This is a genomic window from Microcoleus sp. T3_A4 (genome assembly GCF_036700465.1).
GTDB lineage: Bacteria > Cyanobacteriota > Cyanobacteriia > Cyanobacteriales > Microcoleaceae > Microcoleus.
In genome coordinates, this window is record NZ_JAUBOY010000002.1 from 786 (window position 1) to 116,128 (window position 115,343).

94 protein-coding genes and 1 riboswitch (1 of these 95 only partly in view) are annotated in these 115,343 nt (G+C 45.6%); of the genes, 53 read left to right on the forward strand and 41 right to left on the reverse strand.

What is annotated here, in order from left to right; translation table 11 throughout:
• The 5 genes from QUA07_RS01275 to QUA07_RS01295 form a co-directional block, all read right to left on the reverse strand.
• The coding region (locus tag QUA07_RS01275; RefSeq protein WP_333321842.1) for a WD40 domain-containing protein at positions 1–3,157 on the reverse strand (3,157 nt) is incomplete at its 3' end.
• Positions 3,158–3,193: 36 nt separating this feature from the next.
• Positions 3,194–5,470 carry an AAA-like domain-containing protein gene (locus QUA07_RS01280; protein ID WP_333321844.1) on the reverse strand — a complete coding sequence of 759 codons (2,277 nt, stop codon included), beginning with the start codon at positions 5,468–5,470 and terminating at the stop codon, positions 3,194–3,196.
• Between the two features lie 416 nt (positions 5,471–5,886).
• Positions 5,887–7,284, reverse strand: coding sequence for a serine/threonine-protein kinase (locus tag QUA07_RS01285; RefSeq protein ID WP_333321846.1), 1,398 nt, complete (start codon positions 7,282–7,284; stop codon positions 5,887–5,889).
• Positions 7,285–7,313: 29 nt separating this feature from the next.
• Complete coding sequence (locus tag QUA07_RS01290; RefSeq protein WP_333321848.1) at positions 7,314–9,839, reverse strand: ankyrin repeat domain-containing protein; 2,526 nt, start codon at positions 9,837–9,839, stop codon at positions 7,314–7,316.
• A gap of 205 nt (positions 9,840–10,044) precedes the next feature.
• Positions 10,045–10,179, reverse strand: coding sequence for a DUF4058 family protein (locus QUA07_RS01295; protein WP_333321850.1), 135 nt, complete (start codon positions 10,177–10,179; stop codon positions 10,045–10,047).
• A gap of 323 nt (positions 10,180–10,502) precedes the next feature.
• Between QUA07_RS01295 and fbp the strand changes: the two genes are divergently transcribed.
• From fbp to QUA07_RS01355, 12 genes are all read left to right on the forward strand, one after another.
• Positions 10,503–11,576, forward strand: a complete 1,074-nt coding sequence (gene fbp, locus QUA07_RS01300; protein ID WP_333321852.1) for a class 1 fructose-bisphosphatase — start codon at positions 10,503–10,505, stop codon at positions 11,574–11,576.
• A 171-nt stretch (positions 11,577–11,747) separates the two neighbouring features.
• Positions 11,748–12,902 (forward strand): transaldolase, encoded by a 1,155-nt coding sequence (tal, locus tag QUA07_RS01305; RefSeq protein WP_333322238.1) that lies wholly within the window; start codon positions 11,748–11,750, stop codon positions 12,900–12,902.
• A 261-nt stretch (positions 12,903–13,163) separates the two neighbouring features.
• A complete protein-coding gene (gene zwf / locus QUA07_RS01310) occupies positions 13,164–14,693 on the forward strand; it encodes a glucose-6-phosphate dehydrogenase (RefSeq protein ID WP_333321855.1) in 1,530 nt (509 codons plus the stop codon).
• 162 nt (positions 14,694–14,855) lie between these two features.
• On the forward strand, positions 14,856–16,220 hold the full coding sequence (opcA, locus tag QUA07_RS01315; protein WP_333321857.1) for a glucose-6-phosphate dehydrogenase assembly protein OpcA: 1,365 nt from the start codon (positions 14,856–14,858) through the stop codon (positions 16,218–16,220).
• A 472-nt stretch (positions 16,221–16,692) separates the two neighbouring features.
• Positions 16,693–18,243: a cobyrinate a,c-diamide synthase gene (locus tag QUA07_RS01320; RefSeq protein WP_333321860.1), complete on the forward strand. Its 1,551-nt coding sequence runs from the start codon at positions 16,693–16,695 to the stop codon at positions 18,241–18,243.
• 196 nt (positions 18,244–18,439) lie between these two features.
• Positions 18,440–18,931, forward strand: a complete 492-nt coding sequence (locus QUA07_RS01325) for an ureidoglycolate lyase (protein WP_333321863.1) — start codon at positions 18,440–18,442, stop codon at positions 18,929–18,931.
• Positions 18,932–19,143: 212 nt separating this feature from the next.
• On the forward strand, positions 19,144–20,403 hold the full coding sequence (codA, locus tag QUA07_RS01330; RefSeq protein WP_333321867.1) for a cytosine deaminase: 1,260 nt from the start codon (positions 19,144–19,146) through the stop codon (positions 20,401–20,403).
• Between the two features lie 150 nt (positions 20,404–20,553).
• Positions 20,554–21,006, forward strand: coding sequence for a KGK domain-containing protein (locus tag QUA07_RS01335; protein ID WP_333321870.1), 453 nt, complete (start codon positions 20,554–20,556; stop codon positions 21,004–21,006).
• A gap of 96 nt (positions 21,007–21,102) precedes the next feature.
• The gene (locus QUA07_RS01340; protein ID WP_333321874.1) at positions 21,103–21,555 is read left to right on the forward strand and encodes a hypothetical protein; all 453 of its coding nucleotides are present in this window, start codon (positions 21,103–21,105) and stop codon (positions 21,553–21,555) included.
• 98 nt (positions 21,556–21,653) lie between these two features.
• Positions 21,654–22,106, forward strand: coding sequence for a KGK domain-containing protein (locus QUA07_RS01345; RefSeq protein ID WP_333321878.1), 453 nt, complete (start codon positions 21,654–21,656; stop codon positions 22,104–22,106).
• 119 nt (positions 22,107–22,225) lie between these two features.
• Positions 22,226–22,402, forward strand: a complete 177-nt coding sequence (locus tag QUA07_RS01350) for a DUF4089 domain-containing protein (protein WP_333044277.1) — start codon at positions 22,226–22,228, stop codon at positions 22,400–22,402.
• Between the two features lie 24 nt (positions 22,403–22,426).
• On the forward strand, positions 22,427–23,890 hold the full coding sequence (locus QUA07_RS01355; protein ID WP_333321880.1) for an AtzE family amidohydrolase: 1,464 nt from the start codon (positions 22,427–22,429) through the stop codon (positions 23,888–23,890).
• Between the two features lie 11 nt (positions 23,891–23,901).
• On the opposite strand, the gene rpsU is transcribed toward QUA07_RS01355, so the two are convergent.
• From rpsU to QUA07_RS01375, 4 genes are all read right to left on the reverse strand, one after another.
• Entirely contained in the window at positions 23,902–24,096 is a 195-nt protein-coding gene (rpsU, locus tag QUA07_RS01360) for a 30S ribosomal protein S21 (RefSeq protein ID WP_006632476.1), read from the reverse strand.
• 173 nt (positions 24,097–24,269) lie between these two features.
• Positions 24,270–25,404, reverse strand: a protein-coding gene (gene prfB, locus QUA07_RS01365) for a peptide chain release factor 2 (RefSeq protein WP_333321884.1) whose coding sequence is annotated in 2 segments (ribosomal slippage) — positions 24,270–25,331 and positions 25,333–25,404 — 1,134 coding nt in all. Because the reading frame shifts where the segments join, the coding sequence is not laid out codon by codon here.
• A 107-nt stretch (positions 25,405–25,511) separates the two neighbouring features.
• A complete protein-coding gene (locus QUA07_RS01370) occupies positions 25,512–27,095 on the reverse strand; it encodes a tetratricopeptide repeat protein (RefSeq protein ID WP_333321887.1) in 1,584 nt (527 codons plus the stop codon).
• A 250-nt stretch (positions 27,096–27,345) separates the two neighbouring features.
• Entirely contained in the window at positions 27,346–28,074 is a 729-nt protein-coding gene (locus tag QUA07_RS01375) for a Bax inhibitor-1 family protein (protein WP_333321890.1), read from the reverse strand.
• 577 nt (positions 28,075–28,651) lie between these two features.
• Here QUA07_RS01375 and QUA07_RS01380 point away from each other — a divergent pair.
• On the forward strand, positions 28,652–28,978 hold the full coding sequence (locus QUA07_RS01380; protein ID WP_333084074.1) for a PEP-CTERM sorting domain-containing protein: 327 nt from the start codon (positions 28,652–28,654) through the stop codon (positions 28,976–28,978).
• Between the two features lie 85 nt (positions 28,979–29,063).
• Here QUA07_RS01380 and QUA07_RS01385 read toward each other — a convergent pair whose 3' ends face one another.
• Entirely contained in the window at positions 29,064–31,217 is a 2,154-nt protein-coding gene (locus QUA07_RS01385; protein WP_333321892.1) for a VWA domain-containing protein, read from the reverse strand.
• Positions 31,218–31,251: 34 nt separating this feature from the next.
• Entirely contained in the window at positions 31,252–32,535 is a 1,284-nt protein-coding gene (locus QUA07_RS01390) for a HAMP domain-containing sensor histidine kinase (protein WP_333321894.1), read from the reverse strand.
• A 207-nt stretch (positions 32,536–32,742) separates the two neighbouring features.
• Between QUA07_RS01390 and QUA07_RS01395 the strand changes: the two genes are divergently transcribed.
• Entirely contained in the window at positions 32,743–34,080 is a 1,338-nt protein-coding gene (locus QUA07_RS01395) for an ArsB/NhaD family transporter (RefSeq protein WP_333321896.1), read from the forward strand.
• A gap of 124 nt (positions 34,081–34,204) precedes the next feature.
• Here the strand turns inward: QUA07_RS01395 and QUA07_RS01400 are convergent, their stop codons facing one another.
• Positions 34,205–35,401, reverse strand: coding sequence for a sensor histidine kinase (locus tag QUA07_RS01400; protein ID WP_333321898.1), 1,197 nt, complete (start codon positions 35,399–35,401; stop codon positions 34,205–34,207).
• 171 nt (positions 35,402–35,572) lie between these two features.
• Positions 35,573–35,789, forward strand: a riboswitch (cyclic di-AMP (ydaO/yuaA leader).
• Positions 35,790–35,888: 99 nt separating this feature from the next.
• Between QUA07_RS01400 and ntrB the strand changes: the two genes are divergently transcribed.
• From ntrB to QUA07_RS01420, 4 genes are all read left to right on the forward strand, one after another.
• Positions 35,889–36,737 (forward strand): nitrate ABC transporter permease, encoded by an 849-nt coding sequence (gene ntrB / locus QUA07_RS01405; RefSeq protein ID WP_333321901.1) that lies wholly within the window; start codon positions 35,889–35,891, stop codon positions 36,735–36,737.
• A gap of 97 nt (positions 36,738–36,834) precedes the next feature.
• On the forward strand, positions 36,835–38,265 hold the full coding sequence (locus QUA07_RS01410; RefSeq protein ID WP_333321903.1) for an ABC transporter substrate-binding protein: 1,431 nt from the start codon (positions 36,835–36,837) through the stop codon (positions 38,263–38,265).
• Positions 38,266–38,418: 153 nt separating this feature from the next.
• Complete coding sequence (locus QUA07_RS01415) at positions 38,419–39,258, forward strand: nitrate ABC transporter ATP-binding protein (protein ID WP_333321905.1); 840 nt, start codon at positions 38,419–38,421, stop codon at positions 39,256–39,258.
• Between the two features lie 46 nt (positions 39,259–39,304).
• Complete coding sequence (locus QUA07_RS01420) at positions 39,305–40,090, forward strand: universal stress protein (RefSeq protein ID WP_333321907.1); 786 nt, start codon at positions 39,305–39,307, stop codon at positions 40,088–40,090.
• A gap of 212 nt (positions 40,091–40,302) precedes the next feature.
• Here QUA07_RS01420 and QUA07_RS01425 read toward each other — a convergent pair whose 3' ends face one another.
• Positions 40,303–40,521, reverse strand: a complete 219-nt coding sequence (locus QUA07_RS01425; RefSeq protein WP_333084085.1) for a hypothetical protein — start codon at positions 40,519–40,521, stop codon at positions 40,303–40,305.
• A gap of 237 nt (positions 40,522–40,758) precedes the next feature.
• On the reverse strand, positions 40,759–42,711 hold the full coding sequence (locus tag QUA07_RS01430; protein WP_333321909.1) for a S9 family peptidase: 1,953 nt from the start codon (positions 42,709–42,711) through the stop codon (positions 40,759–40,761).
• 79 nt (positions 42,712–42,790) lie between these two features.
• Between QUA07_RS01430 and QUA07_RS01435 the strand changes: the two genes are divergently transcribed.
• Both QUA07_RS01435 and QUA07_RS01440 read left to right on the forward strand, forming a co-directional pair.
• Positions 42,791–43,714: a nucleoside hydrolase gene (locus QUA07_RS01435; protein WP_333321911.1), complete on the forward strand. Its 924-nt coding sequence runs from the start codon at positions 42,791–42,793 to the stop codon at positions 43,712–43,714.
• A gap of 158 nt (positions 43,715–43,872) precedes the next feature.
• A complete protein-coding gene (locus QUA07_RS01440; RefSeq protein WP_333321913.1) occupies positions 43,873–45,231 on the forward strand; it encodes a DUF3370 domain-containing protein in 1,359 nt (452 codons plus the stop codon).
• Positions 45,232–45,303: 72 nt separating this feature from the next.
• Here QUA07_RS01440 and QUA07_RS01445 read toward each other — a convergent pair whose 3' ends face one another.
• Both QUA07_RS01445 and QUA07_RS01450 read right to left on the reverse strand, forming a co-directional pair.
• Positions 45,304–46,908, reverse strand: coding sequence for a DUF4335 domain-containing protein (locus QUA07_RS01445; RefSeq protein ID WP_333321916.1), 1,605 nt, complete (start codon positions 46,906–46,908; stop codon positions 45,304–45,306).
• A gap of 80 nt (positions 46,909–46,988) precedes the next feature.
• A complete protein-coding gene (locus QUA07_RS01450) occupies positions 46,989–47,594 on the reverse strand; it encodes a DUF3038 domain-containing protein (protein WP_333321918.1) in 606 nt (201 codons plus the stop codon).
• 377 nt (positions 47,595–47,971) lie between these two features.
• Between QUA07_RS01450 and QUA07_RS01455 the strand changes: the two genes are divergently transcribed.
• Both QUA07_RS01455 and QUA07_RS01460 read left to right on the forward strand, forming a co-directional pair.
• Positions 47,972–48,184 (forward strand): helix-turn-helix transcriptional regulator, encoded by a 213-nt coding sequence (locus QUA07_RS01455; RefSeq protein WP_333321920.1) that lies wholly within the window; start codon positions 47,972–47,974, stop codon positions 48,182–48,184.
• Positions 48,174–48,725: a hypothetical protein gene (locus QUA07_RS01460; protein ID WP_333321922.1), complete on the forward strand. Its 552-nt coding sequence runs from the start codon at positions 48,174–48,176 to the stop codon at positions 48,723–48,725. Before QUA07_RS01455 ends, QUA07_RS01460 begins: the two co-directional genes overlap by 11 nt.
• Here QUA07_RS01460 and QUA07_RS01465 read toward each other — a convergent pair.
• On the reverse strand, positions 48,688–49,629 hold the full coding sequence (locus QUA07_RS01465) for a site-specific DNA-methyltransferase (protein WP_333321924.1): 942 nt from the start codon (positions 49,627–49,629) through the stop codon (positions 48,688–48,690). The two genes, QUA07_RS01460 and QUA07_RS01465, sit on opposite strands and share 38 nt — an antisense overlap.
• 252 nt (positions 49,630–49,881) lie before the next feature.
• Positions 49,882–52,575 (reverse strand): endonuclease MutS2, encoded by a 2,694-nt coding sequence (locus tag QUA07_RS01470; protein WP_333322241.1) that lies wholly within the window; start codon positions 52,573–52,575, stop codon positions 49,882–49,884.
• Between the two features lie 463 nt (positions 52,576–53,038).
• Between QUA07_RS01470 and QUA07_RS01475 the strand changes: the two genes are divergently transcribed.
• Entirely contained in the window at positions 53,039–54,286 is a 1,248-nt protein-coding gene (locus tag QUA07_RS01475) for a response regulator (RefSeq protein ID WP_333321926.1), read from the forward strand.
• Between the two features lie 240 nt (positions 54,287–54,526).
• Here QUA07_RS01475 and thrB read toward each other — a convergent pair whose 3' ends face one another.
• The 5 genes from thrB to QUA07_RS01500 all read right to left on the reverse strand — a co-directional run bounded on the left by thrB (position 54,527) and on the right by QUA07_RS01500 (position 58,688).
• Positions 54,527–55,459 (reverse strand): homoserine kinase, encoded by a 933-nt coding sequence (gene thrB / locus QUA07_RS01480; protein ID WP_333321928.1) that lies wholly within the window; start codon positions 55,457–55,459, stop codon positions 54,527–54,529.
• Between the two features lie 87 nt (positions 55,460–55,546).
• Positions 55,547–56,116: a Uma2 family endonuclease gene (locus QUA07_RS01485; RefSeq protein ID WP_333321930.1), complete on the reverse strand. Its 570-nt coding sequence runs from the start codon at positions 56,114–56,116 to the stop codon at positions 55,547–55,549.
• A 52-nt stretch (positions 56,117–56,168) separates the two neighbouring features.
• Positions 56,169–56,660 (reverse strand): tetratricopeptide repeat protein, encoded by a 492-nt coding sequence (locus tag QUA07_RS01490; protein ID WP_333321932.1) that lies wholly within the window; start codon positions 56,658–56,660, stop codon positions 56,169–56,171.
• 3 nt (positions 56,661–56,663) lie between these two features.
• The gene (locus QUA07_RS01495; protein ID WP_333321934.1) at positions 56,664–57,230 is read right to left on the reverse strand and encodes a Uma2 family endonuclease; all 567 of its coding nucleotides are present in this window, start codon (positions 57,228–57,230) and stop codon (positions 56,664–56,666) included.
• Positions 57,231–57,452: 222 nt separating this feature from the next.
• A complete protein-coding gene (locus QUA07_RS01500) occupies positions 57,453–58,688 on the reverse strand; it encodes a VWA domain-containing protein (protein ID WP_333321936.1) in 1,236 nt (411 codons plus the stop codon).
• Positions 58,689–58,760: 72 nt separating this feature from the next.
• Between QUA07_RS01500 and QUA07_RS01505 the strand changes: the two genes are divergently transcribed.
• The 3 genes from QUA07_RS01505 to QUA07_RS01515 all read left to right on the forward strand — a co-directional run bounded on the left by QUA07_RS01505 (position 58,761) and on the right by QUA07_RS01515 (position 60,999).
• Positions 58,761–59,420, forward strand: coding sequence for an ATP-dependent Clp protease proteolytic subunit (locus tag QUA07_RS01505; protein ID WP_333321938.1), 660 nt, complete (start codon positions 58,761–58,763; stop codon positions 59,418–59,420).
• A gap of 228 nt (positions 59,421–59,648) precedes the next feature.
• Entirely contained in the window at positions 59,649–60,242 is a 594-nt protein-coding gene (locus tag QUA07_RS01510; RefSeq protein WP_333321941.1) for an ATP-dependent Clp protease proteolytic subunit, read from the forward strand.
• Between the two features lie 130 nt (positions 60,243–60,372).
• Positions 60,373–60,999 carry a J domain-containing protein gene (locus QUA07_RS01515; protein WP_333321943.1) on the forward strand — a complete coding sequence of 209 codons (627 nt, stop codon included), beginning with the start codon at positions 60,373–60,375 and terminating at the stop codon, positions 60,997–60,999.
• Here the strand turns inward: QUA07_RS01515 and QUA07_RS01520 are convergent.
• Positions 60,993–61,931 carry a serine/threonine-protein kinase gene (locus QUA07_RS01520; protein ID WP_333321945.1) on the reverse strand — a complete coding sequence of 313 codons (939 nt, stop codon included), beginning with the start codon at positions 61,929–61,931 and terminating at the stop codon, positions 60,993–60,995. The genes QUA07_RS01515 and QUA07_RS01520 overlap by 7 nt on opposite strands.
• 527 nt (positions 61,932–62,458) lie before the next feature.
• Positions 62,459–63,190, reverse strand: coding sequence for a DUF7873 family protein (locus QUA07_RS01525; RefSeq protein ID WP_190732936.1), 732 nt, complete (start codon positions 63,188–63,190; stop codon positions 62,459–62,461).
• Between the two features lie 467 nt (positions 63,191–63,657).
• On the opposite strand from QUA07_RS01525, the gene QUA07_RS01530 reads away from it, so the two are divergent.
• On the forward strand, positions 63,658–63,912 hold the full coding sequence (locus QUA07_RS01530) for a hypothetical protein (protein WP_333321948.1): 255 nt from the start codon (positions 63,658–63,660) through the stop codon (positions 63,910–63,912).
• Between the two features lie 3 nt (positions 63,913–63,915).
• Here QUA07_RS01530 and QUA07_RS01535 read toward each other — a convergent pair whose 3' ends face one another.
• Positions 63,916–64,809, reverse strand: coding sequence for an EI24 domain-containing protein (locus QUA07_RS01535; protein ID WP_333321950.1), 894 nt, complete (start codon positions 64,807–64,809; stop codon positions 63,916–63,918).
• A 4-nt stretch (positions 64,810–64,813) separates the two neighbouring features.
• On the opposite strand from QUA07_RS01535, the gene QUA07_RS01540 reads away from it, so the two are divergent.
• Positions 64,814–64,969, forward strand: a complete 156-nt coding sequence (locus QUA07_RS01540; RefSeq protein ID WP_333321954.1) for a hypothetical protein — start codon at positions 64,814–64,816, stop codon at positions 64,967–64,969.
• Positions 64,966–65,757 carry a 2-phosphosulfolactate phosphatase family protein gene (locus QUA07_RS01545; RefSeq protein ID WP_333321958.1) on the forward strand — a complete coding sequence of 264 codons (792 nt, stop codon included), beginning with the start codon at positions 64,966–64,968 and terminating at the stop codon, positions 65,755–65,757. Before QUA07_RS01540 ends, QUA07_RS01545 begins: the two co-directional genes overlap by 4 nt.
• Before the next feature lie 321 nt (positions 65,758–66,078).
• On the opposite strand, the gene QUA07_RS01550 is transcribed toward QUA07_RS01545, so the two are convergent.
• Positions 66,079–67,464, reverse strand: a complete 1,386-nt coding sequence (locus tag QUA07_RS01550) for a lipid-A-disaccharide synthase-related protein (RefSeq protein WP_333321962.1) — start codon at positions 67,462–67,464, stop codon at positions 66,079–66,081.
• A gap of 228 nt (positions 67,465–67,692) precedes the next feature.
• Between QUA07_RS01550 and QUA07_RS01555 the strand changes: the two genes are divergently transcribed.
• Positions 67,693–68,256 carry a Uma2 family endonuclease gene (locus QUA07_RS01555; protein ID WP_333321964.1) on the forward strand — a complete coding sequence of 188 codons (564 nt, stop codon included), beginning with the start codon at positions 67,693–67,695 and terminating at the stop codon, positions 68,254–68,256.
• A gap of 84 nt (positions 68,257–68,340) precedes the next feature.
• Here QUA07_RS01555 and QUA07_RS01560 read toward each other — a convergent pair whose 3' ends face one another.
• The 3 genes from QUA07_RS01560 to QUA07_RS01570 form a co-directional block, all read right to left on the reverse strand.
• Positions 68,341–73,536, reverse strand: coding sequence for a PAS domain S-box protein (locus QUA07_RS01560; RefSeq protein WP_333321966.1), 5,196 nt, complete (start codon positions 73,534–73,536; stop codon positions 68,341–68,343).
• 409 nt (positions 73,537–73,945) lie between these two features.
• The gene (locus QUA07_RS01565) at positions 73,946–75,238 is read right to left on the reverse strand and encodes an ATP-binding protein (protein ID WP_333321969.1); all 1,293 of its coding nucleotides are present in this window, start codon (positions 75,236–75,238) and stop codon (positions 73,946–73,948) included.
• Between the two features lie 183 nt (positions 75,239–75,421).
• Positions 75,422–77,740, reverse strand: coding sequence for a tetratricopeptide repeat protein (locus QUA07_RS01570; RefSeq protein WP_333321971.1), 2,319 nt, complete (start codon positions 77,738–77,740; stop codon positions 75,422–75,424).
• 160 nt (positions 77,741–77,900) lie between these two features.
• Here QUA07_RS01570 and QUA07_RS01575 point away from each other — a divergent pair, with 160 nt between their 5' ends.
• The 3 genes from QUA07_RS01575 to QUA07_RS01585 all read left to right on the forward strand — a co-directional run bounded on the left by QUA07_RS01575 (position 77,901) and on the right by QUA07_RS01585 (position 85,490).
• Positions 77,901–80,447: a glycosyltransferase gene (locus QUA07_RS01575; protein WP_333321974.1), complete on the forward strand. Its 2,547-nt coding sequence runs from the start codon at positions 77,901–77,903 to the stop codon at positions 80,445–80,447.
• 136 nt (positions 80,448–80,583) lie between these two features.
• Complete coding sequence (locus QUA07_RS01580; RefSeq protein WP_333321976.1) at positions 80,584–84,090, forward strand: glycosyltransferase; 3,507 nt, start codon at positions 80,584–80,586, stop codon at positions 84,088–84,090.
• A 71-nt stretch (positions 84,091–84,161) separates the two neighbouring features.
• Positions 84,162–85,490, forward strand: a complete 1,329-nt coding sequence (locus QUA07_RS01585) for a GH39 family glycosyl hydrolase (protein ID WP_333321978.1) — start codon at positions 84,162–84,164, stop codon at positions 85,488–85,490.
• A 332-nt stretch (positions 85,491–85,822) separates the two neighbouring features.
• Here QUA07_RS01585 and QUA07_RS01590 read toward each other — a convergent pair whose 3' ends face one another.
• Together QUA07_RS01590 and QUA07_RS01595 are read right to left on the reverse strand one after the other, a co-directional pair.
• Entirely contained in the window at positions 85,823–86,122 is a 300-nt protein-coding gene (locus tag QUA07_RS01590; protein WP_333321981.1) for a contact-dependent growth inhibition system immunity protein, read from the reverse strand.
• On the reverse strand, positions 86,119–86,658 hold the full coding sequence (locus tag QUA07_RS01595) for an RNase A-like domain-containing protein (RefSeq protein WP_333321983.1): 540 nt from the start codon (positions 86,656–86,658) through the stop codon (positions 86,119–86,121). Before QUA07_RS01595 ends, QUA07_RS01590 begins: the two co-directional genes overlap by 4 nt.
• Before the next feature lie 316 nt (positions 86,659–86,974).
• On the opposite strand from QUA07_RS01595, the gene rfbF reads away from it, so the two are divergent.
• From rfbF to QUA07_RS01625, 6 genes are all read left to right on the forward strand, one after another.
• A complete protein-coding gene (rfbF, locus tag QUA07_RS01600) occupies positions 86,975–87,751 on the forward strand; it encodes a glucose-1-phosphate cytidylyltransferase (RefSeq protein WP_333085176.1) in 777 nt (258 codons plus the stop codon).
• A 205-nt stretch (positions 87,752–87,956) separates the two neighbouring features.
• On the forward strand, positions 87,957–89,021 hold the full coding sequence (locus QUA07_RS01605; RefSeq protein ID WP_333321985.1) for an acyl-CoA dehydrogenase family protein: 1,065 nt from the start codon (positions 87,957–87,959) through the stop codon (positions 89,019–89,021).
• Positions 89,022–89,105: 84 nt separating this feature from the next.
• On the forward strand, positions 89,106–89,837 hold the full coding sequence (locus QUA07_RS01610) for a cyclase family protein (RefSeq protein ID WP_333321987.1): 732 nt from the start codon (positions 89,106–89,108) through the stop codon (positions 89,835–89,837).
• 178 nt (positions 89,838–90,015) lie between these two features.
• Positions 90,016–90,762: a DUF1995 family protein gene (locus QUA07_RS01615; protein WP_333321989.1), complete on the forward strand. Its 747-nt coding sequence runs from the start codon at positions 90,016–90,018 to the stop codon at positions 90,760–90,762.
• A 256-nt stretch (positions 90,763–91,018) separates the two neighbouring features.
• A complete protein-coding gene (iscB, locus tag QUA07_RS01620) occupies positions 91,019–92,296 on the forward strand; it encodes an RNA-guided endonuclease IscB (protein WP_333321991.1) in 1,278 nt (425 codons plus the stop codon).
• 309 nt (positions 92,297–92,605) lie between these two features.
• Complete coding sequence (locus QUA07_RS01625) at positions 92,606–93,376, forward strand: metallophosphoesterase family protein (protein ID WP_333321994.1); 771 nt, start codon at positions 92,606–92,608, stop codon at positions 93,374–93,376.
• 209 nt (positions 93,377–93,585) lie between these two features.
• On the opposite strand, the gene QUA07_RS01630 is transcribed toward QUA07_RS01625, so the two are convergent.
• A complete protein-coding gene (locus QUA07_RS01630; RefSeq protein WP_333321996.1) occupies positions 93,586–94,437 on the reverse strand; it encodes a M48 family metallopeptidase in 852 nt (283 codons plus the stop codon).
• Positions 94,438–94,808: 371 nt separating this feature from the next.
• On the opposite strand from QUA07_RS01630, the gene QUA07_RS01635 reads away from it, so the two are divergent.
• The gene (locus tag QUA07_RS01635; protein ID WP_333042459.1) at positions 94,809–95,333 is read left to right on the forward strand and encodes a DUF4330 domain-containing protein; all 525 of its coding nucleotides are present in this window, start codon (positions 94,809–94,811) and stop codon (positions 95,331–95,333) included.
• Positions 95,334–95,528: 195 nt separating this feature from the next.
• Here the strand turns inward: QUA07_RS01635 and QUA07_RS01640 are convergent, their stop codons facing one another.
• Positions 95,529–96,434: an alpha/beta hydrolase gene (locus QUA07_RS01640; protein ID WP_333322000.1), complete on the reverse strand. Its 906-nt coding sequence runs from the start codon at positions 96,432–96,434 to the stop codon at positions 95,529–95,531.
• A 529-nt stretch (positions 96,435–96,963) separates the two neighbouring features.
• Here QUA07_RS01640 and QUA07_RS01645 point away from each other — a divergent pair.
• From QUA07_RS01645 to QUA07_RS01670, 6 genes are all read left to right on the forward strand, one after another.
• Entirely contained in the window at positions 96,964–97,578 is a 615-nt protein-coding gene (locus tag QUA07_RS01645) for a hypothetical protein (protein ID WP_333322002.1), read from the forward strand.
• A 65-nt stretch (positions 97,579–97,643) separates the two neighbouring features.
• Positions 97,644–98,288, forward strand: coding sequence for an IS607 family transposase (locus tag QUA07_RS01650; RefSeq protein WP_333322004.1), 645 nt, complete (start codon positions 97,644–97,646; stop codon positions 98,286–98,288).
• Between the two features lie 155 nt (positions 98,289–98,443).
• Positions 98,444–98,692 (forward strand): hypothetical protein, encoded by a 249-nt coding sequence (locus QUA07_RS01655; RefSeq protein WP_333322006.1) that lies wholly within the window; start codon positions 98,444–98,446, stop codon positions 98,690–98,692.
• Positions 98,693–99,080: 388 nt separating this feature from the next.
• Complete coding sequence (locus QUA07_RS01660; protein ID WP_333322008.1) at positions 99,081–99,395, forward strand: transposase; 315 nt, start codon at positions 99,081–99,083, stop codon at positions 99,393–99,395.
• On the forward strand, positions 99,377–99,433 hold the full coding sequence (locus tag QUA07_RS01665; RefSeq protein WP_333322245.1) for a hypothetical protein: 57 nt from the start codon (positions 99,377–99,379) through the stop codon (positions 99,431–99,433). Before QUA07_RS01660 ends, QUA07_RS01665 begins: the two co-directional genes overlap by 19 nt.
• A 7-nt stretch (positions 99,434–99,440) precedes the next feature.
• The gene (locus tag QUA07_RS01670; protein ID WP_333085163.1) at positions 99,441–99,602 is read left to right on the forward strand and encodes a zinc ribbon domain-containing protein; all 162 of its coding nucleotides are present in this window, start codon (positions 99,441–99,443) and stop codon (positions 99,600–99,602) included.
• 35 nt (positions 99,603–99,637) lie between these two features.
• On the opposite strand, the gene QUA07_RS01675 is transcribed toward QUA07_RS01670, so the two are convergent.
• A complete protein-coding gene (locus tag QUA07_RS01675) occupies positions 99,638–100,567 on the reverse strand; it encodes a hypothetical protein (protein ID WP_333085162.1) in 930 nt (309 codons plus the stop codon).
• A gap of 301 nt (positions 100,568–100,868) precedes the next feature.
• On the opposite strand from QUA07_RS01675, the gene QUA07_RS01680 reads away from it, so the two are divergent.
• The 4 genes from QUA07_RS01680 to QUA07_RS01695 all read left to right on the forward strand — a co-directional run bounded on the left by QUA07_RS01680 (position 100,869) and on the right by QUA07_RS01695 (position 105,130).
• Complete coding sequence (locus QUA07_RS01680) at positions 100,869–101,045, forward strand: hypothetical protein (protein WP_333322011.1); 177 nt, start codon at positions 100,869–100,871, stop codon at positions 101,043–101,045.
• Positions 101,046–101,691: 646 nt separating this feature from the next.
• Positions 101,692–102,594 (forward strand): MBL fold metallo-hydrolase, encoded by a 903-nt coding sequence (locus tag QUA07_RS01685; protein ID WP_333085160.1) that lies wholly within the window; start codon positions 101,692–101,694, stop codon positions 102,592–102,594.
• Between the two features lie 234 nt (positions 102,595–102,828).
• A complete protein-coding gene (locus tag QUA07_RS01690; RefSeq protein ID WP_333322014.1) occupies positions 102,829–104,043 on the forward strand; it encodes a bifunctional riboflavin kinase/FAD synthetase in 1,215 nt (404 codons plus the stop codon).
• 178 nt (positions 104,044–104,221) lie between these two features.
• Positions 104,222–105,130: a MoxR family ATPase gene (locus tag QUA07_RS01695; protein ID WP_333322016.1), complete on the forward strand. Its 909-nt coding sequence runs from the start codon at positions 104,222–104,224 to the stop codon at positions 105,128–105,130.
• Between the two features lie 379 nt (positions 105,131–105,509).
• Here QUA07_RS01695 and QUA07_RS01700 read toward each other — a convergent pair whose 3' ends face one another.
• Together QUA07_RS01700 and QUA07_RS01705 are read right to left on the reverse strand one after the other, a co-directional pair.
• Complete coding sequence (locus tag QUA07_RS01700) at positions 105,510–106,709, reverse strand: glycosyltransferase (protein WP_333322018.1); 1,200 nt, start codon at positions 106,707–106,709, stop codon at positions 105,510–105,512.
• A 384-nt stretch (positions 106,710–107,093) separates the two neighbouring features.
• Complete coding sequence (locus QUA07_RS01705) at positions 107,094–107,300, reverse strand: hypothetical protein (RefSeq protein WP_333322020.1); 207 nt, start codon at positions 107,298–107,300, stop codon at positions 107,094–107,096.
• 114 nt (positions 107,301–107,414) lie between these two features.
• On the opposite strand from QUA07_RS01705, the gene QUA07_RS01710 reads away from it, so the two are divergent.
• Positions 107,415–107,741 carry an MgPME-cyclase complex family protein gene (locus QUA07_RS01710; RefSeq protein ID WP_333042436.1) on the forward strand — a complete coding sequence of 109 codons (327 nt, stop codon included), beginning with the start codon at positions 107,415–107,417 and terminating at the stop codon, positions 107,739–107,741.
• A complete protein-coding gene (locus QUA07_RS01715) occupies positions 107,738–108,475 on the forward strand; it encodes a hypothetical protein (RefSeq protein WP_333322022.1) in 738 nt (245 codons plus the stop codon). The genes QUA07_RS01710 and QUA07_RS01715 overlap by 4 nt, the downstream gene beginning before the upstream one ends.
• A gap of 67 nt (positions 108,476–108,542) precedes the next feature.
• Here QUA07_RS01715 and QUA07_RS01720 read toward each other — a convergent pair whose 3' ends face one another.
• Together QUA07_RS01720 and QUA07_RS01725 are read right to left on the reverse strand one after the other, a co-directional pair.
• Positions 108,543–110,639, reverse strand: coding sequence for a tetratricopeptide repeat protein (locus QUA07_RS01720; RefSeq protein WP_333322024.1), 2,097 nt, complete (start codon positions 110,637–110,639; stop codon positions 108,543–108,545).
• Positions 110,640–110,930: 291 nt separating this feature from the next.
• The gene (locus QUA07_RS01725; RefSeq protein WP_333322026.1) at positions 110,931–111,872 is read right to left on the reverse strand and encodes an NAD-dependent epimerase/dehydratase family protein; all 942 of its coding nucleotides are present in this window, start codon (positions 111,870–111,872) and stop codon (positions 110,931–110,933) included.
• A gap of 251 nt (positions 111,873–112,123) precedes the next feature.
• On the opposite strand from QUA07_RS01725, the gene dnaG reads away from it, so the two are divergent.
• A complete protein-coding gene (gene dnaG, locus QUA07_RS01730; RefSeq protein ID WP_333322028.1) occupies positions 112,124–114,151 on the forward strand; it encodes a DNA primase in 2,028 nt (675 codons plus the stop codon).
• 87 nt (positions 114,152–114,238) lie between these two features.
• Here the strand turns inward: dnaG and QUA07_RS01735 are convergent, their stop codons facing one another.
• Both QUA07_RS01735 and QUA07_RS01740 read right to left on the reverse strand, forming a co-directional pair.
• A complete protein-coding gene (locus QUA07_RS01735) occupies positions 114,239–114,565 on the reverse strand; it encodes a YnfA family protein (protein ID WP_333322030.1) in 327 nt (108 codons plus the stop codon).
• Between the two features lie 256 nt (positions 114,566–114,821).
• Positions 114,822–115,343 carry the 3' portion of a pentapeptide repeat-containing protein gene (locus tag QUA07_RS01740; RefSeq protein ID WP_333322032.1) on the reverse strand. 3 nt of this gene lie beyond the right edge of the window, so the window shows 522 of its 525 coding nt (coding positions 4–525); its start codon lies beyond the right edge, outside the window; its stop codon occupies positions 114,822–114,824.

Here is a 115,343-nt window from a genome sequence, read left to right on the forward strand (position 1 = left end):
AAGTCAAGCCATCTGGACTAAAGGCAACGCTCCAGACCGAATCGCTGTGCCCGGTGAGGGTAGCAATGGGTTTTTGGCTTTGCAGATGCCACAGTTTGACGGTGTTGTCACTGCTAGCAGAAGCCAAAGTCAAGCCATCTGGACTAAAGGCAACGCTCCAGACCGAATCGCTGTGCCCGGTGAGGGTAGCAATGGGTTTTTGGGTTTCGATGTTCCACAGTTTGATGGTGTTGTCAAAGCTTGCAGAAGCCAAAGTCAAGCCATCTGGACTAAAGGCGACGCTATAAACCGAATAGCTATGCCCGGTGAGGGTAGCTATGGGTGTTTGGCTTTGCAGGTGCCACAGTTTGATGGTCTTGTCAAAGCTTGCAGAAGCCAAAGTCAAGCCATCTGGACTAAAGGCGACGCTTCTGACAGAATTGCTATGCTCGGTAAGGGTAGCAATTGGTATTTGGCTTTGCAGGTGCCACAGTTTGATGGTCTTGTCAGCGCTAGCAGAAGCCAAAGTCAAGCCATCTGGACTAAAGGCGACGCTATAGACCAGATTGCTGTGCCCGGTGAGGGTAGCTATGGGTGTTTGGCTTTGCAGGTGCCACAGTTTGATGGTTTTGTCAAAGCTTGCAGAAGCCAAAGTCAAGCCATCTGGACTAAAAGCGACGCTAATGACCGGATTGCTATGCCCGGTGAGGGTAGCTATGGGTGTTTGGCTTTGCAGGTGCCACACTTTGATGGTGTTGTCACTGCTAGCAGAAGCCAAAGTCAAGCCATCTGGACTAAAAGCGACGTTAATGATCGGATTGCTATGCCCGGTGAGGGTAGCTATGGGTGTTTGGCTTTGCAGGTGCCACACTTTGATGGTGTTGTCAAAGCTTGCAGAAGCCAAAGTCAAGCCATCTGGACTAAAGGCGACGCTATTGACCTCATTGCTATGCCCTCTGAAGGTAGCTATGGGTGTTTGGCTTTGGAGGTGCCACAGTTTGATGGTATTGTCACTGCTTGCAGAAGCCAAAGTCTTGCCATCTGGACTAAAGGCGACGCTTCTGACAGAATTGCTATGCCCGGTGAGGGTAGCGATGGATTTTTGGCTTTGGAGGTGCCACAGTTTGATGGTGTTGTCACTGCTTGCAGAAGCCAAAGTCTTGCCATCTGGACTAAAGGCAACGCTCCAGACCGAATCGCTGTGCTCGGTGAGGGTAGCGATGGGTTTGTGGCTTTCTAGGTGCCAAAGTTTGATGGTTTTGTCACTGCTTGCAGAAGCCAAAGTTTTGCCATCTGGACTAAAGGCGACGCTCAAGACCTGATTGCTATGCCCTCTGAGGGTAGCAATGAGTTTTTGGCTTTGCAGGTGCCACAGTTTGATGGTGTTGTCAAAGCTTGCAGAAGCTAAAGTTTTGCCATCTGGACTAAAGGCGACGCTTCGGACAGAATTTCTATGCCCGGTGAGGCTAGCGATGGGTGTTTGGGTTTCCATGTTCCACAGTTTGATGGTGTTGTCAAAGCTTGCAGAAGCCAATGTCTTGCCATCTGGACTAAAGGCGACGCTTCTGACAGAATTGCTATGCCCTTCCAAACTATTGCGCTCTTTTACTGCGGACGCTGCTTGTTGCAGGGCAGCTATCACTCGTCCTGTAATATGTTTTGTCATCTCGGCTGAAGCATCTAGTTGTTTGAATGCTTGCCCTGCCTTTAATGCTTCCAACAGTGCTTGGAATGTCTGTCCTGAACGAAATGATTCATTAGAAAAAGCCGTTTCCTGGATGACATTTGCTAAATTCTGGGCTTGAGTGACTTTATAGGTGGCTAATTGCTCTGCTTTAATTAGCGTCTCATTTGCCTCTTTCAAAATTTTATTCGCTTGTTTTTGTGTTTCTAACTCTCGTTCAACTTCCCGTTGTTGGACTTCCCGACTGGCAGTTAAAAACTGATAATCCAAAGGGCTCAAACTTTTATCTGCTGCCCAAGTTTGACCATCTTGCAAGGCTTGCCCGCGCAATAGTCGCGATTCATCTTGGCAATCAGAATCTATCCAAGCTTTAAAACTTTCGCTGTAAGGGCGGAGTTCCGCTAATTGTTTTTCCACCCAATCTAGGTTAAAAACCGATTGATAAATCCGGTTATAAACTTTAAGCTTGCTCGACTGCTTAACCACCAACCCAGTTAATCGTAGTTCCATTTGTTCTGGACTATCATCAGTCGCTATCTCATTGTGCTGCAAAATTTGCTGATATAGTCCCAATAACCGACTGGCACGCTGTTCGCTGCGTAAAATGCGATCGCAAATCGTCTTTAAATGCTCTGGTTCATCCTGTCCTTCCCAATACTCAATCACCTTTTCTCGAACTAAATCTCCCACCCACTCAGCAGGATTTTGGATTGAGGCAGAGTTGGCGTGATTGAGAAGTAATTTACAAACTTTTTGCGTTAAAAATGGCTGTCCACCAGTCCAATATAACACGGCTTCTAACAATGCTTGCGAATTTTCTGCTTGACTCTCTAACCCAACTGCCAAAGGTTGGGCTTCTGCTAATTGAAACCCCGTTAACTCTATCCCTCGACCAATATTAAAAGGAGTTCGTCGCTTGTCTTGAATTAAATCTGAGGGAGTAGCTACCCCTAACATTGTAAATGTTAATCGACGATAATTTGGTTTATCAGCTCGATTATTATAGCAATCACGAATTACCGCAAAAAAATCTTCTATTTTAAAATTTAAGCTGATTAAGCTGTCCGATTCATCGACAAAAATTACTATATTTTCTGAGATATGCTTGAGTAATACTTCTTCAACAAATTTACTAAATCGTTTAACATTCGATAATAACCTATTCTGCTCCCACCATTCATCTAAATCAAAAACGTCATACAAATCTAATCGGCTGACGATGCTATCAATCACGCCTGCATACCACTCTTCTGGCGTAATGTCTGAGGTTCCTATTTCTGTGATATCAATGCTACTACAGGCTATTCCCTCTGCTTGTAACCGCTGCATTGTCCGCACTCGCAGGGATGATTTTCCCATTTGTCGGGAATTAAGAACATAGCAAAATTCTCCAGCTTTTAAAGCTTGATAAAGTTCTTCATCCGCCTTTCTAGTGACATAAGTTGGGGCGTTTGCAGGCAGGCTACCCCCAACTTGATATTGATAATCCTTCATAGGTCATTGTTAATTTATAGGGGGAAAATCAGAGAATCAAGGAATCAATTTGTACAGTCGTACAGGTTCAGGAATTCCCTTTAACTGTTGCATACCTAAGTCAATCACATTTAAAGATAAGTGGGTTTTAACGACTTGATAAACTGTTTCAGAAATACAGATTCCTCCTGGCTCTGCTTTCCCTTCTAAACGAGCCGCTAAATTTACACCAGCACCCCTGATATCATTATTAAGAAAGAAGATTTCCCCCAAGTGAATACCAATCCGGTGTTGGAGGACATGACTCGCAGGTAAGGTTGTAGCACCTTCGGCGAGACTTCGCTGTATTTCTAGCGCACAGGCTACTGCTTTTACGGCACTTTCTGGAAAGAAAATTAATAAACCATCGCCCATTTCTTTAAGGACTTTGCCTTGATGTTTAGCGCAGATGCCTCGTATGATGTTGAAATCTCGATTCACTAATTCTAGTGTCAGCTTTTGGTTGGCAACTGATAAAGCCGTGGAATTAACGACATCCGAAAACATAATAGCTGCTAAATTACTCTCTACGCTCAAGCTTGATGGGTTATTAGATTGTTGCACAGCAGTCATATTTGGTTGGAGAAAGGCTAGGCGATGGCTAAAATATTGACGATACAAACCACACAATGGCATGACAGCATTTCCCTGAAATTTTATCAACCCCATGCTTCGCAATTTAAAAGCCTCTCCGGTATTAATTTCTACAGGTTGTTCGCTGTTAATGACTTGTCTAATTGTTGCTGCTAGTTCTGCATCTTGTTCCAAGTTAACTAAATGCCGTCGTAAATGATCGTAGTAAGGGCCTTCTTCAGTAGGAGCGACTTTTAGCAAGCTATCTAAGCTAATTCTCCCTCTGGCAATTTGGTAGAGAGCAACTCGCACTAAATAAGGATGACCGCCCACCATTTCCATCAGGTCACAAATCTCTTGATTTGACCAATTTAATTGGTGTCGATTCACTAAATCTGTTACCTGTTTCTGATTGAGTTCAGGTAATTCTATGGGCAATCCCACGTTAAATGGCGACTGATTAATATTGAGAGGAATATAAACTTCTTGAGAGTGAGAAATGACCAACCTCAGCTTTTTCCAAATTTCCTCATTTTTTCCCCGTTCGTGCCAAGCTCGTAATAATCCAAAGAAGTCGGTGGCTATTTCGGAATGCTCAAAAATGCGATCGACTTCATCTAACCCTAAAACAAGAGGCTGAACCGTGTTAGATAATAGATAGCGTTGGAAATACTTCGTGCTTTTATTTTTACTGCCGAGAACGCCTTTCCAATATTCTCCTAACTTGTCTTCTAAATTTAATTCATTGGTAATCTCACCACAAAACCACTGCAACAACTCATCAAGATTGGTGAGAAAACTGCCATCAGCCCATTGAAAGTTTAAATAAGCCGTTTGATAACCCTGTTCCTTGGCGTTGTATAAAATTCGCTGCACTAAGGAAGTTTTTCCCATGTGCCGGGGGGCTTTGATTCGGATTAAAGCTCCGGGCTTAACAATAGTTTGGTAGCAGTCAGATTCAATGGGAGGCCGATCGATATATAGGGGTGAATCTAAACTAACAGAACCTTCGGGGTTGTCTAAGTTGAGCAGAGAAAGGGGAGGGGCGGCGATCGATCGCGCATTTTCCACCACAGGCGACGACTCCTCAACGATATCGCTAGAAGCATCGGGCGATCGCTCTGCTGCATCCAACTCCGAAAAATCAGACTTTTTCTTTAATATCGGCGTAGGTTCTTCGGAAATTCCTGCCATGCTGATGCTAACGCAACCCAACTTATAGGCACGTTCGATCGACTCCCCCGCCGCCAACGTATCGTAAAACCCTACAGCAAACACTCGTGCGGCGTTATCTCCCAGCGTTTGCTTCATGCCGATCACGTATGGAATGTGACGTGCGATCGCCTCAGCTTGCACTTCTGAATAGCAAGCGTTGAGTATTACGCACTCCACGTACTCCTTAAACGCCTCAAACAAAGCTGCCAAAGCTTTGGTATTTACTAGCTTAATTTGTCCCGCCTCATCTTCCAAGGCTAAACCGCCTTCTCCTGCACCATGCCCTGAGAAATGCACAATCTCTGGTTTATAATCTAATATTGCTCGCTGCATCTCTCTTGGCGTCACCGCCCACTGTTGCTCCAGTTGGAACTTGTCGGCCTTTTTAGAACGTTGCAACCCCTCTGCAATTTCCTTCGCCTCTTTCTGTAAGTCCACAGGGGTGGTATTTTTGGGGTTGGCTGCCAAAAACAAGATAGTTTTTTTATTTCGAGTAGGAATACTCATCAATCGAACCTTCACGCTTAGGAGATACTGGAGCTTAAGGACACTACCCCACTCAGGGCGAGATATTTCTTGCCTTGACGGTATTTAAGCACAAACATCTTTATTTTTGTTGGTCAGTCAATTGGCAGAAAGGAGCACCCTGACTCAAGCATAACCAATCGACAAGGCGATCGCTACTCTCCAGTAATCATTTGAGCAACCTATTCCAGAAGTGCGATCGGCTTCCCCTTTTGCAGTCATATTTCATAAATATCGAGATTCTTTATAGTTTTATTCTCATGCCCGATCCAGGATTTTTTGATGATTATTATTGCCTAAATTAGTACATAAAATATTCTATACTTTCGCATTTATTTAATCCACGCACTCCTAAAAAAAACGGGTTTTTGATCGACTCTGTGGATATCAACAATGATTTATTTTAGTTTACTTAAACAATCATTCAATTCCCCAACCAACCATTCTTTCTCAGCTTGCGGCAAAAATAAGCCAAAACAATAGTTACGCGACTTGGTGCGAATCCGGCAAAAAGTCATCGATTTTTTGAGCAATGGCAGATGAATTACGCTCAACTTTACCCGCTGGATATCTTGAGGACTGATTTGAATTGGTCTAGTAAATAGACAAGAAGCAATCCTACACAAGCACCTACACAAGAACATCAAAGCATAAAATACGGTAAATATTATTACAGGTTTGCTTGATATAAATACAAACAGATGAAATGATTTACCTAGCGAGTAGGCTAAAGTGTATTTAAACAAGCTAACTATCGAGTATATCGGTCCGGGAATTAACCATAGGATTAAATCAAAAAATAACAAAATCAAAGAGAAGGAAAGTAAAATTTTATAACTCTGATGAATGAACTGGAAAAACCCTGTGAGTTTACTAGGGAAACGATCGGGGTATATATTGATGAATAACCACCGTTTAGCGTCAATTAAAGTAATTCGGGACTGGGGCGATCGCTTAAACATTTTTTCGCGATTAATCCCGCTTGGCTGTTTCCCTCGCAACGCTGATAAAGCATCTTTTGCTGAGTCAAATCTATCTTCAATTGCGGGTTCAATTATCTTCTCTAACCAGTTGGCAAACTCTGGAGAAATAGAGACGCGATCGCGGAATTTTATCTTCTGCTTTTGTCTGGGTAGATCGGATGGAAATTTCTGGGTTAACAGGAAAAGCAGCGTTGTGCCTAATCCATACAAATCTGTTGATAATACAGCTTTTCCTCTGAATTGTTCAGGTGCCATGTAACCGTAGGTTCCGACAACGGTACTGCCTCCAGTAACAGTATGATGGTAAGTATTTTGAACTGCGCCAAAATCAACTAGGAAGACTCGCCCATTTTTTTGCAGAATAATATTTTGGGGTTTAATATCTCGGTGGATCGCAGGAGGTAACAGCGATTGCAGGTAAGCTAGAATTTCTAGCAATTGATAGGCGATATGACGCACTTGAGCTTCATTTGGTTTCCAGCCATTTTCTATCAACTGTGCGAGAGATTTTCCCGGTGCGAGTTGTTGGGCGATATAAAAACAACGATCTTGGGAAGTATCAACTTGAAAGTAGTCAATGTAGCGAGGAATTCCCGGATGATTCAATCCCGATAAAGTTTTTGCTTCTCGTTCAAATAACTCGATTTTCTTCCATTCAGTTGTCAGACGCAAGGATAAAGCTTTGAGTGCAACTTTTTGATTGCTGTTTAAATCTACAGCAGCATAGGTGATTCCAACTCCACCCTGTCCTAATTTGCCGAGAATGCGATATCTTTCAGCAATAATTTTTTCCGTTCGTTGTAGTTTTTCCATATTTTTCTGCCTGGGTTGATTGTGGATAATTAATAGGTTGCACCGCGAGATTTGAGTATTTTAACTGTTGGTTTTTGGGCGGGGTTCAAGTTAGTTTCTGCTATCTTGAGTGGCGTGTCGCCATAGCAGTTTGTAGTATCAATTTTTGCACCTTTAGCAATCAGTAACTCTAAGATTTCTACAGTGTCATAATGTGCGGCTTGGTGGAGTGGAGTTGTGTTACACATATCTCTATTATTAACATCTGCACCGTTTTTAATTAGCAGTGCAGCAATATCATTGTGTCCGATCGCGATCGCTTGATACAATGGAGTTTGAGCGTTCGCATTTCTAGCGTTTACCCTTGCACCATTAGCAATTAGCAGTTCAGCGATATCTTGATAGCCTCGATCGACAGCAAGATGCAGGGGAGTTTGAAGCAAGTTATTTTTGGCATTAACGAATGCACCTTTGGCAATGAGTTGTTTGGCTACATCCTCAAGTTTGAAATCGACAGCGATATGCAGTAAAGTTCTGCCTTCTTTGTCTTCACTATTAACATCTGGGTTTTTACTAATTAGCAGCACCACTGTATCCTGAAGTTTCAGGTCTACGGCGATATCCAGTGGAGTTTTTCTTTGATTATCCTGGATATTAATTTCTGCACCTTTAGCAATCAGCAATTTTAAGATTTTTACAGTGCCATAATGTGCGGCTTTGTGCAGTGGAGTTGTGCCAGATCCATCTATATTATTGACATCTGTACCGTTGTTAATTAGCAGTGCAGCAATCTCATTGTGTCCGATCGCGATCGCTCGATACAATGGAGTTTGACCGTTCTCATTTCTAACGTTAACCCTTGCACCATTAGCAATTAGCAGTTCAGCGATATCTTGAGATCCTCGATCGACAGCTAGGTGTAACGGAGTATTTCCAGATTTGTCCCTAGCATTGACATCCAACATTAGCAAAGCAGCAACTTCTTTTGTGGTTGCATAGTGCAGTGGAGTTCTTCGATAGTCATCGCGGATCGCCACATTTGCACCGTCTTTAATTAGCTGTTGTACCAACTCCTTAAAACCTATTTGGGCTGCCTTATGTAATAAAGCTGTACTCTTGCCATTTTGGGCATTGTCTTCTTTGATGTTAATTTTTGCGCCTGCGGCGAGTAGTATCTTTGCGATCGCCTTCGATCGCGCTCTATGTAGAGGAGTCAAGCCATTTTTGTTTTTGGCATTGACATCCGCACCTTTAGCAATCAGCAACTTGGCCATTTCAGGCGATCGGGCAAAGAACAGAGGAGTTGTACATGTAATATTACACGGCTCAAATTGAGCTTCTCCCCAGGCGTTAATATCTGCACCTTTAGCAATTAGCGTCTGTGCCACTTTTATGCGATCGAACATAGCAGCGATGTGTAATGGGGTCCAGCCATATGGACCCTTAGCGTTGACATCTGCACCTTTGGCAATTAACAATTCTGCCACCTCTTTTGAGCCAGCAAAGTGTAGTAAATTCTTGTTATTTACCCTACTATTAGCATTAATACCAATATCCAGATAATGCCTAACAGTTTTAGTATCTCCCCGTTCAACAGCCTTGACAACTGCATTGGGGGTAAATCCAATCCGGTTGAGGATGGGATATTTAAAGTGATTGAAAACAGCAACAGTAGCAATAGCAGCAATTCCTATTTTGAGGCGCTTTTTCCATTGCGTCGGATTGGATTTAACGTTAACTATTCGAGGATTGCGAAGAGATTCAAGCGCTTCTTGTGCCGATTCAAAGCGGTTTTCTAAATCTGAGGCGATCGCTTTTTCTAACCAATCGGCAAATGCTGAAGAAATCTGAATTTGAGAGCGAAAATCTTTCTCTAGTATATTTGTCGGTAATTCGGCGGGGGAACGGTGGGTTAGTAAATACAACAATGTCGCTCCTAAACCATATAAATCTGTTGCAGGTACGGCTTGTCCGAGAAATTGTTCTGGAGCCATATAACCATAGGTTCCAACTACGGTACTTCCTCGCATTAAAGTATTGTAATAAGTGTTTTGCACTGCTCCAAAATCTACCAAGCAGACTGACCAATCTTTTTGTTTGTGGGAATCGATCGGCGATTTGAAAACAATATTTTCGGGTTTAATATCCCGGTGGATAACAGGTGGTGTCTGTGAATGGAGATAAACTAAAATCTCCAAAATTTGTGTTGCAATGCGTTGAATTTCAGGTTCACTAGCGTGCCAGCCATTTTCGACTAAACTGGCTAGAGATTGCCCTTGGGCCAGTTCTTGTACTATATAAAAACAACGGTTATCGGGAGTATCGACATAAAAATAATCCAAATAACGCGGAATTCCCGGATGATTCAATTTTGATAAAACATTGGCTTCTCGTTCAAAGAGTTCCAGGACTTTCCAGTCATTCATCTTCTGTAAAGACAAAGCTTTGAGTGCGACTCGCTGGTGTGTTTGGAGGTCAACGGCTTCATAAGTTGTGCTACTACCGCCTTCTCCGAGTAGCTTTTTAATTTGATAGTGTTTGACTAAGTTATGGGGAATTTGTTCGACAATATCCATAGCATTATCCTGGATTGATGAGTACCAACAAACATTTTATATTTGGGTTTTAAAACCCCACACTTTGAAAAATTTATGCAATGTAAATTGAGTGTTTGAGTATATTTCAAACAAGTCAATAGAAAAGTCAATGACGGACTCTGTATATTTGCTTAAATTTCAATTACCGTATTTCTATGGATAGCTTACCCAGAATTTTGGAGTGTCATATCGCCTTTGGCGAAAATTTACGTACGGGATATTGATCGTAATCGAGCCGATAATCATAGCCGACGCGATCGTAAATGCCTGCAAGCAATTCCGGCAAATTAACAATAGGTTCTACATCTTCTTCGCGCAAAGGAAGTTGTCGGTCTTTTTGAGATGCTAGCCAACGTTCGTAGGCTTCTCTATCGCCACTTTTTCTCTCAGCGCCCTCTGCGTCCTCTGCGGTTAATCAAAAAAAGTAGTGATTTTGGATACAATTCCCGACTCAACAGTCGATCGAACGCCTCAATTTTCGATGCGGATCTAAAATTCACCTAAAGTTCGACGCCCTTTGGCAAAACCCTTCCTAAGATAGAAGTTGGGGGACGATCGGTCTTTTAGCCGATTCAGGAGCAAGAGTCAAGGACTCCATCGAACCCAAATCCAGAGCAGCAAGACAGGGAGGACATCAAAATCATGGTAAACGCGCCGACAGGGGAAGCCCGACTGGGCCCGATCGATCAGGTGCAAGCCTTAGACCGCGATTGCACAACCCTATCTCGTCACGTACTCCAGCAACTTCAAAGCTTTTCAGCAGATGCTCAGGATCTCAGTGCCCTGATGAATCGCATCGGGCTCGCAGCCAAGCTGATCGCGAGGCGACTCAGCAGAGCCGGATTAATGGCAGATGCCTTGGGGTTTACAGGGGCTACGAACGTGCAGGGAGAATCCGTCAAAAAGATGGATATCTATGCTAATGAAGTGTTTATCTCGGTATTCCAGCAAAGCGGACTGGTATGCCGCTTGGCTTCGGAGGAAATGGAAAAACCCTACTACATTCCCGAAAATTGTCCGATCGGGCGTTACAGTCTGCTCTACGACCCCATAGACGGTTCTTCCAATCTTGACATCAATCTCAATGTAGGCTCCATATTCAGCATCCGCAAGCAAGAGGGGGACGATGAAGACGGTTCTGCTTCCGACTTGCTGCAACATGGACACAAACAAATAGCGGCTGGCTACGTACTCTACGGCCCTAGTACCATGCTGGTTTATTCGATCGGTCAGGGTGTTCATTCCTTTACCCTCGATCCCAGTTTGGGCGAGTTTATTCTAGCTAACGAAAACATTAAGGTTCCCGATCGCGGCCCAATTTACAGCGTTAATGAAGGCAACTTCTGGCAGTGGGAGGAATCTCTGAGAGACTACATTCGGTATGTACACCGCAGCGAAGGCTACAGCGCCCGGTACGGTGGGGCTTTGGTGGGAGATTTCCACCGGATTTTGTTCCAGGGAGGCGTGTTTTTGTACCCCGGAACGGTCAAACAACCGGAGGGCAAATTGCGCTTGCTCTACGAATCGGCTCCTTTGGCGTTTTTGATGGAGCAAGCCGGCGGGCGCGCCAGTACGGGCATTCAAGACATCTTAGACGTTGTGCCGACCAAACTGCACGAGCGATCGCCCTTGATTGTCGGCAGTAAAGAAAATGTAGCGATGGTTGAGTCTTTTATTCAAGATCGATCGCGCAATCCTAGAACAGTCCAAGAGTGAAGTCATTAGTCATTAGTCATTAGTCATTAGTCATTAGTCATTAGTCATTAGTCATTAGTCATTGGTGATTAGAACCAAAAAATCACAACTAACAACTAAGCAATGCCCAATGCTTTTAGACCCCATCCTAAATTCCCAATTCCCAATTATCAAATGGTAGGAGTTACAGTAATGGCGGAAACAACAAAGAATCACCTGTTAGAAATCAAAGAAATTGGCCAAAGTATTTGGATGGACAATTTGACTCGCGATCTGATCGAGTCCGGCGAACTCAAACAGATGATTGAAAGTAGGGGACTGCGTGGGATTACATCTAATCCAGCTATTTTTGAGAAAGCGATCGCGGGCAATGTGATTTACGACGCGGATATCGAAGCGGGCATCCGGGCGGGTAAATCTGTCATGGAGATTTACGAATCTCTGGTATTTGAAGATATCCGCAACGCTTGCGACATCTTCGCCCCAGTTTACGCAGAGTCGAAGGGTTTGGACGGCTACATAAGCATTGAAGTGCCACCGACGATCGCCAACGACACAGAAAGCACGATTAGCGAAGCCATGCGCTATTACAAAGCCCTCGGCAAAGAAAACGTGATGATTAAGATTCCGGGAACCGCTGAAGGTTTGCCCGCAGTCGAGCGAGTCATCAGCGAAGGCATTAACGTTAACGTGACTTTGCTGTTCTCGGTTGACAGCTACGTCGAAACCTTCTGGGCTTACATTCGCGGTTTGGAAGCGCGGGTGGCTAAAGGTTTGGATGTGAGCAATATTGCTTCTGTTGCCAGTTTCTTCTTGAGCCGGATCGACATCAATGTCGATGGCAAGATTGACGAGAAACTCAAAAATGTCACAGATATTTCCACAAAAGCTAAACTGGAAGCGGTGAAGGGGAAAGTGGCGATCGCCAATGCGAAGATAGCTTACCAGAAGTATAAAGAGATCGTAGCGAGCGATCGCTGGCAAGCTTTAGCAGCCAAAGGAGCGAAAGTGCAGCGCTTACTGTGGGCTTCCACCAGCACCAAAAACCCCAACTATAGCGATGTCATGTATGTTGATGAATTAATCGGCCCAGACACCGTTAACACTTTGCCACCGAACACCGTTGAAGCTTGTTTCGACCACTGCGATGTCGCACCCCGGATTGAGAACAACGTTGAAGAAGCTTACACGCTGATCGAAAGTCTCAAAGATCCCGACATCGACATCAACTTGGACAAAGTGATGGAAGACTTGCTCCTCGACGGGATTGCAAAATTTGTCGGGCCGTTCCAATCCCTGATGGATTCCTTGCAAGAGAAAGTCCAGAAGTTGTCACCCGTAGCTTAGGCAGATATCTGTATCCTGAAAGGCAGAAGCATTTAGGAATCGGAGTAGATAATTATTTGGGTTCTTAAATGCTGAGTTTTAAATCCTCTCTAGGAATTTTGAGATTAATGGATGTCATAGTTCCTAGAGAGCAAAATCATCTGCCTCCTCTAGCAGTATTAAGAACCGATTAACTCTCTCACCCAGCAACTAGCAGAAATGACCGTAAACTATCATGGTGTCTTGGCAGGGTTGACAGCACTAGAACAAGGAAAATAAATAATGGTAACGCTACTTGAAAATCCACTGCGGGTCGGTTTGCGAAAAGAACGGGTGCCGGAACCACAAATTCTGGTAATCTTCGGAGCTTCTGGGGATCTCACCCAGCGCAAACTGGTACCTGCAATTTATCAGATGAAGCGCGATCGACGCTTGCCACCGGAAACTACCGTCGTGGGAGTAGCCCGCCGCCCTTGGAGTCACGATTACTTCCGAGAGCAAATGCGCGAAGGCATTGAAGAATTTGGCGGCGGCATTGGCAATGAAGAATTTTGGCAAGATTTCGCTCAAGGTTTGTACTACTGTCCCGGCGACATTGACAACCCGGAAAGCTATCAAAAACTCAAAGCTTTCTTAGCGGAACTCGACGAAGAAAGGAGAACTCGCGGCAATCACATATTTTATCTATCAGTTTCCCCGAACTTTTTCCCAGAAGCAATTAGGCAACTGGGCGCTGCTCAAATGCTGGCAGATCCACTAAAAAACCGCTTAGTAATTGAAAAACCCTTCGGCCGCGACTTGAGTTCAGCAAAAGCTCTCAACCGAGTCGTGCAGCAGGTTTGCCAAGAACAGCAAGTTTACCGGATCGACCACTATTTGGGCAAAGAAACTGTTCAGAATTTAATGGTGTTCCGGTTTGCTAACGCGATTTTTGAACCGCTGTGGAATCGGCAATTTGTCGATCACGTACAAATTACAGTTGCAGAAACAGTAGGCGTAGAAGACCGGGCCGGTTACTACGAATCCTCTGGGGCGTTGCGGGATATGCTGCAAAACCACTTGATGCAGATTTTCTGTCTGACGGCGATGGAACCGCCGAATTCTTTGGACGCTGACAGCATCCGCACCGAAAAGATGAAAGTTCTGCAAGCAACTCGCTTGGCAGATTTGCATAACTTGGAGTTCTCAGCGATTCGCGGTCAATATTCCGCAGGTTGGATGAAGGGCAAACAGGTGCCAGGTTATCACGAAGAACCGGGGGTTGCTCCCAACTCGACAACGCCGACTTTTGTGGCGATGAAGTTTATGATTGACAACTGGCGCTGGCAGGGAGTGCCTTTCTACCTGCGAACCGGCAAACGGTTGCCGAAAAAAGTTAGCGAAATTGCGATTCAGTTCCGCGAAGTGCCGCTGTTAATTTTTCAGTCCGCGGCCCAACAAACAACTCCTAACGTTTTGACCATGCGCGTGCATCCGAACGAGGGGATTTCGCTGAGGTTTGAGGCGAAAATGCCGGGGCCGGATTTGCGGACGCGGACGGTGGATATGGATTTCAGTTACGGTTCTTCTTTTGGGGTGACATCTTCGGATGCTTACGATCGCCTGTTAATTGACTGTATGCTGGGCGACCAAACTTTGTTTACCCGTTCTGATGAAGTGGAAGAAGCTTGGCGGGTGGTAACGCCGGCGTTGATGGATTGGGAATCGTCCAACGACCAAGATTTGGTTCCTAAATACGAAGCGGGTACTTGGGAACCTGCGGAAGCAGAATTGCTAATTAACAGAGACGGTCGCAAGTGGCGCAGACTTTAAGAGTCATTAGTCAGCAGTCATTAGTCCTTAGTTATAGGTCAGCATTAGTATTAGTGATTAACTAAAAACTGCCAACTAAAAACTGCTAACTAATAACCAATGACTAAGGACTAATGACTAAGGACTAATGACTAATAACAAATAACAAAGGAGAAAAGATTTATGACGATGACACCGATGAAAGCTCCGCCCCTGGTTTCGCTACAAAGTCCTAAAGATGTGTCGATCGACCAAATAGAGGCCGAATTGAGTCAAATTTGGGAAAGTTACAGAGAATCAGGGTCGAAGGGCGATTTTCCGATCGCTAGTAGGGCAACAACTTTTACTTTTGTAGTCTACGAACCCGAAGAAACTCAGCGGTTACTAGCGGATCTGGGGTTTTACGACGGGCCGGTGGACGGTATTACCGGGCCGATGACGGCATCTAGCATCAGGGCTGCTCAAAAAGCTTACGGGCTACCGAGAACTGGTAAACCTAACGCTGAATTGCTGGCGACTTTGCGGGAAGAAGTGGCTCGCAAAAATTCAAAAGGCGAGGAGATGGGATCGAGTGGTTTGGGTTCCGGTGGATCGGGCGTGGCTGACGCGATTGTGGCTGCCAATCCCTGCCGGATTATTGCTCTGTGCCCGACGGCGGGAGAAGATACGGGCGTACAGGCTCAAGTGGCTGCTTATTGTCCGGTTCACAAGCGCACCAGCGGCAATCTGATCTGTTGCGAATACATTACCTTACGGGGTACGGAAGCTGCTTTGGAACGGGTGAGCGGCATCGTGACGGCGTTGACTATCGCTGATTTGCCGACGCTGCTGTGGTGGAAAGCGAATCCTGATGCCGATCGAGGTTTGTTCCAGCGGCTGGCGGCAGTTAGCAGTTCTGTGATTGTTGACTCTAGCAGCTTTGCTGAGTGTGAAGCTGAATTGCTGTTGATGCAAAGTCTGATCGAGGAGGGAATTCCGATCGCAGATCTCAATTGGCGTCGGCTGGCCGCGTGGCAGGAGTTGGCTGCGGAGGCTTTTGACGCCCCGGAACGTCGGGCTGCGATTCGGGAAATCGATCGGGTGACGATCGATTACGAACAGGACAATTCTACGCAAGCGCTGATGTATTTGGGTTGGCTGGCGAGCCGGCTTCAGTGGCGTCCGGTTGCTTTCAAACAGGAAGAGGGCGATTACCAAATCAAGCGAATTAAATTCGCCGGGCCCGACGAACGGGTTGTCGAAGCTGAGTTGGCTGCTATTCCTACTGCTGATACGGGCGATGTCGCGGGCGATTTGATTGCTGTGCGTTTGAATTCTACCAACGAAAAGGCTGACTGTGGTACAGTTCTGTGTTCGGAAGCGGGCGGCTGTATGCGGATGGAAACCAAGGGAGGCGCTCAAACCGATCGGTTTAACCAGGTGAGTCCTCTGTTCGATCAGGTGACGGAACAGTTGCTGGGCCAGCACTTGCAGAGTTGGGGCCGAGATGTGCTTTACGAAGAAAGTTTGGCAGTGACGGCTCAAATGCTGAAGTTAGCTAAGCGGTAAAAAGAAGTTCGGCAACGGATTGTGTACCGGATGTAACGGATGTAACGGATGGATGGAATCAGGAGAAAGGAGAAAAAAATAAGCAAGACGGATTGAGTTAATATTCAGTGGGGCAGGCAATGTCTGCCCTACTTTTTTAGGAGTTATGAGTTATATCAATTCCGGTTGCACGAGCGAGATGATTGTTGACTGTTGGCTGTTGACTGTTGACTGTTGACTAAAATTATGCTTTCGGGACAACTGACTGTTTGGACATTTGAACAATACCGCTGCCACCGGAAACGATATTATAAGTTATGAGTTTTGAATTAATAATGTTCTTTGACTCTCAACTATAAATTACTTCCCAAAAGCCACGAAATTACCTATATTATTCTCATTCTTCCTTCGCGCCCTAGCGCTTACGCGCGGCTTCGCCTAACGCGTCTTCGCGGTTCGTTAAATATGTATTTTTTGTGAATAATCTAGAACTATGACTTTAGTAATTGCTGGCGAACGCAGCGGGGCGGGAAAGACTACTGTGACGATCGCCCTTTTAGCTTTTTTAATCCGTCGCGGCTTGAATGTTCAATCTTTTAAGGTAGGCCCGGATTACATCGATCCGATGTTTCATGCTTTTGTCACTGGTCGCCCCTGTCGGAATTTAGACGCAATATTAACCTCTGAATCTTATGTAAAAAAGTGTTTTTCTCGTCATATTCAAGATGTCGATTATGCCTTAGTTGAAGGGGTAATGGGACTATTTGATGGAGTGAGTCGAAGGAATCAGGAATCACGAAGCCACGACACGGATTGTGAGACGGATACACGGATTAATTATCGAAAAGAAGAAGGCAATTATGATTTTTCCTTTGCTTCTACGGCTCATGTTGCTTATTTGCTGAATGTGCCGGTATTGTTTGTGATAGATTGCAGCAGGCTCTCTGGTTCTGTGGCTGCGATCGCCCACGGTTTTCGTTCTTTTAACCCTGACCTTAAATTCGCTGGTTTGGTGCTGAATCGGGTGGCGAGCGATCGACATTTGGAACTACTTCAAGATGCTCTCAAACCGCTCAATTTACCTATTTTGGGCGTTTTGCGTAGGGATGAGGCTGTTACTATTCCCGATCGACATTTGGGGCTAATTCCTGCTGAGGAGTTGCCGAATCTTCATGCTGCGATCGATAAACTGGCTGATTTGGCTGCTGTTAGTTTTGACTGGGACCTACTTTTGCCTTTGTTGGCTGCCACTCGAAATGGGGGGGGTGAGGGGTCTGAGCAACTTTTCGGTAGGCACAGTCTCCCTTCGGGAATTCTAACTCAAAAAGATGATTTTGTCAACAGTTTGGGAAAACAATTTGGAGTGAGGATTGCAGTTGCGCGCGATCGGGCTTTTAATTTTTACTATCAGGACAATCTTGATTTGTTGGAAGAGTTGGGTGCCGAGTTGGTATTTTGGAGTCCCCTTGATGATTCGGTTTTTCCTGACAATGTGCAAGGGTTATATTTTGGTGGCGGTTTTCCCGAAGTGTTTGCTCAAAATTTGAGCGGTAATGTTTTAATTCGGGATGCGGTAAGAAAGGCGATTTTTTCAGGAATGCCGACTTATGCGGAGTGCGGGGGTTTGATGTATTTGTGCGATTCTATTGTAGACTTCGATGGCAATTCTTGGCCAGGGGTGGGAGTGTTGGAAACTACTGCTGCGATGGGAAAGCGTTTGACGCTGGGATACCGAGAAGCTGTGGCGGTGAGGGATAGTTCGGTGTTAACTGCTCTTGATGAGGTTTGGGGACATGAGTTTCATCGATCGCATTTAACTGTGGAACCGAGTAATCCAGTTTATCACAGTTGGAGGTATGGCAAGCGGGGGGAAGTTGAGGCGGTTGCTGAAGGTTGGGGAGTTTGTCAGGTACACGCTTCTTATTTGCATTTGCATTGGGGTGCTCGACCTGATATTCCGGCTCGTTTTTTGCAGCAGTGTGCTGATTTTGATTGTAAGGGTGTTTTGGGCGATCGAGAAAGCGAACTAGATTTTTTTATTTAATTAACCGCAGAGGACACAGAGAAGAGAAGAGAGCAGTGCGCTAAATTTGATTGTAAGGGTAATTTGCGCGATCGAGAAAGCGAACTAGATTTTTTTATTTAAACCGCAGAGGACACAGAGGGCACAGAGAAGAGAAGAGAGAGGATTTACTGTATTAGAATGTTCATGACGGATCAAGCTAGGGATGTTGGGATTTATGAGCGAATCAATTTCGACTAAGCAGTTATCCGCACAATGGGTGACACCGGAGAATTTTCGGCGTTACGGTCAAGTTATCTTTGCGGCTGTTGATGGTAAGTCTTTCGATGGTGAGGATGCTCAGTTAAGTTTGCAAAATGGTATTCCTAGATTTTACATTATGCGGCTGCACCATAAAGGTCGCAAGTTTGGCAAAATTACACGACACGTTCAATGTACTCAGTGTTTGGGTTCTTTGGAGGGGAAGGATTGGTTGATGGCGGTTGCGCCTCCTGGGGATAGTTATAAACCGAGTTTAGAGGATATGGCTGCTTTTCGGATTCCGGGCAATTGTTTTATTAAGTTAGATGTGGGTACTTGGCACGCTGGGCCGTATTTTGATGCGGATTTTGTTGATTTTTACAATCTGGAGTTGAGCAATACTAATGTGGTTGACCATTTTACCTTTGATTTGGTGAAAAATCACAATCTGGAGTTTGAGATTGTCTGATGTTGGCGATTTGTAGTTGCGTTTTTTTCTGGGTGATTATGGTTATAGGTGGGTTTTTTGAGTAAGATTTTTTAACCGCAGAGGGCGCAGAGGACGCAGAGGAGGAGAAGGAGGGGGTTCGCAAGTGATTGGGGAATTCTTTTGGTCTCACTAGGCTGAGTAGCAACTAGGAAGTATCGCGTTTACAAGTGTTAAATTTAGGTGCAATTGTCATGCCTGAGCAAAAGTATAGCATTGTTCTGCGGCAATGTCGTTTGTTAGGTGCGATCGACAGTCAAACAGTGGATATCGCTATTGATGGGGACAAAATAGCCGCCGTATCGACGCAGATTTCCGAATTGGGAGAATCCGAAATTGATGTTGGAGGCAAATTAGTCACTCCCGCGTTTGTGGAGTCGCACATTCATCTCGATTCGGCTTTGACTGCGGGGGAACCGCGATGGAATCAAAGCGGCACTTTGTTCGAGGGAATTCAAATCTGGGGGGAACGCAAGCAAAGTTTAACTCTGGATGATGTCAAAAAACGGGCTGTTGAAACTTTAAGGCTGCAAGCGTCTCAAGGGATTTTGTTTGTCAGGAGTCACGCTGATGTTAGCGAACCGACGCTGACTGCTTTGCAAGGACTTTTGGAAGTCCGAGAACAAGTCAAAGATTGGATGACTCTGCAAGTTGTGGCTTTTCCCCAAGACGGGATTTATGGAAGTCCAGAAAATGACAAACTTTTAGAGAAATCTCTGGATATGGGTGCGGATGCTGTGGGCGGGATTCCGCATTATGAGTTGACGCGGGAAGATGGGGTGAAGTCGGTTGAGCGAATTTTTGAACTTGCTGAAAAATACAATAGATTAATAGATGTTCACTGCGATGAAATCGATGATGAACAGTCGAGATTTTTGGAAGTTGTAGCAGCTTGTGCGATTAGAAGCGGGGCTGGTTCGCGGGTGACGGCTAGCCACACGACGGCTTTCGGTTCTTACAACAATGCTTATGCTTTTAAGCTGATGGGAAGTTTGGCAAAATCGGGAATTAATTTTATTGCCAATCCTTTAATTAATATCACCCTGCAAGGCCGCGCTGATACTTATCCCAAACGCCGTGGGGTGACGCGGGTTAAGGAGTTGTGGCAGCAGGGATTGAATGTGAGTTTTGGTCACGACTGCGTGCAAGATCCTTGGTATAGTTTAGGTACGGGAAATATGTTAGATGTCGCTCATATGGCGGTTCATGTTTGTCAGATGACGGGAATGGCTGAGATTGCAGCTTGTTTTAATATGGTCACTGTCAACGGTGCTAAAACTCTCTATCTGGGAGATGAGAATTATGGGATAGATGCGGGTAAACCTGCAAATTTAATTGTCTTGGATGCTGAGGATTGTTATGATGCAATTAGGAGGCGGGCTGCGGTTCGGTATGTGATTTCGCGGGGTAAGTTGCTGGCGGAAACTGCACCTGCTAAAATTAGTTTTTTCTGACTCTCAAGTCGCAGCATTTTTTCAACATAAGGTTGTACAAACCAACTCATTCCATATGTAAAATTCAAATATAACTCACTTTGAAATCGGTATTGACTAATATAAGTAATTATGATAATTTATCATAAGTTGTGCAAAAACAAAACAAATATGAACGCTAAGTTTAAAAATTTAGACGGCGAAACAGATATTTTACTGATTCAAAAAGATACTTTTACAGTTAATAGATTTAAAGAATTAATGAGTAATAAACTTGCTGAAAGGCTGAACAAAAGACACGATGGATCGAGGAAGGGTAATCCAATATTTTTTGATTTATTTTTTAATTTTTCTATGGGAGGAGTAAACGTTAGTGTTTTTGAGAGTAAATGGATTTTTCCTTCTCAAGGAATAGATTGTCAGCTTCTAAAGATTGGTTCTCAAGGCTGGCAAAAAGGCAAACTAAGAATAGAAGCATCTCTAAGTGTGGCAACAAGCACTGGCTACTGCACAATCGAGGTAATTAAATTAGAATTTTGTCCTGATGAACCTGCCGAACCGGAATCTATTTTAGATGACATCCGCCAATCTGAGGAGTACAAAAACCTCACTAATAACACCTGATAGCCCGACAAAGATACGGATGCAGGGCTATAAAATTACATAAATTATTGCTGGAAAGTAACAATAAATCTGCAATAACGAGAAATAGGGAAAATCATGAAAATTCGCTGTATTGCTAATACGGGTGAATCTCTACCTGAGAAATATATAGATCCGCCACGCGGTTACACTAGAAAAGTTGAGTTGCCACTAACTATAAATAAGGAATATGTTGTTTATGGAATCCGATCGTGGCAGGGAATAGTTTGGTACTATATTTGTGATGATAATTACAGCTATTATCCCATACAGACTCCGGCACCGCTGTTTGAAGTAGTTGATAACCGAGTTTCTAAGTATTGGCAGTTTATGCTTGACCCGAATGGGGTGTTAAGGTTTGCTTTTGAGCAGTGGTTTACTGACCCTTATTTTTATGATAAGCTGACGGATCAGGAAGAGGCTGAGGTTGAGATTTTTGAGAAGGTTAAGGAATTGATGGATGCTGAGGATTTTGCTTTGCCTTCGCTGGATGTGGCAGTTGAGAAGTTGCGGGAAACTGTCAGTGTTTGAGTGGGAAAAGTGCTATTCTCGCAAATTGTTTCTTTACCACCTTGACTCAGATACCTTCAAATGGTATCAAATAGGAAGCAGCATAATTTTGGAAAAAAATGGACGACCAACTTGAATCCAATAAGAACTATGAGATACTAGACGGCGATGATGTTTTGTTATTCGATAAAGCTACTTTTCTAGTACGCAGTTTTGCAGAGGTAGTCACTAGCAAGTTTATTGAGATACTTGATCTTATTGCAATAAGGGAATCTCGCCAGAAATCAATAATTAATTGGATGAAAGAGCTACGGATTAGCGACGAAATAATAATTAGTGGAGGGGAGATAGACTGGAACTCCCCTCAAGAAGGAATAGATTGTCAAGTTCTAAAAATTGGTTCTAAGGGTTGGCAAAAAGGAAAGCTTCAAATAAAAGTTAATGAAAGTTTCCAGGCGGGGGAAACGCAGGTATGTATAAAGTTTTGTCCTGATGAACCAGCAAAGCAAAAATCCCCTCTAGATGATATCAGACAATCCGAGGAATACAAAAAACTGAGCAATAATAACTGACTGCCCGATCGCGATTACAATACAATAATCGATCGCACTTATATCTGAATCTAAAATTTTAAACCGCAGATGGGGGCGGATGTACGCGGAGGAACGCTGATGTTGTTTGGGATGGACTAATGACAAATATAGAAGAATATGTCGATCGCACCGCTGAACTGATAAACTTACCCTTAGACCCGGAACACCGCCCCGGTGTTGTGGTAAACTTCGAGAGAATAGCTGCGATCGCCCGACTCGTTACTGAATTCCCTTTACCTCAAGAAGTAGAAGTCGCGCCGGTGTTTGAACCTTAGATTTTTAACAGCAGATGAGGGCCGATGAACGCAGATGAACGCAGATGTTTTTTAGAGAAGGCTGATGCGGTTGCTACGGCAGCGGCTGTTAAATGTGGTAAGGTTACGGCTACAGAGGCGGTAAGTGCTGCTTTGGAACGGATTGCTGTTAAGGATAAAGCTTTTAATTGCTTTACTGCAATCACTGCATCAAGCGCACTCGCAGCAGCCGAAAATATTGATAATTCGATCGCAAATAACCAAAACCCAGGCCCTTTAGCAGGCGTTCCCTTCGCAGTCAAAAACCTGTTCGATATCGGCGGAATTACTACTCTAGCAGGGTCAAAAATTAACGCTGACAATCCTCCGGCTACCCAGGACGCGGCTGTGGTCGCCCGACTCAAACAAGCCGGGGCTGTGCTCGTGGGTACGCTCAACATGGATGAGTACGCCTACGGTTTCGTCACGGAAAACAGCCACTACGGCCCGACTCGCAATCCCCGCGATACTGCGCGCATCGCCGGCGGTTCCAGCGGCGGTTCCGCAGCAGCAGTCGCCGCCGGTTTTGTACCCATCACCCTCGGTTCTGATACTAACGGTTCCATCCGCGTACCGGCTGCTTTGTGCGGTGTCTTTGGGTTTAAGCCTACTTACGGCCGTTTGTCCAGGGCTGGCGCTTATTTATTTTCGGGTAGTTTGGATTGTGTGGGGCCGTTTGGGCGATCGATCAGAGATATGGCGCTGCTGTACGATATCCTGCAAGGCGCTGATTCTCGTGACCCAGTTTGCACTCAACGCCCGCCAGAACTTTGTTCGTCGCAGTTAAATCAAGGTATCGAAGGATTGCGAATTGCTGTGGCTGAGGGGTATTTCGCCACAGGAACTCAACCGGAAGCAATGGATGCTGTAGAAATAGTTGCTAAAGCCTTGACAAATGTCTTGGATTGCGGTATTGGCACAGAAAAAACAACAAACCCCCCAAAAATAGGGGGGCTTGCAACAGTCAGCATACCGGAATCCGATCGCGCCAGGGCTGCGGCATTTATCATTACCGCTTGCGAGGGGGGAAACTTGCATTTAGACAATTTGCGATCGCGCCCTCAAGACTTCGATCCTGCCACGCGCGATCGCTTTCTAGCGGGAACCCTGATCCCTGCGACTTGGTACTTGCAAGCCCAGAGATTCAGACAGTGGTACCGCGATCAAATTCGCGAAATATTCCAACACACAGACATCATCCTCGCACCCGCAACCCCGATAGCTGCCCCTGAAATTGGCGTCGAGAAAATGGTAATAGCCGGACAAGAAATCTTAGTGCGTCCCAATCTCGGACTGTTCACCCAACCCCTATCATTTATTGGCTTGCCCGTTCTTTGCGTGCCCGTACAGCGGCCCGGCGCTTTGCCCTTGGGGGTACAAATTATTGGTGCTCCCTACAGCGAAGCGGTGATTCTCCGAGTCGCTGCGGTACTAGAATCGCAAGGCATTATATCTGCCGAATCAATTTAGTGCTAATAATTCTAGGGCTTGTTATTGCGGTGAAAGCGTCTCTTAGTCCTTCTGGCAATAGCTTTGCGCTTCTGCTTTTCCAACGGAGTTTCAAAGTGGCGGTGCTTTCTCATGTCGGGGAAAATACCCGCTTTAGAAACTTGTCGCTTAAACCGTCGCAGGGCTGACTCAATCCCTTCATTTTCGCCTATTACAACTTGGGTCATTATTTCTCCTTAGTGTTTGTCAGATCAAGTTTTATCATATCAAGGTTTTTGACCGCGCGACCTGTTGAAGGTCGGGCGATCGGTCAAAACCCCAAAATTATAGCAAATCCGCTGCCATCACCGCTCTTGATTATTTAGTTTGCACAGCCAGACTTTCTATGTCAAGGCGCCAATTATATTCGCGCGGTTGAATCGGTTTGGGCTATCAACTGATTTTCCTGCCGCAGGTAAGCTTGAATAAACGGGTCTAATTCGCCGTTCATCACATCTGCGATGGCGGTTGTTTCTACTCCAGTACGCAAATCCTTGACCATTTGATAGGGGTGAAAAACATAATTGCGAATTTGCTGGCCCCAAGCCGCCTCCACCATGTCGCCGCGAATCTCGGCAATTTCCGAAGCCCGCTGTTCCTTAGCAATCACCAACAGCCTAGCCTTGAGTAATGCCAAAGCTTTTTCCTTGTTTTGCAACTGACTGCGTTCTTCCGTGCAACGGACGGCCAAACCGGTAGGAAGGTGAACGATGCGGACTGCGGTTTCTACCTTGTTAACATTTTGCCCGCCCTTGCCGCCAGCGCGGGAAGTAGTGACTTCCAAATCTTTTTCTGGAATGTCCAACTGTACGGATCGATCGAGAATTGGCATCACTTCAACGCCTGCAAAACTGGTTTGACGCTTGTCGTTAGCATTAAAAGGCGAAATTCTGACCAAGCGGTGAGTGCCTTTTTCCGATCGCATATAACCGTAAGCGTAACGGCCGACAATTTCCAAAGAAGCAGATTTAACACCTGCTTCCTCTCCCTCGGAAATTTCCATTAAATGTACTTTGTAACCTTGACTTTCCCCCCAGCGGGTGTACATCCGCAGCAGCATTTCGGCCCAATCTTGAGCATCTGTACCGCCGGCCCCGGCGTTAATTGTCAAAACAGCGCCGCCTTCATCGTAGGGCCCAGATAGTAATTGTTGCAGTTCCCACTGGTCGAGTTCGCGGGTTAACTGAGAAAGACTCGATGAGGCTTCTTGGAACAGGGACTCGTCGGCTTCTAACTCCAGCAGTTCTAAAATAGCTCTAGCATCTTCTAAGCTAGTTTGCCAATTGCTGTATTGTTCTAAGTGAGATTTGAGGTCATTCAGTTCTTGGAGAGTTTCTTGAGCTCGATCTTGGTCGTCCCAAAATGCTGGTTGGGCGCAGATTTGCTCTAAGTCTTGAATTTTGGCTGTAAGTGCGGGGATGTCAAAGATAGTCCTGGGTTGTACCCAGTCGATCGGACAATGTTTCGATATTGTGTTTGATGTCTAGAACTTCCACTGTGAGTTCTCCTAGTTGTGGGGTGTATTTTTAAGTTTAGCTGAAATTTCGACATTTCAGCAACTAATCGGTGTATCAGTGTCCAAATCCGTGTCGTGCCTTCCTTCTTATATATACTGCGAACCTGTTGAATTGAAAGTTTTACCGCATTCGTGAGCGCATACGTCCAACCTTTTAGAACAGGAAAAACTTTTTGTGAGGTCTTCGCGAAACCAATCTCTGGCGATCGCATCTTTCACCGATTGAGTTCTGAGAGAATTAAAGCCATTTCCGTACTTTTCAATTAAAGCCAGCATTTGCGGTCTGTAAGTGTGGTTATAAACAGCGTATTTAGTATGGCTTACCCAACAGCAAGGCCAGAGTTCCCCTTCAAAACTAATGAAAATTTCTTGGCTGGCTTGAGTTTGACAGCTAATTTCTACATTGCGGTAGTAATTATTTAGGCTACCAAATTTTTCTACAGCTTGGATAAATTGGTCTCCCTGGGGATTTTTATATTGTTCCAATGATGGGGGTTGGAGTTCTTCGCTGGCTCGCTTTGGTGGGACAGAAGGAGTTGGTTCTGGTGCTTGAGAGGTTTCGATAGCTATAGCTTGATACCAAGCATAATTTGCTTTTTCTGGTTGCCCCAACTGTGTCAAAACTTGAGCTAAATTGCGATAAGCTCCGGCAAAATTGGGTTTAAGCTCGATCGCCTTTTGGTAATAAGCACTAGCTGGCTGCCACTGTTGCTGTTGAGCATAAAGACTGCCGACATTAGCATAAACTTCTGGAAAATTAGGCTGAATTTTGAGGGCCTTGGCGTAACAGTCTGCTGCTGCTTGCATCTTCCCCAAACCTTGAACAGCATTGCCCAAGGTTTTCCAGGCTGCTGCAAAATTAGGTTGAATTTTTAGGGCTTGTTGGCTGGCTGCGATCGCATCTGAGAGCAGTCCTTGTTTCAAACAGTCCTCAGCTTGTTTGTGCAACCCAACAGCCGTCTGTGTTTGATTTTGAGGGGCTGACGCATTATTTGTTGCTGGTTGGTTGGGGCGATCGCTCTTAGCCTCTACCTGAGAGTTTTCTGCTTTTTGAGGCTGTTGATTGGCGGACTCTTTGTCATAAATCTCTTTCGCTACAAAACGAGAGGTTGCTTTCGGTACAAACTCGACAAATCCTAGTTGTTGGGCTAAATCGCGTGCTGCTTCTACTTGGTGCTGGTTGTGTTCAAATATCAAGTAGTGCCATACAGCTTTTCCGCCAGCTTGGATGAAGGCATTAACCGACTGCATTATCCTGTCCCAGTTGGTATTTTGGCGGTAGATGCTGTTAGTATCGGCCAACCCGTCGATACTAAAAATTACGCGATCGTGTTCTCCTGTCATCGCTTTTGCCAGGGCTTGCCACCAGTCAGGGTTTCGTCCGCTACCGTTGGTGTACAGGCAGATATGAGGAACTCCCATGCGGTGCAAATATTCGATCGCCGGAATTGTGGTATTGCTAGTCATAGCATCGCCGTAGTTGCCGCACATATACACCAAATCCAATTGAGAGCAAAACTCTTGTGGGAAAATTCTCTCAATATCCTCCATCTTTAATTCCGCCCCCGGCAAAATCGGGTTGCCGGTGCGGGGACACTGCGGACAAGCTGCATTGCACCTGGAGGTAATTTCTACGCTGACTCTCCTAATATCTTCATATTTTAAGTACATGAGTTTTCCCCGATTAATTTGTGATTAATATTGAAATCGCGATCGACACAATTAGATAGCAAGAGTTTTGATTGAGTGATTAAAAAGTAAAATTATACCTTATGTCTGCCCGCTGTGAACATGATATAAGTTTTTTGTATGAGGGACAGAGGAAACGAGGACGACTATCTTGATTCCAAATCTTAATAAAAAAAAACCGCGGCAGGATGTCGATCGAGCCGCGGTTTTTTTTAATAAGCTAAAGTTTCAATTACTCGCGGCCGTTGAGAGCAATCAGCAGGCGCAGAATAAAGATGAACAAGTTGATGTAGGTCAAGTACATCGACAGAGCAGCGGGCAAATACTGGTCGTCGCGGTAGCTGCGGGGTAATATGTAAAAATCGACGATCGCAGCGCCGGCAAATATAAACACGCCGATGCCAGAAATGCCAATTTCCAACCAGGTTGGGGTGTAGACGCCAAATAGAGAGAGCAGAAACTGACCGCCAACGACGACTAACAAAGCAATGACACCTAAACTGATAGTTTTGGTGAGGGCCATGCCGTCTTGTTCAGAAAGGTTGGAGCCAATTTGGCGGGCGGCGATAAAGGTAATGCCACATCCAAGTGCAGCAAAACCAATACCGGCGATGCCGACGCCTTCGCTTCTGAGGGCTATAGACACCAACCCGCTGAGGGTGTAGCCTGTAAGCAAGCTGTAGGTTGCCAGCAGAGGCAAGGCGGTATTTTTGTTACCTTGTTCGGCTGCGCCGCGGGCGACAAAGAACAGAATTAATTGTAGGACGATCGCAGCAATGAAGGTGGGAAAGAAGATGCCGGGATAGTTACGAATCACTCCGAGGCCGCCGTAGGTGCCGACAGCAGTTAAGACAAGTCCGCCGCCCACGAAGGGGAGAGCGTTGGAGATGACGTTCGGGCCTACCAGCGCGTGGTTTTTGGCCTCGCGCACGGCTTCGCGGAAATTGCTAGTGTTACTCACGAGGATTTACCTAATTTTGGCTGAGAATTGCTATCTATTATTGTGACAGCTTTACACTTTGTTTGCAAAACCTCAAAGAGTTTAAAGATTTGATAAAGAACGGGGGTGAAATCACTCCAAACCAGGGATCGATTGTTTATAATCGACTGCGTATAGGTCTGTGCCGTGTCGCTGTCTCGCACCGTTGCGACTCGCGGCAAAGCTATAATTGAGTTTAAAGGGTCGGCGCTATCTGCGGCCAAGGGCTAGCTTAAAGTCGATTAAATCGCAAATAGCTGATGTAAATCAATTTTGGATGGGGGATTTACGATTGGGGATTAAGGAGTATATGCTAGAGGCAGGGATCACAGTTGATTTTAGGTTTTTGATTTGCGACTTAGTTGAAACTAGAGACCAGAAACTTCAATAATCTAAAATATAAAATATAAAATCTAAAATCTAAAATCTAAAATCTAAAATCTAAAATCGGTTCCGTTAATTGCTAAGGTAGCTCACACAGTAGCTCAGACAGAGGATAACCAGAAAATTAATGAATAGATCGAGTTCTATCGACAAACTGCTAAATAGGTAATTTCCAATGCCCACCTTTTTTGAGCGAAAATTATTGCCCCCTACAGCCGGGATTTTATTGGCTGTCGCCGCCATTATTTCCGGCGGTCAAGCTGCCGTTGCAGCTAATGTCCAAGCCGTTTCTACCGCTGCTTCCTGGCAGGGTTCAGAAAATTTGCTGCTGGCTCAGACCGGTCAACTCCCCCAAAGTACAATTTCTTCAACCCCGAACCGGGGGACGGAAAACCGCGTACCTCTGCCCGTAAGAATTCCTGAGCCTTCGGCGGTGATAGGGCTGGGTTTAGTTGCGGGTTCGCTGGCAGTGACTCGCCGGAGAGTGAGAGTTAAAAATTAGACTTTTTTTGGCAAAAAGTCTAATTTTTGGATTTTTAACCGCAGATAAACGCGAATAAACGCAGATAAATGTGGCTATCAGGATTTTAGCCGATCGCGTCGCGCAGAGCATTTTTAGTCATAGCTGCGATCGACTGTTCGGTAGCTTTCGGCAAGTGATAGTATTTCCCTCCAGAAGTCTTGGCCAATTCCTTCGCAAAGCCAGTCGAAATAAACTTGCTCTCGGTATCAATCACCAGCAACTGCATTCCCAACCCACGAATTTTGGCAGCAATTTCTAACAATTCTTTCTTAATATCAGGCTTTTCTCCATCTACAATCGGTTCGCCCAAAGAACGAGCCAAAGGAATATTACCTCGTCCGTCAGTAATGGCGACAATCGCAACTTGACCGATATCTCCAGACTGCCGCGCGTTGACTCCCACCCGCACTGCTTGAGTCAAACCGTGGGCCAGGGGAGAACCGCCGCCGCAGGGCAACCGTTCCAAACGCTTGCGGGCCAAGGCTATCGAGCGAGTCGGCGGTAGCAGCACTTCTGCTTGTTCTCCGCGAAAGGGAATGAGAGCAACTTGATCGCGGCTTTGATAAGCTTCTGTGAGTAGCTGCATGACTGCACCTTTGGCAGACTGCATCCGGTTGAGGGCCATCGAACCCGAAGCATCGACGACAAACACGACTAGAGCTCCAGCTTTTCTGGCCAAACGCTTCGCCCGAATGTCTCCCTGTTCGACAAATACACGGCGCTGAACCCCCTCTTGCCCCCCCTTACTAAGGGGGGGTTGACTCGCATCTTGCCCCCCCTTACTAAGGGGGGGTTGGGGGGGGTTAGAATTCCTGTCGCGGCGGGCTTTTTGGTAGGGTGCGGCGGCTCTGAGGGTAGCGTCAACGGCGATGCGGCGGACGGGGCCTTTGGGTAAGACTGGCTTGACGTAACGGCCTCTATCTTCCGAGAAAATGGTGCTGCGGCTGCCGGATTTGCCTTGTTTGTTGGCGGATTGTTGGGCGAATAAAAGCACGCTGGGGTCGAGAATTACGCCTTCGGGGTCGAAGAGAAATTCTTCGGGAATGGTATCTTTTTCTGGTTCTTCTTCAGGTTCCGGGTTGTCTTCATCCTCTTGGTCTTCTTCGTCTTCTTGCTCGTTTTCTGGTTCGTCTTGTTCTTGTTCTGACTGCTTTTGGGGAGGCGGTGGAGGGGGAGGAGGAGGAGAGTTTTCGTCTGGGGGAGTTTGGATGATGGTGGCGCGGGGTACGATGACTAATTCTACGGCGCGGCGCAGGTCTTCGGCGTTAACTTCTGTGCGTCCTTCGATGGCGGCGGCGGCTTTGGCGACGCGGACTGCGAATATTTCGGCGCGGTGTCCTTGAACGCCACCCCGGATGGCTTCTTCTACTAGGTAGGCAATTTGTTCGCGTTTAATGCTGACATCTTTGAGCCATTCTCTGGCTAGGATGATTTGGGTTTTGAGGTTGTCGGTGTCTTCGCTGTATTGATTGAGGAATTCTTGGGGGGAGCGGGAGTAGGATAAAGCTTGTTCTACTGCATAGACTCTTTCTTCTAGTTCGAGTGCTGCATCGGCTGAAAGTACGATCGCGATGCGATCGAGCAAATGTTCTCTCAGCGGCCCTTCTTCGGGGTTGTAGGTGGCGATAAATAGAGGTTTGCAGGGGTGTTGGAAGCTAATGCCTTCGCGCTCTATTTGGTTGCGCCCTTCGGTTAATACTGTTAGCAGTTGGTTGGAAATATTGTCATCGAGGAGGTTAATTTCGTCTACATATAGTACGCCTCGATTTGCTTGGGCTAAGAGTCCGGGTTGAAATACGGTTTGGCCGAATTTCACTGATTGTTCGACATCAACTGAACCTAAGAGTCTGTCTTCGGTGACACCCAAAGGAATTTGAATGAAGGGTGTGGGAATTATTTCAGTAGTTAAGGAATTAGTATCGGTGGTGTGAGCATCTTGCCCGTTATTTTCTGGTAACAAGCCTGATGTTTGTTCTGCAAGAATTTCATTAGGTTCGGCGTTGCAAAAAGAATCTTTAACAATTTCAATGGGTGGCAGTAAGGAGTGCAAGGCGCGGGCCATTACTGATTTTGCTGTACCGCGGCGGCCTGCGATCGCAACTCCTCCCAATCCGGGATCGACTGCTGCTAACAGCAGGGCTAATTTGATTGCTTCTTGCCCGACTACGGCGGTGAGGGGAAAGGCTGTGGTGGAAGGGCTAAGGTTGGCTGCGGGCATAGGATTTTCGGATGTAAAAATTTGAACTTAATGTTTAGCTTACTTCTTGGAGTATTTTAACTTCTAGGGGCAGAATCACGGTAAAAGTTGAACCGACTCCTATTTCTGATACTAGCTCGATTTTGCCTTGGAGCAGCGTGACGAGCCGCGATACTATTGCTAATCCCAGGCCGGTGCTTTCGGCAGGAAAGAGCTGTTTGCCGGCTTCTCCTGCTTGAAAGAAGGGGTCAAAGATGCGCTTTGTATTTTCGGGGGCGATGCCAATGCCGGTATCTGTAATTGCGATCGCCCAATTTCCTTCTCCAGCAGGGTGGCAACTTAATTCGATGCTACCAGCTTCTGTATAGCGAATGGCATTGCTCAGCAGGTTGATCAGAATTTGTTGCAGCCGCCCAGAGTCAGAGATTACTTGTGTTGGGCCGCAGTCGCTGGTAACAGCGAGCTTTAGTCCTTTAGCATCAGCAATTGGCTGCATCATTTCTACTACGGTGTTAATTACCGATCGTACATTAGTTCGCTGCAGGTTAAGTTTAATTTTTCCGGCATCGGCGCGAGAAAGTTCTAGCGTGTCATTAATCATGCGGAGCAACTGTCTGCCGTTACGCAATACTCGCTCGATATGTTCGATGCCGGGGAGGGTATCTTTGACTTGTGATTGCCATTTTTCTTTTCGCAGGAATAGTTCGGAATAACCAATAATTGAGTTGAGAGGAGTTTTGAGTTCGTGAGCCAAATGGTAGACGTTTTCTTGATGGACGCTGACAAGGCGAGAGAGTTCTTGATTGGTGAGTTGTAACTGAGTTTGAATTTGTTGAAGTTCCAGCAGCCTCTGAGCAACGTAGCTATTGAAACACTGGGCAATTGCTTCGTCTACTACGGCATCTATCAGCCGAAAAGCTCTGAATACGTCGGTGGTGGTTCCTGCTAGCAAATCTGCTTCTAATTGGGAGAATATTACTTGACGCAATAAGTGGTATTCGCGGGCTACTTCTGCGGCGTCGTAGCCTTGTTCGGCTCTGAGAAATCCGTGATCTAAACTGGCTTCTATTATTACTTTTATTTCGCTGTGTTGATATTGGGAAAGCACTGTGGCCATCGCCGCCAGCAGGTGAGGTATGTGATTCTCGATTGCTGAGTGCGGTAAGGCGTCAGCGGTTTCAATTTTCCGATCCTGACGAACTGCTTCAATCCAGTTTTGGACGATAGTATCGGTTTTGTCGGCGAGCACTTGGCTGTAGTCCATGATGTCTGCGTGGGGGTTGAGTTTGGCAGAGATTGCCCATGCTTCATTGTAGTTGAGCGATCGCCGGATCGCCATACCAAACTTCTGCCGATCACGACCCTCCCAAAAGAAGTAGTTTTGAGGTGATTTTTTCCGTGTACCGGAGAGCTCTTGATGAGTCGCTCCCAGCTTGTTGCTGCCAAAATCAGCACTTAAATTTATTGACAGAAGAGCCAGAAAGTAGTATATTCACTCGAACCGAGACTTTTTAATTTTTAAGTTCTATTATTTTCAGGGGACTAAATGGAAAACGTGCAAGCTGTGATTGCTGCAACAACATTTATATGTGTAGTTTTCTTAATAATTACAGAATGGATACACCTCACAGTTGCGGCATTTCTGGGAGCGGTGATTCTGGTTTTTACCCACGTGATGACGTTAAACAACGCGATCGAATATATCGGTCGGAGTCACGCCACCCTGGGCTTATTTTTCGGAGTCATGGTAATGGTGAGAGCCTTTGAGCCTACCAAAGTATTCGAGTATTTGGCAACTCAAATTGTGCTTTTGGCTAAAGGCAAAGGCAAAAATCTCTTACTGGGTATTGTCGCAATTACTACCCCAATTTGTGCTGTTTTGCCCAATGCCACGACAGTCATGCTGCTAGCACCCTTAATTCCGCCAATGGCAGAAGAAGTCGGTGTAGATTTTGTGCCGTTACTGATTTTAATGGTATTTGTAGCTAACAGTTCGGGACTGCTGACAATCGTGGGCGATCCGGCGACATTCATTGTCGGTGATGCTATTAACATGAGCTTTGCAGATTACCTGGTAAAGTTAAGTTTGGGCGGGGCAATTGCAGTAGGAGTGATAGTAGTTATGTTGCCTTGGCTGTTCCGCGAAATTTGGAACAAAAAGTTAGACGATTTGGAACATTTGCCGCACCCAAAAATCAATCACCCACGAGTTTTAGCAGTGGGCGGTGTAATTATAGCTTTCGTGCTGACATTTTTTGTAATAGGAGAGTCTCTGCCCGTGCCTATTTCACCGGCAGCCGTTGCTTTGTTGGGGGCTGCTTTGGCAATGCTTTTAGCTCACCATTCCCAAATTGATTCTGTTAATAATATTTTGCGGGATTTAGATTGGAGCACGCTACTATTTTTTATGTCTATCTTTGTGCTGATTGGCGGTTTGGAAAAAACCGGAGTAATCGGCAGTATATCTGGAATATTAGCAGTGATTTTAGGTAAAAATATTTTTCTTGGTTCTTTAGTTTTGTTATTTTTTGTGGGTTTGATGTCGAGCGTGGTGCCAAATATTCCGCTGGTAGTGGCGATGGTGCCGCTGCTAAAACAGTATGTTGTCAATGTCGGGCTCGCACCGGCAGAAGTGCTGGCGCCGGATTTTGCAGGGCAGTTTCCACCTGCTGTGCTGCCGCTGTTTTATGCGATGATGTATGGAGCCACTTTAGGAGGAAATGGCACTTTGGTAGGAGCTTCTTCTAATATAGTGGCAGCGGGAATTTCTGAACAGCACGGACGCCGGATTTCTTTTCAAACTTTTCTGCGTTACGGGCTTCCTGTGATGGCTGTGCAATTAATAAGTGCGGCTGTTTATGTAACTCTTCGGTTTCTGATTTGAAGGAAGAAGGAAGAAGGAAGAAGGAAGAAGGAAGAGAGAAGAAGTCAGAAGTCAGAAGTCAGAGGGAAGAGGGAAGAAGTCATAGGGAAGAGGGAAGAAAAATTGGTTGGTAATACTAAAGCATCTAAAATCCATCCAATTCTAAGGGGAAAATTACAGTGAAGGACGAGCCAACTCCTACTTCAGACACTAATTCGATTTTACCTTGCAAGAGCTTAACTAATCGAGCGACAATTGCTAGCCCTAAGCCGGTACTGTCAGGAATGCCAGAGCTTAGGGAGTTGTCGGCTCGAAAATAGGGTTGAAAAATCCGCTCGCAGTCTTCGGGAGGAATGCCAATTCCTGTATCTGAGACAGTTACTGTCCAATATTTATCTGGCAAAAGTTCGCTTTTTATGGTAACAGTACCGGCTGTGGTGTAGCGAATGGCGTTGCTGGTTAAGTTTGTGATGATTTGCTGCAAGCGCAAGCAATCTGTCACCACTTGATCGTCTGAGAGATGGCACTCAACAGCTATCTCTAAACCTTTGGCTTTCGCTAAAGGCTCGATTATTTCAACAACAGTGGCGAGTACATCTGGCAGTCTGATTGGCGCTAGTTGTAATTTTATTTGTCCGGCTTCGTACCGCGAAATTTCCAGAGTATCGTTGATCAATCTCAGTAACAGTCTGCCGCTGTTAAGGACTCTATCAATATGTCCTATATTGGGTACCGAACCTTTAATTTCTGAATAATTTTGTTGCTGGCGCAAAAACAAATCTGAGTAGCCGATAATAGAGGTGAGGGGAGTTTTTAATTCGTGAGCTAAGTGAGATAAGTTCTCTTGATTGGCGCGAACTAAGCGAGTCAGTTCTTGATTTGTAAGTTGCATTTGGTTTTGCAAATCCTTTAGTTCTTGGAATCTTTCCTGGGTAAAGGTTTGGAAACATTTAGCAATTACTTCGTCGAGGGCCGTGTCAATTAAGCGGTAAGCTCTGCTGACTTCGGCGGCAGAGGCTTTTAACAATTCTGGCTCTAAAGCATCGAAAATTACCCAGCGCAGCAAGCGGTATTCCCGCGCAATTTCTTCGGCGTCGTAGCCTTGTTTTGCCCTGAGAGTTCCGTGTTCTAAACTTTTTTCTACGAGTGTGCGAATGTCGCTCTCTTGGGATTGGGAAAGCATGGTTACGATCGCGTGTAGTACCATTGGAACGCTGTCGCGCACGCCATTGTAGGTGAGTTCCTTAGCGGTTTCGAGTTGGTCGTCGGAGCGTACAGCTTCGATCCAGTTTTGTATAATTATGTCAATTCGATCTTGCAGCGCGAGGCTAAAGTCTCTCATGGCTCAAGTAGAGAAAGAAGTGGCCGATCGCATTTTATCTCTCTAGGTGAGTTTAATTAATTAACTTTTGGAATTTTCTCTCAACTTTGGAGCTTTGCCGATCGCAAATAGCTACTCCTCAAGACATATTGACAAAATGAAATGCTCGTGCTACCTTGATTGAAATTGGCTTAAAAAGTCAAGCCTAATCGAGCACCGCGCAATCAAACCAAGCGTGTGGCTGGAGCGGAGGAACCAATTTTCGGGGCTAATTTCTACAAAATTAAAAAGCAAAGTTAAAAATTTCCCAGTTTGAGTGAGTGTAATTTTTAACCTTTAATTATGTAGAGAAGGACATCTCTCAGTCCTAGCCCGTCAGCTAACTTCGCAGGCATTGAGAAGAGACTGAAAAGCCAAATTTCTGAACAAGATAGTTTGGCTTCGTCAGTGTCTCAGGTTGGTATTGTTCAAGATTCTTGTACCTGCCCTGACTCTGAAGGAGATTGAAATGTTCATACACCTTAATTTATCTGCGATCGTACTTGCAGGAGTTGCAACGTGGAAGCGGGTCAAACCCGTTGTTATCCGAGATGCAGTTTTGTTGCCGGCGGCTGGTTTTTTGGGAATTCTTGGCTTGTGGTGGATTGTTGCCAGCTTCAACAGCGATTTGATTCCCACTCCCTATCAGGCTTTAATAGCTAATTTAGATTACATATTGCATCCATTTTACCAGCGCGGGCCTGGAGATTTAGGCATTGGCTGGCTGCTGCTAGCGAGTTTGCGGCGGGTGTTGGTGGGATTTTTGCTGGGTGCAGCAGTTGCGATTCCCGTGGGATTTCTGATCGGGATGTCGAAACCGGCAATGATGGCGCTCAATCCGCTGATTCAAATCTTCAAACCGGTGTCGCCGCTAGCGTGGCTGCCGATAGCTTTATCGATTTTTAATTTAGCAGAGCCGTCGGCAATTTTTGTCATATTCATTACCTCTTTGTGGCCGACAATTATCAACACCGCTTTGGGAGTTTCTAGCGTTTCCCAGGATTATCTGGATGTGGCGCGAGTGTTGGAAATGCCGCGCTGGAGGCGGATTACCAAGATAATTTGGCCGGCGAGTTTGCCATACATTTTTACAGGTTTGCGGATTAGTTTGGGGATTGCTTGGCTGGTGATTGTGGCGGTGGAAATGCTGACAGGTGGTGTGGGAATTGGCTTTTTTGTCTGGGATGAATGGAGCCGTTTGAACCTGAGTTCAGTATTTTTAGCGGTGTTTGTAATTGGCTTAACTGGATTGTTGCTCGACGCTGCGGTTGACAAAGTTCAGGAATTGGTAACGCATCGCTCGGTCATTAATCATTAGTCATTAGTCATTAGTCATTAGTCATTAGTCATTAGCTAGCTAAAAGCTTAGGGCTTTTGATGACGGACATTTAGCTATTAGCGATCGAGAATTAAATATGAGTGACAAGTTTTCCAATGAATGGAAGCGCCGAGAGTTTTTGCAAGGAATGGGCTCGGTGGCGGCGGGAATGGCTTTATCTGGTTGTGCAATTAGCGCGGATCGATCGGCAAAAGGGCTCACAGAAGAAGCCTCAGCCGTAAAGCCGGTTGTCGATTCCCGAACCTTAGAAAAACCCAATTTAACCGTAGGATACGTGCCGGTTAACGATTGTGCACCATTTGCGATCGCCTGGAAAAAAGGCTTTTTCCGCAAATACGGTTTAAACGTCACACTCAACCGCGAAGCAAGCTGGGCAACCTCCCGCGACGGCGTAATCTTCGGCCGCCTCGACGCATCCCCAGTTGTATCCGGCGCCGTCACAAACGCCCGAGTTGGCGCCGAAGGAGCGCGCCACGCACCCCTGTGCGCGGCAATGACAATTCACCGCCACGGCAACGCCATGACGATGAACAAAGCTATGTGGGATTCCGGTTTGCGCCCGTGGCACGAATACAACGGCAATTTGGAAGAATTTGGCAAACAATTTCGAGCCTTTTTTGACAGTCAGCCGTCGGAAAAAAGAGTTTGGGCAGTGGTTCTGAGTTCTGCGATTTACGAATACTTTGTCCGCTACATATCGGCGGCTGCCGGTGTCGATCCGTTCAAAGAATTTCGGGTAATTATTGTGCCGCCGCCGCAGATGGTAACTAATATCAGGATTGGCGCGATGCAGGCTTACATGGTGGCAGAACCTTGGAATACGCGGGCAATTCAAGGCAATTTGGGAGTGGGTTTTACCTTTGTGCAAGGGAAGGAAGTTTGGCTGGGACATCCCGATCGCCTTTTGGGAGTAATGGAATCATTCATTGAGGAAAATCCGAAGACTTATTACTCGCTGGTTAAGGCAATGGTGGAAGCTTGTCAGTATTGCAGCAAGCCGGAAAATCGCAATGAAATATCGGCGCTGCTGACTGAGCGATCGTTTACGGGGGCGAGACCGAAAAAAGGGGCGATCGACAAATTTACGCGACCAGCAATTGTTGGCGACTACAACTATGGAGGGTTTGACGAAAAAGACCGCACCATACAATCGGAAGATGCAACTATTTTCTATGACATTCCTAAGAACTTACCTCAAATAGCCGGAAATCATTCAACATTTATGTGGCAGTCTCAGAGTATTTGGTTGATGACTCAAGCCGCTCGCTGGGGACAGATTAAAGAAGTTCCCAAAAATGCTGAGGAATTAGCTAAAAAAGCTTGGAGAACCGACTTTTACCGCAAGATTGTTGCCGAAATGGGTATCGATTGTCCCCAGGAGGATTACCAAGTGGAACCGGCTGAACTTTTTATTGATAAAAAGGCATTTGATCCAAGCGATCCGGTGGGTTATTTGAATAGTTTTGAAATTCGAGCAAACCGCCCTCAGTCTTTTTATCAGTCTTAATGTTTGAGATGTTGCGCTTTTCCTAATGTCCCGCCAGGGGCTTAAGTCCCTGGCTAATAGAAGACAGTCGGTTGAAACCGACTAAAAGATTTTAGAGATTACGCAACCGGAAGGAAATCAAATTAACACTTTACTACTTTTTAGGAGAATACCGTGACTCAATACTTTTCTACTTCTATCGAAGCCAGCAGCCAAGTCCAGAAGCACCCGGAATTTCTGGAAATTAACAACTTGTTCAAGTCGTATAAAAATGCTGACGGTACAGAATTTAGCGTCTTGGAAAATATCAATTTAAGTATTGGAGAAAACGAATATATTTCGGTAATCGGTCACTCCGGGTGTGGCAAATCAACGCTGCTAAAAATAGTGGCAGGTTTGGAAAAACAGAGCGCGGGAATAGTGACACTGGAAGGAAAAGAAATTCGCAAACCGGGAGCCGATCGCATGATGGTATTTCAGCACTACGGATTGCTGCCTTGGCTGACGGTGCGGGAAAATATTCGGCTGGCAGTTGATGAAGTTTTGCAAAGTCTTAGCCGCCCGGAGAAGATTAGTCTTGTCAACGAACACCTAGCAATGGTAAACTTAATATCGGCAGCCGATAAATATCCAGACGAAATTTCAGGGGGCATGAAACAGCGGGTTGGGATTGCGCGAGCTTTGGCGATTCGACCGAAAATGTTATTAATGGACGAACCGTTTGGAGCGTTGGATGCTCTAACTCGTGGCAAGTTGCAGAAACAGGTGCTGGATATCTGGGAAAATCACAGACAAGCTGCAATGATGATTACTCACGATGTGGATGAAGCTATCTATATGTCCGATCGTATTGTGCTGATGACAAACGGCCCGGCGGCGACAATAGGAGAGATTTTGTCAGTGCCGTTTGCACACCCGCGCGATCGCCAGGAGTTGCGGGAATCGAAGGATTATTACGAACTCCGCAACTATGCTTTGAATTTTCTCGATCGCTACTTTACTCAAGACGAATAACACCCGACGGATCGACATAACAATTCACTTAAGAGAGGTTAAGCCTGTGAATCTCAAAACAATGTTAGCGCGTTTTGAAAGTGCATTGGGATACCAAAATTTAGCAGAAGAAATGGTGTTGCTGCCGGAGCCAATATTACCAGTTTCTAAGAAATCAAAATCCTCAAAATCGACCAAAACAATCAATTTTATTGTCGGTTACAACAGTTCTCCCCAAAGTCAAATAGCTCTGGATATTACCCTTTGGATGGCGCATCAAACTCGTTTAGTAACAACTAAAGAAGTCACGGTTCAAGTCGTCTACGTTATAGACGAAGCGCCCAAAAGTTACGGCGAAGATACTTGCAAATTGGCTGTAGCAAATGCCTTGGCTGCCCAGGTAAAAGTGTCTAATTTAGAGGAAACATTCGCCCTTAATTGTGCAGCGCCTGCGATGGTTTTACCAGGGGAAATCCAATCGGTATCCCCGCCAAAAACTTGGATAGATCCGCATTATTTTCGAGAAATTTTTGGTCAAAAGAATGAGTATGAGATAGCAGATAAGTTGCTGTGGCAAGCGCGCTGTTTGGCTGAGGAATGGCGCGGTTTATTTAAAGCTCATTTACGCATCGGGCGGGTTGCTACAGAACTGAAAAACGTGGTTGAATTAGAATCAGCAAATTTACTATTCTTGGGCTGTGGTTCTGGCAACCATCGGCTGGTTAGGGAACTAGGCAATAATTTTCCCTGCTGCGTACTCGGGATTCCTTCGGCACTTAGCTATCAGATGGATGTTCAGCCTGAAGAAAGTTTGAGCAAGTTACAGTTGGCGACAACTATACCTGCACGTTAAACTTGTTCCCTCGTTGGGGCAGAATTTAATTATGTAAGGTGCAGCGCACCCTACGACTATAATTCGCGCGCCCAACCTTTTTTTGCATAAGTTCTATATCGATCACAAAATAACAAGAGTTTCCTCCCTCGAAGTCCCAATTACGATACAATTGAGACTTTTTTTTGATTATTGAGATGTTTAAAATTACTCTTAAGGAAAATTCTCGTCACTTACCTGATCATAGACAATTCGTTAACTAATTTTATCCTTCCTCGGCACACAGAGCGCAGGAGCCGATCGATCGAGCGTTTGTCTTCCTCCGTCAAATTTTCGTCAAAAATAGCAGCCATCAAACCGTATCTATCGGCTAGAGTAATGTAGCCATTATGATTCACTTCGGCAAACAGCTCGCCCAAAGCAGATGGAATCAGGTTGATAGGAGTTTGCATAGCGATTGACTCTAAAATCGAGGATGGCGCGATCGGGCGTTTCTTCGGTAACAAAAGGCGATCGCACTCTGATATTCTGTCAGTATATTTCCTTAAAAGGTGTGACAATCAACCGCCAAAACTTGTGACAGAAAACAGCAAAAATTGTGAACGACATCACATTCCCTATTTGCGAAATATGCTAAAGCTTGCAGTTGCGTTTTAGCCCAAACATAGCAACTGCAAACTTAATTTTTGCTAAAGATTGTAAATCTGCACTTCCTCCACAGGTTCAGCTAACTCAAACTTAAACACCCGCGAATAGAAATAGAATTCGCCGTCAAGAGTTCTTTTGATATTTTCAGCGCGGCGAAAACCGTGCTGTTCCCCTTCATAAGCAACATAAGCAACCGGCAAACCTTTAGCTTTCAATATCTCTACCATCATTTCCGCTTGATTGGGCGGAACCACTTTATCTTCTAATCCTTGAAAAAAGATAACGGGACAAGATAAACGTTCGGCGGAATGAATGGGCGAACGAGCTACATACAAATCTTTTCTTTCAGGATAAGGCCCGATTAATCCATCCAGATAGCGCGCTTCAAACTTGTGAGTATCCGTTACCAAAGCTTCCAAATCGCTAACTCCATAATAGCTCGCACCGGCCTTAAACACATCACGGAAAGTAAGAGCGCACAGAGTGGTGTACCCCCCTGCACTGCCTCCGGCGATCGCCATTCTTTCGCCATCAACTAAACCCTTTTGAGCTAAATATTTAGCACCGTTAGCGCAGTCGTCAACATCGACAATTCCCCAACTATCTTGCAGTCTTTTTCTGTATTCTCGGCCGTAACCAGTGCTGCCGCCGTAATTAACATCGAGCACGGCAAAACCGCGACTTGTCCAATATTGAATTTTCAAATTCATGCTGCTAGAAGTAGCAGCAGTTGGGCCGCCGTGACTTTTAACAACAAGCGGCGGTTTTTCACCCGCAGGTGCTGCGAAATCTTGATTTTTCGGGGGATAGAAGAAACCGAAAGCCGTCAAATTGTTTTCCGTGGGAAACTCGATAGGTTCCGGTACAGAAAGATAACCCGGATTGATGCTTAAATTGCTCGATTGGCGCACTATTTCTAGTTGGCTTGTTGCTAAATTGAGTTGTACAATAGCAGTAGATTCAGTCGGCGAACTTGCCAGAAAAACAACTCTTTGTCCCTGCGCTTTGACGGAGGAAATATCAGTGTAAGGCGTTTCAATTGTTGTCAACTGCTTTGTCGTTAAATCAAGACTCGCTAAATACCACTGGCCTTGCTGAGTGTAGGTGCAAATAATTTTGCTTTCCGAGACAACGGCATAAGTAGACATTCCAAAAACCCACTGAGGAAGTCCGAATTCAGCCGCCATTTCGCACAAGCTGGTTTCTATCTCTGCTTCCAAGGGGAGATTGAGGGGGGTTCTAGATTGCCAGCGGTAGAAATTCCACCAGTTAGACTTGTCAGAAACAAAATACAAAACTCCATCGGGCGACCATTCCGGTTGAAAAATCGACTCCTCAACCCCGCCAGCAACTAAGTATTTTTCACCTAAAGAACCGTCAGCATTAATTTCTGCCACCCACAATTCTGTGCCATCCCACGGCATATTTGGATGGTTCCAACAAATCCAGGAAAGTAGAGAACCGTCAGGACTTAAACGAGGGGAAGCATAAAAATCATTACCCTGAGTTAAGATTTGAATATCTTCGCCGTTCTCTAAATTAATGCTAACAATAGTATTGAGAGGTTCGCCCTCACCTGCATGGTCTTCGCGCACGCAAATCAGGCGATTTCTTTGCTTGTCAATTATCGCATCTGCATAGCGATAATTAGCAGTAGGTGTCAGAGGTTCTGGTTGAGAATTTAATGTTTGAGTATAAATACCTTGGTCGGCAAAATGAGAAAAATAGACCACACCGCCAGCAACTGCAAATGCAGCGCCGCCGTATTCGTTAACGCGAGTGCGAACATTAAAAGGATGCGGTGTCACGTCGCTAATTGTACCGTCAGGAGTGCGCCGCACGAGGACGCTTCGCCCCGCTTCCGAAGGCCTTCCCTCAACCCAATAAATATCATCGCCGTCAATAGCAATTTGTCCGAGTCCGACAGTTCCAGAAACAATTAAATCGGAAGAAATAGGTGATTTCCAAGAGCCGTAAGGTGATACTGTATTCATATAGTTGAGGCAGTTGTGTTTCTGGCACAAAAAAATTAATATTTGTAGTTTACAGTAATTCAGTCACCGGGGAAGCAAAATGTCCAAAAAACTCGTACTAATGGATCACGACGGTGCAGTTGACGACTATCTCTCTGTCGTGTTGCTGATGACAATGGAGGAAGTCGAAACTCTGGGAGTAATTGTAACTCCTGCGGACTGCTACATTCAACCGGCGGTGAGTGCAACGCGCAAAATCCTCGATTTGATGGGGCGTTCAGAGGTTCCGGTGGCGGCGAGTACCGTGCGGGGACTGAATCCATTTCCGGTGTTATTTCGGCGAGATTCCTTTGCAGTCGATCGACTTCCCATTCTAAATGAAAAAGGAACCATTGACACGCCGTTAATATCAGAACCCGGACAAAACTTTATGGTGCGAGTTTTGCAGGATGCAGCCGCACCAGTCACATTAATGGTAACGGGGCCGTTAACAACAGTAGCGCAAGCTCTAGATATCGCGCCAGAAATTGAAAGTAAAATTCAAGAAATTGTCTGGATGGGAGGCGCCCTCAATGTTATCGGCAATGTTAGCAAAGATATGGAACCCGGACAAGATATGTCGGCGGAATGGAATGCTTACTGGGACCCGATAGCAATCGAGAGAATTTGGCAAACCCAAATTCCCGTTGTCATGTGTCCTTTAGACATCACTAATAATGTACCGCTGACTGTAGAATTTTCCAATCTCTTAGCCAAACAGCGCAAATATCCAATTTCTGACTTAGCAGGACAGTGTTATGCCCTAGCAATATCTCAAGATTACTATTTTTGGGACATTTTGGCAACCGCTTATTTAGCACATCCAGAATTTTACCAACTGCGAGAATGGGAAACAGAAATTATTACCGAAGGCATCAGTCAAGGACGCACAAAAGTTAAAATGGGTGGGCGAAAAATTCAAGCAATGGATAAAGTAGACCTAGAAAAGTTTTACAATTACATATTACAACAGTGGGCGAGGTAAAAATCACAATATCTGCTAGGACTGATCCGAAAAATCTCCGTACAAAACCCGCCCTGACACAAATATTTACCTCCTCTTCTCTTCCCTCTCTTCCTCTGCGTCCTCTGCGCCCTCTGCGGTAAAAAAAAACTCATCTCAAAAACGCAAAACATCAAACAATGCTGCCAATTCTATCAATTATCCCCTTAGCCCAAACCCCTCCCGCACCTCAAGAAAAAGTTCAAATCCAAGAAGTGCGAGCTCTCCCCGGACGGTTAGACAACATACCAGTATTTAACAGCAACAGTCCAGAATTAGTGCTGCAAGAAGGAATTTTGCTTTCGACATTTCCCCCAGATGGTAAAAGATTTCCGGCGGCACATTTAAACTTTCCGTTTCAAGGACGTTTCGACATATTTGCCCACCACATAGCCCGCGCACCTTCCCCGGAAGATTTGCGAACATTATATCAAGGAGTAATTGTTTACAATCCGGGCAACAAACCAGTAAAATTAGATATATTGCAAGCTGCGAGTTATCTCAGTCAACCCGATGCACCTTTTATTGAATTGCCGCCGCAAGTCGATAATTCAAACAGTAATATTTATGCGGGGCCGGGAAGTCGCGCTGTGAATGATATTCTCAGAGGAAGGAGACAGTCTGACTTTGAGCCGGGGTTAATTATTCCACCTGGAAAAAGCCAATTGTTGATGAATCATCCGATACCGGTGCGGGGATTGGTACCGCCGCTAAACGGTCGATCGACCTTGATGCGGTTACGCAGCGATGGTATAGTCTATGTTGCCAGTCTGGCGATGTTTGCCCGAGTTGACCCAGAGGGAAACGGACAGGGAAACGAGCGATCGCCCAACTTAGCAGAATGGCAAAACTTATTAGACAATGGTAATATAGCCGGGCCGCGCGATCGAACTCCCACACCGCCAGAAATCACCGAAGGTCAAATAATTTACGGCCGAGTTGCCGGTGTAGCATTAGGTTCAGAATGGCGAGCACTTCTCTCAGACAACCCCGCCACATCAAACCTAGCAATTCCCCAACCCGGAACAGCATTTTCCTACCCATTAAGTAGCCTCCCGCGCGGAATGCTGGGAACAAATCAAGTGCAAAGTGCGAGAATGCTAGTCCGCTACCCAGATACAGCATACCGCGCCCACGGCAATTACGGAATTCAATACAATCTCAGCTTGCCGCTGTACAATTCTACCAGCAACAATCAAACTGTAACTGTCGCAATTCAAACTCCAATTAAGACAGACAAATTAACTTCAGGAGGACTTAATTTTTTAGAACCTCCGGCACCTCAAACTTTTTTTAGGGGGACGGTTCGAGTGCGGTATACTGATGACAATAAAGTGCCTCAAACTCGGTACGTGCATTTAGTGCAGCGGCGGGGACAGCAGGGGGAACCTTTGGTAAAATTAGAGATGAAATCGGGAGAAAAGCGACTTGTAGAAGTGGATTTTATTTATCCGCCCGATGCGTCGCCGCCGCAAGTCTTGACAGTGAAAACAAATTAAATCTGATTTGAAATTGTTTAACATTAGCAATTTACCGGGATTTGCCCATCTCGACAATGTGTTTGAGAGCGTTTAATCACTCTCTTCCAAAAAGGTTTGTACTCGACCGTTTGGTCGCAAAACAACTCGAATTTTCGGGTTTTGGCCATTAGAAACTGCAGAAACAAACGGCTCACCAGCTAATGGCATATTAATTTGCTCGATATAATCTGCTGCTGCTTTTCCCATCGGCACAATACTTTGAACTGACCCATTTTCATCGATCAGCACGCTGTATTCCAAAGTTTGTTCCATTCCTTCTGGAGGCTTCCAGCGTTCCTCAAAGTAAGTTCTAGCTTCTGAAACTTGAGGAATTGTATCAAATAAAGTGCGGTTTTTTTTGCTTGCAGCCACCTCGTTGTTATTCTCAGACTCGGTGGTTGGTTGACCGTCCTCAAGGGGTGGGAGTTCGGTACTGGCGGGGGGGACAATCGGCTCGATGGGGCTGGGGAAGGTTTGGGGCGGGGGAACGGGAAATCGGGAAGCCGACAGGGAGGGCGGCAGGGGGGGCGGTACGGCGGGAGCTAGTCTCGGCGGTAATGGGGGCAGCACGTAGGGTACTGGTGCGGGTGCTTGGGGGGCGGAAATGGGTGGTTCTTCGGGGGCGGGAATAGTGATTGTTGACCCTTGAGGGAATGCTGGGGCGCTCTGTGGGGCGCTGGCTGCACTGCCGTTGGCGGGAAATAGCAGGGGTGGCTGCTGGATGGGGCTGGGTCTGTTGCTGGGGGGATTTGGGGCGAGGGCGATGGGGGGCAAGCTGGGACTGGGGGAGGTGGCGGTGTTGATGGGCGGGGGCGGCAGGGGCGGTAAAGCGGGTGTGGCGGCGGGTGTTGGTGCTGGGGGTGTGGGTAGGGCGGCAACAGGACTGGGGGAGACACCGGTAGCTAACTGGGAGTTTCCTGGAGCGGTGCTCAATTGTGGATTGGCGGGGGCTGTGGCGGGGGCTGTGGCGGTTTGCGGGGAGGTGGCGGATCGATCGAGCATTTTGATAATTCCAGTCGTCAGGCCCGCGCTGGCGACCAGCATGGCTGCCACCTTGAGCCAGGGTGAGGACAGCGGCCGTTGGGACTCGCGGTTGAGGTTGGGAAGCGCCATCACTTCGGCGGCGCAGTCATCTAGTGCTGTGGCCAAGTCAAACAGTTGCAGGGTGCTCAAGGGAACTACTGGCCCGGATTCTGCAGCGCTCAAAGAGCCTAAAAACAAGTTGTGGGCGAGCAAGCCGCGGGGCTCTAAGCGGGGCGGAACCGGAAGGTAGGAAGTTGGGAGGGAGTAGGGGTTGGAATTTGCTAGTTCGGAAGTGTTGACGGCTCGATCGAATATGACGGCATTACGCGCGACTTCTGGCGAGTCTGAACCCGCAGGGATACGGCCGACTTGAGAGTTGAGGTTGCTGTCCCAATCGCGGGATTCGCCGAGCAAGTTTTGGACGTAGTTGCTGACAGCTTCGTGGAGGGTTTCGAGTTGAATTCGATCGCCCCTGAGGGTAACGTGTTCGGTATCTGGCAACCTGGGGTCGTCGAGTCGCAGCTCAAAACTTAAAGATTTAAACACTGGTTGGCCCGCCCAGCGAGATAGAGGCGAACTTTTGGCTGTAATTTCCAGCGTGCAAGTGGGGGGCGTGTACCGTTTGAGAACCATAGCAAAAAGTCTGTTGACTGTTGACCGTTGACTGTTGACTGTTGACTGGTGACTGGTGACTGTTGACTGTTGACTGTTGTTTAATTTTTAGCGCGGTCTAGAAGAGCCAGCCAGAGGCGACGGTGGCCGCCGGGACTGCTGTAAAACAGTAAATCGATCAGGAGTTTGAGGGCCAAATCAGTCAACTCTCGAGCCGATAAATTTTCTCCATCTTCCATGCGCGAGCCATAAGTGTTGCTGAACCTGTCAATATAATCTCCCAACAAAGCGATGGTGTGAGGTTCGCGGTTTTGCTCTGCCATTTGTTCCAGCAAAGCCACAGCGCGGCGGATTAAAGCTTGGTGCTGTTTTGCCAAATGACAGCTTATCAAAACGAGCGATCGAGCTTCCTCCACATCGAGTTTTTTGCGCCCTCCCTGACCTTTCCGCAGCGGGTTAGATTGGCGCAGCCGCCACAAAGCTACGCGATCGGCTACCATTGGCTCTAAATTCAGTTCGGCTGCTACCTTGAGCATCGCCTCTGAGCCAATTTCTGCTAGTGCTTCTAAGGCTAACAGCACTAAATCCAGTTGGGCTTTAATGTTGTCCAACTGGGTAGGTTCTGGTGCTTTTTGGGTCAATTCTTCCCAGTTGGGAGAGGGGCCCGTTTCGTTTGTGGGAGCGGAGGACTTTACGGTCGAGCGCATGGCTTCAGCACGGGAAATTTAAGACAGGTTGAGGCAGGATATCAAACAGTATGCAGTGATGAAAGCTTTGCGGCCTGTGGGCAACAGCACATCTGTTAATTTGTCTCCATAGCTCGTTGCTTTGATTCCGGCAATCCTATCTGCTGGACGGAGTTGCGGGTAAAAAGTTGCGGCTTCAAGTTCGATCGATCACAATCCGCAAAACCCAGATATTTTTACCCCTAACCATCCTACGCCGCAGAGTGACCGAAATCAAATCAGTGCTTTGAAACTATCGGGGCTTATATCTATCCTCGCGAGAGCGAGTGCTACTTATAGTCTGTCGCTACTTATAGTCTGTCAGATTATAGTTGTCATTGCTTCATCTGGCACGTTCTATGGGTATTACGGAGCAATTTGGTAAAAAAGTTAGACATTTCAGAAAGCTCAGAAATCTTTCCCAAGATCAGCTTGCAGAACTATCTGAATTACATCGCACCTATATTGGTTCAGTTGAACGAGGTGAAAGGAATATAACGCTACTTAATGCCAGCAAAATAGCCAAGGCATTATCAGTTAGTCTAGCTGATCTGGTAATTGATGATGACTGAAAGAAGACTAGAGCAAATTTTAGCAAGATACCAAAACTCATTTACCGATAAAATTTATGCAGAAGAGAATGAAGAACACGATATTTTAATGGATGTGTTTGGTATTTATCCAATAATAAAAAAAGAAAATAGGCAATATTGGGGACGTGAGTTAGGTATGTGTTGGCAATTGTTAGTTACTGAAACGTGTAGAACATATTGCAGTAGCTTTCAGCCAGCATTTAAAGTTGGAAGCGATCAGCCGTGCGATCTAATTGTTGATGGGTACGCAATAGATACAAAATATCGTATTGGCTCAGGAGACTCTGGAACACTGAAAAAGTTCAAATCTTATGGCCCACTACTTCGTACTTATAATTACGAACCCGTATTTTTAATCCTTAGACAAGATAATTTGCCCGCAGCTATTACAGCGTGCCAAGTAGGGACTTGGAAAGTTTACACAGGGGACGATTCGTTTGAGTTCATAAAAACAATAAGCGGGTTTGATTTAAAGTCATTTCTTATTGAAAAAGTGGGAGAATTCCCTGTATACCGCTGAAACTATCAAGGCGCTTGTTGATAATCTCTATGTAGTCAGGTACTATTTCAATCCCAACATACCTAATGCCAAATTCTTGCGCCGCCAGCAAAGTAGTTCCCGATCCTGCGAAAGGATCGATTAGAATAGAATTTTCCAAACGCGGTACAAATATTTCGACCAGCTTTCTCATTAGAGCGATTGGTTTAACTGTGCAATGGACGTTAAACTCCTCGGTTTTCTCACGCTGTATACCTTCTAAAATATTTGATTGAAAACCACCAAACTGATCTTTAGTATAAAATAGACCAGTACCATACTCCTGTAGAGTTTCCAAGTAATTATTTACCAGTGGTTTTTGAAGTACGCAGATTGCTTCCCATTCGTTCCTCAGACAACTGTGCCAACCATCCCATTGTTCAGAATTTTCATATCCTTTCTTCTCTAACTGTTGTTTAATATTGACACCTTTAGGGATACCACTCGATCTTTTATAAACAAGAATATCTCTCGCATAGAAACCAGCATTTTCAAGCGCTACTTGTACGTGAGCAACAGTCCGCGTGCTGTTGAAAACTAAAACTGTCGCACCCGGTTTGCAGATCCGAAAAAGCTGTTCACCCCACTCAAAGCACCACTTTTCATAATCCAGAGTATTGTTACGATTCCTTTGATACCATTTTTCGTTTCTGACTCCACCTGCTAAACCACTGCCATAGGGAATGTTTTTAACAAGGGTTTTATTTTTCTTGCCATTGACTTTTTCAATACGCCTTTGAATTTCTGAGTCATCCCATTTATGACCAATAAATTCATAATTATAAGGTGGGTCAGTGATACAGGCAGAAATATAATTTTCTGGCAATGTCTTCATCACTTCACGACAGTCGCCAACCAAAACTTCATTTGAGGGAGTTTTTTTCATTAGTCAGGCAGTTACTCAAGTGGAAACTAAACTTTAAATTATGCCACATTTGCAGTAGATAGTGAATCTAAATGAGTCGTGAAACACTCTTCTCTTTCCAAACTTCGCGTTCTTTGCGTCTTCGCGGTTCGTAAAAAAAATCACAACTCATTTACACTCGCTATAGGCAGTCTAAATCATAGATTCATTCCAGCTTGTTTTGCTGCATCCAAACATATAATTAGTAATCCACCAGAAATCCCTCAATTCTGACTACTTCAAATAAACCACCGTCACACCTGCACCTCCTTCTTTTTGACTGGCGAGTTCAAAGCGGGAAACCTGCGGGTGATTCGCGAGGAACTCGTGAACGCCGCGCCGCAACTGTCCCGTACCTTTGCCGTGAATTATCCACAGGACTCCGTATTCCACGGCTTTGGAAAGAGCTCTGTCTATTTCGATTTCTGCGTCTGAGACTCTCGCGCCCCGCAGGTCGATCGAATTATTAGCAGTGCGAATGGCGATTTCGGGATTGGGTTTTGCAGGTTCCGCCGCTGCTTGCTTAGCTTTAGCCGCCGCGAGTGCTTGGGCTTGGGCTGCTACCTTGGCTAATTGAGCTTTAGTTTCCGGTTTTTGACCGTCTAGGGATTCAATTTCTCCCAGTTTCACAGTCATTTTCATAATCCCAAACCGAACGCTCAATTCTTCGTTAGCGTCGGGGCCGCTGAGGACTTCGGCGGTTTGGCCCAAGCTGGGAATGCGGATGCGATCGCCCACTTTCGGCATAAAACTCGGTTTGGGTTTAGCCGGTTGTTGGCGAGAAGGCAGGTGTTTTTGGGAAATTTGATTTAAGGTTTCTGTCGCTTGTTGGGCATTTTGAGCCGTCTGGTTGCCCGACTGCAAGCGCCGAATGATTTGAGCAATTTCTGATTTTGCCGACCCGATCGCCTCATTTACTGCCACTTCCTGAGCTATTTTTAGTTCTCGCTCCCGCTCTTGCAAAGCCGCTGCTTTTTGAGAAACTTCTCTGTGCAGTTTTTCGGTTTGGTGTAGCAGTTGAGTTGCTTCTCTGGCCTTGGTTTCCTGTTTCCGGCGCTGTGCTTCGAGCCCAGCAATCACTTGATTAACATCTTGAGACGCTCCCCCGACATAGGTTTGAGCTTCATCGACTATGGATGCTAGCAAACCGAGTCTTTTGGCAATGGTGAGGGCGTTGGAACGTCCGGGAATTCCCCACAGCAAGCGATAGGTTGGCTGCATGGAATTGTCGTCAAATTCTACTGAGGCATTTTCAAAGCGGGAGTCTTGATATTTGAGGGCTTTGAGTTCGCCAAAGTGGGTAGTTGCAACGGTTAATAGGGAATGTTGGGCGAGGTATTGCAACAGGGCGATCGCCAATGCACTGCCTTCTGAGGGGTCTGTCCCCGCTCCTACTTCGTCTAACAAAACTAAAGATTTGGGAATTGGTAATTGGGAATTGGTAATTGGGAATTGGGCTTGGGGAATTTGTAATTTAGGTTTGAGAATTGGGAGAGCAGAAACAGTGTTCTGTGTATCTGTGACTTCTTGGTCTTGCTGTTGGGAATTAGTAATTGTCAGGTTGGAATTTTCTTCACCTTCAGCCTGCGATTTATTGTGTAAGACTTCTAAGATGCGGCTGATCCGGCGGATATGGCCGGAGAAAGTAGACAAACTTTGCTGCAAAGATTGTTCGTCACCAATATCGGCCAAAATATTGTCGAACCAAGGCAATTCTACGGGTTCGCGGGCGGCAACAAACATTCCGGCTTTCGCCATTAAAGCTGCCAATCCCAAGGTTTTGAGGGTGACAGTTTTGCCGCCGGTGTTGGGGCCAGTGATGGCGACGACGCGGATGTGCGGCCCGATCGTTAAATCGACCGGCACGACTGGAAAGCCTTGCTCGTGCTGTTGCTGCCAAACTAATAAAGGATGGCGCAACTGGCGCAGGGTAATTTGCGATCGCAGGTTGCGAATTAATAATTGACTGTTTTCTGAGTTTTCCTCATCTTCTTTTTCCTCATCTTCTGTTTCGGGATTTTTTGGTGCTAATTCTGGCTCTCCCAATTCGATAAATTTCGGCGGATTTGCTTGCAACCAAAAACTATAACGCGCTTTAGCGGCCGCTAAATCTAAAGTTGTAACTACCACCACCAATCTATCTAAATCGGGTTTTACTGCTGCGACTTGCTCCGTGAGGGCGCGGCGGACTGCTTCTTCTTCGGCTTGTTCTTGCCTGAGCAACTGCCGCATTTGGTTGTTAAGATTGACTGTGCTGTGGGGTTCTACGTACAGTGTCGCACCGCTAGCCGAGGAGTCATGAACGATGCCCGGTATGGCATCTTTTTGGGGAGCTTTGACGGGAATGACAAAGCGTCCGCTTCTTTGGGTAATTAGCTGTTCTTGTACTGCGTTGGATTGGCGCTGCAAAATTCCCTGCAATATTTGATAAATGCGATCGCGCAACTGTCGCATTTGAACTCTAATTCCTGCTAATTTAGGAGTGGCTCTGTCTGCTACTTGAGCGCGATCGTCTATACAGCGATGGATTTCTTGCTCTAGTTCGGGATAAGTCCGCAATTGGGCTGCCAGTTCTTTGAGCGTCGGCACATCTGCCTGAGAGTCAATTATCCGGCGCAATTGCCTTGCTCCGGCGAGGGTAGTAGCAATTGCTAGCAATTCTTCGCCACTGAGCAAACCTTGCAGTTCGGCTCGCTGCAGAGAAGTGCCGATGTCTTGGATTCCTTCAAAACTCAAAGCACCGCCAGCGCGGCTCTCTAACTGATAAGCTTCCTGAGTTTGGGCTAGGAGTTCTGCTGTTTGAGCTTGAGTTGCCGGGATTTCGAGGTCGAGGGCGGCGGCGACGCCAAGTTTGGTGGCCGCGAAGGTAGCCAAGTGCTGACACAGGCGCGGCCATTCTAATAGTTCTAGTGTTTCGGCTTGAATCAAAGTTGAGGTGGTGTTGGTAATTGGCATTCTCAGGCGCTGACCGAGAAGGTGAATTTAACGATACTATTAATTGATTTTAAAGTTTTTTATTGTTTCCTGGCGCAATTTGAGAAACTATCTGCGATCGCCCTCAGCAGTCTTTCGGCAGAAAGCTCTGATGTACCATTAATTACGAAGGAGAAAATTTGCATTTTTGCATTGCCCGTCTAAAATTATACCTTCTAGTGATACCAGTCCCCAAAAGATATGCAACTGTAGGCAAGCTCCCAACTATTATACAGTAAATCATTCCCAATTTTTTGCTCTAAAATATAAAATCTAAAATGGTATGGGCGATTTGGGGTTTTGAGGAAGCGGGCATCGGTTGTTTTTTGATGTAATTGAACTATTTTGGAATTTTAAATCTGTCAGCGCAATTCTGGCGGTTGTATCCTAAAAAGTAATTTGTAGAGTTGGTAGAAGTATGGCAAAGATTCTGGCGATCATCGGGGATACTGTGACTTTTCAAGTTGTCCAAGAGTTACTCAGCCAAGAGGGACATCAGGTGAGAGTCGTTCCCGACGACAAGGAGGGTTTAGACTTGGCGAGGGAATTGTCCCCCGATGCGATAATTTGCGACGGGACTTCGCCTCAAATTAACTTTTTGGAGGTGTGCCGGCTGGTGAAAGCCGATGGAGAATTGGCGACAGCCTATTTTATTCTGCTGACAACACCGGAGCAATTGGATGAAATTCAAGAATTGGATGCGCCCTGGGACGATTTTCTGTTTAAACCGATAGTTAAGCAGGAATTATTGGCGCGGGTGCGCGCGTCTAAGCGATCGCACGAGTTGAGGGCGCAGTTGGCTCTCACCCAACAAGAATTGGAGCGGTCGCGCGATCGACTGCTACAAACTGAAAAAATGTCAAGTTTGGGCGAATTGGTATCAGGTATCGCCCACGAAATTAACAACCCAATTACTTTTATTTACAGCAATCTAACTCACGTCCAAAGCTACGCTACCGATTTAATTGAACTGCTGCGATTGTATCAAAAAGAGCTAGTCGAGCCCGGAGCGGAAATTCGGCAAAAACAACAAGATATGGATGTGGAATTCGTACTCGACGATTTATTAAAAATTGTGAGTTCCATGCGCACCGGAAGCGATCGCATCCGCCAAATAATCTTGTCGCTACAGGATTTTTCCCGCAGCGATCGATCGGGCTGGCAGTTATTTGATGTTTCCGACGGTTTAGAAAATACTCTGTTGTTGTTGCAGCACCGCTTGCCGGCTCGCGAGGGAAGGCGAGACATCAAGGTGATCAAACAATTCGGCAATTTGCCACAGATTGAGTGTTATGCAGGTCTGCTCAATCAAGCTTTTCTGAATATAATCAATCACGCGATCGATGCTTTGGAAGAGTCGGCTCAAGAGTTAGAGGAGTTGGAATCCGTCAAATTTAAGCCTGTGATTTTGATTACCACTCAGGTGGTCGATGCTCAGCGAATTTCGATTGAGATTGCTGATAACGACATCGCACATAGCAAAGATACCACAGCCGAAATTTCCGATCCATTTTTGGGAGCAAAACCTGCGGAACCACCCATATCATCGGGACTTGCTCTCAGCTATCGGATAATTGTAGACCAGCACAAAGGAGAGTTCAAGTGTTTTTCCGAACCGGGTAAAGGCACTAAAATTCAGATAGAGATTCCGCTGCGTCACAGTTAATTAACAGTATTTACCGTTGGTGGGGGCGGGTTTTTGAAATGGTTGGTTGTAGCCGGAAATTCTTGTGAATCCGCCCCTACAATGACTGCACTTTTTTCAGGGAAAATTTTGTAGAGGGAATGGCAGAAGTTATCGAAAAGAGAATTGAAATATGAATAATTCCATCGAGAGGGGCAACCACGGGAGATTGCCCCTACAAAACACGGTTATGTAGATGTTGTGTGTCTAGGATTGGAATAACTAAAGAGAGACTTGCGCCCCTTGAGTATCGAGGCCGATCGCCCTTACATCTGCCTTTACCCCAAATTCCATCCAAGCAGCCGCCATCGCTTTCTCAACCGCAACAGCGTTAGCCACATCCGTTAAAGCTAAAAGCGTTGGCCCGGCACCGCTAATTACCATTTCATAGGCCCCTGCATTCAGGGCAGCTTGTTGCACTGCTTCATATCCCTTAATCAGAGATTGCCGATAAGGTTGGTGAATTTTGTCTTGGAGGGCGCAGCGCAGCCAGTTTTCATTGCCAGTTTCCAAAGCCCGCACTAGCAAACCGAGGTGTGCCGCATTAAAAATCGCGTCAGCCTTGCTGTAATCTGCTGGCAAAACTTTGCGGGCTTCGGCTGTAGACAGTTCAAAATCGGGGATGGCTACCACCGGCACAATATTCGGATGCCAGGGAATATCGCAAATTTCCCAGGAACCGCTTGGTGTATGGCTAGCAGCGAGGCGACAACCTCCCAATAAAGCGGGGACAACGTTGTCGGGATGTCCTTCAAGTTCGATCGCCAATTGCATCACTTCCACTTGACTCAAAGGCTTTCCGGCTAATTCATTTGCACCGACTAACCCACCGACAATAGCTGTGGCGGAACTCCCCAAACCTCTAGCCAGCGGAACTTGCATATCTATATGTATCGCTACATGGGGCGGCGATTGGTTGAGGCGATCGTATAACTTGACAAAGGCTAGATAAGCGAGATTGCTGTCATCTGTCTTGACTTTGGCGGCTTCTTTGCCTGTAACAGTAATTTTTAGTTTCTCTGTTGCTGAGGGTTCGAGTCGGGAGAATTGGAAGCGGTTGTAGAGGCTTAAAGCGGCGCCGATGCAGTCAAAGCCGGGGCCTAGGTTGGCGGTTGTGGCGGGTACGGTGACGGTGACGGTGGAAGTTTCGGGCATTTTTTGAATAGTTAATTTGAAGTGTTTAACCGCAGATGGACGCAGATGAACACAGATGGTTTTTTGGTGTTTGTGCGATCGACTATTTTAACTGATTCCTAGAACATCTTCGTAAATTTGTGCGATCGGGCATTGGAAGTCTACGCTAGCCAAGCGAACTTCTTCGCCCTCCGCGTAAGGGTAAAGTTCCCAGCGCCCTTCTGCATTGCGCTGGTAAGATTCTACACTTATTCTTTCTTGGTTAATAACTACATATTCTTGTAAAGTTTCTAAGGTGCGGTAGTCGGCAAATTTATTTCCGCGATCGAATGCTGCTGTTGTTGGAGATAAAACTTCTACGATTAAGCGCGGGTAGCGTTTGAAATATTCCAGGCTTCTATCTCTTTCATCGCAAGTCACCATGATGTCTGGATAGTAAAACACGTCTGCTTGCTCAATTCTGGCTTTCATGTTTCCTATGTAAATTCGGCATCCTCTACCCCGAACGTGGTTTCTCAGCAGTGCAAATAAGTTGCCTGCAATTGTCTCGTGAGCATCACTTGCTCCTGCCATGGCATAAATTTCGCCTTGTCTGTATTCGTGTTTTATGGGGCTGATTTTTTCGCCTTCTAAATAGTCTTCCGGGGATGCGTAGTTGTAACTTTGGGTGGCAACCATAGTGTGTATTTCTTAAAGACTAATCATATTCTACCATGTTTTAAAAAGCCATTTATTCTTGCAGCATTTCAATGTGCTTGATAGCATCTTGATAATCGTTGGTATTGCCATCTTTTTGATAGAGTTCGGCTGCTTTTTGATAATCGGCGATCGCCCCCGGTTTGTCTTCTAAGAACTCGCGGACTCTGGCGCGGTTGTAGTAGGCGTCGCCGTAGTTGGGGTTAATTTCAATTGCGCGATCAAAATCTGCTTTAGCTGCTGGATAATCTTTGAGATTGCGGCCGTGGATGATGCCGCGTTTGTTGTAGGCTTTGGCGTAGTTGGGGTTGAGGCGGATGGCTTCGGTGTAATCGGCGATCGCCCCTTGAATATCTCCTGCTTCTGATTTGGCTAAAGCGCTGTTAAATAAGTCTTCAGCAGAATTTTTAACAAGAGTTCTTTGAACTATTAAAGCTGAAGATTCAGCAGAAACAGCAGGGGATACATTACCCAAGATACTCAAGATTCCTATAGTAGCAATTAAATTGTAAAATGATGATTTCATAATTTAGGCAAAAATTTGAGCGACAGAACAACTAAAACCGGGCAACAAAGGTGAAGTTAGTTCATCATTGCTCAACAGCGTAGCAATGAGCCTTAAACTTGCTTGTTCCCTGCGATAAACTTCTATTTGCTGCAATTGCCAATTCACAACCCAGTATTCCTGTACTCCTCGTACCGAATAGAGTCTGAGTTTCAAATCTCGATCGCGTCTATGATTGTCTGCACCGGGGGACAATACTTCAACAATTAACTCGGGTGCGGCGGTTAAATGGCCTGCTTCGTCTAGCAAGATAGCCAAGCGTTCATTGCTGGCCCAAACTACATCAGGTATGACATTATCAGCATCAGTGAAAATAAGGCCTGGATTGATGGCGGCTCGTCCCAAACCAGTAGACATCGACCAAGTATCAAGGCAAGAAAAAAATCTGCCACAAGTCTGTTGATGCCCCCAATGCGGTGCTCTAGTCATAAATAGCTCCCCATCAATAATTTCGTAACGATCGCCGTTATCGGGCAAGAGTTCTAAATCGGCGGTAGTCCAGCGTACTTTATCAGATATTGTCTGGTTCATACAAGCACTCTTAATAGGTGATACAAACATTCTAAACGATCGAGCTTCTACACGATCCAGAGCTTGAAACAATCGGCATATACTGACTTTCGCCTTTTGCAGGCGAGACTCAGAATATTGAAACCCGCCTGGGCGCGGGTTTCGTTTTTGTAGAGGCGATTTCGCATCACCAAATTTTCCGATCGCCCAATTTAAAATTATTTAAAATTTCAAATCGCCCGATTACTTCAAAATAGTTTTAGAAGCAATCCGAGTTTTCTTGCGATCGGCTTCACTCAATTGTTCACCAGATTGCAAACGAGTAGCAGAAGTTTGCAGCACAGTGGCGGCACTTTTATCGCCCATTTGCAAAGCAGTTTTAGCGGCAGTTTGCAGCATTGTCGCCGCGCCGGCGCGATCGCCCTGTTGCAATCGGGTTTCTGCGAGTTGAGTTTGGCGATATTTAGCCAAAGCTAAAATGTGCTGCTGTACCATCGGGTTAATTGCCGGCTGATAAACTTTCAGGACATTAGCAGAAACTGCAACGGGATCGGAAAGTAAACTTGAACCCACAGTCGGATCGTCGTAGCGAATTTGCAATTGCCCGATCGCCTGTGTACCTTCGGGCAACTGTCCAATATAAATATTAGCCAAAACTACTCGCTCTATATCCTTCATTAAATCTCCCAGGCGCACCATAAAACGATCGCCCTCTTGCTGTACTGGCAATTCGATCGTATCCGGGGCAACTTGGGCGATCGGTTTTAGTTCGGCTAACCGCACTTTTGGCATTAGGGAAAATAGCAAATAAGCATTAGTCAAACCTACACCTTGGACGCGACTAAACAGTTTCCCAAACTCGTCAACCGCATCTTCAGGACGCTGAATGTGAGCCAGAGCACCGCCACCAGCATCAGCAATCTTTTCCAAAATATCCTGGTTCCAGTTATCGCCAAATCCCAGAGAATTTAAAGTCATGTTGTAGTCGGCAGCCAATTTAGCCAACTTCAAACAGCGGCTGTCGTCGCCGTGTTCGTTTTCGCCGTCAGTCAGCAGAAATGCCTGAGATATAGCTTCTTTTTTACCTTTGCCCAACTCTTCAATACCTAACTTAATGCCCTCATCAATTGCTGTGCCACCGGCCGATCGCAATTGCTCAATTTGCCGTTTAATGCTGCTGGGATCTCCTACAATTTGATTGGGGACGAGGACTTTGGCTTTATGATCGAAAGCCACCGCGCAAAAGCGATCCCCAGGCTTCAACCTGTCTAGCAACCGTCCGGCGGCTTGTTTGACGGTTTCCAAGGGGCGTCCGCCCATCGAACCGCTGTGGTCGAGAATCAGGCACAGGTTTAAGGGTACGCTGGAGTCGATCGAGCTTGCCGTCGCAGACACTGAAATAGCTAGCTGGCGCTGCGTCGAGGGCGCAGCAGCGTCAAGGTTAGGGTCGTTTAAAACCGGGAGCAAACTAACTTTCATGCGGGATACCTAAAGATTGCGTTACTATTTCTTTAAGAATAGCTCCATCAGTTCAGGCAACATTTCGGTTATATGAACACACCAATTAAAGCTGTGCAATCGCCATACTACGGGGAAGGGAACTCTCGGACGCCACCTCCCGATTTGCCATCCCTGTTGCTGAAGGAGCGGATCGTTTATCTGGGGATGCCTCTAGTGCCTGCGGTAACAGAACTAATTATCGCTGAACTGTTGTTCTTGCAGTACGAAGACCCGGATAAGCCGATCAAAATCTACATCAACTCGACCGGCACTTCTGGTTACAGTGGCGAACCCGTCGGCTTTGAAACAGAAGCCTTCGCTATCTGCGATACGATCAAGTACATTAAGCCGCCCGTGCACACTATTTGCCTCGGTTCGGCAATGGGTATGGCTGCGATGCTGTTAGCGGCTGGTACAAAAGGCTGTCGGGCGAGTTTGCCCCACGCTTCGATTGTGTTGCACCAACCCAAGGCGTACACGCGGGGTCAAGCAAGCGACATTCAAATTCGGGCTAAGGAAGTGCTGGCAAATAAAGCGACGATGCTTGAGATTTTTGCAAGCTGTACTGGCCAACCGATCGAAAAGATTACTAAAGATATGGATCGGTTGCTGTACATGACGCCCCAGGAAGCTAAAGAATACGGTTTGATCGATCGCGTTCTTGAAAGTTCGGAAGAATTGCCGAAACCGCTGCCTGCAGGAGTCATCTAACTGGGAATGGGAATGGGGAATGGGTAATGGGGAATGAGGAATGGGTAATGTGGCATGAGTAAGAATTAAGGGTTAATGGCTAGTAGTTTCTACCCTGATTAGTTCTTAAATAGTCTTTTTATGACTAACAATTCCCAATTACCGATTCCCAATTACCAATGCCCGATGCTCAATGCCCGATGCCCAATTGCCCGATCACCAATTACCAACTAAACGGAGTTCCGAATTATGCCTATAGGTGTGCCAAAAGTTCCCTACAAAATGCCGGGGGGTTATGATACTCAGTGGATTAATATCTACGATCGCCTCTACCGGGAACGGATTATTTTCTTGGGCAGGGACGTTGACGATGAAATTGCCAATCAAATCATCGCTGTGATGCTCTATCTTGATTCGGAAGATTCAGGTAAGGATATTATTTTATACATCAATTCCCCAGGCGGGATGGTGTCGGCAGGCATGGCTATTTTTGATACCATGCAGCACATTAAATCAGACGTGGTGACGATTTGTGTGGGCTTGGCTGCTTCGATGGGTTCTTTCCTGTTAGCTGCCGGTGCGAAGGGGAAACGGTTAGCTTTGCCTCACTCGCGAATCATGATTCACCAGCCTTCTGGGGGCACGCGGGGACAAGCAACGGATATTCAGATTGAGGCGAAAGAGATTCTGCGACTGCGCCACCAACTCAACGGTATCTATGCTAAGAATACTGGCAAGCCGATCGAGAAAATCGAGAAGGACATGGATCGCGACTATTTCATGTCCGCTGAGGAAGCTAAGGAATACGGCTTGATTGACAGAGTGATCGAAGAGCGTCCGTAAGCTATTTTTTCGCCTCAGTAGTGCGGGCAACCCTCGCACTACAACCTAGTTCGCAATAAATTTTGGCAGAATCTTTACATTTAAGGATTCTGCCATATTTAATGGTATTATAAACGCTCATTCATGCTAGATGGATATTGCAGATTATTACCGACAGTTAGGACTGAGGTCAGGTGCGAGTTTATCGCAAGTTAAGACCTCTTATCGGCAGTTAGCGAGACAGTATCACCCCGATGTGAATCCGGGAAACGAACAGGCTAAAAATAAGTTTATTGCTATTACTGAGGCTTATAAGTTCCTGGTGAATGTTGCCCCCCACCATGTTGCGGAGTCGAAAGTTGCCAATTCAACTGTGCCGCCTACTGCGACACCGCCGGATCAGGGGGTGAAAGCTCAACCGCAGCCAGTTAAGGTGACTCGAAAAGAGGTTGCGGTTCAATCTCATACGGATCTGTCGGCGGTGGAACAAAAGTTAAAGCAAGATGCTTATTTTGAGTTGCAGCAGTTGCTGAAATATCAGAGGTTCCCGCGGGCGATCGCCTTGATTGAGGGTTTGGCCCAGCGGGTTCCCGAAGATTTGGAGGTGCGTCAGTGGCAGGCGATCGCCTATCAGCGCTGGGGACGGCATTTGATCGGAGAAAAGCAGGTTGATAAGGCGAGAATTTATTTGAAAAAGGCTGTGAAAACTGACCCTCACAATCGGGCTTTGTGGGCAGAAGTTGAGCGGGATTTTCGCCGACTGGAAGAGATTTATTGAAGCGATGTTGCGTCCCCCTTTTTCAGGGGGTCTGCGTCGTGAATTTTTAATTTTTCTAATTTTTCTAAAATAACTTGGGTATTTTCCGGTCGGTTTTCCGGTAGCGGTTCGATCAATTCGTCGATCGAGTCGAGGAGTAACGGGTCAATATCTACAGCCTGGTTCCTCCAATTAATTTTACCAGTTTTTTCATTAACGGGAAAGTCGATCGGCTCTATGCCTGTTAATAAATGTACAAAAGTACGCCCTAGGGCAAAAAAGTCCGATCGCACCCCTGCTTTACCTAGAATTTGTTCCGGTGCGGCGTATCCAGCAGAACCTATGGGTGCGGTCTCTATCTCTGCTTCTGTGGCGGCGCCGAAGTCAATTAATCTCAATTTCCCATTGGCTTCAACCATCAGGTTGGATGGCTTAATATCCCGATGCACTACATGATATTTGTGGATTTCCTGCAAAATACGAAGCATTTGTTGCAGCCAATCAAGAGCCAGCTTTTGAGAAACGTACTGTTTTTTAGTTAAGAATTCTGCCAAGTTTTCTCCGCTAATTTTTTCCATCACCAAACAAGACAATTTCTGGAAGTTATGGGGGAGTTTAATTGGGAAATAACCGTCAGGTTCGACATGGGGAACTGAACCCTTTCCGGCCAGCCAAATCAAAACTCGCGCTTCTTGCTTGAACAAGCGAACTAAATCGGGATTGTGGCTGTGTTTCAAGACTTTTAAAATTTTGACAGTTCCCCATTCGTTTTCCCCTGTTCCCAAATCTTCGACTTCAAAGATGTCTGTGGGGCGTGCGGGATTGGGCGATCGCACTGGTTTAAGGATACGATAGCGATCGGCAATTAACAAATCGGTGCGACAAGTCTGACAATTTTGAGCAGCAGTAGGATTTTCGCGTTGTTCGCATTGAGGATTGATGCAGTAAATCATACCATTTTAGATTTTAGATTTTAGATTTTAGATTGGCAATGACTGACGTTGTATCGGTTTAGAGCTTGCTTTTGCATTCTTTTTTGGGAAGTCGTATCACTTTGATTGATAAATTAGCATAAAACCCAGCAGTTCTGACCTTACTACTGGGTTTATATTTACCGCCCATTTGGGCACGCTATCACATTTAAGTCAAGGATTTAAGATTAATAGCATCGCGCTCTACCGATTGAGCTACCCCCCTGCGTTTGGTAGAGGGGGCTGGATATGAGCCAGCAACCTCGATGATGTTATTTTTTCCTGACATTCGTTTTAGCGATCGGCGGTGAATGCTGAGTTTAGAGTAATAGCTTGCTGTTGAATTTGTACGCAATGCTGCCTCTGCCAATTGGGCTACCCCCCTATTTTGGGTAGAAGGGACAGGAGTCGAACCTGCACTATCACATTTGTACGGTTTAAGTTGAAGTTTGAGTTTAAACTTGTACTCTGTTTATATCTTAAACCATAACTATCAAAAAAGCAAGCAATCAGCGAAAAATAAACTGAAAAATTCGCTCTCCCACTCTCTGTTCCTCAACTTCAGAATTGTTAGCTTCTTCGCGGGCGAACATAACAGCTTGCTGCAAGATTTCCACCCTTTGCAGCAACTCATTGATCCGCCGCGCTGGCAAAGCTCCAGAAAACTTGACAGTCCGCCAATAGCCGATCGTAATATCTTCGTAATAAACATCGACTTGAGCCGGATGGTGTTCGGTAGCTTCAGCTTTAACGTGATTGCGCGGAGTTTTAAAAGTCTTGAGAGTTTGCACCGGTTCTGTGGCCCAGCAATCTGCCGAAGCATCGAAGTTCCAAGTCTCGGAAGCATCTAAGACTGGAAGTTTTTTGATGAATGCTTGCAAATCTGCTAACTGCTTTTCAATGAATAGCAAATAGCTGACGGGAACTTGGCTCAAAAGCACGTTTCCATCTACAGTTACGTCTGCGCGGGCGCTACAATTTGTCCAATCTTTGGTTGCGGTTACGTCGAAGAGTTTGGTCAAAACTTCAGTCGTTTTGCGGATAATCTCTTCGGCTTTGACTTCAACTTTTTTAGACTCTGGCGGCAGTTGTTCGCCTTCTTCGTCTTTGGGACGGTAAGTGCGGGAGATTCCAGAAAGCACAGCGGGCTTCTGGAGAGCTTTTTGAGCTTCTGCCAGTTCTTGAACCGAGCGGCTTTTGATGCCTTTTTCGATCGCAATAATCTGATTTAAGCGTGCCATTGTTCGATTTTATTGACGCTGAACTCACATCAAGTCCGGTTGATTTTGATAATCAAATGGTTTGTCCTGTGGCTTTTAGGGCTTTGATAACTCTCCCTCCTCAGTACAAACTTCACGATCGTTCTTTAACCAGACTTGTTCATTTTGTAGTATTACATAATTCAATATAAATTACAAGCTTTTTTTTGTGCCAAGAGAACCCGCTGCTATCCCTGGTCAGCAATTTATCTCTCAAAAAATCGGCAAAATCTCTAGCCTCGCTGCCAAAGTGTAGCAAATATAACTCTTTGTCAGCGCTCCAACTACCTCTGGAGATAGATGCGGGAATCCCTCTCAGGGCGCGTTGTCATATCGGGAAATATTTCTTAACATATAGATAACAAAGGGAATCCGAGGAGACACCAAAAATCCTTAAGCCCTTGGGGTGCCCCGGTTAATCAGACTTTTCGCAAACAAGGGCTAAATCAATGAACAAGTCGCAAAACTCCGAAGTTTCAGCATTTTTGCCCATGCTCCAAAAAGGCATTTGGCTGTTTGGGATTCTCTCTTGGATATTCGGGCTGACAGATAGAACTATTGCACTATTATCTGACGGATATTTGTCGGCGATCGATATTGTCCAGCTATTTACAGCATCATTTTTCTTCATTAGCTGGCTGTTTTTAAGCCCGTTTTTGGGCCTTAACTCCCAGACTCAGCCGAAGGAAGAAGCATCTCCCTAGTTTTTAAGTTGTAATGTTAGTTTCTCGATCGCTATGAGTTTCTTCTGGGGCAAAGCGGGCAGGCCAAATGCGATCGCAAAAAAACAAAGTTCCCGCCGTCACGCACAGCGGAATCGCCAACAGATTCAACAGCGGAATGCTCACCAAACCCAAACAAACCAAACCAAAACTCCCGCTGGCCGGCAAACTCGCCCAAATTATCTCCAATTTCTCCTGAAAAGGTCGCCTGCGCCTCTCCAAAGGTGCATCTAAAAAGTCCAAACAGACAATAGTCGCGCCCAAAGCTACGCCACCCAAACTGCTAAGAATAGAGCCGACTCCTGGAATAAAATTTAGCAGCAGCAGCGGTATACCGACGCTCAACAAAATTTGTAGTTTTCGCAGTTCAAAGGCGATCGCCCTTTGAATATCCCCAAAACTACTCGCCAAATTCATTGGTGCTTCTGCGGGCAATTGACCGTTCCGCAGGAGTTCCAATTGTTCGGAAAGTTTGCCGTACCAGGGCGAACCTAAAATCACGCCAAACTGCACTAACAAAAATCCAATTATCAGCAAAAGTCCTGACACTAGGAGTACGCGCAGCAGCCAGCCAAAAGCAACTGTTAACACGCCCAGAAAGCTCAGCCAAGCTGGAAAACTCGCAATTAGAGTATTAAATCGGACGGACAAATCGGCAACCAAAACGTCTATCCCTGCCAAACTGGGAAATAGCAAGCTTAAATAAAGACCGATACCAATTATAAAATTTAGTACCACAGGAACTAATACATAAGTCCACAGCTTGGGAGTTTGCAAAATTAGCGTGAAAGCTCGCAAAGGATAGGTGAAACCTGCCAGGAGTCCAATTGGTGCGGTAATGGCGGCGTGGGCGGGATTTGAATTGAGCTGTTTTGACATATAGGTGAAGGAAGAAGGAAGAAGGAAGAAGGAAGAAGGAAGAAGGAAGAAGGAAGAAGGAAGAAGGAAGGAAGAAGGAAGAAAGCCCTTCGACTACGCTCAGGGTACAAATTCTATTATTATGACTGATGAGGATTTATCGCAGGTTGCCCAAAAGTGAAGCTTTTTATTTACCATACCCCGGAACTTACGCCAGCCGACAAAATGCCGGCTTGCGCGATCGCAGTTGATGTGCTGCGGGCGACTACGACAATGGCAACGGCCCTGAATAATGGGGCGGAAGCTGTCCAAGTTTTCAGCGACTTAGATAAGCTAATGGCCGAGAGCGAAAAATGGCCTGCAGATAAGCGGATTCGCGCTGGAGAGCGCGGTGGCGGCAAAGTTGACGGATTTGACATGGGGAATTCCCCCTTCGACTGCACGCCAGAAAAGGTGACTGGGAAGCGAATTTTTATCAGCACAACTAACGGCACTCGGGCTCTGCAGCGAGTGCAAGCTGCTGCAACTGTGTTAACGGCGGCTTTGATTAACCGCAAATCTGTGGTGCAGTTTTTGTTAAATAAACAGCCAGAAACTATTTGGATTGTGGGTTCTGGTTGGGAAGGGAGTTATTCGTTGGAAGATACGGTTTGTGCTGGTGCGATCGCCCAAAGTCTCCTGGCAGAAAGCGGTATTCCTGCGAGCGATTTTGCTGGTAACGATGAAGTATTTGGGGCTATTGCTCTTTATTTGCACTGGCAAGATAGGTTGCACGAATTGTTGGAAAGGGCCAGCCACGGTCAGCGCCTCCTCGGTTTAGGTGTTATTGAAGATTTAAAATATTGCGCGCAAACGGATACTTTAGATGTGCTGCCTGTGCAGCGAGAACCGGGAGTGTTGGTTAAGTCGGATTTTAAAATTCCTCAAGCTAATTTCTGGGTTCCATCTTCGGAAAAAACGGCGAATTAAATTTTTCTGCCAGTGGTGTAAGCTGTCGCGCATTTAAATTGTATATTCAGGGCGGGCGGGACGCCCACCCCACAAGACTTTGATTTTTTTTGACATACAATTTCAAGGCAGAACAGCTTATTAGTAAGGTGCGCGGCCCTGCACACCTACTCGAAGAACCACAATAAAATTGGTTTGCAGCATCGGAATGCAAGTCCTCATAAAAATTAGAGGACTTGCATTCCTCACTACAGACAACGGAAGTTAGTAGTTAGCCAACGAGATTTTTGTTTAAAAAGTAGAATTAAAGATATTTGGTAGGGACAAAACATTGTTTTGTCCCTAGTCGATTGCAGGCAATTGAGAATTGCTGCATTCACCGCCGAACCGCTGAATTAAACATTCGGCAATTCTGGCTGCTGCACCGGGTTCTCCCATGCGGCGCCAGCCATTTTCAGCGATTAGCTGCAACCTGTCGGGGTCGCGGAGCAAAGACTGCACGGCGCCGGCAACTTCGGCGGGATGTTTGACTAAAATTAATGACGGGCCTAACAGGCGACTTTGAGCTTCTGCAAAAGCGAAAGTAAATTGCGGGCCGTTTCCGGGAATGGCGATCGCGGGTTTTCCTAAACCTACAAATTGTTCTGTAGCCGTACCTGCCATTGCTATTGCTAAATCGGCTTCGTACAAACAATCGTTAAAACTTTGCTGAGTCAAAATCATCGTGGCGTTTCTCTGCACAAATGTCATGGGCAATAGTAAATTAGGAGATTCTTGCTGCATTTCTTGAGCGCTAGAAACAGGAGGTCGCAAAATACTTCCTTCTCGCCGCTGCGTTCTAATTTCGCCGTCTTGTCGCCAGCCGAAAAATTCTAAACTAGGTCGCAAAGCTTCTAAGTTTAACTGGGGAGAAATGGCTCCGAAAAATAACAATTTGCGATCGGCAAACAGCGATAAAATTCCGGCTACAGCCTCTACTATTAGCAGCCAATTAGCATAGGCTTCCGGCGCTCTAGAACCGGGGAGTAAGGTGATGATGAGCGATCGCTCGATTTCCCGAAACTCTGCGTCAGGGCCGTAAAAACCGGCGGGGTTTTCCGGTTCGAGTCCGTCCATCATCGGGTTTCCGAGATTGTAAGCGGGAATTCCCAGCTTTTGTAAAGTCTCGGCGGTCAGCGCGTCCCTGGCAAAAACGGCCCGACAGCGCGATCGAGTCATCAACCAGCGCTCCCAAGGCAAATAAACCGATCGCGACCAATTCCACCCACCAAAGACCCTGGATTTGCGAGCCAGAGGCCCGTCCTCGTCCCGCAAATAATACTCGGACTTGGCAGTACCGACAAAGGCATAGGGCGCGCCACTGAGCCAAGCAAACAGCAGCGGTACAATATCCCCGCAGGCTAAAATAACGCCGTCTTGATTCCCAGACTGTTGTTGGGTCCGCACCCAAGCGCGGATGGCTTTAAACTGAGCGATTGTCAACTGCAGCAGGCCGCCTTTGACATCGCGCAAAAATTCCCTCCCGTCCATGTAAATAAAGCCGCCCGAAGGCATCCGCTGCACCGGGCCGATGATGCGGGCGTTTTCTAGTTGAGCGAAAGCTTGCCCTTCACCCACTAGCGGAAACACGGCTAATTCTGGCGGATGCGGGTGCTGTTGCAGTTCCTGCAAGATGCGAAGGGCGATCGCGTCTTCTCCGTGGCCGTTACTGAGGCAAAGTAATTTCAATCCCAACTCTCTCAAAAACTGTCTCTCATATTATCGGGCATTGGGCATCGGGCATGGGGTATGGGGCATGGGGCATGGGGCATTGGGCATGGGGCATGGGGCATTGGGCATACCTCACTTTTTTGAGAACTACTATATAGCGGAAAAAATGAAGTAAGTAGACCCGCACGAGTCGGGGACTTTTTGGTAAAATAGCAGATGAAACTCCTATTTTATAGGTAAAATTGGATGGTACAAACCCTGCCAAAATCTTTGACACTCCAAGAGTTTCTGAAGTTGCCAGAAACCAAACCAGCCAGCGAGTACATTGACGGTGAAATCATTCAAAAACCAATGGCTCAAGGAGAACATAGTGTCATTCAAGGCGAGTTGACAAGCGCTGCTAATACTGCTCTTAAACCTCAAAAGGTGGCGCGAGCATTTCCAGAACTACGGTGCATTTTTGGCGGTCGAGCGATCGTTCCCGACGTGACTGTATTCACTTGGGAGCGCATTCCCCGTAAAGAAAATGGTGGTGTGGCAAATGTGTTTGCGATCGCCCCGGATTGGACAATTGAAATCCTCTCCCCCGACCAAAGCCAAACTAAAGTTACTAAAAATATTTTATATTGTCTCAAACATGGAACTCAAATGGGTTGGTTAATCGATCCAGAGGAGCGATCGGTTTTTGTATATCGGCCGACTCAATCCACGGAGGTGTTTGACGAACCGGAACAGTTATTGCCCATGCCATCTTTTTCCAGGGAATTGCAACTGACAGTAGGAGATTTATTGGGTTGGCTATTAGAGTGATATCATGTCCGATCGAGCGATCGCACATGATATCACTACTGACCACTGACCACTGACCACTGACCACTGACTACTGACCACTGACTACTGACCATCGATATATTGCTTTAAAGTATTCCGAATTTGTTTGAGCTGAAATCCCTTAGCAAGTTGGCGCAGCTTCGAGACAAACGGCATTAAATTAGGTTCTAAACTCTCCAGCTTAGCACTCTCATCAAAAATTTCTTCAATGTCGCCCATAGCTGCGAGTTTCAAAAGTTTTACTACCGACTCAGAAGCCGCAGGTAACAGAGAAGAATAAGCAGGAAAATCAGAGGCTGGTGACAAACTGGGAGGTTTGCGCTTTCTGTTTTCCGAAGATTCCCCATAAATCCATTCTAGTCCCAAACGCACGCGCAACTGTTCCAAAAAGTGATTTGCTTCGATCGGTTTGGGAAGAAAAGCATCGTACCCTGCGAGGATGCTATCTTGCTGCGTAGCCTCGAAAACGCTAGCTGACATAGCGATTAACACAACATCTTTTACTTCCGGCAACTGCCGCAGTCTTCTTGCAGTTTCTAAGCCATCCATTACAGGCATCCGCAAGTCCATTAAAATGACATCCGGTTGAAATTCAACTGTTTTGCAGAGGCATTCTTGACCGTTTTGGGCCTCTGCAAGCTCAAATCCCAAACGCCGCAGCAGCCTGCACAACAAATCGCGATTCTGTTGATTGTCATCCACGATTAGCACTTTCCGCTTGTTGCCGATAAAACCGACAAGCCAGCGTTTTTCCTGCAAAGGAGACACCTCCAAGTACCGTTTAGCTGCTGGCAATTCTATATCTACCCAAAAAGTGCTGCCTTTTCCTAAAGTGCTGTGGACGCGAACTTCGGTACCCATTAGTTTCGCTAATTTCTGGGTAATCGAGAGTCCGAGACCTGTACCTTCAACAAAGGTATTGCCTCCTACTTGGTGGAATGGAAAAAATATTTCTTCTAACTTGCTTTGGTCTATTCCCGTGCCGGTATCCTCGACTTGAAAGCGGATTTTTAAAGCGTGTTTGGCTGCGATCGGATTGTGGGCGAAGCGCATATAATTTTCTTTCAGTTCCGAACTCAAAGTCGAGAACTCATAATTTTCTTCTTGCCCTCGATTCCAGGCCCCTGTGCCGACATAGCCGACTTTGAAAGTCACACCGCCGCTGTTAGTAAATTTAACGGCATTGCTGAGTAAATTTATGAGAATTTGGCGCAGTCTTTTTGGATCGACACGAACGCAGCTAGGCAGGGGAGATACTTGTTCGTAATTGAAGGAAATTTCTTTTTGAGAGGCCCGCATCTGAAAGAGATCAGCAATGTTTTTCATGAAATTTATAAAATTTAACTCTTCCGGGTAGAGTTCCATTTTTCTAGCTTCAATTTTGGAAAGATCTAAAACATCGTCGATTAACATCAGCAGGTGTTGACCGCACTGTTGAATATTGCTGAGACTTTCTTGGTGATCAGAGCTTAAGTCTTTGTCGGTTTTGAGGATTTGAGTGTAACCTAAAACGCCGTTTAAAGGCGTGCGTAGTTCGTGGCTCATATTCGCAAGAAATTCGCTTTTGGCGCGGTTGGCGCTTTCAGCAGCTAATGCAGCTTGTTGGAGGGCAGATTCTGCAAGTTTGCGATCAGCAATTTCGGTTTGTGCTTGTTGAAATAGCGTGGATTGCTGGATCGCGATCGCCAATTGCACGCACAATTGTCGGAGGGATTCTATTTCTGAGGAATCCCAGGAACGGGGGCCACTGCAATCGTGGGCGATCAGGAGTCCCCAGAGCTGATTTTCTGCCGTCGGTTGCACTTGGGAAATGCTTTCTCGTGCTTGTAAAATCGGCACTATTAAGTTAGCTTTAACTTCTAATTGTTCGAGGAATTTAATGTGACATTCGGTCATATTTTCAGCGTAAATATCTTCTATAGCACGAATACAGCCTTGCTGGTAAATCTCAACAAATCTTTCTCTAAAACAGCCGTCAAGATTGTTAAAATCTCGCATCGAAATTCGATTATGTGCCACGGATTCCACAACTACAACGCCGCTCCAGTCTGGATTAAAGCGGTAAATAACTGTGCGGTCTGTTTGCAAAAATTGCCGCACTTGTTCGACAGCAGCGGTGAGGATTTCTTCTAAATTGAGGGAGGAGCGAATGCGATCGAGCATGGCAACTACCAGCCGCTCTCGCCTTAATTGGTGCAGCAGCGCCATCTCAGCTTGCTTGCGTTCGCTGATGTCGGTAATTACTCCCACTAACCCGATTAAATGACCAGTTTCATCTTTAATGCCGTCGGCGCGAAATAAAGTTGTTACCAGTTCGTTGTTTTTAGTGTTGATTTTGAGTTCGCCTTGCCAAGATTTGCCTTTACGGATCGTTTTAAACATTTCTAGCAGCACTTTAGTTTGAGGGTAAATTGCTGTTAATCCGCCTGCTGTGTTTAGTTCTTCTGCGGTGTAGCCGTACTTTTGAACAAAGGCTTGATTGTGGTAGAGCGATCGCCCTGTCAAGTCAGCAATGCCGATCGCATCGCTGGTGCTTTCCACCGCTTGAGTAACTCGCAGCAAATCTAATTCTGCTTGTTTGCGATCGCTAATATCAGTAATAGTGCCAATATAGCCTTTAATCTCCTGCTTGTCTCCGATTTCTGCAATTGCCTGACCGATCACCCAAATTACCCGACCGTCTGGACGCTGAAAGCGGTATTCTGATTTAAAAGGAATTTTCTCACTAATTGCTCGATGCCATTCATTTTTTACCCGCTCGACATCATCGGGATATATGGCATTCATCCAGCCAATTTCTGCTGCTAATTCTGCGTTTAATCCCGTAATTTCGCTCCACCGTTTATTCACATAAAGGCAATTTCCCAAGGTGTCGGTATGGAATATACAAACTGGCGATGCTTCGGCTAAAGTTTGGTAGCGGCGCTGGCTCGATCGCAGGGCTGACTCTACCTGTTTTCTATTAGTTATATCTCGGACTATAGAAATAATTTCGCCACCGGCAAGCATGGTCAGTGACAATTCTTGCGGGAACTTAGTACCGTCCCGACGCTGACCGATCGCTTCTATATTGCAGTACCCTTTTTGCAGGAGCATCGGCATTATTTGGATTTCAAAAAATAAATTTTCTGCTTTGCTGTAGAGCATTTGCCATTTCTTCCCATACAGTTCGCTAGGGCTAGCCAAGCCGTACATCTTGAGATAAGCGTCGTTGGAATAAATACATTCTTTATTATTATTAAAAATGGCGATTCCGTCATAAGCAGCGGCCATTGCTACTGCTTGTCGCTGGAGTTGGGACTCTGCTTGTTTGCGATAGGTAATGTCGTGACCGACTGAGTAGATTAAACCTTCTTCACTAAATGGCGATGATGTCCACAGGAAGCATTTGTAAGAACCATCTTTGCAGATGTAGCGGTTTTCAAAGGAGATACTGGACTTACCCGCGATTAGTTTTGCTCCTTCGGCTGCCGTGACTTTTCGATCGTCTGGATGAACAAATTCGATCATTGGCTTGGCAAACAATTCACTAATACTGTAGCCTAAAGCTGTTGACCAAGCTGGGTTTAAACGTTTAAAATGACCGTCAAAACCTACAATACAAAGCAAGTCTAAGGAGATGGTAAAAAAACGATCTCGCTCTGTTTGTGCCTGCTTTAATTCAGTGATATCCATCACTAAACCGTCCCAGAGAATATCGCCTTCGTTGCCAGATTTGCTCTCATTAGTGAGCCTTTCTGGTCTCGCAGCTCCTTGCAGCCACTTAACTTTTCCAGATGGTAAAGTCTGCCGCCACTGCTGCTGCCAAGGTTCCAGCGTTGTGGCTGAAATTGCGATCGATGTTTTTAAATCTAAGAGATCGTCTGGGTGAATTCCCTTGGAAATCAGTTCCGCATTTTGCTCTATTGCTTCTGCCTCTAATTCGTAGAGTTGGCTACTGCCTGAAGAGACGTAGGGGAAAGACAATTTTCCCGTTGCTGACATTCGTAATTGATAAATTATTCCCGGCAGGTTAGCTACCAATTTTTGAAAGCGAGCTTCGCTTTGTTCCAGGGCTTTTTGTTGCTGTCTGTATTCGGTAAAATCTCTAATTGTACCCACTATTACTTTACTGCCGTCTGCTATTTGGAAGACGCTTTTTTTGGTAGAAATTATGTGTTCTTTCCCGGCAGAGTCTGTAAATTTTTCTTCGGTTTCCAAGCAGACACCCGTTGTCAATACTTCTTCATCTTTTGTCCAAAAAACAGCAGCTTCTGATTGGGGGAAAAAGTCATAATCTGATTGGCCCATCAGTTCTTGTCGCGATTTGCCGACCAACTGACAAAAAGCATCATTTAATATCATCCAGCGGTGTTGCTCGTCTTTGACAAAAATTGGGTCTGGCGTAGCATTTATGGTGTGGTTTAAAAATTCTTCTGACGCTTTCAGTTTGGCTTCGTAGCGGTAACGATCGCTCACGTCCAACACTACTTCGATTATCCGGTCGATAGACCCGTCCAGGCGACGGATGCAGCGCCGGGAAACTCGCGTGTGAACTATTCCGCCGTTTTTTCTGAGCCACCTTTTGTCTAAGATGTAACCGTCGAGCCTACCTGCTAACATCTGAGAAAAATTTTCACAATTCGCCTCCAAATCTTCTGGATGAGTCAACTCTAGCCAATTCTTTTGCACGAGTTCGTAGCGCTCATAGCCCAGCAAATTGCACAGGGCATCGTTAACTTCTATCCAGTGGCAATTTAGAGGAATTTCGCTGTCAATAATTGGAGCGATGATGGCAATGCCGATCAGGGAATTTTCCACCACCGAGCGATATTTTTCTTCACTTTTTCGCAAAGCATCTTGACTGTTCTGGCGTTCTATGGCGTAACGGAGCGATCGAATTAACAGTTCGCTGTCGATTTTTCTTTTTACCAAATAATCCTGTACGCCGACCGCAATCAACCGCAGGGCAAGTTCTTCGTCGTTTTGGGCGGTCAGAACTACGATCGGCACATTTACCCCGTACTCTTGTACCCGAGCCACCGTCTCGATTCCCAGACTATCTGGCAATGAAAGGTCTAATAAAATTATGTCAAAAGTTTCTTGATTCAATCGCTGCTGCGCTTCGCTGAGACGCTCTACTTTCGTCAGCACTATACGCTGCGCGCCGCCAATTTCTGACAGCAAATCTTCAATCAGCTCCGCTTCATGAGGGTTGTCTTCTACTAACAGAACTTTAAAGCAGATAGGAGGCAAAGCTAAGTTAAAAACTGCTTTCATAATATTTATTAATCAAAAAAATGTTAAACTAACTTGAATTTTACCTTTTATTTTCAAGGCAGTCATTCAATTGCACGTACATATACATTGACCGTCAGATTGGGGAGGGTAAGCAAGCGCTACAAAAATTTTGTTTAATAATTAAAATTATATCACGCACCAACTAGACTGTCAACGGAAAATAATTTTTATTATAACTGGGCATTTATACCAGTTTAAAAAAATGCAACTATAGCCCATCTCCCCACCCCGATAGTCACATTCCTTCCCAATTCTTTACTGCTTTCATCGGCCATATTCAATAGTATTACCTTCTAGATTATATCTTCTAGGTTAGGATTTAGAATATAGAAAGTAATTAATTTTACCTCCCTTATAGATTATAACTGTGGCCGAAGTTATGTCTCTATTAAGCGAGAGTAAAGTAAAAAGTTGAACCTTGCTCCGGTTCCGATTTTACCCAGATACATCCGCCGTGAAGTTCCACAATTTTTTGACAAATTGCTAAACCAATACCTGTCCCAGAATATTCTCTTTGAGTGTGCAAGCGCTGGAAAATTTGAAAGATGCGTTTTTGATGCTGGGGAGCAATCCCAATTCCATTATCAGAGACAGAAATTAACCAGTTTTCCTCCTGTTTACAAGCGGCAATATGAACCACAGGCGGTGCATCGTGGCGATATTTAATCGCATTGCTGACTAAATTTTGAAATAGCTGTACGAGTTGAGAAATATCCCCCATTACCCAGGGTAATTCGCTGTAGGTGACAACGGCTTTAGTCTCGCGGATCGCCCCTTGCAAGTTCGCGAGTGCTTGCTCGACTGCGTGATTACAATCTGTCATTTGAAAAGGTTTCCGACTCCGGCCAACGCGCGAATATTCGAGTAAATCGTCAATTAAAGTTTGCATTCTGGTGCAGCCCTGAACGATATTGCCGATAAACTTACTACCTTGGCTGTCGAGTTGGTCTTTGTAGCGTTTTTCTAAAAGTTGAGCGTAACTGGCAATGGTTGCTAAAGGTGCTTGCAAGTCATGAGAAGCCACATAAGCAAATTGTTCTAGTTCTGCATTTGAACGCGCCAATTCTTGGTTAGATTTTAATAGAGCAGATTCGGCGCGCTGGCGGTGGGATATCTCTTGTTGGAGTACCAAATTTTGCTCTTGCAGAGCTTTTTCAACAGCGCGACGGGTGCTGATTTCTTGTTGCAAGATTTGGTTTTTTTCCTGAAGAGTTTTTTCGACGGCTAAGCGGCTCGTGATTTCTTCTTGCAGCAGCATATTTTGTTCTTTTAGCTGCTTTTGTAAATTCCGCAGGCTAAGGTGACTTTCGATGCGGGCGAGCACTTCTTCAAACTGAAATGGCTTGCTGATATAGTCAACAGCTCCCACAGCAAATGCGTTTACTTTGTCGAAAACTTCATCTTTAGCGCTGATAAAAATTACCGGGATTTCGCGAGTTTTAGGCTCTAGTTTCAAGTGCTGACAAACTTCATAACCGTTCATTTCCGGCATCATTATGTCGAGCAAAATCAAATCTGGTGGATTAGAATTGCAGGCTCTCAAAGCCATTTTTCCGTTAATCACGCAGCGGGGGGTGTATCCCCTCTGAGTCAACATCGTAGACAACAGACGCAGGTTTTCTGCTGTATCGTCTACTACTAAAATGTTTCCTAACGGCGTCCCTGGTTGCTGATTGTTCATTGATTATTTCCCAGTTCCTGTTTTATTCACAAAAAATGTTGGCAGCTATTTTATTTAGGACTTACGGAAAACACCCGGTTTCTAGTAGGAATATTGGGGAAAGAAAACGAGGAATCCGCTCATAAACCGGGTGTTTAGGCGTTTGTGCACAAGCAAGTCCTCTTATTATTCGTTTAGCAATCCTCAAATCCCCAGCAGCAGAGTCAGAGCATTATTGCTCCAAGTCAATCCTTTGTCTAAAACTTTAAATCCCGCGACTTCGCACATAGCTTCTAAAGCAGTAGCTGTAGGCAGCCACCAGCACGCCGCAAAATTGTTCATGTCAAAAACTGCTTTCTCAGTTATCCCTATAAGTGGGTTGTTGTTGATGTATAGCTGCCAATAAGCTGTTAAAATAGCTCGTTCGGCGTCGTCCAAAGCGGGAATAAACATTACTCCAGAAGGGGGAAGTTCATAGCGTCCTAACTCATTCTCTATAACTTCTTGGGTAATAGCTGAAGTGAAAACTAAATGCTCGCGAGTTATCTGACGCAAGGCAACTAAAATCTGCAACGGATGGGGGTGATGGTACAAAACTCCTGCACAGTGAACTACATCGTAAGGTTCGCCAATGTCTGCAAGTTGAATCTGAGTGATATCTTGATTGATACAGTGATAATTAGCAATATTTAAACTTGTCATCCGATCGTGAAAATCTTGCCACCAGTTGAGGGATGCCGGCATGGCATCAATCATTGTCAGAGAAACTGCACCGTATTTGCTAGCTACAGATACTTTTTCGCTGACTGTTCCCCACAAGCCGCCGACTTCTGCAAAAGTCTTGCCTTTGACTACTCGGGCAATGTAGCGATCGCGAATATCCTTAGCCTCTAACTCTAATAATAGAGTAGATTCCCCTGTTTGACGCTGTTTTTCTAAAATCTCCTCTAATTTGGGGGATATTTCTGGATCTTTTGGTCTAATTTCTAATGCCATCAAGTACAACATTATGGCTTCGTTAAGCCGATCGCTCTCAGCAAACTTTTGGGCGATTTCGCAGTAAAATTCAGGAGCGTGCTGCGGCTGCATTTCGTGGTGATAGTAGCTAGTTGCTACATCTGAATCTACCGGAGTTCTTTTAATTACAGCCTCACCTAATTTTATGTAAATTCCCGGTAGAGACGGCTCGATTTGAATCGCACAAAGGTAGGCGGAAACAGCATCGTTCCATGCGTGACTTCCACTCAAAGCATCGCCTAAATTGTAATAAGACCAAGAAATAGTAGGATTAAGTTCAATAGCACGTTGGTAAGCGGTAGCTGCGGCTTTCCACTGTTGGGTTTTTAACAGCGCTTCTCCTAAATTGTGGTAAGTCCAAGAGAATTGTGGATTGAGTGCGATCGCCCGCCGATAAGCGAGTGTTGCTTCTGCAAACTTTTGAAGTTTAACTAAAGTCAAAGCTAATTTATAATGAGACCAAAATAAATCTGCATTTAGGGCGATCGCCCGTTCGTAGGCAACCTCAGCTTCTGACCACTTTTCTAGCTTAAAAAGAGCATCTCCTAACTGGTGAAAAGCTGCGAAGAAATTCTGGTCTACTTCAGTAGCGCGCTGGTAAGCTGCGGCGGATTCAGACCATTGTTCTAATCGATCGCAAGCTGCACCGATGCTGTAGTAAGACCAAGAATAATCCGGGTTAATTTCAACAGCCGTGCGGTAGGCTATCGCAGCTTCTTGCCATTTTTCTAAATTGAGCAGCACGCTGCCTAAGTTGTAGTATGACAAAAAAGAATTGGGATTTAAATCAATACTTTTTCGGTAGGCAGCCTCCGCTTCGCGCCAGAGTTCCTTAGCTTGTAAAATATTGCCTAATTTGTAATGAAACTCCGAAATATCCGGCTGGAGTTTAATAGCTTTGCGGTAGTTAACAATAGCTTCGTCCCACTGTTTCAAGTTGCTAGCAGCTTCTGCTATTTTACAATAAGCTTCGCAACAACTGGGGTTTAAAAAAATGGTGCGGTGGTAACAAACTAGCGCTTTTTCGGGTTTATTTTGGGTCAACAAAGTATTACCTAAATCGAGATATTCTTCTGCTATTTCTATCGGTTCCACGATCAGTGCTTGATACCAACAGTCTGCTGCTTCTTCAGCTTTGCCGACTTGGGTAAATATCCGGCTCAAATTACGGTAAAATCCTGCAAAGTTTGGTTGCAGGGAGATGGCTTTTTGGTAACAGGCGATCGCCTCTTGCCACTGTTCCAATGTAGCGCAGAGAGTGCCGAGGTTAGCAAAAGCTTCGGCAAAATCGGGTTGCAGGGCGATCGCAACTTTATACCAATACCTTGCGTCTTCTAGTTTACCCTGAGCTTGCAGCGCCTTTCCCAAGGTCTTGCAAGTCTCTGCAGAGTTGGGTTCAGAGGCCAAAACTTGTTGGCAAAGTGCGATCGCCCGATCGAAGTTGCCTGTTGCTAAATAAAGTTCTGCCTGTTGCTGAAAATTCACCTGCGCTGTTTCCGAATTCATTTTTTATTTTCCTTTTGAGTTATCATTCCATGTAAAATTATATGCTACACTTTGCCAAACTTCAAGTTTCTGTAAGTAGAGCTAGCGAGCTGAGAATCGTTCTGAATTTCCGCGAGATTAATATAAACTAGACATTAATAGGTTAACAGCGAGCTAAATAATGTCACCAGTCAATCCAACACCGCTAATCAGCGTAATTATACCTGTATATAATGGCGATCGCTACATCGTACAAGCGGTGGAAAGCACCCTAGGTCAAACTTTTACTAATTTGGAGATTATAGTTGTAGACGATGGTTCCACAGATCGCACGCAGCAAGTATTGCAGCCTTATTTTGACAGAATTCGCTACATATACCAGGAAAATCAAGGAGTAGCAGCCGCCCGAAATATTGCTTGCCAACTAGCGCAAGGCGAGTTTTTGGCATTTCTAGATGCCGATGACTATTTCCTACCATCCAAGCTAGAGAAACAACTAGCTTGCTTTGACGCTGACCCCACCTTAGATATGGTGCAAACAGGTTGGCTGATCGTCGATGAAACCGGGCGAGAGATTTCTGCTGTCAAGCCTTGGCAGCAAGCGTCTAAATTAGATTTAGAAAGCTTTATTCTCTATAAATGCGTGCGACCGAGTGCGATGATGCTGCACCGAAAGTGGTGGGAAAAATTGGACGGTTTCGATGCTAAGTTTCCACTAGCAGAAGATTTAGACTTTGCCTTGCGTTTAGCTTTAAAGGGGTGCAAAGCAGTTTGGTTAGAAGAAACACTTACCTGTTATCGCCAGCACAATTCTAATCTCATGTCAATCGGTTTTCGCGTAATGAAGAATATAGAAATTGTGATGAAAAAATTCTTCGCTCGACCCGATTTACCTCAGTCAATCCGGCAGTTACAAAACCCGGAACGCTATCAATGCTTAAAGTGGCTGGCATGGCGGATGTATCGCGACGGTCATCTAGCAGAGATGGCACAGTGTTTAGAAGAGTCATTGCAATATACGCCTTTTTCGCCCACAAAAACAGTTTTGAATTGGCTAGAAAGTTTTCAGATGGCTTCGGAAGAATATGGTGAAAATTTTGACGCTTATTCGCTGAGTAAGTTAGCGGAATGGCAAGAGATTATTATGATGGTGATGACTAATCCACCCCAATCTCAACAGAGTTATATTCCCACACATTCAAAAGCGCAAGCGCACATTTTACTCTACAACACGGACGATCCGGGAGTGGGAGGATTAGCACAGTACAATCATGCCATTCTTTGTCAGTTAGCCTTATTAGGCTATCGAGTCACTTGCGTGCAAACCAAACATTCTAGCCCCTTGCTGGAGCGAGAAAGAGAGTTAGGTATAGAACACTTGTGGCTGGATTTTAGCGGTCATAAAGATTTACAGCGGGTGTTAAGAAATACTCAGGATGCACGAGAGCTTTTTGCTAGCAATCAACCGGATATGATTATTTTTAGCGATGGTTGGCCATTTTCCAATTTTGCAGCTAAACAGGTAGTTATTGAAATGGGAATACCATACATGATGGTGATGGGATTAGTTATGCCAGAACACGCAACTTTTGCCTGCGGGGATGTAGTGCCTTATGTAGAAGGAGTGCTCTACCACTGCCTGCAAGCTAGAGCCTTGATTGTTGGCGCTTACGAACATTTGAATTTATTATGCCAAGATTTCAAGTTGCCAAAAGAGCGAGGACAAGTGATTTACTTGGGGCGTTCTCCCAAATATTTTGCACCTCCTAATGCTGCGGCTCGTCAACGCCTGCGACAAGAAATAAACATTCCTGAAGATGCGATTGTCTGTTTCACATCGGCTCGATTGGCATCGATTAAAGGGCATCGATATCAGATTGAAGCCATCAAGCAGTTGCAGCAGTCTCCGGTGTGGTCTAAACTGTATTTTGTGTGGGCAGGAACTGGTGAGGGAAGCGCTGACAATGTAGAAATAGAATTGAGGGAAACTATTAAAGAGTTAGGGGTGAGCGATCGCATAAAGTTGATCGGACAGCGCTGGGATATCCTAGATTGGCTGGATGCTAGCGACATATTCATTTTGACTTCTCTGGCAGATGCAGCGCCTTCTCTTGCAGTTATGGAAGCGATGGCTAAGGGATTGCCGGTAGTTGCAACGGCTGTGGGCGGCATTCCTGAAGGGCTTGGCGATACTGGGAAATTGTTGCCCGATCCGAATACCGATCCAGAGGGAACCGCAAGGAAATTGGCGCAAACTGTAGAATCTTGGGCAATGAATCCAGAATTGCGACATCAAATCGGTCAAGCTTGCAAGCAGCGGGCCGAGAAAGTGTTTAAAGAGGAACGGATGTTGGCAGAGTCGATGGAGGCGATCGAAAAAGCTTTAGTTTGCGATGATCGCCAAACAGATCCATTTGTTACTCAAAAAAAGGTGCAGAGGTCAATGGCGAAAATAGAAAGCCTGGTCAACTACAGCTCTTTAGTATGGAATGCTTGGCAGGCTTACTGTCAAAAAGATCTAAGCGGAATGCAGAAGTCGCTTCAAAACTCTTTGAAGTACACACCTTTCTTGAGTACAGAAACGCTATTAAACTGGGTAGAATATTTTGGCAATTTTTCGTCAGCTCAAGGGCATAAATTAGATACATACTCTCTAATTAATTCAGCAGAATGGCAACAATTAGTCGAGGAAGTACAGGGTATTGAATCTGTATTTTATGCACGCTAAAATACCCGATTTACCTTTTAAATTCGGATTGCTGTCAGCAGTAGAATTGCATCTGCATTCTGCCTGACCTCTGTTACATCCGTTACATCCGTTTCAGAATCCTTTCCCGAACCCTTCCTTATCAGCGATAAAATTCATGTCAATGGCAAATCCGACACCGCGAGTAAGTGTAATTATTCCAGCATATAATGGCGATCGCTACATCGCGCAAGCGGTAGAAAGCGTCATCAGCCAAACCTATAAAAACTGGGAAATTATCGTCGTAGACGACGGCTCAACCGACGACACCCCCCAAGCATTGCAGCCTTATTTTGACAAAATTCGCTATATTTATCAGGAAAACCAAGGAGTAGCCGCCGCCCGCAACCGAGGAATTCAGGAATCCCGAAGTGAATTAATTGCTTTTTTAGATCAAGATGACTTTTTACTGTCAGATAAGTTGGCTGGACAAATTGCGTTATTTGACGCTCAGCCATCACTAGGAATTGTGAATAGTGGCTGGCGAATGGTTAAAGAGCAAGGCGAAAGTATTTTCGATGTAACACCCTGGGAATACTTGCCTCAGCTAGACTTAAAAACCTGGATTGTTTATATGCCCCTACTTCCCAGCGCCATGATGTTTTCGCGGCAGTGGCTGGAACGAGTTGGTGGCTTTGATTCTCAGTATGATTCAGTAGATGATGCCGACTTAATCTTGCGTTTAGCACTATCTGGTTGCGAAGCTGCTTGGTTGCCTCAAGTGACAGTATGCTACCGCCAGCACGGGCAAAATGTGTCCATCCAGAGAGCGCTAAAACAGGCCAACCTTTGTATTAAATTAAAGCAAAATTTCTTCAGTCGAGCCGACTTGCCAGAGGACATCCGCCAATTAGAAAATCAGGCGTTGTATGAAGCTCTGACATGGATGGCGTGGCAACTTTACTACAGCGGCTATCCGGCAGAAATGACTGACTATTTGCAAAAATCTTTAGATTATACCCCGTACTCCCTGACAGCAACTATAGCAGATTGGGTAAAGCGCATTACTGAAATTGCTAAGACCTACGGTTGCAACATTGATGCCATTTCTCTCAGACAATTACCAGAATGGAAACAGTTAATGACTACTATTATGACTCAAAAAAAAGTGCGCGTCAGTGTCATTATCCCGGCTTACAACTGCGAGCGCTACATTGTCAGAGCCTTAGAAAGTGTTCTGAACCAGACTTATCAAAACTGGGAAATTATCGTCGTAGACGACGGCTCAACTGACAACACTCGCCAAGTTTTATCACCTTACCTCGATTTAATTCAATACATCTATCAAGATAACCAAGGAGCAGCAATTGCTCGAAATCATGCTTGCAAGTTAGCACAAGGGGAATTTTTAGCTTTTCTAGATGCTGACGACTTCTTCTTACCTGAAAAACTAGAAAAACAAGTAGCTTGCTTTGACGCTGACCCCACATTAGATATGGTGCAAACAGGTTGGGTTATCGTTGGCAAAAACGACGAAGGCATCTATGGAGTCAAGCCTTGGGAAGAAGAACCAAAATTAGATTTAGAAGCCTTTGTTTTCTACAAATCCGTGCGTCCCAGCGCAATGATGCTGCGGCGAGAGTGGTGGGAACGCTTGGGCGGTTTCGATCATCGCTTGCCGCCAACCGAAGATTTAGATTTTGTGCTACGTTTAGGTTTAAAAGGCTGCAAGTCAGTTTGGTTAAAAGAGATATTAACCTGCTATCGTCAGCACGACAGCAATATCATGTCTAACGGCTCCAAATTAATGAAAAATACCGAAATTTTGATGGAGCAATTTTTTGCTCGGCCAGATTTGCCTCAGCACATCCGTGACTTGAAACGCGTGGAACGTTACAAGTGTTTCGTATGGATAGCATGGCGGATGTACCGCGACGGATATTTGCCAGCAATGGTCGAATGTCTGGAAAAATCTCTGTATTACACTCATTTGACAGGTACTGAAACTGTTTTTAATTGGCTGGAAACTTTTAAGGGGGTTTCAGAACAGTACGGCTACAACTTTGATGCCTATGCCTTAACCAATTTACAGGAATGGCAAGACATAGTGGCGATCGCAGCGAACAATCCTTATCAGTTCCAATCGACCGCCAGTTCGATTTCTCGGCAGCAGACAAAGCACGTACTCCTGTACACAGAAGACTCAGGAGTCGGCGGTTTGGCTCAGTTTAACCACTCGCTGATGTGTAAATTAGCTGCGGATGGCTACCGAGTAACCAGCGTTCAAAGTCAAGCTTCTAATCCTTTAATTACCGAACAAAAACAACTAGGTATCGAACATCTTTGGCTAGAGTTCGACACGATGAAAGAGTTTTTGCGAATAGCTTACAATTTAGATGATGCTCAAAAGATTTACGCCCAAGCTCGACCAGATTTAATTATATTTAGTGACGGCTGGCCGATGGCTAACTTTGCAGCAAAACAAGTTGCGATCGAGCAAAATATACCGTACATAATCAGTCTGGGTTATATCAATCGCAATTATGAGACCTTCGATCGCGGCGATCAAATTCCATATTTCGATGCAGTTGCCTACCAGTACATGGTAGCCAAAGCAGCAGTAGCAGTTTCCCACGAGAATTTAAACTTGTTCCAAAGTCTATTTAAAGCACGTCTAGAACGAGGAAAAGTAATCTATTATGGCCGACCAAATAGTTATTTTGAGCCACCGAATCTTTCTACTCGCCAACGCCTGCGTCAAGAACAAGGAATCCCAGAAAATGCTGTCGTTTGTTTTACGGCGGCGAGGTTGACTCCAATTAAAGGATATCAGTATCAATTGCAGGCGATCACCCAATTGAAAAATCGTCCAATTTGGCCGCAAATTTACTTTGTTTGGGCCGGGCCTGGGTCTACTACTCACGACAATCTGGAACCTGAATTAAGAGCAACTGTGAGCAAATTGGGAGTAGAAGAACAGGTTAAATTCTTAGGACAGCGCTGGGATATTGCCGATTGGCTCGACGCCAGCGACATCTTTATTTTATCTTCCGAAGCAGAGGGAATGCCACTAGCAATTATGGAAGCAATGGCGAAAGGATTGCCCGTAATTGCCACAGCAGTCAGCGGTATTCCCGAAGAATTGGGAGACACGGGAAAGTTACTGCCCGATCCTACAATCGATCCAGCAGGAACAGTAAAAGAGTTGGTAGAAACGGTCGAAATATGGGCAGAAAATCCCGAAGCGCGCAGGCTTGCAGGACAATCGTGCAAAGCGCGAGCCCAAGAACTATTCAAAGAAGAACGGATGCTTCGGGAATATGAAGAAATAATTGAGCAGGCATTGGTAAGTGACGATGAGAGCGATAGTTTCTCTATTAGTCCGAAACTCAAAAAGCAGGTACAGCAAGTGGATAGCCTGCTGAAATACTATTATTTAGTGTGGAAAGCTTGGGAAGCTTACGAGCGGGGAGATATGTCCGCGATGGTGAATAATTTGCAATCTGCTTGGGCCTGCACACCTTATTTTACCACAGAAACTATCTTTGATTGGGTGAAAAATTTTGGTATTTTTGCTGCGGAGAAAGGAGTTCCGTTCGATGCCAACGAGCTGATTAACTCCCGATCGTGGCAACAAGTGATAGGATTAATACAGGGTTTTGAAGTGTTTTCATCTGTTCGTTAAAATAGAGCTCTTGCAGCATTCTTAGGAACGGGCAATATCCCCATTCCACAAACATCAACCAAAGAAAAGATATGCAATTTACATTCAAGTTCCCACGTATTAATAAACTGCTGCCAATTGGTTTAGCTATTGTCACTGTTCTGTTAATAGCCTATTTGGGACAGCCAAGAGCGATCGCCCAACTGCGATCGAACGTTACAGTAGATTTTGGACAGCCAGCCACCGGTACAATTTCCATGAGTGGCATCCTGCACGGAATCGACACTGCCAAACCGCCGGATAGCTCGATAAAACCCTTGCAGCCCAAACTTTGGCGGGCGGGGAGACTCGATATTTACGATCGAGTAATCGCCAGCGGAGCCGAGTTTCAGTTAGTAGTCAGCGACTTGTGGGGCTACGGTAGCAATCCCAATGGCTGGCCCTATCAAAACTACCCCGCGTGGGAAGCATTCATCCGACAGTTAGCACAGCAAAATAAAGGCAAAAAAATTATTTGGGATGTATGGAATGAACCAGATTGGAAAGATCCATTTTGGAACGGAAGCAGAGAACAATTCTTTGAAACTTACAAAAGAGCTTACAAAATCTTGCGGGAAGAATTGGGGCCGTCAGCAATGATTGGCGGGCCAAGCCTCGGCCGCTACAGCAAAGAATATCTCGCCGCTTTTTTGGATTACTGCAAGGCTAACAAACTTGAAGTAAACTTCCTCTCATGGCACGAACTTAACGACACGATGATTTTATTTATTGACGATCACGTAATTGAGGCTAAACGCAATTTTCAGCAAAGTCCCTCTTACAAGGAACTGAAATTGCAAAAAATTTACGTCAACGAAATTGTCGGGAACTTAGCGCAGTACCAGCCGGGAGAAATCTTAGGTTATTTGTATAACTTAGAGTATGCAAAAGCTGACGGTGCTTGCAGAGCTTGTTGGGAGAGTAAAGGGCCAAATAAAGTTAGCAATTGCTTCAACAATACGCTGAGTGGGATGGTCACGCCTAATACTTTTGAGCCGAGAGCCGCTTGGTGGACTTACAAAGCTTATGCTGACGGAGTTAATTCGCGGGTGCGGAGTTGGTCAAATAACAATCGCCTTGTCGCTTTAGCCAGCAAGTCAAATCCTGAAGGTAAAGCACAGATACTTTTAGGTTATTTCGATCCCAATTTTTCGTCAGCAACAACGGTAACATTAACCCTCGGCAATTTGGAGCAGCTAGGTATTCAAAGAGGTCAGAAAATCACTCTCAAATTAGAAAAAATTCCCAACAATCAAGAAGGATCAGTGCCAAAGCTTGTCACCGTTAAAGAAGAAAGTTTGTCGGTGGGTAGCGGCAGCTTGGCTTATGTTATCCCTAATTTCAACGTCCACGAAGGCTACTTATTGACGGTTAGCAAGTGAGCTAGCTATCCTATTAAATTGTGGACAACTTGTAGGGACACGACGGCGCCCATTTGTGTCAACTTAACGTTAAACCGATAGTCCGACAGGGGTTGAAACCCCTGCCTCAAAGCTGAAGTCCTCTAAAAGAGGACTAATGAATTATTCAGTCCTCTTTTAGAGGACTTTGGCTATTAGACAGGGAATTCATTCCCTGGCGGACTGGCGGGTAGGCGCGAGGACTAGCGGACGAAAAGCTTAAGTTGACACGCTTTGGGCACTGCCGTGTCCTTACAAATATATAGACAAATTGTGGGGCACGGCAGTGCCGTGTCCCTACAAATATATAGATTTTATCTAGGATTATTCAAAGATTTTTGCACCGATTCCAACCACTCTCGGACTGTTTGATTTTCGGATTGTGGGTCGTAGTAACACCCTAATTCATCAAGGATTAATGCTTCTAAATCGGGTGGGGCGATCGGCATTTCTAGCAGTTTGCTGAGTTCTTGCGATGCAGCTTCAACACTTGCGGGCGGTTCGCTGCTGCGGTAGTTGTTCACTACATCGCTGGGAGTGTCAGCTTCTAATGGCCAGTCTTGGTGAAAGTAGGAACTGAAAAATTGGGTTAAATGAGGAAATGGATTGATCATTGGGGATAAGCTGTGAGAATAAAGTATCCGGGAGGTAATTTGGCGCTGCGCTGGAGGACGATTCTCAGGCGAGATGTTGAAGTTGCTTTGGATGCGCGGCGACGCAGAGTAATGCCAATTATTCTGTTGGCGTTGTAGTCGATCGTATAACGATTGCCTCGACTTTTCACCCAAGAGTCGATCGCACTTTGATTTCTGTTCATTGCTTCTCCAATAGCCGCTTCAGCGACGGAACGGTCAGTAAAAGAAGATGCTGCAGAAATTCTCGTTTCGCTTGCGAGTCGCTGTGCTAGTTCTGCTTCTGTTTTGCCAACGTGTCTTTCTAAAGTGTGTCCTCCTGCTGATTCGTGAAAGTCTAATCCGCCGCCCGGTATGTTGGGCACAAAAGCTAGGGTGGTTTGTGGTATAGTTGATCCTTCCGGTACAACAACCGTGGCGTAAACACCAGGTATAGCCGATTGGAATAATATAATTATTGAGGCGATCGCACAGAGGATACCTAAAAACTTTTTTAGGCGATCGAGTTGATTTTTCATTTCTGTTGAATCTCTTCCTTATATTTAGTATATGTGTTGGCTTTTTTTGTCTATTTCCTAATCTACCATTCCTAAGTTAGAAATTGCGCTGTATTCAAATATACTGTCCGCAGTACCCACCCTACTGTTAGTTATAAATTGCGCGCAGCATTCAAATACACGGTGCGGTCGCGCGCACCCTAGAATTATTTATAAGAGTTCGTGATTTCGGCGGTTTACAAAGCTTCACTCACTATGAGAAAATGTTAATAATTCTTTGAAAAAATCCCTGATGATTGATGATAAATTAATTTATCATCTTTAAAAATGTGACAAAATGCAAGTAGTTATCCTAGCTGGCGGTCTCGGTACTCGTCTCCGAGAAGAAACAGAATTTCGTCCCAAACCCTTAGTTGAGGTGGGGGGGCATCCAATTATTTGGCACATCATGAAGATCTATGCACACTACGGTTTCCAAAACTTTATTGTGTGCTTGGGCTATCGCGGCAACATGATTAAAGAATATTTCCTAAATTATGAAGCCATGAACAATGACTTTACTATCTGTCTGGGACGCCAACATACCATCACTTATCACGAGGAACATCTCGAACAAGATTTTAAAGTGACACTAGCTGAAACTGGCGCCGCAAGCATGACAGGAGGGCGGGTAAAACGGATCGAAAAATATATCGATCGCGAGAATTTCATGGTGACATACGGCGATGGAGTAGCTGATGTCGATATTGACGCCTTGATGGATTTTCACAAATCTCACGGGAAGCTGGCAACTGTCACTACATTTCGCCCGATTTCTCGCTTTGGAATTTTGGAGGTAGACAGCGATAGCCGCGTAGTTCAATTTACTGAAAAACCTCAAATCGACGGCTGGATCAGTGTTGGATATATGATATTTAACCGCCGGGTATTTGAGTATTTGGGGGGAGATGATTGTATTTTAGAACAAGAGCCGATGCAGCGTTTGGCGGCAGATGGACAGTTGATGGCTTACCGTCATGAGGGCTTCTTCTTTGCGATGGATACTTTTCGAGAGTACAAGTATTTAAACGAACTTTGGGATGAAGGGAAGGCTCCTTGGAAAGTGTGGAAATAATTTAGTTTTGGGGCGAAATTAGATTTCCGCCCCACACAATTTTGAATAAAAATTACTATAAAATTACCTCATAAATGCGGTTGCTTCGTAGATTTTTCGTGAGTTGTCGCAAAAATCGTAGTAACTGGGTTTTTATAGATCCCTATCCGTGGGAAGTGAAACTATCCCAAATAAGGTGAAACTCACTATAAAATAATTATAAAAAATGGATTCGCAAGAAATTCTCAACAGCACAAAAACTTACTTACAAGAGTGCGTTGCACCCCACGCGGAAATTATCGACAGCGACTCGGAAGCGCTAAAAACAGCAGTTGCGGGATTGGAAGATCGATCGCTCTTAGCATTGCGAGTTCCCCAAAAATGGGGCGGTGCCGAAGTTGCACCGGAGATTTTTTACCAATATCAGGAATTGACGGCTCGATATTCCGGCGCTTTGTCTTTCCTGCAAACTCAGCACCACAGCGCAACTGCGATGCTTGCCAACAGCGACAATGAAATGCTAAAAAGCAGATACTTGCCCGCGATCGCCCAAAAAGAGTTACGCTTGGGTATTGGGTTTTCGCATTTAAGGCGATCGGGCGATCCGGCTGTCACCGCAACTCCCACAAAAGCGGGCTATTTACTGTCAGGAAAAGTTCCTTGGGTAACAGGTTTTGGATTGTTTCAAAAGTTTATTGTAGCTGCGGTAATTCCTGACGAACGCGCTGTTTTCGGTTTAGTGCCTTTTGCCAAAATTGAACGCGAATACGGTAAAATAGCTTGTAGCGAAATCATGCAGTTAATCGCTATGAACTCGACTAATACTGTGACAGCCACTCTCGATAATTGGTTGCTGCATGAATCGGAAATAATTTCAGTTAAACCTGTCGGCTGGATTTCGGAAAACGACAGCAAAAATATACTGAATTTTGTTCCGGGTACTTTTGGCTGTATTCGAGCGGGATTGGATGTAATTGCAGCAGCGGCGGCGGCTAAGAATTCACCTTTTATAACGACAGCTTGCCAAAAACTAGAGCAAAAGCTCGATCGGCTAACAGAGAATTTCCAACAATCTCAACATAGCTCGAAAGCAGAACAATTAGCGCTGCGAGCTCAAGCCATTGATTTAGCCGTGCGTTGCGGGCACGCTGCGGTTGCAGTTTCTAGCGGTGCTGCTAACGGTGCGGTACACCCAGCCGGGAGAGTTTATCGAGAAGCTTTGGTGTATACTGTTTCCGGGCAAACAAAGGATGTGATGGAAGCAACGCTCGATCGACTAATCGAATTTTAGATTTTAGATTTTATATTTTATATTGAGCTCGCCGAGTGTCAAAAACTCAACTGTTTTTAATAAATAATAGATATATTTAACCTGATGACAAACAACTTAAACTCAAATAACTTAAAAACGATCGCCTACAGCAAAATTGTAGACTTAACCCATTCAATTCACCCCAATATTCCCATTTGGCCAGGAGATCCATCGACAGAAATTGCCACAGTAGCTCAAATAGAAACAGACGGGTATTTCCTGCGAAAATTCTCGATGGGAGAACACAGCGGCACTCACATCAACGCACCCAACAGCTTTTATGTAGGAGGCGCCAGCATTGATAGTTATTCCCCGCAGTCGCTAGTTGTGCCGGCAATTGCGATCGACATCCGAGAGCAAAGTCTTGCCAATCCCGACTACACTTTAACAATTGATGATATATTGACTTGGGAACGGCAGCACAAACTTATAGAACCGGGAAATCTAGTTTTATTGTATACTGGCTGGCAAGAAAAATGGGATAATCAGGGAGCATTTTTTAACCGAGACGAGCGCGGAATTTGCCACTTTCCCGGATTTGGGAAAGCAGCCACTCAATTTTTGCTAGATGAACGCTCGATCGCCGGAGTTGGAACCGACACCCACGGAGTCGATACCGGGCGAGATGAAAGTTTTGCGGTTAACAAATTGGTATTGGAAAAGCAGCGAATAGTGCTGGAAAATCTAGCAAATCTCGACTTGTTACCTGCGGCTGACATCACTTTAGTTATCGGAATATTGCGCCTTGTGGGAGGTTCCGGTTCGCCCGTATCGGTGTTAGCTTTTGTTGCTTAGTGCGGTCAAACTTACATCTTGTACCATTCTCAAGAACAGGCTTTTCGTCCTGTTCCACAAAGAGTGAATTTTATTGTGGAACAGGCCGAAAAGCCTGTTCCTAAACAGGTAATTGAGAATGGTGCAATATCTCAGGTAAAATTAGATTGAGAGAAGTCGAGTAAAAACAATAAGATTAATGACAGAACTGCCCAAGGATCTCAACGAGGCGATCGCCCAATCCCGCATTGCCACCGCCGCTGCCCTCTCGGACGGCAAAAATCTACTGCAAGTCGAATTAGTATTTCCAGAAATCGCCCTGCAAGCACAGTCTATCACCCTACAATTTCTCCCAGAATTTGAGGAAATCTACCCCGGAGTAAAAGTCTTTTTTCCCGACACTGGTGCGGCAGCCCTCGCGCGCCGCGACTGGGGAGAAACACCGTTTAAAGTCACTGATTTGGGTAGCAGTCGCACCCCTGTTGAAGATAAAATATCACCGGAAGATCAACTTTTCATTTTGATCAATCCAGCAGCCGTAGAAGTGGCCCAAGTTGAAAAAATTTATATAGCTGCGGCCGGTCGCCCAGTAATTCTACTCAACCCGCGCCTGGAAGATGTTGCCACCATAGGTATAGGCTATGCGGGCCGACAATTGCGCGATCGATTCCTCAGCAAAATTGAATCCTGCTACTACATCAGACCCCTAGACACTGCTGCTTTATTCCGCTGCTACCCCCAATCGTGGCAAGTGTGGCTGGAAACAAACGACGAATACCAACTAATTTCTGAAACCGCCCAAAAACCTGTCGGAGACGACTTAGAGCGGATTTTAGCCAAAGCTCTCGGAACCGACGATCCTGACTCCACCACACCTGCAAAACCTCTAAAAAAGAAAGGTTTTTTGGCAGAACTCCAGACATTCCTCAAAGCTTTGACTCAGTAAGGAACCCCATAGCTAAAGCTAGGGGCTTTCAAGAAGTCCGACTCTTGCCGAGCGGTTCAAGGAGAAAGCCCGAACCTTACCAGAGACAGGATTAGACCTACGTTTTTCGAGTCATGATACCGGAGAATACGACGCTAGTTTTCCGCTCTATCGCCAAAAGTTAAACAGGCTTAACGGGGTTAAACCAGTGCTTTTGGCATAACAAGCTCAGAAAACATTCTCGAAGCGAACTTTACCCAGCAATGGAGGACTTAAAATGTCTAATTTTGTTTTTGTAATAGATGCCAAGAAACAACCGCTAGCACCAGTTCATCCCGGCTTTGCACGGCGACTTCTGAAGCAAAAACAAGCGGCGGTTTACCGTAAGTTTCCTTTCACTCTGATACTTAAAGAATACCAGGATGATCCAACCTTACCCAATTTAAAGATCAAGATCGATCCTGGCTCCAGGGTGACAGGTTTTGCCATATTGAAGGGCGCACAAGTCATTTGGGCAGCAGAACTAACTCATAGAGGTCAGGCAATTAAAGATGCTCTACTCTCACGCCGTCAACTGCGGAGGGGACGGCGCAATCGGCACACTCGTTATCGTCAACCAAGATTCTTGAATCGCACCCGCCCTCAAGGTTGGCTAGCACCCAGTCTGCAACATCGGGTCGAAACCACACTTACCTGGGTCAACAAACTAATCAAACTTGCGCCGATTGGGTCAATAGCTCAAGAACTTGTGCGATTTGATTTACAACAACTTGAAAACCCTGAAATCTCAGGTATTGAATACCAACAAGGCACACTTTTGGGTTACGAAATTCGCGAATATCTTCTTGAGAAATGGGATAGAAACTGTGCTTATTGTGGTGTTACAAATACACCATTACAGGTTGAACATATTCACCCTAAAGCTAAAGGCGGGACGAATCGTATCTCGAATCTTTGTCTGGCTTGCGATTCTTGCAACAAAAAGAAAGATACTCAAGAAATTGAGCAATTTCTATCCCAGAAATCTGATGTTCTCAAACGTATCCAAGCACAAAGAAAACGCTCTCTTAAAGATGCTGCTGCGGTCAACTCGACACGTTGGGCATTGCTCAATCGGCTCAAAAAAACGGAACTTCCTGTGACCACGGGTTCTGGCGGTCAAACGAAGTTTAATCGGACTCGTTTACAACTGCCTAAATGCCACTGGTTAGATGCAGCGTGTGTAAGCAAAGTCGAAGAATTGAAGGTGCTGACTTCTCAACCGCTGCTAATCAAGGCAGCCGGACATGGAACCCGACAAATGTGCGGTACAGATAAGTTTGGCTTCCCAATTCGTCATAAATCAAGAAAGCAAATTCATCAAGGTTTTCAAACTGGTGATATTATCAGTGCGACCGTCACCGCCGGCAAGAAAATCGGCTCTTACACGGGACGAGTTCTATGCCGTGCATCCGGCTCGTTTGATATCGCCACCACGATGGGAAGAGTAGCAGGGATTAGTCATAAATATTGCAAACCAATTCATAAAAAAGACGGTTATTCATATGGATTTTGATTCGAGGCGACTGAAGTCGCAGCCACTTTCCTCCCGATGTCGGTAGCCCGGGGCTTCTCGCTCGTTTTTCGGTGAAATAACTCAAAGCTTTGCCTCAGTAACAGCAGTTGCAGAAGCAAAATTAACAGCTTGCCTGTTTTTCTATCAGTAGCTAGGCAAACAGCTACTGGTGAGCTTTACAGAATCTTTATAAAAAGCAGTATAATGGGTGACACCCCTCCACCGTAAAAGAGGGGAGGCAAATAACAGCAAAATCAGATGCTATAAGCTAGAGATGGGGCTTTTGAGTCAGGGAAGCGGATAAACACAATGGAGCACCGGCGCATTGTTATCGGGGACGTACACGGGCATTACGACGGCTTAATGACCCTGCTAGAGGCACTTGCCCCCAGCTCGAATGATCGCGTCTATTTTTTGGGAGACTTAATTGATCGTGGTCCCAAAAGCGCTCAGGTATTAGATTTTGTGCAGCAAAGCCCCTACCAAACTCTGTTGGGCAACCACGAACAACTGATGCTGGAGGCTTTGTCAGGGGTGCCGATGGATATGCGAGCGTGGCAATCTTGGCTCTACAGCGGCGGCGATGCGACAGTAGCAAGCTACAGAGATACAGGGATGATGCCGTACAAACACTTAGAGTGGCTGCGATCGCTCCCTACGTACCGGGACTTAGGGGACATCTGGCTGGTTCACGCGGGCGTTGACCCCCATCTGTCGATCGATGAACAGTCGATCGAACAACTTTGTTGGATTCGCAGGGAATTTCACACCATGTCGAAACCCTATTTTCCCAATAAATTAATTATCACAGGTCACACGATCACCTTTACCTTTCATGGGGTGAGACCGGGCGAATTAGTCAGGGGCGAAGGGTGGTTGGATATTGACACGGGTGCTTATCATCCCAAAAGCGGCTGGCTGACAGGATTTGACCTCAGCTACCGCAGAGTTTATCAAGTAAATGTATTTAACCATCAAGTCCGAATTTTGCCGTTTGACGAAGTTGTCAGGCAATTGAAGCCGCAGCCGATTGCACCCCCGGAACCTGCGATCGATTCTGTTGTTCCACAGGAGTGTTAAATCAAGTTTTAGTTGTAGGGTATGTCAGCTTAAGTCCGATCTATTAAATCGAAATTAATTTGCTGCTGACTTACCCTAGTAACTGGATTTATTTTTTAACGAACCGCGAAGACGCGTTAGCGAAGCGGCGCGTTAGCGCTAGATCGCGAAGTAAGAAAAGAGAAGAGAAGAGAAGAGAAAATAAGAGAGTGCCTGACTGATTTACATTTCTACGAACCTAAAAGTCTGCGGATTTCTAGCCTGTAATTCTCATTATCCAAACCTTCACCGCTAGCAAGATCTGGATCTATAGCCTGCGAAATAGCAGCAATGCGATCGCCAGTTGCCGGGTGAGTGCTCAAAATGCTCGGAGGAGAAGGCTTATTGAGCAACTTTTTCATAAAATCAACCATCCCAGATTGAGCGTAGCCCGCTCGCCCCATAGTTTGCAATCCCAACTGATCCGCTTCATACTCAGCTTGGCGACTGTGGGGGCGCCGCAAAGCCAATTCCACCCCAATCTGAACCGCCTGAGATCGATCGAGCCCTGTCGCCGAAGCTACGCCTGAAGCTATGGCCATTTGACGCATTTGTTTAATCGCGTGGCGAGCATTAATGTGAGCGATTTCGTGGGCGATTACACTTGCCAATTCTGCCTCATTGTCCGCCGCCGTCATCAAACCTTTATTCACATAAACAAAACCGCCCATAGTTGCAAAAGCATTAATCGTGTCGTCGTCAATCACTTGAAAAGTATAAGGAATATTTGGGCGAGTGCTTTCTTGAGCGAGTCGTTGACCGATGCGGTTGATATATTCTGTAGTGTCGCGATCTCGGTCAATCTTAAACTCGCTGCTTGTCAACTGCTGATTAATTTGTCGGCCAATAGTCACCTCTTGGCGATCGGACATATTCGACAATTGAATAACTTGAATGCCCCGAAAAATCAGTTCAGGCAAAGAAAATGCTTGAGTCGGTTCCGGGGAAACCACCCCGATACCCGCAGCCACAATCAGGGACAGAAACAGATAAATCCCCCGGCCGCAAGTACGCCGGCAAGTCAACCAAAAATTTTTTAACATGAGTGATAGGTGCCAGAAGTTAGATAAAATTGTAGGAAAAACTCGAAAAGTCACTAAATAGGCAGACGTAATTTGAGGCTGCTTAGTTGCTATTCTAGCTTTTTGTCAATTTTTAACGTCGCCACCAGCTTCTGGGCGATCCAGCCAAGGCTAACCAACCGCCGTTAACTGCCTTCTGGGTTAAGTGCCCCAGTCATGCGGATTTTGGGCGATCGTTGTGGTAATATCTTTTAGCTTCAGGACTTACGCATCAATAAAGTATGTCATTGCCAGCGGTAGCTCAGCAATAGCACCATCTGTTTTTCATCGATGTCTGCGTAAGTCCTGAGCTTGTAAACATACTCCTGTCGCTATCAGTATAATAGGCGATTATGAAAATTTTGGATTCTCAAGGCCGGCTATTCGGCAAACTCAGTATTCTAGACGTAGCTGCCGCTCTGATCGTACTGCTAGTTGCAGTCGGAATCTTTTTCTTTCCCGGCACTTCTGGCGGTTCCGTCGCCCAAGTCGGCACCAGTGTCAAACCTGTAGAAATTGATGCAATTGCGATCGGTCTCAAAGGAACAAACGTTCAAGATTTGTTCAAACCAGGTGATAAAATCAATGTGGTAATCCGCAATCAACCCTCCGGTCAGATTACCATCAAATCGGTCAAAACTCTCACCAGAACCCTAGCAGTTCCTCAGCCCAACGGCACTCTGAAAGCTCTCCCCGATCCCAGAGAAGAAGAAGCTTTCAGCAAAAATATGATGTTTACCTTAGAGGGAAAAGGTCAACTTACTGAAAATGGCCCTGTTTTAGGTAATACGAAAGTCAAAATTGGCACTACGCTAGAGCTTGAAGGCAACAAGTACATTTTCAACGCCAGCGTTATCGACGTGCGAGTAAAAGAATAATTAGTAGTCAGTAGTCAGTAGTCATTAGTCATTAGTCCTTAGTAATGGGTAAGGACTAATGGGTAATGGGTAATTAATCTTCCTTGTTGCCTCTTCCTCCATCCGTTACATCCGTTAAAAAATCCGTTGCCGAACTTCCTTCTTCCTTTTTCCTCCATCCGTTACATCCATTTAAAAATCCGTTGCCGAACTTTTTCACCCTTCCGAAAGCAATTTTAAGTATTGCCGAATTAAGCCAATCGTGACAGCGGGAATTTCTAACTGCGGAGTCAAACCTACGTTTTCCAGAGGTTGAAAAACTTTGATTGCTTCGGGGTTGAGATTTGCCAACCGCTGGCCGATATCGGGCCCGGTAAACTGCGATTTTTCTCCCCAAATAATCGCTGTCGGCCTTGTTAGCTGAGTGATGTACAGCGACAAATCAAAGCACAAATCTCCCCGCACAAAAGACAGGGCGGCATATTCTGCATTTGGTTCCAAAGCAGATTGGAGGTAAGCATCAACAATTTCTTGGTAAACGCGACGCGAATCGGCAAATTGGCGTTGTTCTAGGAAGCTACGGATGCCGCCGTCTGTGGCGATTCCGGTACTGTAGAGCAAGCGATCTAAAATCGGCGTGTTGACTAGCTTAGCGAAGAAACTGCTGCCGTAATCTTGTCCGAAGTCCGACAAACCGCTGGGTATGGTCAAAATCAGAGATTTGAAAAGATCCGGCCGTGCGATCGCAGCTCGAATCGCGATCGCCCCTGTTAGCGAAGAAGCAATCACCTCTGTCGGACTGCCGCAAGTTTTTTCGAGAAATTCGATCAAAGTTGTGATATAATCTTCAACCTGATAATTTCTTGCCGGATGTTCCGATCGCCCCCAACCGATTAAATCAGGTGCTAAAATTCGATATTCTGTCGCAAAAGCCGGATAAACTTTCGACCATTCGTAGGCACTCGACCCGCCGCCAAAACCGTGAAAAAATACTAAGTTCGGCTTATTTTCCGAAGTTGAGGTCGGCAACCCCATCCAAGGCATTTTTTCAGCAGTGTAGTAAACCATTCTGCCGAGAGAAGTAACTATTGATCGCTGACCGAAGCCGAGGGGTACAAGCATAAACTAACCTTAATCGCTGTTATATTTTAGATTCTTTTCCGTCGCCCCGTCTTTGTTTAAAAAACTTGCAAAGCTGGTGGCGTTTTTGTAAAGATTGAGTAATGATTTAAATCTATTTTAGTACAGGTGAAGCGTGAAACTACAGACAGCAAGTAAGTTTTGCGATTTGGGCAATTCGGCTGTGTAGTTATCCTTACCCTTGCAAACTACCGCTGATGGGAGATAATAGCAAAATGATGGGTAAGACCCCTCAACAAAATAGAGTCTGTTCGCTAACTGGGAAAGCAGGCGCTCGGAAAGGAGGACTATTAGAACTGGCTTTCAGGCAGGCGGCAGGTTTGCCGACGCTCGCCAATCACAAATCATTAATCACGATATTTTGCGGAGCAGTGGCTTTTGAGGTCGAAAGTCTTTGTTGGAGGGCGGGCAATGGGGTTTCGATTCCTAATTGCAGGTTTGGCAATCACTGACCTCGCCGTTATCAATTCCAAAACAGAAGAAACAACTAATCTCAGGGAGGTCTACTAAAATGCAACTGCTCAGAAAAAGGGATCGCGAGGGTTTTATGGTTGATGCGAAAAGTCTTCAATCGGACGGGTTTGCAGAATTTGACACAGCCTGTCGAAGCATGGATTTAAACGGCAAAAAGTCTGTTGTCGCCACTCCAGAACGCTCAGGCGCAGGGTCAGAGGTGCGATCGCGTGCCACAGTACCTGCGATCGTCCGCGTAGCTTTAGAAGACTTGAAATGCTTTGAAGTAGTAGAACACCAGTTTGCACATTGGGGGGTGACTTTTAGCAATGCCGTCGCCATCCAACCTTCAAACCCAGCATTTTTCACGGGTTCTGGGGCAACAGTGTTAATGGGCGCCCCCAAAAGCGGACTGATAGAAGTAACTTTTAAGTATCCAGTTCGCTGGGTGTCAGGACTTGTCACCAGTTCGCGACGAACTGTTTTATCAGCTTGTGACATTGACGGCAACCCAATTGTTCAGGATGAAATGCCGGCGCCCAATCTGGTCGGGTCTAATTCTCCGATCGCCCCTAGGGCTCCCCTGCGCGTAAAAGCTCCGAATATTCATCGAATTAGTTTTTACGCTTTTGACGGTCAGCTAATAGTCGATGACTTAATGTTTGGATTTTAGATTTGAACTAAATTGCCAAATAGTTCGCTAAACTTATCCATAGTTAATCCTTAAGAAGAAGTTTTATGTGGAAAGTGGCAGAATTTGGAAAGTTAGTTGGAGTTTCGTCTTCTACCTTACGGCGTTGGGAAAGTGAAGGCAAGTTAGTCCCCAATAGGACACTAGGCAACCAGCGTCTTTATACAGAAAGTCACCTGAGTATCGCCCGAAATCTGAAAACAGGTAAAACACCAAACCGAGTTATCGTCTACTGCCGCGTCTCATCCACTGCACAAAAACCAGAGTTACTTCGCCAGACACAGGCTATGGAACAATTTTGCTTGGCCCAAGGTGTCTCCATCACGGACTCCATTCAAGAGATTGGGGGAGGACTGAACTTCAATCGTCCCAAATTCCTGCAAATCATACAATGGGCAATACAGGGCGAAGTCAAGATGCTATACGTGGCTCACAAAGATCGACTCTGCCGATTTGGATTTGAATTGGTCGAGCAAATTCTACAGTGGAATGGCGGAACGATTATCGTCGCCAACGCCGAAACCCTTTCACCGCATGAAGAATTGACTCAAGATTTACTCTCGATTATCGACTGCTTTTCTTCCCGCATCTACGGGTTACGGAAATATCAAGCAAAAGTTAAGAATATTGTAGAGGATATAGATCCTTGTTCAGAGTCCCATATACTTCACCAAGTAAAGAATTCCAAGTAAGTTTAACTATGTTTGCCGTCAAACGATCGCTAAAATTGAATAACAACGAAGCGACTTTGATGGCAAAACACGCAGGATGAAGGCGGGTTGTGTTTAATTTCGGGTTAAGCTTGCGAACTCAAATATATAGTGAGGGCAAGCTTTCGGACTCGAAGGTGATAAATGAAGTCAAAAAAGTTCTCACCAACCACGTCAAGAAGCAACCTGAATTCGCTTGGATGAATCGGTTGTCTAGCGGAGTCTACCAAAACGCTTTGATTGACTGGAAAGATGCGTTTACTCGGTATCGTTCCGGGAAAGCAGGTCATCCAAACTTCGCCAGTCGCCGGAATAGTCAATCTTTTACAGTTGACTCATCTAGCCCAAAAGTTCTTCTAAAAGGTGGTAAGCTGTCGCGCATTTAAATTGTATATTCAGGGCGGGCGGGACGCCCAACCCCTACTCCCCACAAGACTTTAAATTTTTTTGACATACAATTTAAATGCCACAACAGCTTAACACCATTAAGATTCCTACATTGGGAACGTTTCGGCTTGGCGTGTGCCACTAGAATGTGGTTACGTGTCTCAAACTTTTACTCTTTCAAAATAAGGCAGTCGTTGGTTTATTTCATTGTGTGTTGATGCAGAACGTTTACCAGTTCAGCAATCTCAGGCATCCGTGGGAATCGACCTAGGCATTAACTATGAATTAAAGATGTCCCAATTGCGATCAGCCCTCGCAGGGTGAGTTTTGTAACTTCAAGCGAAAAGGTAATTCCTACCGTGAATCAGCAACGCCGCACCAAAACCGTTGATAGGCAGTGCGAAAACCAAACTTGCTACTTTACAACGTCAAGCGTCAAAGCAGGTAAAAGGCTCCAATAACCAGCGCAAAACCTACAATAAAATTAGCCTAATTCACACACAAATAGCTTGTATTCGTCAAGATTTCTTGCACAAGTTAACAATTTACTTAGCCAAGACTTTCAAGCTCATCAAAATAGAAGACTTGAATATAAAAGGGATGATGGCTAATCACAAACGGGCGGGGCAATATCCGATCTTGGGTTTTACGAGTTCAAGCGTCAACTCGATTACAAATGCCAAATGTATGGAGCAAATTTAATCCTAGTAGACCAATGGTACCCTAGTTCTAAAACTTGATCGAATTGTGGGAATAAAAAAAATATGCCACGCTCGTCTTCGGACTTATGATTGTCCTGCTTGTGGTAGATATATCGATCGCAATTGGAATGCAAGCGTTAATATTTTGAACTGGGAACCCTCGGCAGCCAGGGATAGCCGACTCTTTCCACTACGTTCCACTCAATAGCGTAGGAAGTAAACTCGGACGATCTAAAAATAGCTTTAGATAAGTTTAGATAATTTGTCCGAAGCAACAAAGCCATAAGTAGCGTCCCAAGTCTGCAAACCTTCGAGAAGGGCATTGCGGACTACAGCTTCTGGTTCCCGACTCAGCATCAGGCGAAAGCACTCGGCAGCGCGGGAACGGGCGATCGAACTTTTGACGGAACTCACAGGGCCAAACCCACCCTGATTCACCAAATCGGTCATTTGCCGCACTGCAATCAAACGCTTCACGGGGTCAGCATCAGTCAAATCCGCCAGAATGCGATCGAGCGCCACTTCATCTTTTGCGGCCCCCAGACTCAACCCTTGCCGCAGCAACAGCCCTGCAATCGCGATCGTGCCCAAATTCTGCAAAATCACGCTCAAAGCCATCCAGTGGCTGCTTGAGTCCGCCCAAATCGCCAAACTCATGTAAGCGCCCAAGGTAGCAATGCCGCCGGTGCCGACGGCTAAAACGAACCGACGGTTCGGGCCCTCCCAAAATTGCTCGCCTTTTGCCCGCAGCAATTGCCAGTCCCACGACTGCCCTCGGTAAACCAGCATCATCGCTGCTATCCCCAGGCCTGTGGAAAAAAGTAACTGACTGTTCCACCACCCCCAAACTGCTGCCAGGGTGACAACTCCCAGCCAACCTTTTGATCGAGTCAAACTCTCTAGCAGCCACTTGAGAAACGCAGTAGAAACCACAGGCGATCGGGCCCAGGAGGTCTTGCCATTTACCCTCTGGCGTCTTGTTTCGACAGTCCGGCCTGTGGCTGTTGGGGTTGCCGGCGGGCGATCGTCCAAACTAAATTCTCTCAAAGCTTGACCATCAGTTATTTCTAAAGACAGGTCGCTCAACGGAAGATTACCGAGTTCCAAAGTGCGATCGGACACTTTCACAGGCGATCTATTCAGCTTGGTTGTAGTTTTTTTAACTTGATTCATACTGACTTTTTTGAAAAATAACTTAAAGTTATCCAGGCTTTCTTAGCACTGATTTAGATTCTCGGCAAATAAGACTCTAAGTTTCTATGATACCGGAAATTCAACCCCGTGGCGAGTACCGCAACTGCGCTGAATTCCGAGAAATCCTTACCAAAAATAGAGCAATTGAAGATTTTTGAGAAAATCACGAGAGGTTAACAGCGAATATTTCTGCATCACTCTGGAGACAGAATGGCGCTCGGAGTTGGCATGATGGCAAAAAATCGAAATTTTTTAATTTCCGAAAATAGGGGAATTTTGAGTGATTCAATTCGTCCGCCAAGAAATGCACGACGAAAATTTAGCCTTTTGCCAGCAGGCCCGGACTCTCGCTGCTACCCCGGTGTCAGATGAGGCTGGGTTCAGCTTGACCGCTTGCGGGACGAACCGCAGCGCGCAGGGCGGGCCGAGAATCCAGACAGTATTGGCGGATAATTAATAGCAGGAGCATTCCTAAACTGCTAAGATTTTTGAATTAATGGGAGTTGAGTTAATTAAACCGGGTTCGGGTAAAAACGACTCCCTGATGCTCATGGGCAGCGGTTAAATGGCCGGAGCATCTCCAGTCGGGTAAATTAACCGTCATTCTTGTAGAGGCGCCTTTACGCCCGATCGGCAATATCAGCCAGATATCGGCGCAAAAAAGTCCCGACACCTGCATATTATGGTTGATCGACCTGACTAAATAGCAGGAAGCCCATCATCCGCGTTCTAACCCGTAAAGCAGCAAGGCAAACAACCGACCGCGCGATCGTGTTCGCCAAGTGCGGAGGCTGGAAAAACAGCGGCTTTTGACCAAACTAATACAGAACTACTGCCCCAAAGTGTGTCTGCGGAGGTTAGGCTAGTGAAGAGACGAAAAGAATAGTTACGATCGAGACTTCATTAGTCTACCTTGTAATTTATTGCTCAGTTGTCAAGCCCAACAGTTTTGCATTCTCGCGATGAGCGAGACTCTTGGCACTTCCAACAAGTGGGGAACTCGACCGTCAAAGAACTTGGGTTTGATGGTAAAGCCCTTAGTAATATGTAAACACCTTATCGATAACTCGCCAACTCGCCGGAACAATCTTGCAAGAAAACTCATGTCTAGTATGCAAAACCAATTCACGGTTCACTTCTGGGGCGTTAGAGGTAGCATAGCGTCTCCCGGGGCAGAAACAGTACGTTACGGGGGCAACACGCCCTGTGTAGAAATGCGAGTGGGTGACAGTCGCCTAATTTTCGATGGCGGTACTGGATTGCGGGTTTTGGGACAAACTCTCCTGTCCCAGATGCCCGTAAAAGCTCATATGTTTTTTACTCACTCTCACTGGGATCACATTCAAGGATTCCCATTTTTTGTCCCAGCTTTTATTCCTGGGAACTGCTTTCACATCTATGGGGCTATTGCTCCTAATCAGGCTACTATCCAGCAGCGCCTCCATGACCAGATGCTGCACCCCAATTTTCCGGTACCCCTGCAAATTATGGGGGCAGACCTGAAATTTAACGATATAGAAGTGGGCAAACCGCTGGAAATCGGAGAGATTAAGGTGGAAACTGCTTTGCTGAACCATCCTGGGGAAGCTATAGGCTACCGCGTCAACTGGCGGGGGTATGCGGCTGCTTACGTGACTGATACCGAACATTTTCCCGATCGTTTAGACGAAAATGTGCTGCATTTGGCTCAGGATGCTGAGGTGCTGATCTACGACGCTACTTATACCGATGAGGAGTATTATGCCGAGAAGAGCAGCAAGGTCGGCTGGGGACATTCGACTTGGCAGGAAGCGGTGAAGGTAGCAAAGGCTGCTAATGTCAAAAAGTTGGTGATTTTTCACCACGATCCGCTGCACAATGACGAGTTTTTAGACAGGGTGGGAGAACAAGTGGCTCAAAGGTTCCCGAACAGTTTGATGGCGCGGGAAGGTTTGTCGTTACAATTGCTGCCTCCTGATAACGATTTGTCTGAAGCCTCGGTGCAAGCGCCTCAAGTTCATGTCTGATGGATTTGAGCTTGTCAGATGGTTCTGAAATCTCGATCGGTGAAATCTGACATTTAAGCGAGGGCTGACCTCACTCAAAGACGGATACCGTGCCACGTGCTTCTGTCGTGGAAAACCAAAAAGTTTAGACCAAAGTTCAAGCTTCCAGATTTATCTGTGAAGTCAATTCTAAAATCTAAAATCTAAAATCTAACATCGACTGGCGATCGCACTAAGTATGTCAAAATTTTAAGCGTGTGGGTAACTTCTTCTTGTACCGCTGCTCTGACTCCAACTTCTGTTGCCTTGGGAAACTTTGATGGTTTGCACCTAGGGCATCGACAAGTCGTGCAGCCAATTTTAAATCGATCGCCTGAGCAAAATTCTGCGACGATTCTTGCGTCGGGGCCAAACTTGCGCTCCAACGCGGGCAGAGATGAAAATTTGGAAAGCGAACCTCCGGCGACCTGCTACAACGACTCAGCAGCACCGCCCGATCGAGCCGGCAGCAGCCATAATTTCGATAGTTTGATAGCCCCCAAAGCAGAGGGCAACAGCCTCTCTGGTCGCGATTCTGATGGGGTCGATCGGCTTTACGGCACTGTGGTGACATTCGATCCCCACCCGCAAGAATTTTTTACGGGTCAACCGAAAAAACTGCTGACGCCTCTGGCAGAAAAGGTAGAATTGCTCGCAGCAATGGGCGTCGAGCAACTTGTGCTGCTGCCGTTCGATCGAGAATTGGCGGCTTTGACTGCTTGTGAGTTTGTCGAGGAAATTTTGGTGCGACAACTAAAAGCGAGTCGAATTAGTGTGGGGGTTGATTTTCGGTTTGGGCGGGGACGCGCTGGGACGGCTGTGGATTTGCAGTCGATCGCGTCGGGTTACGGTATTGATGTTGCTCTTGTACCCCTGCACAATTGCGGTGAGGGCGATCGGATCAGCAGTTCTGCAATCCGCGAAGGTCTGGCATCCGGCGACCTCAGAAGAGCGAATCAGTTGCTGGGGCGACCTTACAGTTTAGTCGGAACTGTGGTTGGGGGACAGCGGCTGGGTAGGACGATCGGATTTCCTACTGCTAATATCGAACTGCCGCCGGAAAAATTTTTGCCACGTTTTGGCGTGTACGCGGTGCGAGTCTCGGTGAAGCAGGGAGGGGAAAAGATGGAAGATGGAAGTTCTTCCTATCAGCCGGAAAATGCCAAATCTCTAATCCCCGGCATAGCACCAACTTTATCTTTTGTCAATGGGGTGATGAATGTTGGCTGTCGCCCGACGGTAGACGGCCTGCAACCCACTGTGGAAGTTCACCTGTTAGATTGGTCTGGGGATTTGTACGGTCAAACCTTGAGCGCGAGTTTGGTAGAGTTTTTGCGACCCGAACAAAAATTCGCTTCTCTGGATGCTCTCAAAACTCAAATTCAGGCAGATTGTGATATTGCTAGAAGCGTATTAGCTGCTAAAGTCTAATAATTATGTGATCTAGAACAGGCGATCGGTTTTAAAAATGGTGCAAGATGAGTCAGACTAAATTCTAGTTGTACAAATACGAAGTCCGCAAGGCAAAGACTCAAGATTTTGGCAATCTTGATATCTTTTCAACAATTAGCAATTAGCAATTCGCAATTAACAATTAGAAATCAGGGATATGAGACAACATATTGAGCGGCTCAAACAAAATCTAGGCAAAACTATTGTTGGCAAAGCCGATGCTATTCGCTTGGTGTTGGTAGCGGTGCTTTCGGGCGGACACGCGCTGCTGGAAGACGTGCCTGGTGTGGGAAAAACGCTGCTGGCAAAGTCTTTGGCGCGATCGATCGATGGGAAGTTTCAGCGGATTCAGTGTACTCCCGATTTGTTACCGACGGATATCACGGGTACTAATATTTGGAATCCGCGCAGCGGAGAGTTTGAGTTTTTGCCCGGGCCAGTTTTTGCTAATGTTTTGCTTGCCGATGAAATCAATCGGGCGACGCCGCGAACTCAGTCAGCTTTGCTGGAAGTGATGGAAGAAAAGCAGGTGACAGTAGATGGAGTTTCTCGGAATGTTCCGACGCCGTTTTTTGTGATTGCGACTCAGAACCCGATCGAATATCAAGGCACTTTTCCCCTACCGGAAGCGCAGATGGATCGGTTTACTTTGTCTTTGACTTTGGGCTATCCCGCTGCGTTGGAAGAGTTGCAAATGTTGGAACGGCTTTCTGATAGTTTTGCTGTTGAAGATTTGCAGCCTTGTATTTCTTTGGAAGAAGTGCAGGAATTGCGTCGTTTGTGCGCTGGTGTGAAGGTGGAAGCCTCTTTGAAACAGTATATTGTAGATTTGGTACGATCGACGCGAGAGGATGAGGAGATTACTCTGGGGGTGAGTCCCCGGGGTGCGGTGGCTTTGCACCGGGCGTCCCAGGCATTGGCATTTATTTCAGGGCGGGATTTTGCTACCCCGGATGATGTGAAGGATTTGGCGCCGCACGTACTGTCTCACAGGTTGATTCCGGCGGGGGGAAGGAGGGCTAAGACGATTGTTGACAAGTTGTTGCGATCAGTTCCTATTCCTTAAAAAGTTTGTAAGTAGGTTGTTTTATTTAAAGGAACAGGCATCTTGCCTGTTCCACAAAGAATGAATTTTTTTGTGGAACAGGCATCTTGCCCGCCCTTGAAAGACTTATTAATAATTGTGCAAGATGCCATATCAAATCGGGTAGCATCGGAATTATAAAATCAAGTCAACAATCACGGACGCTGCAACCGGAATTGAGATAATTCATCTGCGTTAATCTGTGTTTATCTGCCTGTATCTGCGGCAAAAAAAAGATAATTTATTCACCGCAGATGAGAATGGATTGACTCTGATTCACGCAGATAAAGAGAAGAGATATATGAAGAATTCCCCTGCTAACAGATTTGATGTCAGTTAATCAATAGGTTTTGCACCATTATCAAGCACTCTCAAACAGCCCCACTAATTTTTTTGCCTCTAAATCAACATTGTGTTGTTGAGCAACTCGTTCTGCTCCTGTTTTCCCCATTTGTTCTAGTTTTTCTAAAGGTGCTTCCAATACCGCGCGCATCGCTACCGCTAATGCTTCTGCGGAACCGGGAGGAACTAACCAACCGCAAACACCGGGTTCTACGAGTTCCGGGATGCCAGCAACATAAGTGCTAATTACGGGCCGATTGAGAGCGAGGGCTTCCATAATTACGACGGGCAAACCTTCAGCAAAACTCGGCAATACCATTGCCCGTGAAGCTAAAATCTCTTGCTGAACTCGATCGCCACTGGCCCAGCCGGTAATTTCTATATGGTTTTGCAGACCGAGTTGCAGAATCTGCTGTTCAATATCCGATCGCAGCGGCCCGTCTCCTACCAGTACCAACTTAAACTCTAAGCCTTGAACTGCTAGCAAGTTAGCAGCTTCTAGCAATAACAAATGACCTTTTTGTTCGCTGAGTCTGCCAATGCAAGCTAAGCGGGGTGCTGCGGGTATGGGGACGTAGGGTGCAGCTAAAAATGCGGCATCTACGCCGCAGTGTATGACGTGAATTTTTGACCAAAAAGTGCGATCGCACCACCGAAAAAGCTGACTTTTACCGAAGGAACTAACTGCTGCTACAAAGGTCGATCGCTTAATTTTTTCGTCTAAGGAAAGAAGTGTCGCTTTATCAAATTCTTCAGGGCCGTGAACGGTGAAACTGTAAGTCGGGCCGCCAAGCACGCGGCACAGCATAGCGACTGTTGTCGAATTTGTCCCAAAGTGAGCGTGAACGTGTGCTGTACCGGATTCTGCAAACCAATTTAAAAGAATGCAAGCTTCTGCTAAATAAGCTAGATGCAGCAAAATCCCCCGTTCCGAGTGCCAGCCAACTTTGAACATTAACCGCACAGCTTCGATGAATCGAATTGGTCTAGTTGCGGCAACGCGCAGCAAACCCCACGCTAACCCCTGTACACCAACTCCTAAGATTACTTTAGTCAATTCTTGCTCTAGTTTGTCGGCCTCATCAACGAGTTCAGACTCGCAGGATCGGATCGAAAAACGTGCGACTTTCATGCCGCATTTTTCAACGGCTAGCACTTCTCTGCGGACAAAGCTGTGGCTGACTTTGGGATATTGGTTGACTAAATAAGCGATGTTCATGAACGGGGAGAAAATTTTATGGTAAAACTTAGATTAGTTTAGCCTTTGGTTGCAGTACGTGGGCAACAAATTTAGCTGATTTGTTGAGCTTATTTGAACAGGGGCGGAGGGCGATCGCTTTTGGCGGGATGGGGGAAGTGACAGCGGGGCGATGGCTATTCCGGTCAGAGCAAATCAATCCACACATTTTACATTTTTAATACAATAGTAAGGACTATTTTTAGGTAGTAGCCACAAACCCGTGATTTTCCCGCGAGCACATTGATCACCATGAAAGCCTTTTTTTAGGGTTCCCAATCAAAAACTGTCCGAAGTGTTTTCATATGCAAACTACTCCCAATCAAGTTTAACAGCCCCCAGATTGCCTCAAGAATTGGTAATTATTCAACCTGCAATTCCATCTAATTTCCTATTGTCACCTAAATTTTCCCAAAAATCGCTCGCCAGAAAAATAATCGCCCAAATCCCCAAACAACCAGCCACTCTCGCAACTCTCACAACTCCTCCAACTCTCACCACCAAAGATTTTTCTGAGGCGACTTGCTCTGCATCTACCCAAGATGACAGCAAATAAGGTAAAGTAAACGGCACAAGAGTCTAGAACTCTCCAACGACCGCAACTCGGCAAACCCGCCCCTGACCAGCAAAACTGGCCAGTACAGGCGGCATTAACCGCTAACCGTCAACCCCTAACAACCGACAAAAATGCAAACCTACTACTACGTTTTAGCCAGCCAACGCTTTTTGCTAGAAGAAGAAGCCCTAGATGAAGTGTTTAAAGAAAGAACCCGCAACTACAACGAACAAGAAAAACAAATAGACTTCTGGTTGGTCAAACAGCCGGCTTTTCTAGAAGCACCGACCATGGCAGAAGTTAAAGCAAAATGCCCTCAGCCAGCCGCCGCTATTATTTCTACCGATCCAGTCTTCATCACCTGGTTGAAACTGCGATTAGAATATGTACTGACAGGTGAATTTCAAGCACCGTCAGCAACTATTCCCGATGCCCTCGCATCCCTACAGACAGCATGACTAAAATAGCAAAATATCCGACAAAAGAACTAACAACAATTAGGGGTAAATTGTACAAACTTATTTTGTCTCTTCCCCTATTTTCTGCTACTTCGATCGCCCTTTTGGTATTGACAATTTTATCGAGTTCTGTTAAAGCTCAATCGAGCTGCCAACCGCCTCAGCCCGATGAATATCTACTGTTAATTGTCACCCGAACACCCGAACAGCAAGAAAGAGCAAAACGCTCTTTCCCTGGAAATACTAACAACACAGTTTGTCGGTACATCAATGACACGGTGACGCGAGTTGGTGGCTTTCGCGACTCGCAAATCGCCAGCGATTGGGTTAAATACATCGAAGATGTTGTCGGATTACAAGCTTACGTAGTACGATCGCCCGCAGCGGCACTACCCCAAAATTTGCCAGTCTACAGCCCTCAGCCAGCACCAGGTTCTGAACCAATCACCAATCCTTCAACGGGCAATCTAGGCTTCAATCCCCAACCCCTGGGCCCTGGTTATGCAGTGTTAGTAGATTACTTCAACCAACCGGAATTAGCCGCCCAAGTCAGGCAAGCATTAGGCACGCAAGTAGGCTTAGCTTCCTACGGCCAGCGTCCCTTTTTATTCGTCGCTTATACAACGGATCAAAACGCCGCTACTGATGCGGTAAAAGCATTGAGTGATCGAGGTTTTTGGCCGATGTTAGTAGACAGCCGCCGAGTTACCGTAATTGCTCCCGCTGTTCGCTAAAATATAAAAGTTGGCAATTAAAATTGCTTCTTGTCAAACAAAGTCCGCTGAAGGGAACTAATAAGAATTATTGTTGTTGTTCGGATTCTAGCGGGCTGCTTCCTAGCTGACTTTCTGCCCGCTTTTTTGCTTCTATTGCCGCTCCGTAATCCGGTTTGTAGCGAGTTGCTTTGTCATAGGAGGCGATCGCATCTTCGTATCTTTTTACTGCTACAAGTGCATTGCCGCGGCTGTACCAAGCTTCCGAGTAGTCAGGCTTGACATAGACGGCTTCGTTGTAAGAGGCGATCGCATCTTCGTACCGTTTTAAATTGTACTGGGCATTCCCTCTATTGTACCAGGCTTGATATTCTTTCGGGTTTAAGTCTAAGGCTCTGCTGTAACACTCAATTGCTTGTTCATACTTGCGTAATTCGTGGTACGACCAACCTAAATTGTACCATGCTTGATAATAATCAGGTTTTAATTTGACAGCTTTTTCGTAAGCTTCTACCGCTTCTTCATGTCGGCGCATTTTTAGCAAAGCGATGCCTTTACTGTACCAGCCTTGATAAAAATTGGGCTGAAACCGTACGGCTTTTTCGTAGGCTTCAAAAGCTTCTTGGTTTTTGTTTAATTCTAGGAAAACATTGCCTAAATTGTACCAAGCTTCAGAATTATCGAATTTAATTTCAACTGCTTTTTCATAGGATTCTACGGCTCGATCGTACTGTTTTAATTTTTGGTAAGCTTGTCCCCGATTGTACCAAGCACCGTACAAATTGGGCTGAAATTGTACAGCTTTTTCGTAGGAGGCGATCGCCTCTTCGTACCGCTGCGAGTCTAACAGAACATCGCCTCTGCCTTCCCACGCGGCGGCATAGTCGGGCTGGATTTTCAAAGCGTTATCAAAAGATGCGATCGCCTCTTGAGACTGTTGCAACTTATCCAAAGCATAACCGCGTCCCGTCCAAGCTTCCAAGTATTCCGGCTTTAATTCTATGGCTTTATCATAAGCTGACTGCGATTCTCGATATTTTTTCAATTCGTACAAAGTTTTGGCTTTTTCCTGCCAAACTTCCGCGTAGTCAGGCCTGAGAGTTATTGCTCGCTCGTAAGCTGCCAGAGCTTCTTCAAATCGGCTTAAATTGTAAAGAGTATTGCCTCGGTTGTACAGGTCAGTTGCATTGGCAGAATTAAAACTATTTACACCATAAATAGATGCTATAATACTGATGCCAATTAAACTGGCGATCAACAATATTTTTAAGTACAGTTTTTTGCGGGTTTTTACAGGCTTATTCGCAGCAGCAACCGGAGGCAATACAGGAACTGTACCGCTGAAAGAATCTTTCAATTCTTTAATAGCTTGCAGCGTTTCGCCGGCACTAGAATAACGCTGGCGAAAATCGTACTTTACCATCTTATCTAAAATCTTCGCAAATTCAGGGCTGACTGATGTTTTGTCCTGCCAAATAATTTCCTCTGTATCGGCGTTTCTTGGCATTTGGTGAGGATTTATGCCAGTGAGGAACTGAATTGCGATCGCACCTGCGGCATAGATATCGCTGCTGAGTTTGGGGTTGCCGTGAGCTTGCTCGCTGGGCATATAACCGGGAGTACCGATGCTGACACTCAGGCTATTCTTGGGCTGAGGAGTGGTGATTTGAGTAGTAATTTCTTTAACTGCGCCGAAGTCAATTAAAACTAATTTTCCGTCTCTATCTCTGCGGAGGATATTGCGGGGATTGACATCGCGGTGAATGACATTTTGCTGGTGTACAAAATCTAAAATTTCCAGAAGTTCTTGCAATATACAAATAACTTGATCTTGCTGCATGACTCCCGCATTCCCAGGAGAAGCGGGCGTAATTTCTTGACTTAAATCGTGACCTTCTATAAATTCTTGAACTAGGTAAAACTCTTGGTTCTCTTCAAAAAAAGCAAAAAGTCGGGGAATGCGATCGTGATTTCCCAATTTGTACAAAACTTGTGCTTCGGTATCGAATAAACGTCTTGCTACCTGTAGAGTTTGCGGATCAGTTGCTTGAGGTTTAAGCTGCTTAACGACGCAGAGGTGATTGCCTGGTAGCTGCTTATCTTCAGCTAAATAAGTTTGAGCAAATCCGCCGCCTCCCAAGTGACGGATAATACTGTAGCGATTGCCGAGTGTTATTCCAAGCATGAAATTCACCTAATATTTCCTAGTCGTTTGGAGAATTAGCTTCCAACCAAGCTGTCACATCTTCCGCATTTGAAAATTCTAACATGGTCTCTCTAAATTTTTTAATGGGTCGAACGACCACTGGGGAGTTTGAATTTCCATAAAATAAATTTACGGGTGAAATCCATTATGCCGTTCTTCAATCATTAATTTAGTTCCCTTTGCTTTCTTTCTTGTTCCCTCCCCTTACTAAGGGGAGGGTTAGGGTGGGGTTCTAGATTTTTTCGGGGATTGGGATGCTCCCACTCTAACTTAACTTTGAACCGATTTCAAAATTTGATCATCGACTGAAAAATCTATCTCAGCTTTGTCCCGTCCCGAAACTACATAATCATTCTGAAAAGAATCTTTCAATCCAGAAAGTAAGTCAAATTCCGGCTGCCAGTTAAGATCGGTGACAGCTTTATTAACTGAAGCAAAAAAGTGCTGCAATCGCATCGGAAAAGCTTTCTTTTTGCCGAAGTCAAATTGTTTCGGATCGTAGTGTACAATCTTAATAGCATCAGGGGATTTGCCTGCGGCTTGAATGCAGGCGCGGGCTAAACCGTCAAAGGTGACAAATCGATCGCCCGAAACGTTGTAAATTTGCCCGATCGCCCTTTCGTTCCCCAAAACCGCCGCCATTGCTTTAGCCAAATCCTGACAGTGCCCCAACTGCGTGAAGTGCATTCCGTTACCGGGAATCGGAATCGGTCGATCGCGCACAATCCGATCGAAAAACCAAGCCTCTAAATCGTTATAATTTTGGGGGCCGTAAATGTAAGTCGGGCGAATCGAAGTCCAAGGCAAACCCGATGTGGCCAAGTAATTTTCGGTTTCGCATTTACCCAAGTGCCGGCTTTTAGGATCGGTAGCGTCCCCTTCGATATGAGGCATTTGATCCGATTTCAAATAAACCCCTGCAGAGCTCATGTAAACAAAGTGCTGCACCCGCCCTTTAAATATTTCAGCTAAAGGCTTTGTATCGCTGAGTTCGCGGCCGTTGTTGTCAAAAACCGCGTCAAACTCGACCGTCGATAACTTTTCTTGCAATTGTTCAACATTTGTGCGATCGCCCTGAATCTGTTTTACGCCCGCAACCGGTACAGGCTTGTTGCCCCGGTTAAACAACACCACTTCATGCCCTTGTGCTGCTAAAATCTTAGTAAGATAAACCCCAATAAACCGAGTACCGCCCATCATTAAAATTCGCATTATTTTCGATGCTCCTTACAGTTAGTGTAAATATCTTACAATAAATTTATGCCCTAGGGCGTGTTTTCTATCCCCGGAGATCCCCCTTAAAAAGAGGGACTTTGATACTGATTCTTTCACCTTTTTTAGGGGGCTGGGATTTTGAATCTCATGAGAAATCACTCAGAGTAGATAATTCATCCGTGTATCCGTGTCCTCATCCGTGTAGTGCTTTCCTTCTCCAATACTTTCAATTTGCCTAAAATAGCCCTATGCAAGTTCCCCGGCTGCATCCAGAAACCATCGAAGAAGTTAAACAAAGAGCCGACATAGTAGACGTTATTTCCGGTCGCGTCGTGTTGCGAAAACGCGGCAAAGAATTTGTAGGTTTGTGTCCTTTTCACGATGAAAAATCTCCCAGCTTTACTGTCAGTCCCGGCAAACAAATGTATTATTGTTTCGGCTGCGGTGCAGGCGGCAATGCTTTTAAGTTTCTCATGGAATTGGAGAAACGCTCTTTCAGCGAAGTAGTATTAGAATTAGCTAAAAATTATCAAGTTCCCGTCAAAACTGTCGAACCGGAACACCGACAAGAATTGCAGCGGCAAATTTCTCTGCGGGAACAACTCTATGAAATCTCAGCGCTAACAGCCAACTTTTACGAACACGCTTTGCGACAAACCCAAGGAGAAGAACCCTTAGCATATCTCAAATCAGAGCGCAAGCTTAGCGAAGAAACTATCCAACAATTTCAATTAGGTTATGCACCCCAAGGTTGGGAAGCACTTTACAGTTATTTAGTAGAACAGAAAAACTATCCGGCGCAATTAGTAGAACAAGCTGGATTAATTGTGCCCCGAAAAAATGGCGGCAGCGGTTATTACGATCGCTTCCGCAATCGCATTATGATTCCCATTCGCGACACCCAAGGCAGAGTCATTGGTTTCGGCGGCAGAGCTCTCGGCGACGAACAGCCGAAATACCTCAATTCTCCCGAAACAGAACTGTTCGACAAAGGCAAAACTTTGTTCGCCTTAGATACAGCAAAAACAGCCATTAGCAAAGCCGATCGAGCAGTGGTTGTAGAGGGGTATTTTGACGCGATCGCACTTCACGCCGCCGGCATCTCCAACGCCGTCGCTTCCCTCGGCACAGCCTTAAGTTTAAACCAAGTGCGGCAGTTATTGCGGTACACTGACTCCAAACAAATTATTCTCAACTTCGACGCCGACAAAGCAGGAACTCAAGCAGCAGAACGCGCTATTGGAGAAATAGAAAAACTCGCTTATCAAGGAGAAGTGCAACTGCGGGTGCTTAACATTCCTGACGGCAAAGATGCCGACGAATATCTCAAAACATACTCCCCAGAACAATATCGAGAATTGCTCGAAAATGCTCCGTTGTGGATCGACTGGCAACTGCAACAAATGCTCGTCAATCAAGATTTGAAGCAAGCCGATACTTCCCAGCAAGTCACCAAAAAAATAATTAATTTATTAACCAATATCACTGACGACAATCAGTTAGCACATTACTTGCAAAAGTGTGCAGAAATTCTCAGCAAAGGAGATTTTAGACTCACAAAAATGATCGCTGAAAACTTGCTCAATCAAGTAGTTAGCGATTGGGCAAAGCGGCAGAGTCAAGACGAATCATTGACAATGCCCCTGTTAATTAGAAACAAGCTGAAGCCGAACAAACAATATAAAAAGCAACGTGGAAGCAGCGAAAACAAAAGCTCAAAATCAAGTTTATCTTTTGTAGCCCGCAGTCTTTTAGAAGAAGCAGAAGCGCAATTATTGCAGATTTATTTGCACTGTCCCGAATACCGTCAAGATGTCAGAGAAGCAATAGAAGCTAGAGACGTGCAGTTTAGCCTTTCTCACCACAGATTTTTGTGGCACCAGATTGTGAATGCAGAAATATTGCACAAAATGTCTTTACAAGTAGCGCCTTCTGAGTTAATATTGAAACTGCAAGATAGCTTTATTGAATATCCCAATCAACTCAATCAAATCTCGCATTTATTTCACTTAAATGAGTTCTCAGAAAGAAACGTTTATCGCGCACCTCTAGTCATTAGATCTGCCCTCGCCTGTATCGAGCAAATAATTAGCATGAAGCGCCGCCGGATTGCACTCAATATGTGGGAAAAAGCCAAGGCCGCTAGCAGTGGCGAAGAGGCTATAGAATATCACCAACTATTCTGTGCCGAACAAGAATGGCTCAAGGAATTAGAGAGGCTGCGTCAAGTTAATTTTTACGATTTAACTTCTGTGCCTTGGAGTGCGAATTTTTAGGAGTTAAGGACTAAAGCCGTGAATCTAATATTAAAGTCGTATATTTAGGTTTTTTATCCCTAAGTCTTTAATTACTGTGTCAGTCTGTTATTGGCGATGTGGGCCGAACAAGATCACGATTGTTCCCACTAGAGAGAATGTAACGCCAAGCAAGTCCCACTTATCCGGCTTAACACCTTCAACTAGCCACAACAAGAACAGGGATAAGAGGATGTAAAACCCGCCGTAGGCAGCGTATGCCCTACCAGCATTTGAGGTATCTACCTTGGTGAGAGAAAAAGCGTAGATCATCAGGGCTAAGATACCTGGGATAATCCAAAATATGCTTTTGCCAAGTCTCAACCACGCCCAAAAGGCATAGCAGCCAGAGATTTCTCCCAGCCCAGCAAGTACGAAGAAGATAAACGTCTGCATATTCAGCTTGACCTTTAAACACAAGAGCTTAATACTATACAGAGCTTAGGTAAAGGCCACAAGCGATCGCCAAAAACTACGCGATTGATTAAAAGAGTTCACTAACTTTCACAACGGGTTAAAGTTCTTGTAATACTTAAACATTTGAGTTGTTCAATTAAATAGTTTGAGAGCAACCCATGCTTAAGCTGATCAGGTGAGAGTGTTCGCCATCAACGATGTGCCTGTTGCGTAAGTTTTTTCGAGCCTTAGCTTTTTAATAGTCGCAAAAAAGAGTTTCGCGAGTATCTCTACCTGTCACTGGATTAGTACCTTTTGCCACTTTACAAAGTTTTTCTATCATATCGTCTCGCAGCAGAGTCTCAGTAAAATCAGCACCGTCAATAATAGCTCCTTCCAGCCTGGTATTGTAAGCGAAAGCACCCTCAAGGATAGCATTAGTTAAATTTGCTTTCATCATGCGAGCCAAATCTAAAGTCGCACCCGTGAAATTCGCGCCTTCTAAATTTGCCTCTTCCATATTGGCCGCAAAAAAGCTGACGCCCCGCAAATCTGCATTAGTAAAATTGCTATTGCGAAGATTGGCTTTATTAAAGCTGTCGTCAGTCAGAACTTGGCCAGTAAAATCAGCGCCTACTAGAATTTCTTTATCGTGATCCAAAGCGAAAGCAGGTGCGGGATTAAAGGCGATCGCCCCAGCGGCAATTACTGCTAAAATAACAAAACTCAGCAAGAAAGTATAAATATTTTTGCGATGTTGGCGAATTCGAGAAATCAT

Excerpts from the sequence above, each read along its gene's own strand:
- QUA07_RS01430 (WP_333321909.1), bottom strand. The coding sequence starts at position 42,711 with ATGAATACAGTATCACCTTACGGCTCTTGGAAATCACCTATTTCTTCC.
- QUA07_RS01435 (WP_333321911.1), top strand. The coding sequence starts at position 42,791 with ATGTCCAAAAAACTCGTACTAATGGATCACGACGGTGCAGTTGACGAC.
- QUA07_RS01640 (WP_333322000.1), bottom strand. The coding sequence starts at position 96,434 with ATGCTTGTACCCCTCGGCTTCGGTCAGCGATCAATAGTTACTTCTCTC.
- QUA07_RS01615 (WP_333321989.1), top strand. The coding sequence starts at position 90,016 with ATGACAGAACTGCCCAAGGATCTCAACGAGGCGATCGCCCAATCCCGC.
- QUA07_RS01585 (WP_333321978.1), top strand. The coding sequence starts at position 84,162 with ATGCAATTTACATTCAAGTTCCCACGTATTAATAAACTGCTGCCAATT.
- ntrB (WP_333321901.1), top strand. The coding sequence starts at position 35,889 with ATGTTCATACACCTTAATTTATCTGCGATCGTACTTGCAGGAGTTGCA.
- QUA07_RS01335 (WP_333321870.1), top strand. The coding sequence starts at position 20,554 with ATGAACGCTAAGTTTAAAAATTTAGACGGCGAAACAGATATTTTACTG.
- QUA07_RS01495 (WP_333321934.1), bottom strand. The coding sequence starts at position 57,230 with ATGAACCAGACAATATCTGATAAAGTACGCTGGACTACCGCCGATTTA.
- QUA07_RS01525 (WP_190732936.1), bottom strand. The coding sequence starts at position 63,190 with ATGGCACGCTTAAATCAGATTATTGCGATCGAAAAAGGCATCAAAAGC.
- zwf (WP_333321855.1), top strand. The coding sequence starts at position 13,164 with ATGGTAACGCTACTTGAAAATCCACTGCGGGTCGGTTTGCGAAAAGAA.
- QUA07_RS01290 (WP_333321848.1), bottom strand. The coding sequence starts at position 9,839 with ATGGATATTGTCGAACAAATTCCCCATAACTTAGTCAAACACTATCAA.
- opcA (WP_333321857.1), top strand. The coding sequence starts at position 14,856 with ATGACGATGACACCGATGAAAGCTCCGCCCCTGGTTTCGCTACAAAGT.
- QUA07_RS01380 (WP_333084074.1), top strand. The coding sequence starts at position 28,652 with ATGCCCACCTTTTTTGAGCGAAAATTATTGCCCCCTACAGCCGGGATT.
- QUA07_RS01500 (WP_333321936.1), bottom strand. The coding sequence starts at position 58,688 with ATGAAAGTTAGTTTGCTCCCGGTTTTAAACGACCCTAACCTTGACGCT.
- QUA07_RS01370 (WP_333321887.1), bottom strand. The coding sequence starts at position 27,095 with ATGTACTTAAAATATGAAGATATTAGGAGAGTCAGCGTAGAAATTACC.
- QUA07_RS01630 (WP_333321996.1), bottom strand. The coding sequence starts at position 94,437 with ATGTTAAAAAATTTTTGGTTGACTTGCCGGCGTACTTGCGGCCGGGGG.
- codA (WP_333321867.1), top strand. The coding sequence starts at position 19,144 with ATGCCTGAGCAAAAGTATAGCATTGTTCTGCGGCAATGTCGTTTGTTA.
- QUA07_RS01715 (WP_333322022.1), top strand. The coding sequence starts at position 107,738 with ATGACTAAAATAGCAAAATATCCGACAAAAGAACTAACAACAATTAGG.
- QUA07_RS01555 (WP_333321964.1), top strand. The coding sequence starts at position 67,693 with ATGGTACAAACCCTGCCAAAATCTTTGACACTCCAAGAGTTTCTGAAG.
- QUA07_RS01505 (WP_333321938.1), top strand. The coding sequence starts at position 58,761 with ATGAACACACCAATTAAAGCTGTGCAATCGCCATACTACGGGGAAGGG.
- QUA07_RS01450 (WP_333321918.1), bottom strand. The coding sequence starts at position 47,594 with ATGCGCTCGACCGTAAAGTCCTCCGCTCCCACAAACGAAACGGGCCCC.
- QUA07_RS01490 (WP_333321932.1), bottom strand. The coding sequence starts at position 56,660 with ATGAAATCATCATTTTACAATTTAATTGCTACTATAGGAATCTTGAGT.
- QUA07_RS01535 (WP_333321950.1), bottom strand. The coding sequence starts at position 64,809 with ATGTCAAAACAGCTCAATTCAAATCCCGCCCACGCCGCCATTACCGCA.
- QUA07_RS01475 (WP_333321926.1), top strand. The coding sequence starts at position 53,039 with ATGGCAAAGATTCTGGCGATCATCGGGGATACTGTGACTTTTCAAGTT.
- QUA07_RS01325 (WP_333321863.1), top strand. The coding sequence starts at position 18,440 with ATGAGCGAATCAATTTCGACTAAGCAGTTATCCGCACAATGGGTGACA.
- QUA07_RS01675 (WP_333085162.1), bottom strand. The coding sequence starts at position 100,567 with ATGAATCAAGTTAAAAAAACTACAACCAAGCTGAATAGATCGCCTGTG.
- QUA07_RS01725 (WP_333322026.1), bottom strand. The coding sequence starts at position 111,872 with ATGCGAATTTTAATGATGGGCGGTACTCGGTTTATTGGGGTTTATCTT.
- QUA07_RS01440 (WP_333321913.1), top strand. The coding sequence starts at position 43,873 with ATGCTGCCAATTCTATCAATTATCCCCTTAGCCCAAACCCCTCCCGCA.
- QUA07_RS01485 (WP_333321930.1), bottom strand. The coding sequence starts at position 56,116 with ATGGTTGCCACCCAAAGTTACAACTACGCATCCCCGGAAGACTATTTA.
- QUA07_RS01590 (WP_333321981.1), bottom strand. The coding sequence starts at position 86,122 with ATGATCAATCCATTTCCTCATTTAACCCAATTTTTCAGTTCCTACTTT.
- QUA07_RS01700 (WP_333322018.1), bottom strand. The coding sequence starts at position 106,709 with ATGAACATCGCTTATTTAGTCAACCAATATCCCAAAGTCAGCCACAGC.
- QUA07_RS01355 (WP_333321880.1), top strand. The coding sequence starts at position 22,427 with ATGAACGCAGATGAACGCAGATGTTTTTTAGAGAAGGCTGATGCGGTT.
- QUA07_RS01635 (WP_333042459.1), top strand. The coding sequence starts at position 94,809 with ATGAAAATTTTGGATTCTCAAGGCCGGCTATTCGGCAAACTCAGTATT.
- QUA07_RS01720 (WP_333322024.1), bottom strand. The coding sequence starts at position 110,639 with ATGCTTGGAATAACACTCGGCAATCGCTACAGTATTATCCGTCACTTG.
- thrB (WP_333321928.1), bottom strand. The coding sequence starts at position 55,459 with ATGCCCGAAACTTCCACCGTCACCGTCACCGTACCCGCCACAACCGCC.
- QUA07_RS01350 (WP_333044277.1), top strand. The coding sequence starts at position 22,226 with ATGACAAATATAGAAGAATATGTCGATCGCACCGCTGAACTGATAAAC.
- QUA07_RS01580 (WP_333321976.1), top strand. The coding sequence starts at position 80,584 with ATGTCAATGGCAAATCCGACACCGCGAGTAAGTGTAATTATTCCAGCA.
- QUA07_RS01410 (WP_333321903.1), top strand. The coding sequence starts at position 36,835 with ATGAGTGACAAGTTTTCCAATGAATGGAAGCGCCGAGAGTTTTTGCAA.
- QUA07_RS01605 (WP_333321985.1), top strand. The coding sequence starts at position 87,957 with ATGGATTCGCAAGAAATTCTCAACAGCACAAAAACTTACTTACAAGAG.
- QUA07_RS01650 (WP_333322004.1), top strand. The coding sequence starts at position 97,644 with ATGTGGAAAGTGGCAGAATTTGGAAAGTTAGTTGGAGTTTCGTCTTCT.
- QUA07_RS01645 (WP_333322002.1), top strand. The coding sequence starts at position 96,964 with ATGCAACTGCTCAGAAAAAGGGATCGCGAGGGTTTTATGGTTGATGCG.
- QUA07_RS01460 (WP_333321922.1), top strand. The coding sequence starts at position 48,174 with ATGATGACTGAAAGAAGACTAGAGCAAATTTTAGCAAGATACCAAAAC.
- QUA07_RS01455 (WP_333321920.1), top strand. The coding sequence starts at position 47,972 with ATGGGTATTACGGAGCAATTTGGTAAAAAAGTTAGACATTTCAGAAAG.
- QUA07_RS01400 (WP_333321898.1), bottom strand. The coding sequence starts at position 35,401 with ATGAGAGACTTTAGCCTCGCGCTGCAAGATCGAATTGACATAATTATA.
- QUA07_RS01575 (WP_333321974.1), top strand. The coding sequence starts at position 77,901 with ATGTCACCAGTCAATCCAACACCGCTAATCAGCGTAATTATACCTGTA.
- QUA07_RS01515 (WP_333321943.1), top strand. The coding sequence starts at position 60,373 with ATGGATATTGCAGATTATTACCGACAGTTAGGACTGAGGTCAGGTGCG.
- rpsU (WP_006632476.1), bottom strand. The coding sequence starts at position 24,096 with ATGACCCAAGTTGTAATAGGCGAAAATGAAGGGATTGAGTCAGCCCTG.
- QUA07_RS01390 (WP_333321894.1), bottom strand. The coding sequence starts at position 32,535 with ATGGCGATCCGGCGATCGCTCAACTACAATGAAGCATGGGCAATCTCT.
- QUA07_RS01285 (WP_333321846.1), bottom strand. The coding sequence starts at position 7,284 with ATGGAAAAACTACAACGAACGGAAAAAATTATTGCTGAAAGATATCGC.
- tal (WP_333322238.1), top strand. The coding sequence starts at position 11,748 with ATGGCGGAAACAACAAAGAATCACCTGTTAGAAATCAAAGAAATTGGC.
- QUA07_RS01320 (WP_333321860.1), top strand. The coding sequence starts at position 16,693 with ATGACTTTAGTAATTGCTGGCGAACGCAGCGGGGCGGGAAAGACTACT.
- QUA07_RS01530 (WP_333321948.1), top strand. The coding sequence starts at position 63,658 with ATGAACAAGTCGCAAAACTCCGAAGTTTCAGCATTTTTGCCCATGCTC.
- iscB (WP_333321991.1), top strand. The coding sequence starts at position 91,019 with ATGTCTAATTTTGTTTTTGTAATAGATGCCAAGAAACAACCGCTAGCA.
- QUA07_RS01395 (WP_333321896.1), top strand. The coding sequence starts at position 32,743 with ATGGAAAACGTGCAAGCTGTGATTGCTGCAACAACATTTATATGTGTA.
- QUA07_RS01280 (WP_333321844.1), bottom strand. The coding sequence starts at position 5,470 with ATGAGTATTCCTACTCGAAATAAAAAAACTATCTTGTTTTTGGCAGCC.
- rfbF (WP_333085176.1), top strand. The coding sequence starts at position 86,975 with ATGCAAGTAGTTATCCTAGCTGGCGGTCTCGGTACTCGTCTCCGAGAA.
- QUA07_RS01695 (WP_333322016.1), top strand. The coding sequence starts at position 104,222 with ATGAGACAACATATTGAGCGGCTCAAACAAAATCTAGGCAAAACTATT.
- QUA07_RS01570 (WP_333321971.1), bottom strand. The coding sequence starts at position 77,740 with ATGAATTCGGAAACAGCGCAGGTGAATTTTCAGCAACAGGCAGAACTT.
- QUA07_RS01625 (WP_333321994.1), top strand. The coding sequence starts at position 92,606 with ATGGAGCACCGGCGCATTGTTATCGGGGACGTACACGGGCATTACGAC.
- QUA07_RS01465 (WP_333321924.1), bottom strand. The coding sequence starts at position 49,629 with ATGAAAAAAACTCCCTCAAATGAAGTTTTGGTTGGCGACTGTCGTGAA.
- QUA07_RS01385 (WP_333321892.1), bottom strand. The coding sequence starts at position 31,217 with ATGCCCGCAGCCAACCTTAGCCCTTCCACCACAGCCTTTCCCCTCACC.
- QUA07_RS01340 (WP_333321874.1), top strand. The coding sequence starts at position 21,103 with ATGAAAATTCGCTGTATTGCTAATACGGGTGAATCTCTACCTGAGAAA.
- fbp (WP_333321852.1), top strand. The coding sequence starts at position 10,503 with ATGGTAAACGCGCCGACAGGGGAAGCCCGACTGGGCCCGATCGATCAG.
- QUA07_RS01345 (WP_333321878.1), top strand. The coding sequence starts at position 21,654 with ATGGACGACCAACTTGAATCCAATAAGAACTATGAGATACTAGACGGC.
- QUA07_RS01595 (WP_333321983.1), bottom strand. The coding sequence starts at position 86,658 with ATGAAAAATCAACTCGATCGCCTAAAAAAGTTTTTAGGTATCCTCTGT.
- QUA07_RS01445 (WP_333321916.1), bottom strand. The coding sequence starts at position 46,908 with ATGGTTCTCAAACGGTACACGCCCCCCACTTGCACGCTGGAAATTACA.
- QUA07_RS01425 (WP_333084085.1), bottom strand. The coding sequence starts at position 40,521 with ATGCAAACTCCTATCAACCTGATTCCATCTGCTTTGGGCGAGCTGTTT.
- dnaG (WP_333322028.1), top strand. The coding sequence starts at position 112,124 with ATGCAAGTTCCCCGGCTGCATCCAGAAACCATCGAAGAAGTTAAACAA.
- QUA07_RS01520 (WP_333321945.1), bottom strand. The coding sequence starts at position 61,931 with ATGATTTACTGCATCAATCCTCAATGCGAACAACGCGAAAATCCTACT.
- QUA07_RS01735 (WP_333322030.1), bottom strand. The coding sequence starts at position 114,565 with ATGCAGACGTTTATCTTCTTCGTACTTGCTGGGCTGGGAGAAATCTCT.
- QUA07_RS01710 (WP_333042436.1), top strand. The coding sequence starts at position 107,415 with ATGCAAACCTACTACTACGTTTTAGCCAGCCAACGCTTTTTGCTAGAA.
- QUA07_RS01565 (WP_333321969.1), bottom strand. The coding sequence starts at position 75,238 with ATGAACAATCAGCAACCAGGGACGCCGTTAGGAAACATTTTAGTAGTA.
- QUA07_RS01610 (WP_333321987.1), top strand. The coding sequence starts at position 89,106 with ATGACAAACAACTTAAACTCAAATAACTTAAAAACGATCGCCTACAGC.
- QUA07_RS01685 (WP_333085160.1), top strand. The coding sequence starts at position 101,692 with ATGTCTAGTATGCAAAACCAATTCACGGTTCACTTCTGGGGCGTTAGA.
- QUA07_RS01510 (WP_333321941.1), top strand. The coding sequence starts at position 59,649 with ATGCCTATAGGTGTGCCAAAAGTTCCCTACAAAATGCCGGGGGGTTAT.
- QUA07_RS01560 (WP_333321966.1), bottom strand. The coding sequence starts at position 73,536 with ATGAAAGCAGTTTTTAACTTAGCTTTGCCTCCTATCTGCTTTAAAGTT.